This is a genomic window from Janthinobacterium sp. HH102 (genome assembly GCF_001758625.2).
Classification (GTDB): domain Bacteria; phylum Pseudomonadota; class Gammaproteobacteria; order Burkholderiales; family Burkholderiaceae_D; genus Janthinobacterium.
Window position 1 is genome coordinate 2848424 of sequence record NZ_CP062062.1, and the last position, 113630, is coordinate 2962053.

The 113630-nt window shown below is 64.3% G+C and carries 100 protein-coding genes (2 of these 100 running past the window's edge); 65 read left to right on the forward strand and 35 right to left on the reverse strand.

Features of this window, described 5'->3' with window-relative positions:
• Positions 1-862, forward strand: the 3' portion of a protein-coding gene (locus JAB4_RS31020) for a methyl-accepting chemotaxis protein (RefSeq protein ID WP_275527856.1). The gene continues 698 nt to the left of window position 1, outside the view; only the last 862 of its 1560 coding nucleotides appear in the window; the start codon falls outside the window, past its left edge; its stop codon occupies positions 860-862.
• Between the two features lie 61 nt (positions 863-923).
• On the opposite strand, the gene JAB4_RS13095 is transcribed toward JAB4_RS31020, so the two are convergent.
• Positions 924-1103 (reverse strand): hypothetical protein, encoded by a 180-nt coding sequence (locus tag JAB4_RS13095; protein ID WP_070222083.1) that lies wholly within the window; start codon positions 1101-1103, stop codon positions 924-926.
• A gap of 164 nt (positions 1104-1267) precedes the next feature.
• Here JAB4_RS13095 and JAB4_RS13100 point away from each other — a divergent pair, with 164 nt between their 5' ends.
• Complete coding sequence (locus JAB4_RS13100) at positions 1268-1987, forward strand: hypothetical protein (RefSeq protein ID WP_070222082.1); 720 nt, start codon at positions 1268-1270, stop codon at positions 1985-1987.
• Between the two features lie 2 nt (positions 1988-1989).
• Here JAB4_RS13100 and JAB4_RS13105 read toward each other — a convergent pair whose 3' ends face one another.
• Together JAB4_RS13105 and JAB4_RS13110 are read right to left on the reverse strand one after the other, a co-directional pair.
• Positions 1990-2364, reverse strand: a complete 375-nt coding sequence (locus tag JAB4_RS13105) for a DUF1294 domain-containing protein (protein WP_070222081.1) — start codon at positions 2362-2364, stop codon at positions 1990-1992.
• Between the two features lie 58 nt (positions 2365-2422).
• Positions 2423-2989, reverse strand: a complete 567-nt coding sequence (locus JAB4_RS13110) for a methylated-DNA--[protein]-cysteine S-methyltransferase (protein WP_070222080.1) — start codon at positions 2987-2989, stop codon at positions 2423-2425.
• 95 nt (positions 2990-3084) lie between these two features.
• Here JAB4_RS13110 and JAB4_RS13115 point away from each other — a divergent pair, with 95 nt between their 5' ends.
• A complete protein-coding gene (locus JAB4_RS13115) occupies positions 3085-3834 on the forward strand; it encodes a nucleotidyltransferase domain-containing protein (RefSeq protein WP_139143653.1) in 750 nt (249 codons plus the stop codon).
• Here JAB4_RS13115 and JAB4_RS13120 read toward each other — a convergent pair.
• Positions 3831-6065 (reverse strand): TonB-dependent siderophore receptor, encoded by a 2235-nt coding sequence (locus JAB4_RS13120; RefSeq protein WP_070222079.1) that lies wholly within the window; start codon positions 6063-6065, stop codon positions 3831-3833. The two genes, JAB4_RS13115 and JAB4_RS13120, sit on opposite strands and share 4 nt — an antisense overlap.
• 335 nt (positions 6066-6400) lie before the next feature.
• On the opposite strand from JAB4_RS13120, the gene JAB4_RS13125 reads away from it, so the two are divergent.
• Positions 6401-7261, forward strand: coding sequence for a hypothetical protein (locus JAB4_RS13125; RefSeq protein WP_139143654.1), 861 nt, complete (start codon positions 6401-6403; stop codon positions 7259-7261).
• A gap of 7 nt (positions 7262-7268) precedes the next feature.
• Here the strand turns inward: JAB4_RS13125 and JAB4_RS13130 are convergent, their stop codons facing one another.
• From JAB4_RS13130 to JAB4_RS13145, 4 genes are all read right to left on the reverse strand, one after another.
• Positions 7269-7667 carry a hemerythrin family protein gene (locus JAB4_RS13130; protein WP_070222077.1) on the reverse strand — a complete coding sequence of 133 codons (399 nt, stop codon included), beginning with the start codon at positions 7665-7667 and terminating at the stop codon, positions 7269-7271.
• A gap of 299 nt (positions 7668-7966) precedes the next feature.
• Positions 7967-8122: a hypothetical protein gene (locus JAB4_RS13135; protein WP_162995620.1), complete on the reverse strand. Its 156-nt coding sequence runs from the start codon at positions 8120-8122 to the stop codon at positions 7967-7969.
• 140 nt (positions 8123-8262) lie between these two features.
• Positions 8263-8448, reverse strand: a complete 186-nt coding sequence (locus tag JAB4_RS13140) for a hypothetical protein (RefSeq protein WP_070222074.1) — start codon at positions 8446-8448, stop codon at positions 8263-8265.
• 130 nt (positions 8449-8578) lie between these two features.
• Positions 8579-11101 carry a sulfite reductase flavoprotein subunit alpha gene (locus tag JAB4_RS13145; RefSeq protein ID WP_083287157.1) on the reverse strand — a complete coding sequence of 841 codons (2523 nt, stop codon included), beginning with the start codon at positions 11099-11101 and terminating at the stop codon, positions 8579-8581.
• Between the two features lie 198 nt (positions 11102-11299).
• Between JAB4_RS13145 and JAB4_RS13150 the strand changes: the two genes are divergently transcribed.
• From JAB4_RS13150 to JAB4_RS13160, 3 genes are all read left to right on the forward strand, one after another.
• Positions 11300-12400 carry a branched-chain amino acid aminotransferase gene (locus JAB4_RS13150; RefSeq protein ID WP_070222070.1) on the forward strand — a complete coding sequence of 367 codons (1101 nt, stop codon included), beginning with the start codon at positions 11300-11302 and terminating at the stop codon, positions 12398-12400.
• Between the two features lie 70 nt (positions 12401-12470).
• A complete protein-coding gene (locus JAB4_RS13155) occupies positions 12471-13187 on the forward strand; it encodes a hypothetical protein (RefSeq protein WP_070222068.1) in 717 nt (238 codons plus the stop codon).
• A gap of 106 nt (positions 13188-13293) precedes the next feature.
• Positions 13294-14706: an MFS transporter gene (locus JAB4_RS13160; RefSeq protein WP_070222066.1), complete on the forward strand. Its 1413-nt coding sequence runs from the start codon at positions 13294-13296 to the stop codon at positions 14704-14706.
• 4 nt (positions 14707-14710) lie between these two features.
• Here the strand turns inward: JAB4_RS13160 and JAB4_RS13165 are convergent, their stop codons facing one another.
• Positions 14711-16345 carry an acyl-CoA synthetase gene (locus tag JAB4_RS13165; RefSeq protein WP_070222064.1) on the reverse strand — a complete coding sequence of 545 codons (1635 nt, stop codon included), beginning with the start codon at positions 16343-16345 and terminating at the stop codon, positions 14711-14713.
• Between the two features lie 115 nt (positions 16346-16460).
• Between JAB4_RS13165 and JAB4_RS13170 the strand changes: the two genes are divergently transcribed.
• From JAB4_RS13170 to bla, 12 genes are all read left to right on the forward strand, one after another.
• Positions 16461-17162 carry a Crp/Fnr family transcriptional regulator gene (locus JAB4_RS13170; RefSeq protein ID WP_070222062.1) on the forward strand — a complete coding sequence of 234 codons (702 nt, stop codon included), beginning with the start codon at positions 16461-16463 and terminating at the stop codon, positions 17160-17162.
• 62 nt (positions 17163-17224) lie between these two features.
• Positions 17225-17818, forward strand: coding sequence for a hypothetical protein (locus JAB4_RS30650; protein ID WP_070222060.1), 594 nt, complete (start codon positions 17225-17227; stop codon positions 17816-17818).
• 36 nt (positions 17819-17854) lie between these two features.
• Complete coding sequence (locus JAB4_RS13180) at positions 17855-18241, forward strand: DUF2946 domain-containing protein (RefSeq protein ID WP_227742147.1); 387 nt, start codon at positions 17855-17857, stop codon at positions 18239-18241.
• 62 nt (positions 18242-18303) lie between these two features.
• The gene (locus tag JAB4_RS13185; protein WP_070222056.1) at positions 18304-18900 is read left to right on the forward strand and encodes an SCO family protein; all 597 of its coding nucleotides are present in this window, start codon (positions 18304-18306) and stop codon (positions 18898-18900) included.
• Between the two features lie 17 nt (positions 18901-18917).
• Complete coding sequence (locus JAB4_RS13190) at positions 18918-19388, forward strand: copper chaperone PCu(A)C (RefSeq protein ID WP_070222055.1); 471 nt, start codon at positions 18918-18920, stop codon at positions 19386-19388.
• A 122-nt stretch (positions 19389-19510) separates the two neighbouring features.
• Positions 19511-20173: a CerR family C-terminal domain-containing protein gene (locus JAB4_RS13195; RefSeq protein ID WP_070222054.1), complete on the forward strand. Its 663-nt coding sequence runs from the start codon at positions 19511-19513 to the stop codon at positions 20171-20173.
• Complete coding sequence (locus JAB4_RS13200; RefSeq protein WP_070222053.1) at positions 20170-21378, forward strand: multidrug effflux MFS transporter; 1209 nt, start codon at positions 20170-20172, stop codon at positions 21376-21378. Before JAB4_RS13195 ends, JAB4_RS13200 begins: the two co-directional genes overlap by 4 nt.
• Positions 21379-21500: 122 nt before the next feature.
• Positions 21501-22841, forward strand: coding sequence for a DUF3422 domain-containing protein (locus tag JAB4_RS13205; protein WP_070222052.1), 1341 nt, complete (start codon positions 21501-21503; stop codon positions 22839-22841).
• Positions 22842-22930: 89 nt separating this feature from the next.
• Positions 22931-24424: a hypothetical protein gene (locus tag JAB4_RS13210; protein WP_070222051.1), complete on the forward strand. Its 1494-nt coding sequence runs from the start codon at positions 22931-22933 to the stop codon at positions 24422-24424.
• Between the two features lie 61 nt (positions 24425-24485).
• Positions 24486-24878 (forward strand): BlaI/MecI/CopY family transcriptional regulator, encoded by a 393-nt coding sequence (locus tag JAB4_RS13215; protein ID WP_070222050.1) that lies wholly within the window; start codon positions 24486-24488, stop codon positions 24876-24878.
• The gene (locus tag JAB4_RS13220; protein WP_070222049.1) at positions 24875-26638 is read left to right on the forward strand and encodes a M56 family metallopeptidase; all 1764 of its coding nucleotides are present in this window, start codon (positions 24875-24877) and stop codon (positions 26636-26638) included. The genes JAB4_RS13215 and JAB4_RS13220 overlap by 4 nt, the downstream gene beginning before the upstream one ends.
• 80 nt (positions 26639-26718) lie before the next feature.
• A complete protein-coding gene (gene bla / locus JAB4_RS13225) occupies positions 26719-27660 on the forward strand; it encodes a subclass B3 metallo-beta-lactamase (protein WP_227742148.1) in 942 nt (313 codons plus the stop codon).
• Positions 27661-27665: 5 nt separating this feature from the next.
• Here the strand turns inward: bla and JAB4_RS13230 are convergent, their stop codons facing one another.
• Positions 27666-27992, reverse strand: coding sequence for a tetratricopeptide repeat protein (locus JAB4_RS13230; protein WP_070222047.1), 327 nt, complete (start codon positions 27990-27992; stop codon positions 27666-27668).
• Between the two features lie 72 nt (positions 27993-28064).
• The gene (locus JAB4_RS13235) at positions 28065-29051 is read right to left on the reverse strand and encodes a zinc-dependent alcohol dehydrogenase family protein (RefSeq protein ID WP_070222045.1); all 987 of its coding nucleotides are present in this window, start codon (positions 29049-29051) and stop codon (positions 28065-28067) included.
• Positions 29052-29171: 120 nt separating this feature from the next.
• Here JAB4_RS13235 and JAB4_RS13240 point away from each other — a divergent pair, with 120 nt between their 5' ends.
• From JAB4_RS13240 to JAB4_RS13250, 3 genes are all read left to right on the forward strand, one after another.
• Entirely contained in the window at positions 29172-30083 is a 912-nt protein-coding gene (locus JAB4_RS13240; protein WP_070222043.1) for a LysR family transcriptional regulator, read from the forward strand.
• A 55-nt stretch (positions 30084-30138) separates the two neighbouring features.
• Positions 30139-32229 (forward strand): TonB-dependent siderophore receptor, encoded by a 2091-nt coding sequence (locus JAB4_RS13245; RefSeq protein WP_070222041.1) that lies wholly within the window; start codon positions 30139-30141, stop codon positions 32227-32229.
• Between the two features lie 141 nt (positions 32230-32370).
• Complete coding sequence (locus JAB4_RS13250) at positions 32371-33534, forward strand: heparan-alpha-glucosaminide N-acetyltransferase domain-containing protein (RefSeq protein ID WP_070222037.1); 1164 nt, start codon at positions 32371-32373, stop codon at positions 33532-33534.
• Between the two features lie 12 nt (positions 33535-33546).
• Here the strand turns inward: JAB4_RS13250 and JAB4_RS13255 are convergent, their stop codons facing one another.
• From JAB4_RS13255 to JAB4_RS13265, 3 genes are all read right to left on the reverse strand, one after another.
• Positions 33547-35418, reverse strand: a complete 1872-nt coding sequence (locus JAB4_RS13255; protein ID WP_070222035.1) for a hypothetical protein — start codon at positions 35416-35418, stop codon at positions 33547-33549.
• 106 nt (positions 35419-35524) lie between these two features.
• Positions 35525-36055 carry an isochorismatase family protein gene (locus JAB4_RS13260; protein WP_070222033.1) on the reverse strand — a complete coding sequence of 177 codons (531 nt, stop codon included), beginning with the start codon at positions 36053-36055 and terminating at the stop codon, positions 35525-35527.
• A 178-nt stretch (positions 36056-36233) separates the two neighbouring features.
• Positions 36234-37151 (reverse strand): LysR family transcriptional regulator, encoded by a 918-nt coding sequence (locus tag JAB4_RS13265; RefSeq protein WP_070222098.1) that lies wholly within the window; start codon positions 37149-37151, stop codon positions 36234-36236.
• Between the two features lie 120 nt (positions 37152-37271).
• Between JAB4_RS13265 and JAB4_RS13270 the strand changes: the two genes are divergently transcribed.
• The 3 genes from JAB4_RS13270 to mmsB all read left to right on the forward strand — a co-directional run bounded on the left by JAB4_RS13270 (position 37272) and on the right by mmsB (position 41006).
• A complete protein-coding gene (locus JAB4_RS13270) occupies positions 37272-38489 on the forward strand; it encodes an ABC transporter substrate-binding protein (protein WP_070222031.1) in 1218 nt (405 codons plus the stop codon).
• An 86-nt stretch (positions 38490-38575) separates the two neighbouring features.
• Positions 38576-40090, forward strand: a complete 1515-nt coding sequence (locus tag JAB4_RS13275; RefSeq protein ID WP_070222029.1) for a CoA-acylating methylmalonate-semialdehyde dehydrogenase — start codon at positions 38576-38578, stop codon at positions 40088-40090.
• 10 nt (positions 40091-40100) lie between these two features.
• On the forward strand, positions 40101-41006 hold the full coding sequence (gene mmsB, locus JAB4_RS13280) for a 3-hydroxyisobutyrate dehydrogenase (protein ID WP_070222027.1): 906 nt from the start codon (positions 40101-40103) through the stop codon (positions 41004-41006).
• On the opposite strand, the gene JAB4_RS13285 is transcribed toward mmsB, so the two are convergent.
• Positions 41003-41392 carry a DUF1090 family protein gene (locus tag JAB4_RS13285; protein ID WP_070222025.1) on the reverse strand — a complete coding sequence of 130 codons (390 nt, stop codon included), beginning with the start codon at positions 41390-41392 and terminating at the stop codon, positions 41003-41005. The two genes, mmsB and JAB4_RS13285, sit on opposite strands and share 4 nt — an antisense overlap.
• Before the next feature lie 152 nt (positions 41393-41544).
• Here JAB4_RS13285 and JAB4_RS13290 point away from each other — a divergent pair, with 152 nt between their 5' ends.
• The 6 genes from JAB4_RS13290 to JAB4_RS13315 all read left to right on the forward strand — a co-directional run bounded on the left by JAB4_RS13290 (position 41545) and on the right by JAB4_RS13315 (position 48329).
• Positions 41545-42369 (forward strand): tetratricopeptide repeat protein, encoded by an 825-nt coding sequence (locus tag JAB4_RS13290; RefSeq protein WP_175444745.1) that lies wholly within the window; start codon positions 41545-41547, stop codon positions 42367-42369.
• Positions 42366-43367 (forward strand): tetratricopeptide repeat protein, encoded by a 1002-nt coding sequence (locus JAB4_RS13295; protein ID WP_070222021.1) that lies wholly within the window; start codon positions 42366-42368, stop codon positions 43365-43367. The genes JAB4_RS13290 and JAB4_RS13295 overlap by 4 nt, the downstream gene beginning before the upstream one ends.
• 68 nt (positions 43368-43435) lie before the next feature.
• The gene (locus JAB4_RS13300) at positions 43436-44650 is read left to right on the forward strand and encodes an AGE family epimerase/isomerase (RefSeq protein WP_070222019.1); all 1215 of its coding nucleotides are present in this window, start codon (positions 43436-43438) and stop codon (positions 44648-44650) included.
• A complete protein-coding gene (locus JAB4_RS13305) occupies positions 44647-45579 on the forward strand; it encodes a carbohydrate kinase (protein WP_070222017.1) in 933 nt (310 codons plus the stop codon). The genes JAB4_RS13300 and JAB4_RS13305 overlap by 4 nt, the downstream gene beginning before the upstream one ends.
• 263 nt (positions 45580-45842) lie before the next feature.
• Positions 45843-46295: a hemerythrin domain-containing protein gene (locus tag JAB4_RS13310; RefSeq protein WP_070222096.1), complete on the forward strand. Its 453-nt coding sequence runs from the start codon at positions 45843-45845 to the stop codon at positions 46293-46295.
• Positions 46296-46688: 393 nt separating this feature from the next.
• A complete protein-coding gene (locus JAB4_RS13315; RefSeq protein WP_070222015.1) occupies positions 46689-48329 on the forward strand; it encodes a diguanylate cyclase in 1641 nt (546 codons plus the stop codon).
• Between the two features lie 50 nt (positions 48330-48379).
• Here the strand turns inward: JAB4_RS13315 and JAB4_RS13320 are convergent, their stop codons facing one another.
• Complete coding sequence (locus JAB4_RS13320; protein WP_083287141.1) at positions 48380-49477, reverse strand: LacI family DNA-binding transcriptional regulator; 1098 nt, start codon at positions 49475-49477, stop codon at positions 48380-48382.
• Positions 49461-51374, reverse strand: coding sequence for a glucokinase (locus JAB4_RS13325; RefSeq protein ID WP_070222013.1), 1914 nt, complete (start codon positions 51372-51374; stop codon positions 49461-49463). The genes JAB4_RS13320 and JAB4_RS13325 overlap by 17 nt, the downstream gene beginning before the upstream one ends.
• Positions 51375-51719: 345 nt before the next feature.
• On the opposite strand from JAB4_RS13325, the gene JAB4_RS13330 reads away from it, so the two are divergent.
• The 5 genes from JAB4_RS13330 to ugpC (JAB4_RS13350) all read left to right on the forward strand — a co-directional run bounded on the left by JAB4_RS13330 (position 51720) and on the right by ugpC (JAB4_RS13350) (position 57487).
• Positions 51720-53006 carry a carbohydrate porin gene (locus JAB4_RS13330; protein WP_083287142.1) on the forward strand — a complete coding sequence of 429 codons (1287 nt, stop codon included), beginning with the start codon at positions 51720-51722 and terminating at the stop codon, positions 53004-53006.
• A gap of 243 nt (positions 53007-53249) precedes the next feature.
• The gene (locus JAB4_RS13335; protein WP_070218110.1) at positions 53250-54503 is read left to right on the forward strand and encodes an ABC transporter substrate-binding protein; all 1254 of its coding nucleotides are present in this window, start codon (positions 53250-53252) and stop codon (positions 54501-54503) included.
• 114 nt (positions 54504-54617) lie between these two features.
• Positions 54618-55502, forward strand: coding sequence for a sugar ABC transporter permease (locus JAB4_RS13340; protein WP_034777935.1), 885 nt, complete (start codon positions 54618-54620; stop codon positions 55500-55502).
• Positions 55499-56368 (forward strand): carbohydrate ABC transporter permease, encoded by an 870-nt coding sequence (locus JAB4_RS13345; RefSeq protein WP_034777933.1) that lies wholly within the window; start codon positions 55499-55501, stop codon positions 56366-56368. The genes JAB4_RS13340 and JAB4_RS13345 overlap by 4 nt, the downstream gene beginning before the upstream one ends.
• Before the next feature lie 9 nt (positions 56369-56377).
• The gene (gene ugpC / locus JAB4_RS13350) at positions 56378-57487 is read left to right on the forward strand and encodes a sn-glycerol-3-phosphate ABC transporter ATP-binding protein UgpC (protein WP_070218108.1); all 1110 of its coding nucleotides are present in this window, start codon (positions 56378-56380) and stop codon (positions 57485-57487) included.
• A gap of 72 nt (positions 57488-57559) precedes the next feature.
• Here ugpC (JAB4_RS13350) and JAB4_RS13355 read toward each other — a convergent pair whose 3' ends face one another.
• From JAB4_RS13355 to JAB4_RS13380, 6 genes are all read right to left on the reverse strand, one after another.
• Entirely contained in the window at positions 57560-58582 is a 1023-nt protein-coding gene (locus JAB4_RS13355; RefSeq protein WP_139143656.1) for a ParB/Srx family N-terminal domain-containing protein, read from the reverse strand.
• Between the two features lie 99 nt (positions 58583-58681).
• Positions 58682-59917, reverse strand: a complete 1236-nt coding sequence (locus JAB4_RS13360; protein WP_070218107.1) for a carbohydrate porin — start codon at positions 59915-59917, stop codon at positions 58682-58684.
• 94 nt (positions 59918-60011) lie between these two features.
• Positions 60012-61145, reverse strand: a complete 1134-nt coding sequence (ugpC, locus tag JAB4_RS13365) for a sn-glycerol-3-phosphate ABC transporter ATP-binding protein UgpC (protein WP_070218106.1) — start codon at positions 61143-61145, stop codon at positions 60012-60014.
• A 10-nt stretch (positions 61146-61155) separates the two neighbouring features.
• A complete protein-coding gene (locus tag JAB4_RS13370; protein ID WP_070218105.1) occupies positions 61156-61995 on the reverse strand; it encodes a carbohydrate ABC transporter permease in 840 nt (279 codons plus the stop codon).
• Positions 61996-62003: 8 nt separating this feature from the next.
• Complete coding sequence (locus JAB4_RS13375) at positions 62004-62918, reverse strand: sugar ABC transporter permease (protein ID WP_070218123.1); 915 nt, start codon at positions 62916-62918, stop codon at positions 62004-62006.
• Between the two features lie 111 nt (positions 62919-63029).
• On the reverse strand, positions 63030-64292 hold the full coding sequence (locus JAB4_RS13380; protein WP_070218104.1) for an ABC transporter substrate-binding protein: 1263 nt from the start codon (positions 64290-64292) through the stop codon (positions 63030-63032).
• Between the two features lie 355 nt (positions 64293-64647).
• Here JAB4_RS13380 and JAB4_RS13385 point away from each other — a divergent pair, with 355 nt between their 5' ends.
• Genes JAB4_RS13385 through JAB4_RS13395 form a run of 3 tightly spaced genes read left to right on the forward strand, consistent with a single transcriptional unit; the run spans position 64648 to position 68120 of the window.
• Positions 64648-65976, forward strand: coding sequence for an ABC transporter substrate-binding protein (locus tag JAB4_RS13385; RefSeq protein ID WP_227742149.1), 1329 nt, complete (start codon positions 64648-64650; stop codon positions 65974-65976).
• Positions 65951-66664, forward strand: coding sequence for a response regulator transcription factor (locus JAB4_RS13390; RefSeq protein WP_070218103.1), 714 nt, complete (start codon positions 65951-65953; stop codon positions 66662-66664). The genes JAB4_RS13385 and JAB4_RS13390 overlap by 26 nt, the downstream gene beginning before the upstream one ends.
• Entirely contained in the window at positions 66657-68120 is a 1464-nt protein-coding gene (locus tag JAB4_RS13395) for an ATP-binding protein (RefSeq protein WP_070218101.1), read from the forward strand. The genes JAB4_RS13390 and JAB4_RS13395 overlap by 8 nt, the downstream gene beginning before the upstream one ends.
• A 16-nt stretch (positions 68121-68136) precedes the next feature.
• Here JAB4_RS13395 and JAB4_RS13400 read toward each other — a convergent pair whose 3' ends face one another.
• The gene (locus JAB4_RS13400) at positions 68137-69354 is read right to left on the reverse strand and encodes a hypothetical protein (protein WP_070218099.1); all 1218 of its coding nucleotides are present in this window, start codon (positions 69352-69354) and stop codon (positions 68137-68139) included.
• 236 nt (positions 69355-69590) lie between these two features.
• On the opposite strand from JAB4_RS13400, the gene JAB4_RS13405 reads away from it, so the two are divergent.
• Together JAB4_RS13405 and JAB4_RS13410 are read left to right on the forward strand one after the other, a co-directional pair.
• Entirely contained in the window at positions 69591-69956 is a 366-nt protein-coding gene (locus tag JAB4_RS13405; protein WP_070218118.1) for a type II toxin-antitoxin system RelE/ParE family toxin, read from the forward strand.
• Positions 69913-70260, forward strand: a complete 348-nt coding sequence (locus JAB4_RS13410) for an addiction module antidote protein (RefSeq protein ID WP_070218097.1) — start codon at positions 69913-69915, stop codon at positions 70258-70260. Before JAB4_RS13405 ends, JAB4_RS13410 begins: the two co-directional genes overlap by 44 nt.
• 13 nt (positions 70261-70273) lie before the next feature.
• On the opposite strand, the gene JAB4_RS13415 is transcribed toward JAB4_RS13410, so the two are convergent.
• Genes JAB4_RS13415 through JAB4_RS13425 form a run of 3 tightly spaced genes read right to left on the reverse strand, consistent with a single transcriptional unit; the run spans position 70274 to position 73169 of the window.
• Positions 70274-71296 (reverse strand): Gfo/Idh/MocA family oxidoreductase, encoded by a 1023-nt coding sequence (locus JAB4_RS13415; RefSeq protein ID WP_070218095.1) that lies wholly within the window; start codon positions 71294-71296, stop codon positions 70274-70276.
• Positions 71297-71323: 27 nt separating this feature from the next.
• On the reverse strand, positions 71324-72310 hold the full coding sequence (gene iolG / locus JAB4_RS13420) for an inositol 2-dehydrogenase (RefSeq protein WP_083287144.1): 987 nt from the start codon (positions 72308-72310) through the stop codon (positions 71324-71326).
• On the reverse strand, positions 72303-73169 hold the full coding sequence (locus tag JAB4_RS13425) for a MurR/RpiR family transcriptional regulator (protein WP_034757651.1): 867 nt from the start codon (positions 73167-73169) through the stop codon (positions 72303-72305). Before JAB4_RS13425 ends, iolG begins: the two co-directional genes overlap by 8 nt.
• 286 nt (positions 73170-73455) lie before the next feature.
• Here JAB4_RS13425 and JAB4_RS13430 point away from each other — a divergent pair, with 286 nt between their 5' ends.
• The 11 genes from JAB4_RS13430 (at position 73456) to cobA (ending at position 86416) form a co-directional block, all read left to right on the forward strand.
• Positions 73456-74478 (forward strand): sugar ABC transporter substrate-binding protein, encoded by a 1023-nt coding sequence (locus JAB4_RS13430; RefSeq protein ID WP_227742173.1) that lies wholly within the window; start codon positions 73456-73458, stop codon positions 74476-74478.
• A gap of 174 nt (positions 74479-74652) precedes the next feature.
• The gene (locus JAB4_RS13435) at positions 74653-75786 is read left to right on the forward strand and encodes an ABC transporter permease (RefSeq protein WP_070218115.1); all 1134 of its coding nucleotides are present in this window, start codon (positions 74653-74655) and stop codon (positions 75784-75786) included.
• Between the two features lie 3 nt (positions 75787-75789).
• Complete coding sequence (locus JAB4_RS13440) at positions 75790-76575, forward strand: ATP-binding cassette domain-containing protein (protein ID WP_070218089.1); 786 nt, start codon at positions 75790-75792, stop codon at positions 76573-76575.
• Positions 76576-76583: 8 nt separating this feature from the next.
• Positions 76584-78530: a 5-dehydro-2-deoxygluconokinase gene (iolC, locus tag JAB4_RS13445; protein WP_070218086.1), complete on the forward strand. Its 1947-nt coding sequence runs from the start codon at positions 76584-76586 to the stop codon at positions 78528-78530.
• Positions 78527-80368 carry a 3D-(3,5/4)-trihydroxycyclohexane-1,2-dione acylhydrolase (decyclizing) gene (iolD, locus tag JAB4_RS13450; RefSeq protein ID WP_070300273.1) on the forward strand — a complete coding sequence of 614 codons (1842 nt, stop codon included), beginning with the start codon at positions 78527-78529 and terminating at the stop codon, positions 80366-80368. Before iolC ends, iolD begins: the two co-directional genes overlap by 4 nt.
• A gap of 1 nt (position 80369) precedes the next feature.
• Entirely contained in the window at positions 80370-81284 is a 915-nt protein-coding gene (gene iolE, locus JAB4_RS13455; protein WP_070218084.1) for a myo-inosose-2 dehydratase, read from the forward strand.
• Positions 81281-82075 (forward strand): 5-deoxy-glucuronate isomerase, encoded by a 795-nt coding sequence (gene iolB / locus JAB4_RS13460; RefSeq protein ID WP_070308437.1) that lies wholly within the window; start codon positions 81281-81283, stop codon positions 82073-82075. Before iolE ends, iolB begins: the two co-directional genes overlap by 4 nt.
• Before the next feature lie 14 nt (positions 82076-82089).
• Positions 82090-83589: a CoA-acylating methylmalonate-semialdehyde dehydrogenase gene (locus tag JAB4_RS13465; protein WP_070308438.1), complete on the forward strand. Its 1500-nt coding sequence runs from the start codon at positions 82090-82092 to the stop codon at positions 83587-83589.
• Between the two features lie 73 nt (positions 83590-83662).
• Complete coding sequence (locus tag JAB4_RS13470) at positions 83663-84301, forward strand: ANTAR domain-containing protein (RefSeq protein WP_034757677.1); 639 nt, start codon at positions 83663-83665, stop codon at positions 84299-84301.
• A gap of 157 nt (positions 84302-84458) precedes the next feature.
• Complete coding sequence (locus JAB4_RS13475) at positions 84459-85637, forward strand: CmpA/NrtA family ABC transporter substrate-binding protein (protein WP_070224823.1); 1179 nt, start codon at positions 84459-84461, stop codon at positions 85635-85637.
• 14 nt (positions 85638-85651) lie between these two features.
• Positions 85652-86416: a uroporphyrinogen-III C-methyltransferase gene (gene cobA, locus JAB4_RS13480; RefSeq protein ID WP_070224824.1), complete on the forward strand. Its 765-nt coding sequence runs from the start codon at positions 85652-85654 to the stop codon at positions 86414-86416.
• Between the two features lie 12 nt (positions 86417-86428).
• Here the strand turns inward: cobA and JAB4_RS13485 are convergent, their stop codons facing one another.
• Complete coding sequence (locus JAB4_RS13485) at positions 86429-87409, reverse strand: cyclase family protein (RefSeq protein WP_139143657.1); 981 nt, start codon at positions 87407-87409, stop codon at positions 86429-86431.
• 108 nt (positions 87410-87517) lie between these two features.
• Between JAB4_RS13485 and JAB4_RS13490 the strand changes: the two genes are divergently transcribed.
• The 6 genes from JAB4_RS13490 to JAB4_RS13515 all read left to right on the forward strand — a co-directional run bounded on the left by JAB4_RS13490 (position 87518) and on the right by JAB4_RS13515 (position 102807).
• Positions 87518-88408, forward strand: coding sequence for a LysR family transcriptional regulator (locus tag JAB4_RS13490; protein WP_070224843.1), 891 nt, complete (start codon positions 87518-87520; stop codon positions 88406-88408).
• 143 nt (positions 88409-88551) lie between these two features.
• Positions 88552-91587 carry a CHASE domain-containing protein gene (locus JAB4_RS13495; protein ID WP_070224825.1) on the forward strand — a complete coding sequence of 1012 codons (3036 nt, stop codon included), beginning with the start codon at positions 88552-88554 and terminating at the stop codon, positions 91585-91587.
• A 75-nt stretch (positions 91588-91662) separates the two neighbouring features.
• A complete protein-coding gene (gene recC / locus JAB4_RS13500; RefSeq protein ID WP_070224826.1) occupies positions 91663-95097 on the forward strand; it encodes an exodeoxyribonuclease V subunit gamma in 3435 nt (1144 codons plus the stop codon).
• Positions 95094-98765, forward strand: coding sequence for an exodeoxyribonuclease V subunit beta (gene recB, locus JAB4_RS13505; protein ID WP_070224827.1), 3672 nt, complete (start codon positions 95094-95096; stop codon positions 98763-98765). Before recC ends, recB begins: the two co-directional genes overlap by 4 nt.
• The gene (recD, locus tag JAB4_RS13510; protein WP_070224828.1) at positions 98755-100713 is read left to right on the forward strand and encodes an exodeoxyribonuclease V subunit alpha; all 1959 of its coding nucleotides are present in this window, start codon (positions 98755-98757) and stop codon (positions 100711-100713) included. The genes recB and recD overlap by 11 nt, the downstream gene beginning before the upstream one ends.
• Before the next feature lie 159 nt (positions 100714-100872).
• A complete protein-coding gene (locus JAB4_RS13515; protein ID WP_070224829.1) occupies positions 100873-102807 on the forward strand; it encodes a methyl-accepting chemotaxis protein in 1935 nt (644 codons plus the stop codon).
• 3 nt (positions 102808-102810) lie between these two features.
• On the opposite strand, the gene JAB4_RS13520 is transcribed toward JAB4_RS13515, so the two are convergent.
• Positions 102811-103710, reverse strand: a complete 900-nt coding sequence (locus tag JAB4_RS13520; protein WP_070224830.1) for a LysR substrate-binding domain-containing protein — start codon at positions 103708-103710, stop codon at positions 102811-102813.
• A gap of 120 nt (positions 103711-103830) precedes the next feature.
• Here JAB4_RS13520 and JAB4_RS13525 point away from each other — a divergent pair, with 120 nt between their 5' ends.
• Entirely contained in the window at positions 103831-104763 is a 933-nt protein-coding gene (locus tag JAB4_RS13525; RefSeq protein ID WP_070224831.1) for a DMT family transporter, read from the forward strand.
• Positions 104764-104809: 46 nt separating this feature from the next.
• Here JAB4_RS13525 and JAB4_RS13530 read toward each other — a convergent pair whose 3' ends face one another.
• Positions 104810-105688, reverse strand: a complete 879-nt coding sequence (locus tag JAB4_RS13530) for a serine hydrolase (RefSeq protein WP_034778183.1) — start codon at positions 105686-105688, stop codon at positions 104810-104812.
• Between the two features lie 415 nt (positions 105689-106103).
• On the opposite strand from JAB4_RS13530, the gene JAB4_RS13535 reads away from it, so the two are divergent.
• Positions 106104-106334 (forward strand): DsrE family protein, encoded by a 231-nt coding sequence (locus tag JAB4_RS13535; protein WP_227742150.1) that lies wholly within the window; start codon positions 106104-106106, stop codon positions 106332-106334.
• A 51-nt stretch (positions 106335-106385) separates the two neighbouring features.
• Here JAB4_RS13535 and JAB4_RS13540 read toward each other — a convergent pair whose 3' ends face one another.
• Complete coding sequence (locus JAB4_RS13540) at positions 106386-106604, reverse strand: TOBE domain-containing protein (RefSeq protein WP_034757699.1); 219 nt, start codon at positions 106602-106604, stop codon at positions 106386-106388.
• A gap of 163 nt (positions 106605-106767) precedes the next feature.
• Positions 106768-107823 (reverse strand): sulfate ABC transporter substrate-binding protein, encoded by a 1056-nt coding sequence (locus tag JAB4_RS13545; RefSeq protein ID WP_121669183.1) that lies wholly within the window; start codon positions 107821-107823, stop codon positions 106768-106770.
• 300 nt (positions 107824-108123) lie between these two features.
• On the opposite strand from JAB4_RS13545, the gene JAB4_RS13550 reads away from it, so the two are divergent.
• The gene (locus JAB4_RS13550) at positions 108124-108654 is read left to right on the forward strand and encodes a GNAT family N-acetyltransferase (protein ID WP_070224833.1); all 531 of its coding nucleotides are present in this window, start codon (positions 108124-108126) and stop codon (positions 108652-108654) included.
• Positions 108655-108731: 77 nt separating this feature from the next.
• Here JAB4_RS13550 and JAB4_RS13555 read toward each other — a convergent pair whose 3' ends face one another.
• Positions 108732-109544: a class II glutamine amidotransferase gene (locus JAB4_RS13555; protein WP_071650300.1), complete on the reverse strand. Its 813-nt coding sequence runs from the start codon at positions 109542-109544 to the stop codon at positions 108732-108734.
• 234 nt (positions 109545-109778) lie between these two features.
• On the opposite strand from JAB4_RS13555, the gene JAB4_RS13560 reads away from it, so the two are divergent.
• Both JAB4_RS13560 and JAB4_RS13565 read left to right on the forward strand, forming a co-directional pair.
• Positions 109779-110615 carry an EAL domain-containing protein gene (locus JAB4_RS13560; RefSeq protein WP_070224835.1) on the forward strand — a complete coding sequence of 279 codons (837 nt, stop codon included), beginning with the start codon at positions 109779-109781 and terminating at the stop codon, positions 110613-110615.
• 132 nt (positions 110616-110747) lie between these two features.
• Positions 110748-111464 carry a DUF882 domain-containing protein gene (locus JAB4_RS13565; RefSeq protein WP_070224836.1) on the forward strand — a complete coding sequence of 239 codons (717 nt, stop codon included), beginning with the start codon at positions 110748-110750 and terminating at the stop codon, positions 111462-111464.
• A gap of 125 nt (positions 111465-111589) precedes the next feature.
• Here JAB4_RS13565 and JAB4_RS13570 read toward each other — a convergent pair whose 3' ends face one another.
• A complete protein-coding gene (locus JAB4_RS13570) occupies positions 111590-111793 on the reverse strand; it encodes a DUF3460 family protein (protein ID WP_070224837.1) in 204 nt (67 codons plus the stop codon).
• Positions 111794-111861: 68 nt separating this feature from the next.
• Here JAB4_RS13570 and JAB4_RS13575 point away from each other — a divergent pair, with 68 nt between their 5' ends.
• Positions 111862-112743, forward strand: coding sequence for a LysR family transcriptional regulator (locus JAB4_RS13575; RefSeq protein WP_070224838.1), 882 nt, complete (start codon positions 111862-111864; stop codon positions 112741-112743).
• Here the strand turns inward: JAB4_RS13575 and JAB4_RS13580 are convergent.
• A complete protein-coding gene (locus JAB4_RS13580) occupies positions 112719-113186 on the reverse strand; it encodes a PACE efflux transporter (protein WP_070224839.1) in 468 nt (155 codons plus the stop codon). The genes JAB4_RS13575 and JAB4_RS13580 overlap by 25 nt on opposite strands.
• Positions 113187-113393: 207 nt before the next feature.
• Here JAB4_RS13580 and JAB4_RS13585 point away from each other — a divergent pair, with 207 nt between their 5' ends.
• Positions 113394-113630 carry the 5' portion of a hypothetical protein gene (locus JAB4_RS13585; RefSeq protein WP_070224840.1) on the forward strand. The gene runs 216 nt beyond the window's last position, so 237 of the gene's 453 nt are visible here — the first part of the coding sequence; its start codon is at positions 113394-113396; the stop codon falls past the right edge of the window.

Here is a 113630-nt window from a genome sequence, read left to right on the forward strand (position 1 = left end):
TTCCGGTGACCTGCGCAGCCATATCGCGACCGACTATCGCGACGAGCCGGGCGAATTGATGCGTGCTCTGAAAAGCATGACGGAGAGCCTGCGTCATACGGTGGGCCGTGTGCGTGGTGGTACTGAAACCATCTCGACTGCCTCGCAGGAAATTGCTGCTGGCAATTTGGACCTCTCGGCCAGAACCGAGGCTCAGGCCGGTGCACTGGAGCAAACATCGTCGGCGATGCAGCAGTTAACCAGCAATGTGCAGCAGAATGCCGAAAGCGCTCAGCAAGCCAATCAACTGGTCTTGTCGGCTTCAGCGGTAGCGGTGCAGGGCGGGCAGGTGGTCGAACGTGTCGTCGCGACCATGGTATCCATCAAGGACAGCTCGAACCGTATCGTCGAGATTATTTCCGTGATCGACGGCATCGCGTTTCAAACGAATATTCTGGCCCTGAACGCGGCTGTCGAAGCGGCGCGCGCCGGTGAGTTGGGGCGCGGTTTTGCTGTCGTCGCATCGGAGGTGCGCGCCCTGGCGCAACGTTCCGCCACGGCCGCCAAAGAGATCAAGCAGCTGATTGCCGAGTCGGTCGAAAAAGTCGAGCTTGGCAGCAATCTGGCCGATGAAGCGGGCGGCACGATGAAGCAAATCGTCTCCTCTGTCCAGCAAGTCGCGGGCATCATGGGGGAAATCGCCGTCGCCAGCCAGGAACAAAACGATGGCATCAAACAGGTGAATCAGGCCATCAGTCAGATGGATGCAGTGACCCAGCAGAATGCCGCCCTGGTCGAGCAGTCGGCGGCGGCAGCGGCCAGCATGCAGGAGCAGGCGGACAGCATGATGCAGGACATGCGCGTGTTCAAATTGCTGGCGTGACCTTGGTGACCGGCCTTGTGCAACCGGGGCCGCGCCTGGCCGGCCAGGAAAGGCATGGGACTCAGGCCGGCGACTTGCTGACTGGTTTTGGGGTGGCAATGGCGATCGGGTCGCTGGCCGGAAAGCTCTCCTTCAGCGCTTCATCGAGCGCTTCCTCGGCATGGCTTTCGCCCGCCGGCGTGGGCGAATCGCGCTCCGGTGGCGGGGCGGGCGTGGTGGCGGCGTTGGTGCTCGAATGCATGGTGATTCCCTCGCGGTGGTGCGCCAGGTAGCCGGGAGGCGGTGGCGCGGGCTGATGCTACCAGCCTAGCACATCGCGCAGGAATGGCGCGCAGGATGCGCCTGCCGCAGGGGCGGATGGCGGCGTCTGCTACACTGCGCTCCACTTTGACCGACGGAATTGCCATGACTTCCCTATCCCTGCCGTACCGCGCCACCGCAACCGAAGCCTGCGCCTGGCTGGCGCAACAGACGGGCACCCCGTGGACCCTGGCGCGCCTGCTCGAGCAGGGCGGCTTGCCGTTTATCTGGCTCGACTACAGCGTAGCCTGGGCCGAGCTGTTCCATGATGGCGTGACGCGCTATGCGGCGCCCGTCGTGTTCATCGAGGACAAGCAGCACCTGGCCGCGGGCGCCGGTGATGTCTGGCTGCGTTTTACGCGCGACTCGGGCAATCTCCCCATTGAACTCAAGGGGCAGGGCTTGCGCGTGCCGCTGGACGGCTTGCACTTCCAGGAGCGCGACCTGTTGCGTTTGCTCAAGGAACTGCAGCATCCGCAGCCGGTCGACACGGCAGCGGACAAGGCGCCCGTGGTCTTGCCCAGCGCCTTGAAAGGCCTGGGGCGCGAGCAGATTTTGATTGCCTTCGCCGGCGTGGGCAAGGTCGACCTGGACCAAGGCATGGCCAGCGGCGTGGGCATCTTTGGCGACGATGGCGCGCGCGTGCGCAAGAATTCGCGTGGCGGCAAGAACAGCCATTTGTGGCATCCGGTGACCCTGGCGTTCGGCTTGCACGATGTGCACCGCGTGCCGATGGCGCATTTGAAAAAGGCGTTCGCCACGCAACCGTTGCTGCGCGACTGGAAGGCGGACTGGCTGGAATCGCTGCGCCTGCTGGGAGAGTGACCTTATAACTCGATGGGGGCGACGTCCGTGCCGATATCGGGCGCCGCGTAATGCATGCTGAAATACACGAAAGCGCCGATATTGAGGGCGACCGTGATCCAGAACACGATGCGGAACGAGCGCTTGCTGGACTTGTGGCGCAGCCATTGCTGGGCCAGCACGGCGCCCGGCCAGCCGCACAGCAGTCCCAGCAGCAGCAAGGTGCGCTCCGGGGTGCGCCAGCGGCCCTCCTTGGCCGCGGACTTGTCGATCGCATAGGCAACGAAGCATCCCAGGCTCAGCACGCCATACACGAGGGCAACCAGGGCGGGGATGTGGAAAAAGAAGGTGGCGAGTAAGTACAGTACGACAAAGAACGCGATGACAAGGTAAGGCATAGGATGTGTTGGCTTGAACGGAGGGCGTGAGTATCCCACATGGGAGCGATGGCGCCGCTTAAAACAGGTTGCCTTGCGCCGTATCGACATGCACGGCGCGGCGGCGGGCGTGGCCCGTTTTCAGCGCTTCGCGGTCGCTGGACAGGGAAATGCCTTCCAGCGCCAACAGGGTTTCCTTGGCATGCAGACCGCCCGCAAAGCCCGTCAGCTCGCCCGTGGCACCGACGACGCGGTGGCAGGGGGCGATGATGGAAATGGGATTCTTGCCGTTGGCGGCGCCCACGGCGCGCACGGCGGCGGGGCGGCCGATCTGGCGCGCGATCTCGCCATAGCTGCGCGTCTGGCCATACGGTATCGTCAGCAGCGCGCGCCACACTTCCTGCTGAAATGGCGTGCCGGCAAAATCGAGCGGCACCTCAAAATGCTGGCGCGTGCCGGCAAAATATTCATCCAGCTGGCGCGCCGTTTCCTGCAGCACGGCGCAACCGTCATCGACGCGCATCGCGCCCAGACGCACGCGGTTCGGCTTGTCGTTTTCCCACAGGATGGCGGCCAGGGCTTCCCCGCGCGCCACCAGGGTCAGCTCGCCCACGGGCGAGGGCACCACGATGCAGTCGTATTCCATGTTGGTTCCTTGATCAGATGGCGCCAGTGTAGCAGGCTGGCGGCAGCCTGCGTATTGCGTGTAGGATAGTGTTTTATCGACATGGAGCACCGGCTTTGACGACGATCCCCACCTATGAGACCATTCGCGCGATTGCCCAGCGGCTGGTGCACGAGCGCTATCCCACGGCCGTGGCGGCCATCATCGGCGGCTCCTTCGCCACAGGCCGGCAAACGCCTACTTCCGATATCGACTTGCTGCTGCTGTTCGACCACGTCGATTGCGCCTGGCGCGACACCCTCGTGGCCGAGGGGCGCACGGTGGAACTGTTCGCGCACGACGTGGCCACGTTCACGTATTTTTGCAAGGAAATGGATGCGCCGGGCGGCACGGTGCCGCTGGCGATGATGGTCGTCGAAGGGGAAAACATCGTCGCCGCCGGCGACGCCTACGCGCAGCTGCACGCGCTGGCGCACGCTTTCGACACGGCCGGGCCGCCCGCGCTCGACGCGGAAAACCTGCAGCGCCGCCGCTACGCCATCACCACCGCGCTGGAAGACCTGGTCGACAGCACGCACCCGGGCGAGGCGCTGGCCGTCGCTTGCCAGCTGTACGAAGCGCTGGCCGACCTGCACCTGCGCGCGGCGGGGCAGTGGAGCGGCGGCGGCAAGCACCTGTTCCGCCGCCTGCAGGCCTTTGATCCCGTCATCGCCGGGCAGCTCGATGGCGCGCTGCGCCTGGCCGCCGCCGACTTGCCGGCCGGCCAGCGCGCGTTCGGGCAAGTCGCCGCCGCCGTGCTGGCGCCCGTGGGCGGTCCCTTGCTCGACGGCTTTACACTGCCGGCGCCCGCGCACTGGCGCGCTTAAAACATCGTGCGCACGGCCAGGCTGATGTTGCGCGGTTCGCCCCAGAAGACGCCGTCGAAGAAGCCCACGTTGCGGTAGTACTTTTTATCGAGCAAGTTATTCACGTTCAGCTGCACGCTGGCGTGGCGGTTGAGCGCATAGCTGGCCATGGCGTTGACAAGCGCATAGCCCGCTTGCGGAATGTTGGTGATGGTTCCCGATGGCGGGCGGCCGTACCACGATTCGCTGTAGGTGGCGCTTTGCGCCGTCATGCTGGCGCCCGCCCTCAAACCGGCCAGGCGGCCGTCGAAGCGGTAGCTGGTGGCCAGGCGCAGCAGGTGGCGCGGCTGCGTGGTGGCGGCGCGGCGGCCATCGGCCTCGGCCGCGTGCAGATAGGTATAGCCGCCGCTCGCTTCCCAGGCGGGCGATAACTGGCCGGAGACGTCGAACTCGACGCCCTTGGCCGTCACGCCGGCGCCATTGGCCACCATGGCCTGGCCGCCGTCGGGCAGCAAGAAACCGGGCGGTACCGTGCGGTCGAGTTCCGCCATGTTCTTTTTCTTCGTATGGAACAGGGCGGCCGACGCGTTCAGTTTGCCTTCATAAAATTCGCCCTTGATACCCAGTTCCGCATTGTCTCCCGTTTCCGGCGCCAGGAACTTGTTGTTGCGGTCCTTGCTCGATTGCGGGTTGAACAGCTGCGTGAAGCTGGCGTAGGCCGAATACTGCTTGTTGATATCGAACACGGCGCCCACATACGGCGTGACTTCATTGCGCGTTTCCACGAAGTCGCTGTTGTCCGTGTGCACGCCTCGTGTATCGTAGTTGCGCGTATCCGTGCGGTAAGTACTGCTGCGCGCGCCGATGATCACATGCAGCGGGTCGGCCAGGCTCAAACGTGTGGCCACATAGCCGCCCGCCAGGCGCGTCACGGTTTCCGTGTGCGAGCCGTCCGGGTGGAACACGGGGCGGGGGATGTTGCCCGTCCAGCTGCGGTAATCGGGGACGACGTTCGGGTAGTTGATTTCCGCCTCGCCGCCCAGCGAGCGGGCGCGCTGGTTGCCGCCGTTCCAGCCGACGATGGCCGTATGCTTGCGCCCCAGCAAGGTAAACGGGCCGCTGGCGTAGACGTCGAAATTATCGCCCGTGGTCTTGCCCGGGCCATAGGCGCCCGTCCACAGCAGCATGCCTTCGCCCGTGGCCGGATCGGGCTTGCCGCCGCCCGCATAGGCGACGGTGGTGCGGTTCGTGCTTTCCGTGCGCGCATAACCGAGGTGCATGTTCCAGTTGCCGGGCAGGCGCTGTTCCAGCGACGTGAAGATGGTGTGCTGCTTGTTGGCCCAGGTGCTCCAGGGCGTCGTGAGGCTGGTGTTGCGCGGCAACCTGGCCAGGCTGCCATCTGCATTCCAGTACGGCACGGCGCCCCAGGTGGCGCCTGTCGGCTTGTTGTCCTGGAAGTCGACGCCCGCCGTCAGCAGGGTGCCGGGACGCACGTCCGCTTCAAGGATGGCCATGCCCACCGTCTTGCGCTCGTGGTACATGTCCAGGTAGGAATCGCGTTTTTGCCAGGCCAGGGCCGTGCGCGCGCGCACGCTCCCCTCCGCGTTCAGCGGCGTGGACAGGTCGGCTTCGAAGCGCTGGTCATCCCAGCGGCCCATGATGAGACCGGCGCTGGCCTGGAAGTCCTTCGCCGGCCGCTTGCGTATCATGTTGATGGTGGCGGACGGGTCGCCCTTGCCGCCCATCAGGCCCGTGGCGCCGCGCACGACTTCGATGCGGTCATACAGGATCGTGTCTTGCAGCGGCGCATTGCCGCCGCGCGCCATGCCGTCGATCTGGATATTGTTGATGCCGAAGCCGCGCGCATAAAATGTCGTGCGCTCCGTATCGTTCTGGCCCACCTGGATGCCCGTCGTCTGCGCCAGCGCCTGGTCCAGCCGCACGGCGCCCAGGTCGTCGAGCAGCTGGCGCGTGATGACGCTGACCGATTGCGGAGTCTCGCGCAGCGACAGGTCCATGCGCGTGGCGCTGCGCGCTTCGCCGGCCGTGTACGACTGCGTGCCTTCCGTGGTCGCGGTCGACTGGCCCAGCACGGTGACGGCGGGCATGGTCACGTCGGCCGCGGCGGCGTCGGCGGCCTGTGCCGGCAGGGCCACGCCGGCGGCAAGACTGAGCAGGCTGATGTGTAATAAACGGGGGAGGGCGCGCAAGGCGGGCTGGCGCGAAGATGAGAAGGCTGTCGTTGATTGCATTATTTTCCTGGATATTTTTAGTCGTGAGTGTTCCTATCTCGTCTGGCGAGCTGCGCAGTAGCTGGGGGATGGCGTAACGCTGGCCCGTGGTCTGGCTTGGATAGCAGTTCCACCGCAAGGCCCGGCGCGGACGGGCAGTGGAAAAGAAAGGCGCGCGATTCCTGTCACTTTTGTGAATAAGAATCATTATCAATATAGGTGATATTTGCCAAATAATCAAGCGTGTGCACCAAAGGAGTGCAGGCAGGAGTGCCGGCAGACCCGGGGCGGCGCATCGGCTTGCCTTCTGCGATAATGCAGGCGCTGACAAATATTTTCCTTAATGAAAGAAATGCATGCGTACATGGATCGCTTGTGCCGGATGGTTGTGTGTCGTCTCGCTGGGTCAGGCCCAGGAACACGCGCCGCCGCCGGCTGTTCCCGCGCCGCTGCAGAGCGCCAGCGTGCCGCCCGCCGCCGATGCCGTTGTGCCACCGCTTGCGCCGGCCACATCCGCGGCATCAGCACCCAAGGCAACGGCGCCAGCAGAGGAAGCCTTGCCACCGCAAACGGTGACGATCACGGCCACCAGCGATGCCAGGGCGCCGCACGTGCGGTTCACGGCATACCGTGAAAGTTATCTGACGGCCAGGAAAGTGTGGCAAGTGTCGAGCGGCAGCGTGGTCATGGCCCTGCGCCTGATTCCCGCCAAGCTGAGCGCCACCATCGACGATGTGCGCGTGGCCTTGCAAGGCAATGGCGCCCCCATGCCGATCAAGGTGTCGGCCGGCGGCGTGTTTGTCGTGCCGCTCAACGATGATATTGCCGCGCAGGACGGCACGTTTTTGGTGAACAAGGGCAGGGGCGAGCTGACGGCCAATATCGTGCTGCAGCCGTCCGTGGCGCGCGATGCGTGGAACGTCACGCGCGTGGGGCAGGTCTTGCGCGACGCCCGGCGCGCCGTGCGGGCCATCACGCCGTGGTACAAGCGGCCGTTCGCCAGCGACGTGCAATCGCTGGCCTTTTGCGCGGCCGAGCGAGGCAGCGCCTTGCAATTGATGGATGGAGAACAGCTGATCGCGACGCTGCCCATGAACGAGGCGGCCGTCAACGACATCAACCAGCCCGTGTTTTGCAAGATTTTCGACGGCGAAGACAAATACCCGGGACACTACCGCGTGGTCATGCCCGAGCAGGCGACGGTGCTGTTGCTGTAATGAACTGCTAGTTAGGCTGGCGCTGCACCAGTTCCAGCGCCGCCGCCAGGGCCAGGTCCATGGTGGCCTGGTGGAAGATCAGCCACTGCGGCAACAGCGATAGCGCATGGCGGCCCTGTTCCAGGTCGCCTTCATCGACGGCGGCCCAGGCATGGTGCAAGCCGCTGAGCACGCGGGCATGCTGTTCGCGGTGGTTGGCCAGCGAGGGAAAGCCGATTTGCTCCATCAAATCCTCTTCCTCGCGGAAATCGCGTTCGACGGCCGCAATCAGCTCGCGAAACGCCACGCTGAAATGCTGGTCGCTTAACTGCCCCAGCCGTGCCAGCTCCTGAAACAGCGCCTCATGCGCCTCGTCGATGGCGGGAACGCCCAGCGCCATCTCATCTTTCCAATGCGATTTACCCATGCCGATGCCCCCGGTGAAGTCCGTCGCGGCGCGAAGCGGACTGTTCCAGTGTGGACGCAGCGAAGGGCGAAATCCATGATCTGGATCAAAAGTATGGTGAAGAGGGGAAGAGGAAAGCAAGACAAAGACAAATGGACGAAGGGAACAATTCCCCACTCGCAATAAAGCGGTCTTAACGATGCGCCGTGTTACCGAGCGCCGCTGAAAAACGCCGCTGGCAAGGCGTCTTTGACGCAGACAGTACGCTAGTACGGCAAGTCAAAGCAACGCAGCCAGCGACGTTTTCTCAGCCGCGCGTCTTATTGCCGAGGCCAGCGGGCCCACAGAGCTTGCGCATCGACATTCGGCACCTGCAACTGCTGTCCGGCCGACGTCTGCATCGCATCCCTCAGCACGAGGGGCACGAGCATCAGGGCCGACAAGGCAAGGCAGAGCAGCACTTTGAGCGTCAACATGGTCGTCTCCCGGTGTCCCGGCGGCGGCGCGGGGATGCGGCGCCTGCCGGTCACGTCCTATGTACTACCATGCTTGCAGTTTAGTTCATCTGATTGAAACTTCAACTAGTTGCTGTGATGCACTGCACCAGTGACGCCTCTTATTTGGCCTTGCGGCTGCGCCGCGGCTTGCCTGCGGCGGGCAGGAAAGAGTCGAACCACACTTGCGTCAATTGCCGCGTATTTTTCGCCGCTTCGCGCTTGACGGCGGCCGTGGCGTGGCCGCGCGCCGTGTTGGCGATGCGGTTGGCGGCGCTCAGGTACATGCTCATCCAGGGGTTCTTCATGGCTAGCCTCGCAAACAGTGGGTGGGGGCGGCGCGGATATGCCGCCATGCCGCTACTGTAGTCCGATGGCCGGCGCTGACCGTGCGGCGGCCCACATAGCCGGGCGGCGCTGGCAATGTGCTGAGGCAGATCAATACACGTCGCGGCGGTAGCGCCCGGCCGCCAGCAGGGCGTCGAGACCGTCCTGTCCCAGCACTTCTTGCAGTACAGCATCGATTCCCGCCGCCATGCCTTGCAGGCTGCCGCACACGTAGACGATGGCGCCTTGCGCCAGCCAATCGCGCAGCTCGCCGACGTTGGCGCGCAGGCGGTCCTGCACGTATTCGCGTTTGCCGCCTTCGTTGCCGTCGCGCGAAAAGACACGGTCCAGGCGCGCCAGGTGGCCAGCGTCCAGCCAGCCTTGCAACTCTGCGCCGCAGACGCTGTCAACAGCTTGCTGGCGCTCGCCGAACAGCAGCCAGTTGCGGGCCAGCCCCGCCCGCTGGCGCGCGCGCAGGTGTGCCCGCAGGCCGGCCAGGCCGGAACCATTGCCGATATAAATGCAGGGCACGTCGACCAGGGCGGGCGCGAAGGCGGGATTGGCTTGCAGGCGCAAACGGATGCCGGCGCCCAGCGGGGCGAAGCGCGTGAGCCAGCCGGAACAGAGACCGTACCCGTCGTTTGTGCCGCCCGCGTGGCGCTCCTGGCGCACCAGCAATTGCAGTTCGCCATCGGATGGCAGCGAAGCGAGCGAATAGCTGCGCGGCGCATGCTGGGCACTTTGCGCGTCGCCCTCGCTGCCATCCGCGTTGCAGGCGATGATTTCCGCCAGCGCGCCCGCTTCCCAGGCAGCATCGGCGGGGCCCGTCAAGGTGATTTCATGCAGTTCGCCGCCCAGGCTGCCCGGGTTCAGCAGCACGCGGCGCGTCAGGCGCCATTCGGCGTACGACGCTTCTTCCTGTACGCCGATGGCGTCGATGGCGCTGCCGCTGCAGCTGGCCAGCGCTTGCGACCAGGCGGCCAGGGCGGCGGGGTCATGCTTGTCCACTTCGATCAGCGGGAACATGGGCGTGGCGCCCAGTGCTTGCAATTGTTGCGCCAGCGCATGGCCAAAGCCGCAGAAGGCGCCGTAATGGCGGTCTCCCAGGGCCAGCATGCCGAATTCCAGGCCGGCCAGCGGCGTGCCCGCCGTTTGTTGCAGCAGGCGCGCGAAGCGGCGCGTGCCGTCCGGCGCCTCGCCTTCGCCAAAGGTGCTGGCGACGATCAGGGCCCGTTCGTACTGGCGCAATTGCGCGGGATCGAAACGGTCCAGCGACTGCACGTCGACGGCCACGCCGGCCTGCTGCAAGGCGCGCGCGCTTTCCAACGCCAGGCGCTCGGCCTGTCCCGACTGGCTGGCGTAGGCCACCAGGGTGGGCAAGCCTATATCTTGCTTGCCCGGAATGCCAGCCAGCAGAGCGCGCTGCGCTTGCACAGCCCGCTTGGCCTTGCGGCGGCCCAAGTACAGCATCCAGCCCGTGATGGCGAACAGGGGCAGGCCCAGGCTGGCCAGGGTGACGATGATGCGGCCGGGCAAGCCAAAATACGTGCCCATGTGCAGCGGATAAATGATGTTGACGAGGCGCTGCCCCAGCGCCTGCTGGCTGTACGGTTCGTTTTCCGTGACCGTGCCGTCGGCCGGCGCAATGCTCATGCGGCTGCGCGCCCGTTCGTGCGGCGCATCGCCGGCCAGCCACGTGAATTGCACGGCTTCGCCGGGGCGAACGGGCAGACGCACCGTAGCCAGGGTCCAGCCGGGGGCGTGCTGCTGGAAAACGCTCCAGGCCAGGCCGATGTCGGCGGCGGGCGATGGCGCCTGCGGCGCCCCTTTCTTGCCGGGCGCCTGCGCCGTGCGCGGGGGCTTGCCGGCCCAGGCGTCGATATTGTCGCGCACCACGTCATAGCTCCAGTAGATGCCCGTCAGGGTCAGCGCCACATAGACGACCAGGCACCAGGTGCCGGCCACGGCGTGCAGATTCCACAAAAAGGAGCGGCCTTTTAATGCAGGGTCGAAGGTCAGCCAGGTGCGCCAGTCCAGCGGACGGCGGGGCCAGCGCAGGTACAGGCCGGACAGTGCCAGGCCCAGCAGGCACAGGGCCAGCGCGCCCGCCACTTGCCGGCCCGGGTCGCGCGGCAGCAGCAGCCAGCGGTGCAAGGACTCCGTCCATTCGAAAAATGCGGCGCCCGCCAGCGCGGGCTGGGTCGCGCCCGTGTACGGGTGCAGATAAATGGATACACCGCGCCGCTGGCCGTTCTTTGGCGCGAAAAACAGGCGTGGCGCCGCGCCCGCCTGCGCATACATGGTGACCGATGCCACGCGCTGGCCGTGTTCGGCTGCGGCAATGCTGCTCAGTTGGGTCGGCGTCAGCGGTGCGCGCGTTTCCACGGGGACATGGCGCACGCCGGGGTTCATAACGTCGAGCAATTCATCCTTGAAGGCCAGGGTGGCGCCGCTCAGGCCGATGATCACCAGCACCGTGCCGGCCGTGATGCCGATAAACCAGTGCAATTGAAACCAGACCTGCTTCCAATTCCAGTGCCAGCGCCGTTGTTGTGGGACGGCAAGCTGACGAGTCTGCGTCGCCTCATCGGCGCCGGCGCGCGGCAGGGGGTGTGGAAGGGAGGAGGTCGTCATGAAGCGGCTTTCGATAGCGCCGCCATGCGGGGCGTCAGGCATGGCGGGGAAGAAGGAGGATTGACATAGTAACGCAAACGAGAATCATTCGCAAATGATGGCTCCCTGTTGTCGCGGGGCGGTGGCCATTCTCGTTTGCCTGATCGGGCGCTGGAGGCGCTACAATAGGGATACTGTTCACTAGTTCCCATTGCTGCCATGACCACTTCCACACCGAATCTCGTCGTCACCCCGTCCGCCCACCCCCTGTCCGACGCCGAGCGCGCCGCGCGCATGGTCAACCCGGCGTTTGGCCGCATCTTCACGGACCACATGGTGGTGTTTCCTTACCGCGACGGCAGGTGGCAGCAGGGCGAACTGAAGGCCTACGGCCCTTTGACGCTGGACCCGTCCGCCTCGTCGCTGCACTACGGCCAGGCCATCTTCGAAGGTTATAAAGCGTTTGCCCAGCCCGATGGCAGCATCAAGACTTTCCGCCCGGAACAAAATGCCGAGCGCTTCAACCGCAGCGCCGCGCGCCTGGCCATGCCGGCCATTCCCGTCGAGCTGTTCCTGGAAGCGGGCGATGCGCTGATCGCGCAAGACCGTAACTGGGTGCCGAAGAACACGGGCGAGAGCCTGTACATGCGTCCGCTGATGATCGCCACCGACCCCTACCTGGGCGTGCGTCCATCGGAAGAATACCTGTTCGTGCTGTTCGCCTCGCCGGCCGGCGCCTACTTCCCGAAAGGCGTGAAACCCGTCACCGTGTGGATCAGCGAAGACTTCGTGCGCGCCGCGCCGGGCGGCACGGGCGAAGCCAAGTGCGCGGGCAATTACGCGGCCAGCCTGATGGCCCAGTCGCAAGCGCAAGAAAAGGGCTGCGACCAGGTCGTGTGGCTCGACGCCGTGCACCGCGAGTTCATCGAGGAAATGGGCGGCATGAATCTGTTCTTCGTCTACAAGGATGGCGAGAAAGTCACCGTCGTGACGCCGGAATTGACGGGTACCTTGTTGCCAGGCATCACCCGCCGCAGCCTGCTGGAAATGGCGAAAGACCTCGGCTATGCGACGGAAGAGCGTAAATTGTCCGTCCAGCAATGGCGCGACGACATCGCCTCGGGCCGCATGACCGAAGTGTTCGCCTGCGGCACGGCAGCCGTCATCACGCCCGTGGGCGTGGCCAAGGCCAATGGCTTTGAAATGACCATCAACAACAATGAAAACGGCGCCGTCACCCTGGCCCTGCGCGAAGCGCTGCTGGGCTTGCAGCATGGCACGGCACCGGATACGCACGGCTGGATGCATACCGTCTGCTAAGTTGATGGTGTAATTTCACTACCGCGCCGGCACCCAGTTGCCGGCGTTTTTATATCTTGAAGGAAATACGATGAAAATTCGCTCTATCCTGCCTGCCTTGGCCGCCGTTTTCCTCAGCCTGTCGGCCGGCGCCGTCCACGCGGCCGACGCCGCCTGCGCCATTCCGCGCAACGTCAGTTATTACGACTACGACGTCAAGCCGTCGGACGAGAAAAACACCTGCTACAAGCAAAGCACGAACGTGCCCACCGATTACTTCATGCTGGCGCTGTCGTGGTCACCAGGCTTCTGCGACAGCCAGCGCCGCCGCGGCGCCGTGTCGAAGAAGGCCGCCTTCCAGTGCGCCGAGAGCAACCACTTCGGCTGGATCGTGCATGGCTTGTGGGCGCAGTCGAATAACCCGGGCACGTGCGAAGACATTTCCGTGACGCCGCCGCGCAAGACGGAGCTGCATCCGCGTTATTGCAAGGGCAATTTGCCGAAGCTGGCGCCGTCGGACATCCTGCCGTACATGTGCATGCAGCCCGGCGAAGCCTTGCTGCAGGGTGAATGGGAAAAGCATGGCGCCTGCGATTTCGATACGGCCAAGCAGTATTTCGAGAAGGAACGCGAACTGTTCCAAGCCTTGAAGTTGCCGGATTCCACCATGCCGAAAAACGCGCTGTTCCAGTGGATGAAGCAGCACAACCCGCAGCTGAAAGGCCGCTGGCTCGGCTATGAAAAGCACTCGGGCGAGTTGCGCATCTGTTATTCGAAAGATTTTAAAGTGATCGACTGCCAGAAGTGATGTAGGGTGAAATCGGCGGGCCTGCCCGGCAGAGTCCATCCATCCATGCTAGTGTCTTGCCTGCGGCACCGTATGCCGCCCCGGACGGGCTAGACGAACAGGCAACATGATGAAGCAGAAAAACAAGGCGCAGCCTTTCCTCGTGGGCGAGGACGGCTTGCCGCCCGGCGCCCGTTTATGGGCCATGCTGGCGCTGGCCATCGGCGTGGGCATGGCCTCGCTCGACACGGCGATCGCCAACACGGCCTTGCCGGCCATCGCCAGCGAGCTGCACACGACACCGGCCGCCTCCGTCTGGATCGTGAATGTGTACCAGCTGGCCATGGTGGCGACCTTGCTGCCGTTTTCCGCCCTTGGCGAAATCGCCGGCTACCGGCGGGTGTTTATCTCCGGCATGTTCCTGTTTACTTTGGCGTCGCTCGCCTGCGCGCTGGCCTGGTCCTTGCCGTCGCTGGTGGTGGCCAGGCTTTTTCAGGGCGTGGGCGCCAGCGCCATGATGAGCGTCAACACGGCGCTGCTGCGCGCCCTGTACCCCAAGCATTTGCTGGGCCGCGCGTTCGGCAACAATGCGCTGGTGGTGGCCGTCGCGTTCGCCATCGGGCCCACGGCCGCTTCGCTGATCCTGGCGACGGCGTCGTGGCCATGGCTGTTCGCCATCAACGTGCCGCTGGGCGTGGCCGGCTTTTTCCTCGCCAGCCGCATGCTGCCGGCGACTCAACTGTCCGGGCACACGCTCGATGCGCGCACGGCGCTGTACAACGTGGGCGCCTTCGGCTTGCTCATCTTGCTGTTCGGCGACGCGGCCCATCACGCGGACCTGTCGACCTTGCTGCCGGAACTGGTGGCCGTGGTGGTCTTTTTTATCTTGCTGCTGCGCCGCCAGGCCGGGCATGCGGCACCGATGCTGCCGATCGACCTGTTCCGCCGCCCCCTGTTCTTGTTGTCGTCGCTGACGGCCATCTGCACGTTTGCCGCGCAGGGGCTGGCCTTCGTTTCGCTGCCATTCTATTTTGAAGTCACCCTGGGCCGTTCACCCGTGGAAACGGGCTTTTTGATGACGCCGTGGGCCGTGCTGGTGGCCGTGATGGCGCCCGTGGCGGGGCGCCTGAGCGACCGGTACTCGCCAGGCGTGCTGGGCGGCATTGGTCTGGCGGCGCTGGCGGGCGGCTTGCTGACCCTCGTGTGGATACCGGCGCACCCGAGCGCGTTTGACATCGGCTGGCGCATGGCCTTGTGCGGCATCGGTTTCGGCTTCTTCCAGGCGCCCAATCTGAAAGCCATCATGGGCAGCGCGCCGCCCGAGCGGGCAGGCGGCGCCAGCGGCGTGGTGGCCACCTCGCGTTTGATCGGCCAGGCGACGGGCGCGGCGCTCGTCGCCTACTGCTTCACGGTCTCGGCCAGCCGGGGCACGACGTATGCACTGTGCCTGGCGGCAGGATTTGCCGCCGTGGCCAGCATCGCCAGCTTTTCGCGCCTGGTGGTGGCGCAGCCGGCGTGGCTGGCTGGCAAGGACAATTAAGCGTCTAGACGTCGATGGCCTTGTCCGAATGCATGCGCTTGCGCAATTCGAACTTCTGGATCTTGCCCGTCGACGTGCGGGGCAGGGGGCCGAAATATATGGCTTTCGGCACCTTGAAGCCCGCCAGGTTGTTCTTGCAGAAGGCGATCAATTCCGCTTCCGTCACCGTCGCCCCTTCGCGCAGTTCGACGAAGGCGCACGGCGTTTCGCCCCATTTCTCGTCGGGCTGGGCGATGACGGCGGCGGCCAGCACTTGCGGGTGATGGTACAGCGCATCTTCCACTTCCACGCTGGAAATGTTTTCGCCGCCCGAGATGATGATGTCCTTGCTGCGGTCCTTCAGCTTGATGTAGCCGTCCGGATACATGACACCGAGGTCGCCCGTGTGGAACCAGCCGCCCGCGAACGCTTCCTGCGTCGCCTTTTCATTCTTTAAATAACCCTTCATGCAGATGTTGCCACGGAACATGATCTCGCCGATCTGTTCGCCGTCGGCCGCCACGGGCTGCATGGTTTCCGGGTCCAGCACGGCCACGGCGCTTTGCAAGTGGTAGCGCACGCCCTGGCGCGACTTTAAAACGGCCCGCTCTTCCTGGCTCAAGGCCGCCCACTCGTCCTGCTCGGCGCAGATGGCGGCGGGGCCGTACACTTCCGTCAAGCCATACGAATGGATCAAGTCGAAGCCCATGGCTTCGATCTTCGCCACCATGGCCGCCGGCGGCGGCGCGCCGGCCACCATGCCGCGCACGGTCCAGTCGATTCCTTCGCGCCAGTTGGCGGGCGCGTTGGCCAGCGCCGCATGCACGATGGGCGCCGCGCAATAGTGTGTGATGCGCAATTCGCGCATCAGGTCGAACACGAGCTTCGGTTCGAACTTGCGCAGGCACACGTTGACGCCGGCGCGCGCGGCCACGGTCCACGGGAAGCACCAGCCGTTGCAGTGGAACATCGGCAAGGTCCACAGGTAGACGGCATGCTTGGGCATGTCCCACTCTAATATGTTCGACAGGGCATTCAAGGCCGCGCCGCGGTGGTGGTAGACGACGCCTTTCGGGTCGCCCGTGGTGCCGGACGTGTAGTTCAATGCGATGGCGTCCCACTCGTCCGCCGGCGGCTGCCAGTCGTAATCGGGGTTGCCGCTGGCCAGCAAGGCTTCGTAGTCGAGGTCGGAAAACGCATCCACTTCCGGTCCCAGCACGTCGTTGACCTGGATCACGCGCAAGCCGGGAATCTGCGCCGCCATCTGGCGCGCCAGTTCGGCAAATTCCGTATCGGCCAGCAAGACTTTCGCCTGGCCGTGGCGCAGCATGAAGGTCAAGGAGGCCAGGTCGAGGCGGATATTGAGCGCATTGAGGACGGCGCCGGCCATGGGAACGCCAAAGCTCGCTTCCACCATGGCGGGCGTGTTCGGCAGCATCACGGCCACCGTATCGCCCGTGCCCACGCCCAGCTTGATCAAGCCGGAGGCCAGGCGGCGCGTGCGCGCATAGGTCTCGCGCCACGTCTGGCGCAGGCTGCCATGTGCAATTGCCAGGCGATTGCCATATACTGCGGCTGCCCTGGCGATATAGTCGAGCGGGGTGAGGGCGGCGTAGTTGGCGCTGTTTTTGCCGAGGCCGGTGTTGAAATCAGCAGTCATGCTTGTCTCCTGTTAAATAAAATTCTGTAGCTCCCTGTTTCGGGATTGATACCGGTTAGCATAGCACCGGCGCTGGAAAATCACTGTCATCTTAGTGACAGGTCTGAAGGATGGAATGGATAGCAACGATAGTGTAGACCTTGCAATGCTGGAACTCGACAGCCACGACTGGTTCGCGGCCCTCGATGCGCGGCATCAGACTCTGTTGCGCGCAGGCAGCGTGCTCCGGCATTTCGAGGCGGGCGCCTTCATCACGCGGCGCGGCGAACCGTCGGCGCACTGGATCGGCGTGCACACGGGCTTGATCAAGCTGGCCGTCTACAACGCCGATGGGCGCGGCGCCACGTTCTCCGGCGTGCCGGCTGGCGGCTGGAGCGGCGAGGGCAGCGTGCTCAAGCGCGAATTGCGCCGCTACGACGTGGTGGCCGTGCGCGCATCGAGCATCATCCTCGTGCCTGTGGACCTGTTTCATCTGCTGCTGGCCGAGAGCCTTTCCTTCAATGCCTTCGTCATCCGCCAGCTGAACGAGCGCATGGGGCAATTCATCGCCACCATCCAGAACCAGCGCCTGCTGGCCGTCGACGCGCAGGTGGCGCAAGCGATCGCGCAGCTGTTCCACCCCATGTTATACCCGCGCACTTCCCGCGTGCTTGAGCTGTCGCAGGAAGAAATCGGCTTGCTGACCGGCATTTCGCGCCAGCGCGTGAACCAGGCGCTGGGCCATCTGGCCGAACTCAAGCTGATCAGCATCGCCTACCAGTCGATCCGCGTCGTGGACCTCGATGGCTTGCGCCGTTATGGCGTAGCGTCGCTGTGATGACAGACTGGGCGCGCGATGTGTGGCATGCTGGCGGCTGGCTTATGACATTGAATTGACGCATGGCACTCGTTTCCGATCATCCTCTGCACTTGCTGGGCTTGCGCTTTCCGCTCCGGCTGCGCGTTACCGTGCGCCAGGGTTTTGTCACCTTGCATAATGAAATCGCCACCAAGAAGCTGGGCAGCGGCGACAGCTTCGTCGTGCCTGCCTTCTTGCGCTTTGCCTGCGACGTGATGCCGGGGCGGGGCAAGCCGGCCGTGTTCACCTTGGCGCTGGAAGACGATGAAGCCGATGGCGGCCACGGCGGCGGCAAGCGCTGGAGCCAGGCGCTGGCGCAGCACATCTTTGATACGCCGCAAGGCAAATGGACGGCGGCGCGCCTGGCGGCCCTGTGGCAAGTGACGCCGCACAAGGCGCGCGCGCGCCTGTTTGCCGAGGGCGAGGCATTGCTCAGCCTGGTACGCGAACAGCGTCTGGCGCACGCGCTGCACACGGCGGCGCAAGCGGGCGCCGACGGGGAAGACGGCGAGCGCGACCTGGCCCAAGTGGCTGCCGGCTCCGGCTTTGCCTCGATCCCCGCGTTTTGCGACGCCTGCGTGGACGTGGCCGGTGTGCGCCCCAGCCTGTTCCTGCGGGGCCAGGCGCCCGGATAGCCAGACTCCGTTATAATCGGGGCCATGGGATCTTTATTGAAACGCAAACAGTGGCATATGTGGTTCGCCTGCCTGGCGATACTGCTCAATGCGCTGTCGCCGTCCCTGTCGTATGCGTTTGCCTCGCGGCACGCGAACGCGAACAATGCCGCCGTCGAAATCTGTTCGGCCAGCGGCGCCGTCTATACGCAGGCGGACCTGGCGCCAGCCGCCAGATCCACCACCGATTCCGTGCTGCACCACATCGAACATTGCCCGTTCTGCATGAGCCATGCGGGCAGCGTGGGCTTGCCGCCGTCCTCATCCTCGCCGCTGGCCGTCATCACGGGCCACGATCACTATCCGCCATTGTTTTACCAGGCGCCCAAAGCGCCGTTCGCGTGGCTGGCCGCCAGCCCGCGCGGCCCGCCTTCGGCTGCCTGAACGCAGCAGTCATACCTTCCACGTCTTAACCGTCTCCACTACGCCCATCGGGCCAGAATGCCATGAAACGTCGTCTTTTCCTTCTCGCCGGCACGGCGGGATTGCTCACGCTTGCCGCTTGCGAACAAGCGCCGAAACCCCATTACAACGGCCTCGACCTGACGGGAGGCGATTACAAACCCGACTTCAAGTTGAGCGGCCCCGACGGCAAGGTCTACACCCTGGCCGACTTCAAGGGCAAGTATGTGATGGTCTTCTTTGGCTTCACGCAATGCCCGGACGTGTGCCCGACAGCCCTGTCGCGCGCGCTGGAAATCCGCCAGAAACTGGGCGCCGATGGCGATAAACTGCAAGTGATCTTCATCAGCATCGATCCCGAGCGTGACACGCCCGAGTTGCTGGGCGAGTACATGCGCGCCTTCGACCCCAGCTTCCTCGGCTTGCGCACAGATCCGAAGAACACGGCGCAGACGGCCTTCAACTACAAGGTCTTCTACCGCCGCGTGCCGAGCGGCAGTTCGTACACGATGGACCACACGGCCATCAGCTACGTGCTCGACACCGAGGGGCGCATGCGCCTGGGCCTGAAGCACCAGTTGACGGGCGATGAGTGCGTGCAGGACATCAAGACCCTGATGAAATCGAAATACACCTTATAACTACCGAGGAAATAATCATGACCCATCTGAAAAACCTGCTGGCCACGGCCCTGACCGTGCTGTCCTTCTCCGCCGCTGCCCAGACGTCCGTGCAGATTAGCGACCCGTGGGTGCGCGCCACCGTGCCGCAGCAAAAAGCCACGGGTGCCTTCATGCAGATCACGGCGCCAAAAGCCATGCGGCTGCTGGAAGTGCGCTCGCCCGTGGCGGGCGTGGCGGAAATCCATGAAATGAGCATGGCGGACAATATGATGCGCATGCGCCAGGTCAAGGAAATCGCCTTGCCAGCCGGAAAAGCGGTGGAACTGAAGCCGGGCGGCTACCATGTGATGCTGCTCGACCTGAAAGGGCAGGTGAAGGCGGGCGACAAGATCCCGCTGACCCTGGTCGTCGAAGGCGAGGACAAGCGCCGCGAAACCATCGAAGTCAATGCCGTGGCCCGTCCGCTGGGCGCCAGCTCGGCCCCGATGCCGGCGATGAAACACTAAGCCTGCCGCTGTCCCTTGAAAAGCCCGGTACGCCGGGCTTTTTTGCGTCCATCTGAAAGTTAAACGGTTGTTTGATATAATTCCGCACAATATTAAACAGCTGTTTAAATGATGGGAATGGCATGGCGGAAGAGAAAGAAAACGAACCGGCGCGCGCGCGCATCCTGCAGGCGGCGCTCCAGCTGTTTGCCGACGAAGGCTACAAGCTCGCGTCCGTGCGCAGGATCTGCGAAGCGGCCCACGTCAACGTGGCGATGGTCAATTACTATTTTCATGGCAAGGAAGAGCTGTATCTGGCCGCCTTTGACCATGCGCGCGAACTGGCGCGCGCCTCGGCTGCCGACGTGGCCGCCGCCAGCGCGCAGGCGCAGCTGCCGCCCGTGGAACAGTTGCGCCTGGCAATCGAAGCGCTCGTGTCCGACATGTTGCGCGCGGGGCCGGCGTCCTTGTTCAGCCGGCTGGTGGCGCGCGAGCTGATCGAGCCGACGGCGGCCATCCACAAGCTGGCCGAGCGCAATGTGCGCCCGCAGCACGCCCTGTTTACAGGCTTGATCCGTGGCGTGGTGGGACCGGCCATGCCGGACGACGTGGTGCAGAAATGCGTGTTCAGCGTGATTGGCCAGGTGGTGTTCTATGCCCGTTCGCGCATCGTGCATGAACTGGTGGTGCCGGAGATCACCTATGACGAGGCGGGTATTGCCGATATCGCCCGTCATATTGCCGCCTTCTCGCTGGCGGCCCTGGACGGCTTGCGCCGCCAGCATTCTGCGCAGGAGTTTGCATGAAAACCAGAAACCTGACCCTGGTGCTGGCCGGGCTGGCCATGCTGGGCCCTTTCGCTACCGATACCTTCCTGCCATCGTTTCCCGCGATCGGCACGCATTTCGACGTCAGCAGCGTGCTGGTGCAGCAGACCTTGAGCGTCTACCTGGCCGCCTATGCCTTCATGACCTTGTTCTACGGCACCTTGTCCGACTCGTTCGGCCGCCGTCCCGTGATTCTCGCTTCGCTCCTGATCTTTGCCGCCGGTTCCATCGGCGCTGCCTTCGCCCCCAGCTTTGGCTGGCTGCTGTTCTTCCGCGGCATGCAGGGCGCCTCGGCCGGCGCGGGCAGGGTGATCGGCCAAGCTATCGTGCGCGACAGTTTAGCTGGCGCCGCCGCGCAAAAGATGCTGGCCAATATCATGATGGTGTTCGGCATCGCGCCCGCCATCGCCCCCATCATCGGCGGCTGGCTGCACGTGGCCTACGGCTGGCAATCGACGTTCGTGTTCACCTTTTCCGTCACCGTGCTGCTGGCGCTCGCCTGTCTGAAAGGCTTGCCGGAAAGTTTAGCTGTCGAGCAACGTCAGCCTTTCCATCCAGGCAACATCGCGCGCAATTACTGGCTGGCCTTGCGCCACCGGGCATTCCTCTTGCGTTCGCTGGCCGTGGCCTTCGCCTTTGGCGGCTTTGCCCTGTACATCGCCTCGGCCCCGCATTTTATTTTGGAGTTGCTGCATCTGCCGGAAACGGCGTTCGGCTGGATGTTCATCCCCATGGTGGCGGGACTGGTGCTGGGCTCGGCGCTGTCGGGCAAGCTGGCCCACGTGGTGAAAAGCACCGTGCTGGTGCGCTGGGGCTTGCTGGCCATGGCGGCCACGGGTGCGATCAATATTGCTTACAACCATTGGTTTGCGGCCAGCATCCCATTCGCCGTCGTGCCCGTGATGCTGTACGCGTTCGGCATGTCGCTGGCCTTGCCGGGCATGACCATGTCGACGCTCGACATTTTCCCGCAGATGCGGGGCTTGGCCGCGTCCCTGCAAAACTTCGTGCAAATGCTGGTGTTTGCGCTGGTGTCCGGTTTTGTCGCACCGTTGCTGTTCGACAGCGCATTCAAACTGGCGCTGGGACAGGCTTCGGCCGTCGTGCTGGCCGCCGCATTCTGGTGGCTGGGCAGCCGGCAAGGGGTGGGGCAGGGCGTGGTAGGGGTTGTCAAAACAATATGACGAGCCCTGGAAAAGGATGGCATGCATTCTGCTTTGTTACACTGTGACAATCAGACCCTCGCTGCGGGCAGCACAGCACGCGCGCGGGTCTAAGCAGTTTTGCAACTTTACCTTTGGCTATCATGCACTTGATTAACTCCAGTTTGAACCACGCCTTGCGCGTGCCGCTGGCTGCGGAAATCCACTCGCGGCCGTTTTTGCAGCTCGATGCCCCCGAGCTGATCACCCATCTTGCCGTTTATAAAGATGACAGCGCGGCACCCGGTGCGTCGAATATGGCGGCCCAGCACGCCACCCTGGCGGCCCTGTGCACGCATTTCGGCGTCACGCCGCCCGCTGCTGAAGCCAAGTATTTTTATTACGACTTTGGCCGCTTCCGCCTGAAATGGGAATGCCACACGGAATTTGCCACGTTTACCTTCGCCGAACATCCGGGCGCCGCCTTGCCACTGGAGCAGGCGTTCGAGCGCATGCCCCTGGAACAGTTGCCGCAACAATGGCTGGTGGGCTTGAAGGGCAAGCTGATGGTGGCGGCCCACGTGGTGCTCGAGCAGGCGACGGAGCCGGCCGAGATCTTCATGCAAGGCTTGTCGCGCGTCTTCGAGGGCAATACCCTGGCCGGCAGCAAGGTGCTGCAGGGCGGCGAATTATGGACGGATTTCACCATCCAGTCAGACGGCTTCAGCCGTTTCGTCATCCGCGACGCGGGCATGCGCTCGCAGCAGTCGGGCCGATTGGTGCAGCGCGTGCTGGAAATCGAAACCTACCGCATGATGGCCTTGTTGGGCTTGCCCTACGCCATGCAGGCGGCGCCATCGTTGAATGCCATCGAGAACGAACTGGCGACCCTGGCCGCCGCCATGGTCGATACGGACGACGCCCCAGGAGCCGGCGATGAGGGCGTCTCCGAGCAAGCCTTGCTCGACCGCATCACGCGCCTGGCGGCCCGCATAGAAAAGCTGTCGCTCGACAATAGCTACCGTTTTTCCGCCTCGAAAGCCTATATGGGGCTCGTCAAGGCGCGCATCGACGAGCTGCGCGAAGTACGCATCGAGGGCATCCCCACGGTCGAGGAATTCATGGACCGCCGTTTGACGCCCGCCATGAATACGTGCGAAGCGATGTCCAGCCGCCAGGAAGCGATGGCGCAGCGCATCGCCAACACCAACGACTTGCTGCGCACGCGCGTGGGCATCGTGCAGGAATTGCAGAACCGGCAAATCCTGCAATCGATGAACGCCCGCGCGGCCCAGCAGCTGCGCTTGCAGCAGGCGGTGGAAGGCTTGTCCGTGGCGGCCATTTCCTACTACGTGATCGGTCTGTTCAGCTACACGGGCAAGGCGGCCAAGGTGCTGGGGCTGCCCGTGAATCCGGAAATCCTCGTCGGCGCCCTGGTACCGTTCGTGGCGGCCGCCGTCTGGCTGGGCTTGCGCCGCATGCACCACAAGCTGCACGCGGACTGACCAGGGCAGGCACTCAGGCGGTGCGTACGCCGCGCGCCGCCAATCTTTGCTATCGTGCTGGCCTCATTGTTTGCTACAAGGAAATCAGCGTGCTTGCCAAGGTTGGAGATATCTACAGTGTGTTTTCGCACAGGCTGCAGCAGTATGTGGCTTGCCAGGTCACGGCCATCGACGATGCCGCGTCCGGCAGCGCCCCGCTGGCCGCCATTTTGCAGCTGGACTGGACGGGCAACACCTTGCCCGATGCGCACGCCGTGCAGGCGATGCGCCCGCTGGTGTGCGATTACTATTTCTGGAACAAGCGCCACGACCACAGCTTTGCCAGCGCGACGGTGCCGCGCCATTACACCCTGGTGGCCAATGTGGCGCCGCTGGTCGAGACGGTAGTGAAAAGCTACAGCGGCGGCTGGCACGTGGGCGACAGCGTCTGGCGCCAGCGCCGCTGGGAGCAGGTCGACCCGGCCAGGCGCCAGCGCTTCAAGGCGGCATCGAGCGAGGAAGTGATGGTCGGCGGCCAGGCCGTGCGCCAGAAGACGAGCCGCATCGGCGACGATATCCTGCAGGCGATCGGCGACCTGTCCGAACTGGACCAGCTGCCCTGCCTGACGACCATCGAGACGCGCCACGGCAGCGCGGCGTTGGCCGCCTACATCAACGGCAACCCCATCATCAACGAAGTGCACTGGCAATCCTCGACGGAGGGCGAACTCGACTTGCGCAACAGCAATGTCAGCCGCCTCGTCGTGCATGCCGCAGGCTTGCGCTCGCTGCGCCTGAACGAGGGTTTGAGCACCCTGATACTGAATGGCGCGCCGTCGCCATCGCTGCGCATCGACGACCCGCATGCGGGGCGCTTCCTGCGCCTGCAGTGTTCCGGCGCCCTGGCGCCATTCCACGGCCTCGACCAGCTGGCGCGCCTGTCGCTGAGCGCCATGCCGGCCGTGGATTTCGACATGGTGGCGCAGCGTTTCCCCTTGCTGACGGACCTGACCGTGTGGGGCAAGCCGGGGCTGGCGTCAAACCTGGCCAGCATCGCCAGACTGGACCGTTTGCGCTCCTTCACCGCGTATGAACTGTTCGGCTACGGTGCCGACGACTTCCCCGCGCCGGCGCAGTTGCCGGCCTTGTCCAGCCTGTGCCTGGCCAGCCTGCCGGCCGACGCCGCCAAGGCCATTAAGGCCAAGTACAAGAAGGCGGCGGTGCTGGGTCTGAACTTGTCCGTGACGCGGCCGCGCAAGCCGGAATGGCTGGCGGAAAACCTGGACAATCCGTTCCGCGACTGGGATGGCCGCGTACATATTTCGGTGGCGTATGCCAAAAAAGCCGCGCAGGCGTATAAAAAGCTGCTGGCCACGGCGCGCACGCTTGACGGGGTGGGCGATGCAGAGACTGTGCAAGCTGTGGCGCAGGAGATGGTCACCGCCTATGTCGGCGTGTTCAACCAGATCGAGCGGCGTTCCAGCGTCATCGAAACGGTGGAGCGCGATGAAATCTACGTGGCGCTGGAGCAGGTGCTGGCGCAAGTGCCGCTGAGGGATGTGGCGGCGCTGTATGCCCTGTTCGACCGCTTGCGCGATTTTTAGTCAGGCACGCGCTAGAAAAAAAGTTCTAGACATGGAGTTCTAGAATCGGTATTCTAGCGACATGTTAAAAAATACCTCCACTCCCCATCCCACGGCCGCCGAACTGGACTTGCTGCGCATCCTGTGGCGGCGCGGTCCGTCCGACGCCCGTGCCGTGTACGACGCCCTGGCCGCCGAGCGTACCGACGCCAGTTACGCCACCGTGCTGCGCCAGTTGCAGCTGATGCATGGCAAGGGCTTGCTGAGCCGCGACGAAAGCCAGCGGCCGCAGCTGTATGCGGCCGTCGATGCGCAGGAAAAGCTGCAGACGAGTCTGCTCAAGGACTTGATCGGCAAGGTGTTTTCCGGTTCCGGCAAGGCGCTGGTGCTGACGGCGCTGCGCGAGCACGTGAGCGACGCGGAACGCCTGGAAATTGAAAAAATCCTGCGCAGCAAGGATGGCAAGCAGTCATGAACGTGGATCTGCGCCTGGGCATCGAGTTGGGCAAGCTGGTCCCTGCGCTGGGCTGGGTTCTGCTGTATTTCGTCTGGCAGGGTCTGATCGTCGGTGCCGTGTCCGCCGTCCTGCTCTGCTTGCTGCGCCAGGCCAGCGCGCGCTGGCGCTATGCCGTCTGCGCGCTGGCGCTGCTGCTGTGCCTGTGTATTCCCGCCATCCATCTGCTTTCTCTGCTGTCTGGCACGTCGCCGGCCCAAATGCCGGTGGCCGCTCCGCCCGCCTGGCGCGCCGCGCTGCAAGCGTGGATGCCGGCCCTGGTGCTGGCCTGGAGCGCCGGTGTCACCCTGATGAGCTTGCGCCTGTGCCTGGGCCTGGCGTGGGTCGGCAAGCTGCGCCGCCAGGCCGTTGCTGCCCCGGCCATCTGGCAGGCGCGCCTCGATGCGCTGGCCTTGCGCATGGGTTTGCACGGCAGTCGGAAAGTGCCGCTGAAGCTGCATGGGGGATTGTCCAGCCCCGTCACGGTGGGTTTCTGGCGCCCCGTCATCCTGCTGCCGGCCGCCTTGCTGAGCGGCATGCCCGTCGCCTTGCTCGAAGCGCTGCTGGCGCATGAACTGGCGCACGTGCGGCGCTGGGATTACCTGGTCAACCTGCTGCAAAGCGTGGCCGAGGCGCTGCTGTTTTTTCACCCCGTCGTCTGGTGGCTGTCGGCGCGCATGCGGGCCGAACGGGAACAGGTGGCCGATGCGCTGGCTGCGCAAGCGCTGCAAGACCCGCAGCAGCTGGCCACGGCGCTGCATGCCTTGTCCCTGCACGCTGCCGCGCCGCAACATGCCGGCTTGCTGATGTCGGCCCGGGGCGGGGCGCTGCTGACGCGCATCGAACGGCTGATGACGCCCGGGCTTGACACGGCCGGCTGGAAACTGGCCGTGCCCGCCTTGCTGCTGGCCTGCGCCACCCTGCTGCTGCAGGTGCAGGGCAAGCCTGCCGTCAACGGGACGATCCTGGCCGATGCCGCCGTCGCCATGCTGGATTTGCCCGTCAGCGCGAAACACATGCTGGTATTTGACGACAGCACGGGCCAGGTGCTGATGGCGAAAGATGCGGACGCCGTCGTGCCCATCGCCTCGATCACCAAGCTGATGACGGCCATGGTGGTGCTCGATGCGGGCCTGGCCCCCGACGAACAGTTGCGCATCGTGCGCGCCGATGGCGACTCTTCAATGCAGCGCCACAGCCTGCTGGCCGAAGGCGTGGCCGTGTCGCGCGGCGCGCTGTTGCAACTGGCGCTGCTGCCGTCCGAAAACCGCGCCGCCGCCGCGCTGGCGCGCACTTATCCCGGCGGCAACGCGGCTTTTCAGCAAGCCTTGCAGGCGAAGATCCGCCACCTGGGCTTGCGCCGCACCAACCTGACGGACCCCGTCGGCAGTTCGCCCGCGAATACGTCGACGGCCAGCGAGGTGGCCAGGATCGTGGCGGCGGCCGCGCGCTATCCGGACATCGCCCGCATCACCAGCCACCCGCAGGCCAGCGTGGCCGTCAATGGCAAGGTCCGCACCCTGCGCAACACGAATCCGTTGGTCGGCGGCAAGGGCTGGGATATTTTATTGTCCAAGACGGGCAGCAGCCACGAGGCGGGCAGCTGCCTGACCATGCGCATGCGCAGCGGCGGCAAGCACGTCACCGTGGTACTGCTCGATGCCGACGGCGCGCAGCGGCGCTCGCTCGACGCCGGTCACATCCGCGACACCCTGGCCGGGAGCCCAGCCCGCATGCATTGATACCCCCCCCCGGGCGCGCCAGTGCGGGCGCCCATCTTTTTTACACTCTGGAGATGACAATGACACTATTGGCGAAGTTGATGCTGGCTACGGTTACGACCATGGCGGCAGGCACGGTGCAGGCAAAGACGCCGGCCCCGGTGCAGGATAAACCTGTTAATTGCGACAATTGCAAGGAATGGAATGCGCCCGTCAAGCCGTTCAATATCTATGGCAATAGCTGGTATGTGGGCACGGCGGGCCTGTCCGCCGTGCTGGTGACGAGCCCGCAAGGCCACATCCTGCTCGACGGCGCGCTGCCGCAATCGGCGCCCCTGATCATCGCGAACATCAAGGCGCTGGGCTTTCGCATCGAGGATGTGAAATATATCCTCAATTCGCACGCCCATTGGGACCATGCGGGCGGCATTGCCGCGCTGCAGCGGGCCAGCGGCGCCACCGTGATGGCCAGCGCCTCGGGCGCCCCGGTGCTGCAAAGCGGCACCAATGGCAAGGATGATCCGCAATACCAGGCCAATCCCGTCGTGCATGTGGCCAAGGTAAGCAAGGTTAGCCTCGTGGGCGAGGGCGATACCGTCAAGGTTGGACCGTTGAGCTTGACGGCCCACATGACGCCGGGCCACACGCCTGGCGGCACGACGTGGACCTGGACCTCATGCGAAGATGCGCGCTGCCTGAACGTGGTGTACGCGGACAGCCTGAACCCGTATGCGAGCGGCGATTTCCGCTATACGGGCAAGGGCGCGGGCAAGGGCAGGACGCCGGACGTATCGGCCGCGTTCGAAGCGAGCATCGCCAAGGTGGCGGCCTTGCCATGCGACATCATCATCCCCGTGCATCCGGGCACGACGGACGTGCTGGGCAAGGCGGCCAGGCGCAGCGGCACGGACAATCCCCTGATCGACGCCAACGCCTGCCGCGCCTATGCGGCCGAAGCGGGCGGCTTGCTGGCCAAGCGCCTGGCGAAGGAACGGGGCGAGGCGGCGCCTCTTGATGCCAAGGCCGCCGCGCACGCACATTAACCGTTCTATTCTGCCGCCTGCCGCTGTTTTTGCAGGCGTTTGACGAACACCGTCATTTCCTTGACGGCTTGCAGGTCACCTTGCTGCTGGGCCACGGTCACCCCGGTGCTCCACGCGGCCTGCGCTTCGTCCAGCCTGCCCAGCTGGAGCAAGGCCTTGCCCAGCAGTTTCCAGGCGGCGGAATAGCTTGTTTGCTGTTGCGTCGCCTGCGCCAGGTGGATGACGGCTTGCTCGGCGTCATTGTCTTTCAGGCAGGCGTCGCCCAGGCCAAAGCGCAGCAGGGCGCTGTCGCGGCCCTGCGCCAGCAGTTTTTCCAGTTGTTCACGCAGCATTTTCGCCTCACCTCAATATGCAAGTTAATTCTTGCATATTAGCGCTTGCGCGCTTGAGAAACAAGCCTGTCTTCAATCCGCCACATCCACCACCAGCTTGCCGCGCGCGCTGCCGTCCATCTGCGCCACATGCGCCTCGTGTGCCGTGCGCAAGCTAAAGCGGCGTGGATCGAGCCGCACCCGCAGCTTGCCCGCCTCTATTAATTTGTTGGCTTCGCGCAGGATCGCGCCATGGCGCGCGTGATGCTCGCCGCTCAACAGGGGCAGCAGGGTGAACACGCCCGAGTAAGTCGCCGCGCGCGCCGTCAGCGGGCTCAGGGCGAACGTGCCCCAGCCCAGGCAGCTGACGACGTGGCCGCCATACATGCGTGCCGCCTTGAAACTGGCGTCCAGGGTGGTGCCGCCCACCGTGTCGTAGACGATGTCGAAGCCGGCGCCGCCCGTATGCTCGGCCACGTAGTCATCGACCGTACTGGTGCGGTAATCGATGAAGCGCGCGCCCAGCGCCTCGATGGTGGCGCGGCTGGCGGCGCTGCCCGTGGCAGACACCTTCGCGCCCAGGGCGACGGCGAGCTGCACGGCCATGTGGCCCACGCCGCCCGCGCCTCCATGCACGAGCACGGTGTCGCCCGCCTTCACGTGGGCGCGGTCGACCAGCCCTTCCCAGGCCGTGATGAAGACGAGGGGCAGGGCCGCCGCCTCGCGCATGCTCAATCCTTGCGGCACAGGCGCCAGCAGGGCGGAATCGAAGACGGCGTACTCGGCCAGCGAGCCCTGGATGCCGGCGATGCCGCCCGCCATGCCATACACTGTTGCGCCAACGTGAAAAGTCGTCACGCCTTCGCCCACGGCCGCCACCGTGCCGGCCACGTCGATGCCAAGGATGGCGGGCAGGCTGGGCCGGGCGTGCGGGGCAGCGCCGGCGGCGATCTTCGTGTCCAGCGGATTGACGCCGCTGGCGGCGATGCGCACGAGGACTTGCCCGGGGCCGGGCTGCGGCACGGGCAGCTGCTCGATGCTCATGCGGGCGGAAAAGGTGTTGAGGACGAGGGCTTGCATGATGTTCTCCTGTGGTTGATGCCCCCAGTCTAGGCGGGAAGGGAATAAAGAAAAACCGGGCGCGGCCCGATGCACTATTTGAGTATCGTGGATAATCATAGGCAAAAAGGAGGGAAATACATGGACAGGCTGGAAGCGATGAAGGTGTTTTGCGCCGTGGTCGAGGCGGGCGGCTTCAGCAAGGCGGCGCAGCGCCTGGGCATTTCCACCTCGTCCGTGACGAACCAGGTGGCGGCGCTGGAAAAGCATTTCGGCGTGCGCCTCTTGCAGCGCACGACGCGCAGCATGTCGCTCACGGCCGAAGGCCAGCAGTGCCACGCGCAGGCGCGCCAGGTGCTGGCCGGCATGGCGGCGCTGGAATCCAGTCTGGAACAGGCGGCAGGGAAACCCTCGGGCAGCCTGCGCGTGGATATGCCCAGCAGCATCAGCCGCAATCTGGTGGCGCCCGCCTTGCCCCGCTTTACCGCCGCCTATCCCGATATTTCCCTGCGCCTGACGGTCAGCGACCGCCTGGTCGACATGGTGGAAGAGGGCATCGACGTGATGCTGCGCATCGGCGAACCGCAGGATTCGTCCTTGGTGGCGCGCAGCCTGCTGACCATGGATTACCTGTGCTGCGCCTCGCCCGCCTTCATCGCCCGGCATGGCATGCCGCGCACGCCGCAGGAACTGGACCAGTTTGCCTGCCTGCATTTCCTGTATCCGAAAGCGCGCCAGGTGCGACCCTGGCTGTTCCAGGATGGGGAAGCAGGCGAGCCGTACGCCCACACGCCCGCTGCCGCCTTGTCTTTCGACCATATCGAATCGATGATCGCCGCTGCCCAGGCCGGTTGCGGCATCGTGCAGGCGCTATCCGTTTCCGTCTTGCAGCCTTTGCGCGAGGGGAGCCTCGTGCCAGTGTTGCAGCCGTTCCGCACGCGGGGACCGGATTTGTGGGCGCTGTTCCACCCGCGTCAGCTGCGCGCCGCCAAGGTGCAGGTGTTCGTGGAGTTTTTGGCGCAGATTGTTCATGAAGGCTTTAATGAGAATTGATTATCAATTATAATGCAAGCCTATTGCATTGATTTGCGCCTTCGTCAGGAATTCCATGCCCGTGTTTTTACGCCGCCCCGTGGCGCTGTTACTTGCCGCTGCCAGCCCCTGGTCACTGGCAATCGATGATGTGCAGGCCGGCGATGTCGTTACCGTCAAGGCCGAGCGCCAGCACTACCGCAGCCTGTCTGCCACGGGCGCCACCAAGACGGACGCTTTATTGATGGACTTGCCGCAAAGCGTGCGCGTGCTCACAAGCGACCTGCTGCGCGACGCCGGCGTGACGACTTTGGCCGGCGCGCTGGACCTGGCCAGCGGTATTTCAAAACAAAGTCCGCTGGGCGGCCTGTGGGACAGCTATGCCATGCGCGGCTTCACGGGCGACCCGAATTTCGGTTCCGACTACATGGTCAACGGCTTCAGTTCCAGCCGCGGCTACAACGGCATGCGCGATGGCGGCAATACGCAGAATGTGGAAGTGCTCAAAGGCCCCGCGTCGGCCCTGTACGGCCGGGGCGAGCCGGGCGGCACGGTGAACATCGCGACGAAAAAGCCGAAGTTCGCGCCCGAGTACGGCGCCGATGTATCGCTGGGCAGTTTTCAGACGCGCCGCACCGCCCTGGATTTGACGGGACCGTTGAGCGACACCTTCGCCTACCGCCTGAACGCCGCGCATGAGGAGGGGCACAGCTTCCGCGATACGCTGAAAGTCGAGCGCAGCCTGTTTTCTCCCTCGTTTATCTGGCTTGCGGGCGAGCACACGACCGTGTCGTATGAAATCGAAGCGGTGCGCCAGCGCGCACCGTTCGACCGGGGCGTGGTGGCCGTGAACGGCAAGCTGGGCGCCGTGCCCGTGTCGCGTTTCCTGGGCGAACCGGGCGACGGCCCCATGACGGTCAAGTCGCTGGGCCAGCAGCTGTTTATCCACCATGCGCTGTCCGACGACTGGACGCTGCAGGCGGGTGCTTCCTACCGCGACAGCGAATTGCGCGGTTATTCGACCGAGGCGAACAAGCTGCTGGCCGATGGCCGTACCCTGAACCGGCAGCGCCGCCACCGCGATTTCTGGGCCACCGACGTCTCCGCCCGCGTCGAGTTGCTGGGCAAGTTCAAAACGGGCGCGCTGGCGCACGAGGTGCTGGCCGGCGTGGACGCCTATCGCTTCGACGACCACCGGGTACAGCTGCGGCGCAATCCCAGTGCCGCGAATGCCTATGCCATCGACATTTTCAATCCCGTGTATGGCGGCAAGGCCGCGCCGCTGGCCCTGTCCATCGACACGCAGGAAGGGCAACGGGCGCGCGGCCTGTACGCGCAGGACCAGATCGACCTGGGCGCCCAATGGAAGGCGCTCGTTGGCGTGCGCCGCGACAGCTACACGCAGGATGTGGCGAACCATCGCCTGAACGTGAGCAACCGCCAGTCGCTGTCGGCCACCAGCCCGCGCGCGGGCCTCGTCTACCAGCCGTCGACAATGTGGTCGCTGTATGCGAGCGCGGCGAAGGGCTTCCGGCCCAACAGCGGCATCAGCATCGATAACCAGGCTTTCCCGGCCGAGCGCAGCCGCTCGTATGAACTGGGCGCGAAGCTGGAAACGGGCAAGCTGACGGGGACGGTGGCCGTGTATGACATTCGCAAGAGCAATGTGCTGACGACCAATCCCGCCAACACGGATTTCGCCATCGCGGCGGGCGAGGTGGGCAGCCGGGGCCTGGAGCTCGATGTGTCGGGCGAACTGGCGCGCGGCTTGCGCGTCTCGGGCGCCTATGCCTACACCAACGCCACCGTCACGCGCGGCGACAATACGATCGTGACGGGCAGCCGCTTCGCCAACGTGCCGCGCCACAGCGCCAACCTGCTGGCCACGCAGCAGTTCGCGCTGGTCACGGGCACGGCCAGCGTGGGCGGCGGTTTTCAGTATGTGGGCGAGCGCCTCGGCGACGTGGCCGTCAGCAGCCAATTTACCCTGCCGGCCTATACGACGGCCAGATTGCTGGCGTCGTATGCGCCCAACGCCAGACTGCGATTGGCTTTGAGCGTGGAAAACCTGTTCAACCGCAGCTACTATGCGAGTTCCTACAGCCAACTGTGGGTGGCGACGGGGGCGGAGCGCACGGTGACCCTGAATGCGCATTACCGGTTTTAACTGTGGGGCTCTGTACATGCCACATCATTGTTCGAACCCAGCAGCATAGAGCCGGGGTCAGACCCGGCGGGTCTGACCCCAGATTTTGCTGGTGGGGTGAAATAACACTGCCGACTCACTAAAGTTTTTATACATCAACCAATGACTGCTCCCCTGACTTCTCCCGCCACCCTGCGCACCCGCATCGCCGTCATCGATGTCATGCGCGGCCTCGTCATGCTGATCATGCTGTTCGACCATGTGCGCGAAACGGTGTTCCTGCACCACCAGGTGGGCGATCCGATGGATGCGGCCCACGTCGATCCGGCCCTGTTCTTCACGCGCCTGGCGGCCCACGTGTGCGCGCCCATGTTCGTTTTCCTGACGGGACTCTCCGCCTGGTTGTACGCGCATCCGGCGGCCGGACCGCGCAGTGCGTCCGGTTTCCTGTTCAAGCGGGGCTTGCTGCTGGTCGTGCTGGAACTGGTGTTCGTCAATTTCGCGTGGAGCGGCGCGTTTCCGCCCGCCGTGCTGTACCTGCAGGTGATCTGGGTCATCGGCCTGGCCATGATGGCACTGGCCGTGCTGCACAAGCTGCCCTTGAAAGTGCTGCTCGTGCTCGGTGTGGCGATGATCGCGGGCCAGCATTTGATGACCGGCTTGCGCGCGGAACAGGACAGCCTTGGCTATTACGCTCTGACGCTGCTGCTGCAACGCGGTTATCTGGTGGCCGACGGTGCGATGAAGATCAAGGTCAGCTATCCGCTGCTGCCGTGGATAGGCGTGATCGTGCTCGGCTATGCTGCCGGCCCCCTGTATGCGCGCAGCCGCTCACCGGAAGGACGGCGGCGCTGGCTGCTGGCGCTGGGCGCGGGCAGCTTGCTCCTGCTGGGCCTGCTGCGCGGCTTCAATCTGTATGGTGAAACCCTGCCGTGGGTGGCGGGCGACACGGCCTTGCGCACGGCCATGAGCGTGCTGAACTTCACGAAATATCCGCCGTCGCTGGACTTTTTGCTGTTCACCCTGGGCCTTGGCTTGCTGGGCCTGGCCTGGCTGGAAAGCGTCGATAACGGGTTCACGCGGGCTTGCGCCACCTTTGGCGGCGCGCCCATGTTTTACTACTTGCTGCATCTGTATCTGCTGCTGGCCATCGGCCTGACCTTGACGGCCGTGCTGGGCGCCAATCACGGCACCCGCTACGGCGTCGAGCACATCTGGCAAGTCTGGCTGCTGGCCTTGCTGCTGATGCCCGTGCTGTACTTTCCCTGCCGCGCGTTTGCCAATTACAAGCGCACGTCGCAGCAGGCGTGGGTGCGTTACTTCTGAATCAAGCCTATTCTATTTGCAGTACAGCCTGTCAATGCTGTGGCTGGACGCCAGGTAATGCCGCGTCTGCCAACCGATGGCCACCCTGTAGGCGCACGGCGGGTCGAGCGCCACGTTGACGGGGAAGCCGCCATTGTTGCCCGACAGGTGAGGCCCGCCTGCGCCGCCGCGGAACAGATAATTGCTGGGCGGTGGAGGCGGCGTGAAACTGGCGGCCGGCAGCGGTGGCGGCGGATGCTGGATGCCGTTGTTGTTGGAAATCGTGATATTGAAAAAGCGCAAATGCGGATGGTCGATCGTGTACAGGATATGCACGAGGCCGCCCGCGATGGGGTTGCAGGCATTGCTGCGCAACTCTTCCAGGTCCAGCGCCACGATGACGGGCGAGTTGTCGAAGACGATGGAGTCGAGCCCGTCCGTGGCCACGAGCGCCAGGGTATTTCCGTCACGCACTTCGAAGCCCAGGCGGTAGCGGCGTATCGGTTCGCTTTCGGCCACCGTCAGGCTGCGGCCCGCGTCGAGGATGGGCAAGCCGCCCGGCAGCTTGGCCGGATGCAGGCTGGTGATGGCGGGCGTATTCACGGTGAGCAAATCGAAGGTGCGCAGGAAGATGTTGGGCGCCACGTTGACGACGGCCGTCGTGCCGTCGCGCATGTCCACGGTGACGGGCTTGCCGTCCACGCGTATCCAGCCGCCCGGTTTCAAGTCGCCCGCATCGACGATCACCTGCGCCGAGTCGGCCAAGCCCAGTCCATTCGTATAAAACACATAGCCGACGAGCGTGCCTAGCACTTGCGTGAGCGGCGCCAGGCTGGCCGGCGGCACCGTCGGCAAGGCTGTCGGGTCGTCCGTGCCGCCCGGCCAGGACCATTCGCCGATGAGGAAACGGTATTCGAGCGGATTGGCGGGAATGGCGCTGTTGCGCAGCGGGCAATTGCCTTTCAATGTGACGCCGCCGGCGAACACGTACGAGGCGCCGGGGCCGCCCGCATAGCCTTGCGCGGAAAAGCCCGCCAGCGAGGGGAAGGGGTGGATGTCGAACACTTCCACCTGCTGCCAGTGGGGCACGCCTTCCACATCGGGCGGTAGCACTTCTTTCGAGCACAATTCCACGCAGAAACAGTGGCCCACGTTTTCGCGCCCCGGCTGGCGCCCGTTGGCCTGCGTTTCCGACAGGATGGTGACGCTGCCCAGCTGCGCCGTGAAGTACACGTCGGGCCCGCTGGTGAACTCCACGTTGATGAACGGCGAGAACGGCGTGAGCGTGAAGTCCGACGTCAGGTAGTCGATGCGGAAGCGCCCTGTGGCATCGGTGACGGCAACGCCCAGCGCATCGTCCTGCAGCCAGTCCGCGTCGAACGCCCGCACGGTGGCACCCGCGATCGGCGTGTGCGGCGCATCGCAGGTGCGCAGCCGTCCGCAGATGGTCCAGGCGCCGAAGCGGGCGCGCACCAGGCACCAGAAGCGTTGCGGCAGGCAATAATCCCAGATGGCGACGAAATCGTTGTCGACCTGGCGCCAGCGGGGCTGGATGGTGGTGATGGAAAATTGCAGCGGCACGGGGTCTTTCGGTCCCGGCTTCAAATGGGGCACGGTGGGGCACAGGATATCGACCTCCACAGCCTCGCCCTGGTAATCGCCTTCCAGGGTGAAACTGTAGTTGCCGTCGTCATCCGTGCGCGCTTCGGCCAGCAGGAAGGGGGCTTTCGCCTGCACTTCCTCGTCAGAGAGGATGGCGAAGGTCTCCTTGGCGCTGGCCACGGCCAGGGCCGTGACGTTTTGCGTGTCGCGCGGCCGGTACAGGCGCACGATGACGTGCGACAACGGTTCCGGACATTCGGCACAGATCAAGCCGCACAGCTTGCCCCGCAGGATATAGGCCATGATGGTTCTCCAGCTCGGTTGGACAGTTGCGCCGTTCAAGATGGCGACGCTGTTACCAAGCTAGCAAACGGGCAGCCGATGGGTTTGATCCTGCGTAAAGGAGTGCCTATTTGATCAGCGCCAATACCTCGCGGAAACGCGGGTGCTTGCAGTCGCGTAGCCATTCAAAGGCCAGCATTTCCACCGTCACCAGCTGCGCGCCCAGCTTGCCCAGGCGGGCCAGCGCCGCGTCGCGGCTGGCGGCCTGGCGCGAACCGACGGCGTCGATGGCGATGATGACGTCATACCCGAGCTCGAGCAGGCCGATGGCCGTCTGCAGCATGCACACATGGGCTTCGCAACCCGTGACGACGATCTGTTTGCGTCCGGGCGGCAAGATCGCCTGCAAGCCGTCGGCACAGGCGCCGAAATGCGTCTTGTGCAAGGTCCGTTCGCACAGGGCGGCGATCTCCTCCACGTTCGGCCCCAGTCCCTGGCGGTTCTGTTCCGTGCCCAGCACGGGCACGTCGAGCAGGCGGGCGATCCTGGCCAGGCGCAGGTTTTGCGCCAGCACCAGGCCGGCGTCGTGGATGGCCGGCATCAAGCGGCCTTGCAGGTCGACAATGACCAGTACGGCCTGGTTTGCATCTATCAGCATGGCGATCTCCTGAAACACCTGCCAAAACCTACTGCGCGTCGGTAGTCGCGGCCTGCGATGCTCACTGTACCTTCGTACAGTTGCGCGTCTCGACCACAACTCCCTTCCGCTCGCTACGGTTTTATCAGGCGTTGTTAGTAATTAATATGTGGCGACAGTGTAGCGCGCCGCAGTGTGCTCAAGTTGGCCAGCTGGGCGTGGCCGTCTCGCCCATCAGATAGGCGTGATTCAAATCGATGGCGCTGCGCAGGTAGTTCCACAGGGCGCTGACCCGGGCGATGTTGCGCCGCTCGCTGGGCGAAATCATCCAGAAGGCGCGCAGCAGGTCGATCTCGCCGTCGAGCACGGGCACCAGTTCGTTCGACTGCTGCGCCACGAAGCAGGGCAGGATCGCCAGTGCCTGGCCCGCGCGCGCCGCGTGGTACTGGGCGATGACGCTGGTGCTGCGAAACGCGCGCAGGGAATCGGGTGCCACGTTGTCCATGTAGCGCAGCTCCGAACTGAAGACCAGGTCGTCCACATAGCCGATGATCGGGTGCTGCGCCAGCTGCGCCACGCTGGTGATCGCTGCGTGGCGCGCCAGGTAGCCTGGCGTGGCGTACAGTTTCAGCCGGTAATCGGACAACTTCGTCACGACATACGGGCCGGACAGGGGCCGTTCGATGGAAATGGCCACGTCCGCCTCGCGCTTGGACAGGCTGACGAAACGGGGCACGGCGATCAGGTCCACGCTGATGTGCGGGTATCGTCCGCAAAACTGCGCCAGGTGGGGCGCGAGCACGATGGCGCCGAAGCCCTCGGTAGCGCCCAGGCGCACCTGGCCCGACAGCAATCGGTTGTGTTCGCCCAATTCCTCGGTGGCGGCAAACACCGTGCTTTCCATGGTTTCCGCGTATTCCATCAGGCGGTGGCCTTCGGGCGTCAGCTGGTAGCCCACGTAGTTGCGGTCGAACAATTGCGTGCCCACCTGCTCCTCGAACTTGCGCATGCGCCGCGACACGGTGGAATGGTCGATGCCCAGCTTTTTCGCCGCGTCGACGAGGCCTGCGCTGCGCGTCAGTTCCAGGAAGACCCGTACATTGTCCCAATCGAGCACTTTGTTCTCCTTGTGCATTTTTGCAAAGGAATTATGCATTAATTTCACTTGAGTGCATATTTTTACACATGCAGAATGCATCTATACATATAAGAAAAACCCGTTCACCTGGAGACACGCATGAAAAAAACCGTTCTGGCCATGGGCGCGCTGGCGCTTTCCCTGTCTTTCACCGGCGCGCACGCGCAGATTTCCGATGGCGTCGTCAAGGTCGGCATCCTGACCGACATGTCCGGCCCGTATTCGGCCATGGGCGGGCGCGGCTCCGTCGTCGCCAGCCAGATGGCCGTCGAGGATTGTCTGAAGGCCGAATGCAAGGGCATGAAGATCGAGATCCTCTCGGCCGACCACCTGAACAAGGCCGACATCGCCGCCTCCAAGGCGCGCGAATGGATCGACCGCGACAAGGTCGACGCCATCGCCGATCTGACCAATTCCTCGGTGGCCCTGTCCGTGCAAAAACTGATGAAAGAGAAGGGCGGCATCGCCATGTTCAGCGGCCCGGCCACGGGGCGCCTGACGAACGAGGATTGCTCGCCGAACGGCTTCCACTGGATGTTCGACACGTATTCGCAGGCGGCCGGCACGGCGGCGGCGCTGACCAAGCTGGGACAGAAGTCGTGGTATTTCGTCACCGTTGATTACGCCTTCGGCCACTCGCTGGAAAAGGACGCCAGCGAAGTCGTCAAGCGCAATGGCGGCACGGTGCTGGGCGCCGTGCGCCATCCGCTGAACGCGTCGGATTTCTCGTCCTTCCTGGTGCAGGCGCAAGGGTCGAAAGCACAGGTGATCGGCCTGGCCAACGGCGGCGCGGACACCGTCTCGGCCATCAAGCAGGCGCGCGAATTCCGCATCGGCAGCGGCAAGGACCAGCGCCTGGCCGCCTTGCTGGTATTCCTCTCCGACGTGCACGCGCTGGGGCTGGAAACGGCCCAGGGCCTCGTCTACGCGGACGGCTTTTACTGGGATTTCGATGACCGCAGCCGCGCCTTCGCCAAGCGCTTCGAGGCGCTCAACAAGGGCGCCAAGCCGACCATGGTGCAGGCGGGCGTGTATTCGAGCGTCTACCACTACCTGAAATCGGTGGCGGCCGCGAAAAGCGACGACTCGAAGATCGTCGCCCAGAAAATGCGCGAGCTGCCGATCAAGGACGCCGTCATGAACAACGCCTCGATCCGCCCCGACGGCCGCGTCATCCACGACATGTACCTGGTGCAGGTGAAGACCCCGGCCGAATCGAAAGGCGCGTGGGACTACCTGAAAGTGCTGTCCACCATTCCCGCCGACCAGGCGTTCAAGCCGATGGATGGGGCGGCGTGCAATCTCGTTAAAAAATAATTCCGGGGTCAGACCCGTCGGGTCTGACCCCAGCTTTACGCCGTTGGGTTTAGCTGAACAAACATCGCACACCCGGAGCCTCAATCATGAACCAAGCCCTCACCTCAGTCCCCGCCATCCCCCTGCACATCGCCGGCAAGCATCACGCCTCGGCCAGCACGGAATGGCGCGACGTTGTCAACCCGGCCACGCAGGACATCGTCGCCAGGGTGCCGTTTTCCACGCCCGACGAAGTCAATCTGGCCGTCGCCACGGCCAAGGAAGCATTTAAAACGTGGCGCAATACCCCGCTGGCGGCGCGCATGCGCATCATGCTCAAGTACCAGCAGCTGATCCGTGAAAACATCGGCGCCCTGGCCGAACTGATCACGCGCGAACACGGCAAGACCCTGCCGGACGCGGAAGGGGAAGTGATGCGCGGTCTGGAAGTGGTGGAGCACGCGTGCTCGATCGCCACCCTGCAGCTGGGCGAAATCGCGGAAAACGCGGCCACGGGCGTCGATGTCTACAATATCTACCAGCCGCTGGGCGTGGGCGCCGGCATCACGGCCTTCAATTTCCCCGTCATGCTGCCATGCTTCATGTTCCCCATCGCTATCGCCTGCGGCAATACGTTTGTCCTGAAACCGTCGGAGCAGGACCCGTCATCGACCATGTACCTGGTCGAACTGATGTACCAGGCGGGCTTGCCGGCGGGCGTGCTGAACGTCGTGCATGGCGGCGCCGACGTCGTCAACATGCTGTGCGACCATCCCGACATCAAGGCCGTGTCCTTCATCGGCTCCACCCATGTGGGCACGCATGTCTACCGCCGCGCCAGCGAATCGGGCAAGCGCGCACAATCGATGATGGGCGCGAAAAACCATTGCGTGGTGCTGGCCGACGCCAACAAGGAACAGGCGATCAATAACCTGATCGGCGCCGCGTTCGGCGCGGCCGGCCAGCGCTGCATGGCCAATTCCGTCGTCGTGCTGGTGGGTGAGGCCCGCTCCTGGCTGCCGGAAATCGTTGCCCGCTCGCAAGCGCTGAAAGTGGGACCTGGCAGCGACCGCACGGCCGACCTGGGTCCGATGGTGTCCAAGGCGGCCATGCAGCGCGCGGAAAAGCTGATCCAGGCGGGTGTGGATGAGGGCGCGGAGCTGCTGCTCGACGGCCGCGGCCACAAGGTGGCCGGCTACGAGGGCGGCAACTTCATGGGCCCGACGATTTTCTCGAAGGTGGCTGCGTCGAACGCCGTCTACACGCAGGAAATCTTCGGCCCCGCCATGTGCGTGGTCGAGACGGAGACGCTCGACGAAGCGATCGCCTTCATCAACGCCAACCCGAACGGCAACGGCACCTCGATCTTCACCTCGTCCGGCTGGGCGGGGCGCAAGTTCCAGAACGAGATCGACGTGGGGCAGGTGGGCATCAACGTGGCCATCCCCGTGCCCGTCGCCTATTTCAGCTTCACGGGCTCGCGCGCGTCGAAACTGGGCGATCTGGGCCCGAACGGCAAGCAAGCCCTGTATTTCTGGACGCAGACCAAGACCGTCACGGCGCGCTGGTTCGCCCCGGACGATGGCGGCAGCGGCGTCAATACCACCATTGCGATGAAATAAGGAGGCGGCGATGAGCACCAATATCGTTTTCATCGGCCTGGGCAACATGGGGCTGCCCATGGCGCAAAACCTCGTGCGGGCCGGCCATGCGGTGACGGGTTTCGACTTGCTGCCGGCCAGCGTGCAGCAGTTTGCCGCCGGCGGCGGCCTCGTCTCCGACGACCAGGGCGCGGCGATAGGCCAGGCCGACATCGTCATCACCATGCTGCCGGCCAGCCGCCACGTGCTGGGCGCTTATTTGGGTAACCCTTTGGGCGACGCGGGCATCCTGGCGCAGGCGCGGCCCGGCACTCTGCTGATCGACTGTTCGACGATTTCCACCGAGGCGGCGCGCCAGGTGGGCCGCGCGGCCGAGGAAAAGGGCATGCCCATGCTGGACGCGCCCGTGTCGGGCGGCACGGCGGGCGCCACCAACGGCACCTTGACGTTCATGGTGGGCGGCGAAGAATCCGCGCTGGCGGCGGCGCGCCCCTACCTGGACGTCATGGGCAAGGCCATCTTCCATGCGGGCGGCTCGGGTTGCGGGCAGACGGTCAAGATCTGCAACAACATGCTGCTGGGGATTTTGATGATCGGCACCAGCGAGGCGATACGCCTGGGCGTGGCCAATGGCCTCGATCCGAAAGTGGTGTCGGACGTGATGGCGAAAAGCTCGGGCCGCAACTGGACCCTGGAGGTGTACAACCCGTGTCCCGGCGTGGCCGAGAGCGTGCCCGCGTCGCGCGGCTACACGGGCGGCTTTGGCGTCGACCTGATGCTGAAAGACCTGGGCCTGGCCGTGGAAAGCGCGCTGGCCAGCGGGGCGAGCGTGCCGCTGGGCGCCCTGTCGCGCAATTTATATAGCTTGCACAGCAAGGCGGGGGCGGGCGCGCTGGATTTTTCCAGCATTTATCAGCTGCTGGGCGAAAAAGCCTAAGGCTGCTGCGCCTGCAGGGCGGCCAGTTCCGCCCTGGCTTTTTCCAGCTTGCCTTCCAGCTTGGCGATCTTCTTCGGCTCTTTATTGGCTTCCTGGGCCAGGCGCAGCGAACGCTCCGTCTGGTTCACTTTCGCTTGCGCCTTCAGCACCTTCTTGTTGTGGCGTTCGACCAGCGCGTTGTCGCGGCAGTGGGCGTTGACTTCGTCGAGCGCGCGCGTCAGGCCCGCGACCTTGTCGGACAGGCCCTGTTCCTGCGCCTGCTGCAATTCGCTGCGGATGCTTTCGCGCTTGGCGGCGCAGCCGGCCAGCCGGGTGTCTGCGGCGCTGGCACCCACGCAGGCGGCGGCGAGCAGCAGGGTCAGGGCGGTTTTCGATAGAAGGTTCATGGCATTCCTGTGTCTGTGGTGAGCCCGTGCAATGTAAGCCTGCCAACGCCCCCTGTCAAACTTCGCCTACCGTGCGCGCCTGTCCCGCATGGCATCGGCTACCATGCGTGTTTTCTTCTTGTCGACACCGCCGCATGACCAGGAAATTACTATTGCTGCTCCCTTTGCTATTGCCGCTGCCTGTACTGGCGCAAACCTCGCCTACCTTGCTCGATCTGCAGCTGATCGCCATCAAGGCGCGGGCCGATGTGGCCAGCCATAGTCCGGAAAGCATCGCCGAATTTGCCGAAACCCGGCGCGTGGCCGAAACGGGCGACGTGGAGGCGCAGCTGGAACTGGCGCGCATGCTGCAGCTGGGCGTCGGCGCGCCGCAAGACACGGCGCACTCGATGGCCTGGATACGCAAGTCGGCCGAAGGCGGCTATGCGCCGGCGCAGGCAGCTTTGGGGCTGGCCTGCACGGTGGGCGGCAAGGTGCCCATCGACCGCGTGCAGGGAGAGTACTGGCTGCGCAAGGGCGTGGCGCAGGGCGACGCGCTGGCGCAAACCATGCTGGCGCTGGAATTCATCGATGGCAGCAGCCCTGCCGAAGAACAGGCGCTGGCCATCATCTGGCTGAAGAAGGCCGCGCTCGAAGAACACTTTATTCCTGCCTATAATGCGCTGGGCGAGCACCTGATGCGCGCAGCCGCCGATGAGCAGGAGCGCGGCGAGGCCTTCCGCTGGTATGACAGATCGGCGCGTGAAAAGGAACCGGCCGGCATGCGCAACCTGGCCCGCGCGCACGAGCTGGGCCTGGGCGTGGCGCAGTCGGACAAGCTGGCCCTGGTCTGGTACGAGCGGGCGGCATGGAGCGGCGACTTGCCCGCCATGCGGCGCATGCTCGACGTGTACGTGAAGGGTGAACTGGGACAACAGGCGAATGCCGAAGACGCCGCCGAATGGCGCGCCAGGCTGGCGGAAAGCGAGAAGAAATGAAGACCATCGTATTGTTATTGACCCTGGCGCTGGCGCAGCCCGTGCTGGCGCAGCCTGCGCCCTCCAAAGAACCGCGCCAGCATCCGGCGCTGGCCGAATTCGATATGTCCGGCCTCGACGACATGCGCGCGAAGGTGCAGGCCGTGGTCAACCGCCCGGCCGACCTGTCGCCGGAAAAAATCGCCGCCTACGACAAGACGCGCCGCGCCGCCGAAGGGGGCGATTCGGCCGCCCAGCTGGAGCTGGCGCAGATGCTGCACGAGGGCGAGGGCACGCCGCGTGACGTTGACGCCGGCCTGGCGTGGATGCGGAAATCGGCCGAGGGCGGCTATGGCCCGGCGCAGGCATTCCTGGGCGTCGCCTATACGCTGGGGCAGGGCATGGCGGCGGACCGCAAGCTGGGCGAATACTGGTCGCGCAAGGGCGCCGCGCAAGGCGTGGAACTGGCCAACTTCATGGTGGCCCAGCACTTTGAAAACATCCACAGCAGTCCGGCAGAACAGGCGCACGCGCTGCACTGGCTGAAGTTCTATGCCGAAAACGGTTTTATTCCCGCCTACAATGAAATCGGCTACCGGCTGATGATGACGGCCAAGGACGAGACGCAGCGCAAGGAAGCGTTCGGCTGGTACATGCAGGCGGCCAAGGCGCTCGATCCGCCGGGCTTGAACAATGTGGCCTACTCGTATGAAGTGGGGCAGGGCGTGCCGCAGAGTGACGAGGCGGCGCTGGGCTGGTATGAAATGGCGGCCATCGCCAAGAGTCCCCCGGGCCAGACGGGCTTCGCGCGGCTGCTGGAGCAGGGCCGCGGCGGCCCTACCCGGCAAGGGCCGGCGCCCCAGCCCTTCGAGTTGTACCTGCTGGCGGCGAAGCAGGGCGACGCGGAAGCCATCGAACGGCTGGTCAAGGTGTACGATAAGGGCGAGCTGGGACAGGCGGCCGACCCGGCCAAGGCGGCGCTGTGGCGTGAAAAGCGCAAGTCAGCCACGCCCCCTTAAGTGGACGAGACGGGGCGGAAACGGCATGCTATCATCATTGTTATCGATAACAATATCATGAGAGACCCATGAATCCCGATTTTCGCTCCAGGGCCATGCTTGAAAAGCACATCCAGCACACGATGCATTTCTACCACCCGCGCGCGTTTGACCCGAGCGGCGGCTTTTATCACTTCTTCCTCGACGACGGCACCGTCTACGACCATGCCACGCGGCACCTGGTCAGCAGCACGCGCTTCATCTTCAATTACGCCATGGCGCACCGCCGCTTCGGCGGCGACGATTACCAGGCGGCGCTGCGCCACGGCGTGGCCTTCCTGCGCGACGTGCACCGCGACCCGGCCACGGGCGGCTATGCCTGGCAACTGTCGTGGAAAGACGGCGTCAAGACGGTGGAAGACGGCGCCAACCACTGCTACGGCCTGGCCTTCGTGCTGCTCGCCTATGCCCACGCTTTGCAAGCGGGCGTGGCGGAAGCGCGCGCCTACCTGGACGAAACCTTCGAATTGATGGAACAGCGCTTCTGGCTGCCCGAACACGGCCTGTATGCGGACGTGGCCAGCGCCGACTGGTCCACCCTGGACGGCTACCGCGGCCAGAACGCGAACATGCACGCGTGCGAAGCCATGCTGGCCGCATTCGAGGCGACGGGCGAGGCGCGCTACCTGCACCGCGCCGAAACCCTGGCGCACAACATCACGGTGCGCCAGGCGGGCCTGGCCAACGGCATGATCTGGGAACACTACACGCCCGACTGGGCTATCGACTGGGATTACAACCTGCACGACAAGAGCAATATCTTCCGTCCCTGGGGCTACCAGCCCGGCCACTTCACGGAATGGGCCAAGCTGCTGCTGATCATGGAGCGCCACAGCCGGTTCATGGCCGGACCATCGGAGTGGCTGCTGCCCCGTGCGCGCGCACTGTACGACACGGCGCTGGCGAAGGCCTGGGATGGCGCGCATGGCGGCATCCACTACGGTTTCGGCCCGCACGATGAAATCTGCGACGGCGACAAATACTTCTGGGTGCAGGCGGAAAGCTTCGCCGCCGCCGCCGTGCTGGCCGCGCGCACGGGCGACGACGCCTACTGGCAAAGCTACGACAAGATATGGGACTACAGCTGGAAGCATTTCGTCGACCACGAACACGGCGCCTGGTACCGCATCCTGACGCCCGAGAACCAGAAAATCAGCAACGAGAAAAGCCCGGCCGGCAAGACCGATTACCACACCATGGGCGCCTGCTATGAAGTGCTGAACGTGCTCAAAGGTGCCGCATGAGCGCCGCCTTCCCGCGTGAATTTCCACAATTCGTGTCGGCCGGCGAAGCGCTGACGGACATGCTGCGCACGGGCCCGGACGCCTGGAGCAGCCAGGTGGGCGGCTCGACCTGGAACGTGGCGCGCGTGATGGCGCGCCTGGGCGTGCCCAGCGCCTTTGCGGGCGCCGTCAGCCTCGACGTCTTCGGCGACGCACTGGCGCAAGCGACCGACGCGGCGGGCCTGGACATGCGCTTCTTGCAGCGCCGCGCGAAGTCGCCGTTGCTGGCCATCGTGCATGAACTGCATCCACCCACGTATTACTTCATCGGCGACGACAGCGCCGACCTGCATTTCGACGCGGCGCAACTGCCGGCCGGCTGGATGCAGGGCGCGCAATGGGTGCATTTCGGCGGCATCAGCCTGGCGCGCGAACCGCTGGCCGGCAAGCTGGTGGCGCTGGCGCAGGAGCTCAAGGCGGCCGGCGTGAAAATCAGCTACGACCCGAATTTCCGCATCATGATGGATGCGCGCTACGACGCCACCCTGCGCCGCATGACGGAGCTGGCCGACGTGATCAAGGTGTCCGATGAAGATCTGGCGGGCCTGTTCCGCCACGACGACATCGATGGCGCGTTTGCCGTGCTGCGCGGCTGGAATCCGCACGCCACGTATTTGTATACGCGTGGCGCGCAAGGTGCGGCGCTGTACCTGGGCGAGCAGACATGGCAGGCGGCCCCGCCCGCCATCGAGGTGGTCGACTCGGTGGGCGCGGGCGACGCCAGCATCGGCGGCTTGCTGTACAGCCTGATGTACCGGCCCGATGCGGACGGCGGCCAGCACTTGCGCTTTGCCGTCGCGGCCGGAGCAGGCGCCTGCCTGGCGGCCGGCGGCTCGCCGCCCTCGGTGGACCTGGTGGAATCGCTGGCGCAGCGCACGCAGCTGCGTTAAGTCGTATGGCGCGGTGCGCCGGCAGGCAGGCGCACCACGCATATTTTTTACGCAATGCAAAAATTTATCATGGTCAGCTTGATCTGCATCGAAACGCGTTGACCTTCCCGCCAGGCCTACCTTGACGTTGGCAATCCTCCTACATGCACGCCGCATGGCCCTGTCTAGAATGGGGACTTCATTGCACACCTGGAGAAAACATCATGGCCACCCAATCCCATCAGGCAGCGTCCGTTTCCCAGCAAAATGCCGGTATGCAAGACATGGATGCGATCGAACTGCTGACGCAAGATCATCAGACGGTGAAGGACTTGTTCGAACAGTACGAGGGGCTCAGCGACAGGTCGCTCGCCAGCAAACGCAAGCTGGCGCTGAAAATCTGCGAGGAATTGAGCAAGCATGCGATGGCGGAAGAGGAAATCTTTTATCCGGCCGTGCGCGACGCCAGCCGCCTGAACGAAGACTTGATCGACGAAGCCATCGTCGAGCACGCCTCGGCCAAGGAATTGATCGCGCAAATCGTCGCCATGGCGCCCGGCGAAGACTTGTACGACGCCAAGGTCAAGGTCTTGTCCAGGCAGATCGAGCAGCACGTACAGGAAGAGGAGGGCGAGATTTTTCCGCGCGCGCGCGAGGCGCAGCTCGATCTGCTGGCCATGGGCGGCCAGATCGCAGCGCGCAAGGCGGAAATGCAAGTGCCCGGGATGCAGCCCTGAGCCTGCCTGGCCGCGTCTGACTAGCGCGCTGGCCCTGTCGACGCCCGTTACATCAAGGTAAGCGCCATCAGAGGATGCGTGGCGGGCGCCTGCTGGCGGCAGGCGGTTCGCCGCCAGCGGTGCAAGTGGTGGAATCGTTGCTGGAGCGTACGATATGGCGATGATGTGGGGATGGCGTGTCTATTCAGCGGCGCCAGGGCGCCCTTTTTGCGAGAATAGGCGTAAGATTTGCTCTCTTGCCATGTCAAGAGCCTGTTCTGGGAGTGTATTCATCCGGGGATAGGTTCGAAGTCATGCGCTGACCAATATGCCGTGCTTCCCATTGCCATGCATGGCGCCACTTGGCCGGGTCCGTGCGCTTTACAGAGCACGGGCGCTGAGAAGGAAGTCCGCATGCATAAGATCTGGAATTTTTTCAATCCCCGGAGCTTCAAATTCAAGATGACTGTGCTCGTGGGCGTACTGGTGCTGTGCGCAACGGGTTCTGTTGCGCTCACATCGCTGTCTGTCGCGCAAGGGCAGATGGTATCCGTTATCGGCAATCAGCAATATGCCTTGCTGACCAGTGCCGCGGCATATATCGACGAAGACTTGAATGCCAAGAAAGCGCTGCTCAAGGTGCTGGCGGAAGGGCTGCCTGCGGATGTGTATGAACATCCGCAGCGGATGCAGGCATTTATAGAAAATCATCCAACCCTGCGCGAGGAATTTTTCAATCTCGTCGCCTTTGATGCTACCGGGAAACTGATTGCCAGCATGAATGACCGGCGCGTGGCCGGCAAGCTCAATTTCGCTGCGCGCGAATATTTTATCGATACCGTGAAGCTCAGGGAAGGCGTGATATCGCGTCCATTCAAGAGCCAGCTGTCTGGCAAGCCCGTTGTGCTGGTAACCGAACCGATCTATGACAAAGCCGGAAAATTGCTGTATGTAATCGCTGGCAGTCTCAATTTGCAAAGCCCGACATTTTTTGGCCAGTGGGAGCAGCTCAAGCCGGGCAAGAGCGGTTATCTGTTCATGTTGACCGACGACGGCACGATACTCCACCATCCGGACCCGGCGCGCGTCCTGAAGCGGGTGCATGATGAAACGGGCGGCGCAACCCCTTCCACCTTGGCCGCATTGCGGGGATTCGACGGTTGGACGCAAGGTAAAACCAAGCTGGGCGTGCAGGCAATTATGACTTACAAGCATTTGCGCGCGGGAGATTGGATCATCGGCGCCGTCTATCCTGAAAGCGAGGCATTCACGCCGGTCACCGATATGTATGCCAAAGTCATCATTGCTTCGTCAGGCGTGGCCTTTCTGGCCAGTTGTGCCGGCTGGATCGCGGTGATGCTGCTCTTGCGTCCTTTGGGCGATCTGGGCCGGCATGTGGCGAGCATACGCTCAGGCAATGCCGATATTGCGGTGTTTGATATCGCCCGTAAAGACGAGTTCGGAAAGCTGAGCCGTGCATTCTATGCGCTGTCGCTGCAGAGGGAAGCGGCGGAAAACAACCTCGCCGCTCTGGCGCGTACTGACATGCTGACGGGCCTGCACAACAGGCGCATGTTTGACGAGGCGCTGGCCGCGGCATTGACGCGTGCGCGGCGCGCTGGCACGGGCCTGGCGCTGGCGTATCTGGATATCGACTATTTCAAAAAAATAAATGACACATATGGGCATGGTATCGGCGATCTGGTATTGATTGAATTTGCCAAACGGCTCAAAGCTTGCGTCCGGGCCTCCGACACGGTGGCGCGCCTTGCCGGCGACGAGTTTGTCATTATTTTCGAACAACTGACGGAGCAGTCCGAGCTCGCGGTACTGGGCAAGAAAATCGTGCAAGGGATGGCCGTGCACTTTGATTGCGGCGGTATCGGTCTGCATGTCACCACCAGTGTCGGCTTGGCGTTCTGCACCCGCGGCGATACGACGGCGGGGGCAATCTTGACGGCGGCCGATACGGCGCTCTACAAGGCAAAAAGCGCTGGCCGCAACGGTTATGCCGTCACTTCCATCGGCAGCCCCGCCTTGACCGAGGCGTTGTAGGGCCGGGTGCGCCGGAATGGCGGGTGGTGGCATCGCCTGTTCCGGCAGCGTCAAGGCCTGCGCTGGCCCTGTGCCGTCGGCGGCGCATAGCTGCCCGACGATGCGCGCTCTACCAGGGTAAATTCCATCAAGTGATGCGTGGCGGGCGCCGTCTCCCCGGCGCGGCGCTGGCGTATCTCGTCGATGACGAGCTTGACGGCGGCGCGCGCCATGTCGGCGATGGGCTGGTGGATGGTGGTCAGCTCGGGCCAGACGGTGCTGGCGACGGGCGTGTCGTCGAAGCCGCACACGCTCAATTGCGCCGGCACCTGCAAGCCCATGCCGTGCGCCACGGCCAGGGTGGCGGCGGCCATGTCGTCATTGCTGGCGAAGATGGCGCTGGGGTGCGGTTCGTGCGCCAGCAGCCGGCGCGCCGCGTCGAGCCCCGAACGGTAGGTAAAATAGCCTTGCGCCACCCTGTGCGGCGGCACCTGCAAGCCCGCTTCCCGCATGGCGTCCTCGAAGGCCTGGCGGCGCAGCAGGGCGGGCGTGTGCGCCGGGTCGCCTTCGATGAAGCCGATGTCGCGGTGGCCCAGCGCGAGCAGATGGCGCGTCATGGCCAGCGCGCCCTCGTAGTCGTCGATGCGCACGGCCGAGACGCCGGGCGAAGGGCGCGCCGTGGCCACGGCGATGGCGGGGATGCCCATGGTATTGAGCTGCGCCAGCACTTCCGGTGAATCGCACAGGGGTGGCGGCACGAGGATGCCATCCACGCCGGCCGCCACCAGGCAATCGATGCCGGCGCGCTGGCTGTCCAGGTCTTCGCAGCGTTCGAGCAGCAGCTGGCCGCCGCCCTGGCGGCACTGGTCCATGGCGCCGACGAGAAATTCGCTGAGGAAGGCCGCGCTGGGGTTGCTGTATAGCAAGCCGATGCGCAGGGTGCCCGTGCGGGCGGCACGGGCCGCCAGGTTGGGCTGGTAACGCAGGCTGGCGATGGCCGCCTCGACCTTGTCGCGCGTGGCCGCGCTGACGCTGGCGCGCCCGTTGATGACGCGCGATACCGTCATGGCCGAGACGCCGGCCAGGCGCGCCACGTCGTGCACGGTGGCGCCGCTGGCCGTGTCGGCGGCGGCGTGGGCGGCATGCGCCGCCTTATTCGAGGTGGCCACCGAATTTCAGCTTGCCGCTGATGCGCATGCCGTGCAATTGACCCTCTTCCAGCTGGGCGGCGCTGGTGCGCTGCGCCGTGTCGCGCCGCGCCAGTCCCACCGACAGGATATCGAGCATCATCAGCTGCAGCAGGCGCACGATCATGGGCACGAAATTGAGGTTGCCTTCCGGGTGGTTCAGGGTCAGCAGCACGTCGGCCAGCTTGGCCAATGGCGAACCGCTGGCCGTGATCGCCAGCACGCGGGCGCCGCAGCCCTGCGCCACCTTGACGGTACGCAGCAGGTCGGGCAGGGCGCCCGAACGGGAAATGACCAGCGCCACGTCGCCCGGCTTGAGCATGGCGGCGCTCATTTCCTGCGCCTGCGGATCGGCAAAGAAGCTGCTGACGATGCCCAGATTGAGCAGCTTGTGCTGCATGTCGTCGGCCACCACGCGGGCGCTGCCCACGGCCAGCAATTCCACGCGCTGCGCGCCGCGCAGCAGTTCGATGGCCGCCGTCAGCGCCTTCACGTCGAGCATGTCGCGCATGGCCAGCGCTGCCGAGGCATTATTGCCCAGCACCTTGCGCGCCAGTTCCGCGTCGGAGTCCGAAATCTCCACGTGGCAGTGCGCCACAGTGATGGCGCCGCCCGTCAGGCCGGAAGCGAGTTTTAATTTGAAATCGGCCAGGCCCTGCACACCGATCGAGCGGCAAAAGCGCATCACGGTCGGCTGGCTCACGCCGACCCGCTGGGCGATTTCGGCGATCGGCAGGGTCAGCATGGCGTTCGGCTCTTTCAATACCCAGTCGGCCACCTTGCATTCCGATGGACTCATGCGCCCGCGCGCCTGGCGCACGGATTCGAGCACGGGCGCGCCGGTATGGGCGCGCTTGAGCTTTTGCGCCAGGATGGCGGCGATGCCCAGAAAAGTAGGCAGTTCGGCCGTGATCAGAAACGTGGGGATCTGCGCCAGGTATTCGTTCAGGCGGCCCTTTTGCTCGAAGCGGGCGCGGAACTGCGACCGTTCGAACAAAGGCCCCAGGCGCGGCACGATGCCCCCGCCTATATAGATGCCGCCCAGGGCGCCCAGGGTCATGGCCACGTTGCCGGCGATGGAGCCGAGGATGGCGCAGAAGCAGTCGACCGCTTCCAGGCACACGTCGCATTCATTGTTCAGGGCGCGGCTGGTAATGTCGGCCGCCAGCAGCGGCGGCACGTCATGCCGGCCAGCCCGGTCGGACAGGGCGCGGTAGATCAGTTCCAGCCCGCGTCCGGAGGCGAGGCGCTCGGCCGAGACGTGCGACAGTTCGCGCCAGGCGAAGGACAGCACGTCCATCTCGCGCTGGTCGCAGGGGGCGAAGCTGACGTGGCCGCCTTCGCTGCCCAGCGCGATCCAGCGGTCTTCCGCGGGGATCATGCCCGACACGCCCAGGCCTGTGCCCGAACCAAGTAATCCGATGACGCTGTCGGCGCGCGCCATGCCGCCGCCGATCTGCTGGCGCTGGTCGGGCCGCAGGTAGGGCAGGGCCATGGCCAGCGCCGTGAAGTCGTTCACCACCAGCAAGGTGTCGAGGCCCAGCGCGGCGCGCATCGCCTCGATCGAGAAGAACCAGTGATGGTTCATCATGCGGATATTGTCGTCGTCGATGGGATTGGCGATGGCGATGGCCGCATGGCGCACGCGTGCCGAACCGGCGGCGCGCGCCTCGCTGCTATCCATATAGGCGGTGATGGCGTCGAGCAGCGACGCGTAGTCGTCGCAGGGCAGCACGGCGACCGCTTCCAGGTGGCCCTGGCGCGTTTCCAGCACGAAGCGGGCATTGGTGCCGCCGATGTCTGCCAGCAGGCGCGGGCCTTCACTGAAACGCTCCGCTGGATCGCTGCCTGCTACTTCCATTTTTTCATCAATTTTCATGGCGGTGCTTTGTCTCGTCTGCGTGCGTGGTCGTGGCCGCGCACTGTCGTTATGGGCAAAAACCAAGGATTTTAATTCGTATACGTGCCGCGTGCCGAAAAATGCGGGATGCCTGCGCAAATGCCTGTCCAAGGTGCCAGATGCGGTGGCGCCAGCGGAAAAAACAGGCCAGTCAACTCGCCTGTCGGTACGCAAATAAAGTGTCGCAGACTAGTCGTAGGATTACAACATAATATGTTGATATTTGTTCGTAGTATAGTTACTATGTCCCTGCTGGAAAGAATTCTGGCCAGTACATTCGGCCACGAATGACTAGATAAAAAATAACTACTGAGGAGACTTACCATGCTGCATCGCAACATGTTGAAGGCCGTGTTGAAGACACTGCCAGCTGCCATCGTTTTGGCCATCGCCAGCGGTTCCGCTGCCGCCGACCCTATGTACCCATCCGATTCCGAAGGCTTTCATGGCTACCTGCGCGCCGGCGCCGGCAGCAATACCTCGGGCGGCGGCGGTTCGCAAGGCTGCTTCGGTCTGGGCGGCAATACCATGAAATATCGTCTGGGCAATGAGTGCGACGCCTACACGGAATTCGGCTACACCAAGTCCGTCGCCCAGTCCGGCGGCGTGAACTACCTGGCCACCATCTGGGTCAACGCTTACGCGCCCAACTCGGATTTCGGCGACAACAAACTGGGCATCGTCAAGGCCTATGTCGAAGCACAGGGACTCGATTTCCTGAACGGCGGCACGGCCTGGATCGGCAAGCGCTTCTACTACCGTCCTGACATCCACATGCTGGACTTGCAGTACATCAACATGAACGGCACGGGCGCCGGCCTGGACCGCATTCCTGCGGGCCCCGGTAAATTCTCGTACGCCTTCTTCAAGGACAACGACATCAACACCGTGTCGAAGACCGGCGTCGTCAGCACCAAATCGGCCGTGCGCCAGAACTTCATCTACGGCGAGATTCCCGTCAATGAAAACGGCACCCTGGACCTGGCCGCGACCTACATCATCGGCGAAGGCAAGGACAACGACGCTTACGGCCAGAAGCACAATGGCTGGCAGTTGTCGGCCTTCCACCGCCAGGCGAAAGTGTTCGGCGGCGGCAATACCTTCGGCGTGCAGTACGGCGTCGGTCCTGGCACCGGCAAGGGCGCGCAGTTTGGCGCGTCGGGCGACACCAATTTCGGTTCGGACGTGAAACGCACGCGCATCTTCAATGACATGGCGATCCAGCCGATGGCCAACTTCGGCATGGAATTCGTCGCCCTGTGGCAAAAAGACGAATCGAACGCCAACGGTTCGTCGACCTGGACCTCGGTCGGCGTGCGTCCCGTGTACGCGTTCACCAACAACTTCAAGCTGGTGGGCGAACTGGGCACGGACCGCGTGACGCAAGCGGGCGGCCTGCCGGCCAAGCGCCTGACCAAGCTGACCATCGCCCCGACGATCTCGGCCGGTCCCGGCCTGTGGTCGCGTCCCGAGTTGCGCGCTTTCGTGACCTACGGCAAATGGAACGATGCGGCCACCGCCTCGGTCAATGCGTCGAACAACGGCGGCCCGATCTACAACAACAATACCAGCGGCACCTCCTACGGTTTCCAGGTGGAAACCTGGTTCTAAGTTTGCAGGCGTTGTCAGTCTCGATCAACCTGGCGCATCCTTCGCGGATGCGTTTTTGGCGCCGTCCCGTGATATAAATGCAATGTAGTCATGTCATGGATCGCGGCGCCGTCTTTACACCAAGATGATGCCCGTTTGCAAGCGGGTCTGAGCACAAGAGCGCCGGTACAGGCGCAGATTTCACCTTTTTCGGCCCCGTATGCCGAAGCCCCCTAAAAGCTTGATCAAAAAAGGAATGTGGAGATGAAACTGAAATTCAAGATTACCCAACTGGCCGCATTGACCACCCTGGCATTTGCCGGCAGCGCGTTTGCGACCGACGTGGAAGTGTTGCACTACTGGACCTCCGGCGGCGAAGCGAAGTCCGTGGGCCAGTTGCAGCAAATCGTGAAGGAAAGCGGCTTCGGCTGGAAAGATTTCGCCGTGGCCGGCGGCGCTGGCGAAAACGCCGCGACCGCGCTGAAAACCCGCGTCATTTCCGGCAACCCGCCGACGGCTGCGCAGATCAAGGGCCCATCGATCCAGGAGTGGGGCGCCGAAGGCGTGCTGGCCAATATCGATGATGCCGCCATTGCAGGCAAATGGGATGCCGTGCTGCCGAAAGTCGTCGCCGATATCATGAAATACAAGGGCCACTATGTTGCCGCTCCCGTCAACGTCCACCGCGTCAACTGGATGTGGGTCAATCCGGAAGTGCTGAAAAAAGCCGGCGTGGCCACCACCCCGACCACCTGGGATGCGTTCTTCGACGCGGCCGAGAAGATCAAGAAATCGGGCGGCATCGCGATCGCCCACGGCGGCCAGCCTTGGCAGGACGCCACCGTGTTTGAATCGGTCGCGCTGGGCGTGGGCGGCACGGAGTTCTACAAGAAAGCCATCCTCAAGCTGGACCAGAAGGAATTGACCGGCCCGACCATGCTCAAGGTGTTCGACACCCTGGGCAAGGTGAAGACCTACATCGACAAGGATGCGGCAGGCCGCGACTGGAACCTGGCGACCGCCATGGTCATCAACAACAAGGCCGGCTTCCAGTTCATGGGCGACTGGGCCAAGGGCGAGTTCACGGCCGCCGGCAAGGTGCCGGGCAAGGACTACCTGTGCGTGGCAGCGCCTGGCACGGACAAGGCCTACACCTTCAACATCGATTCGTTTGCCATGTTCACGCAAAAGGATGCGAATGCGAAGAAAGGGCAGATCGCCCTGGCCAATGCCATCATGAATCCGAAGTTCCAGTCGATTTTCAACCTGAACAAGGGTTCCATCCCCGTGCGTTCCGGCGTATCGAAGGACAAGTTTGACGCTTGCGCGCTGAAATCGATGGAAGACATGGACGCCACCAACAAGACCGGCGGCCTGGTGCCATCGTTCGCCCACGGCATGGCGCTGCCATCGGCCACGCAAGGCGCCGTGACCGACGTCATCGCCAAGTTCATGAACACCAACATGAGCTCGAAAGACGCGGTCGCAGCGCTGGCCAAAGCGGCAAAAGTGAAGTAATCACGACGGCGCCGGCACTCCCGCCGGCGCCCGCTGCATCGCATGCATCGCAGGCGTCCGCCCTGGCTTCGGCCAGGCCGGCGCCACACGCAGTTCTACTTCTACGGCTGTCCTATGTCCATACGCAAGCAATTCGACCGATGGATACCGCAGATGGTGCTGGGCCCCACGCTCATCGCCAGCTTGGTATTCGTCTATGGTTTTATCTTTTTGACCGGTTGGCTGTCGCTGACCGAATCGCGGCTGATGCCGAACTACGAGTTCGCCGGCCTGGTGCAATATTACGAGCTGTTCGACAACGAGCGCTGGTGGACCTCGCTCAAGAACCTCGGCATCTTCGGTGTCCTGTTCATCGGTTGCAGCATCGCCATCGGCCTGTTCCTGGCCATCCTGCTGGACCAGAAAATCCGCGCCGAAGGCGCGCTGCGCGCCATCTATCTGTATCCGATGGCGCTGTCCTTCATCGTCACCGGCACGGCCTGGAAATGGATGCTCAATCCCAGCCTGGGCCTGGAAAAGGTCATGCACGACTGGGGCTGGACCTCGTTTACCTTCGACTGGCTGGTGAACTCCGACATGGCCATCTACACGGTGGTGATCGCCGGCGTATGGCAGTCGTCGGGCTTTGTCATGGCCCTGTTCCTGGCCGGCCTGCGCGGCATCGACGATGAAATCATCAAGGCGGCGCAAGTCGACGGCGCGTCCCTGCCGACGATCTACTGGCGCATCGTGATTCCCGCCATGCGTCCCGTGTTCTTCAGCGTGCTGCTGATCCTGGCGCATATCGCCATCAAGAGCTTCGACCTGGTCATCGCACTGACGGCTGGCGGACCTGGCAATTCGTCGTCCGTGCCGGCCATCTTCATGTACCAGTTTTCCTTCACCCGCGGCCAGCTGGGCCTGGGCTCGGCATCGGCAATGATGATGCTGGCCACCATCGTGGCCGTGCTCGTGCCGCTGATGTACCTGGAAACGCGCAGCGCAAAGGCGATGAGATGACACCTACCCGCAATAATCGCCTCACCCTCGGACGGGTGGTGGTATACCTGCTGCTGATTTTGTTCGCGGTGTACTACATCGTGCCCCTGTACGTGACCCTGTCGACGTCGTTCAAGTCGCTCGACGAGATCCGCAGCGGCAACCTGCTGGCGCTGCCGCACGTGTGGCAGTTCGATTCCTGGTCCAAGGCCTGGTCTTCGGCCTGCACGGGCGTCACCTGCGACGGCATGCAGCCGTTCTTCTGGAACTCGATCAAGATGGTGATTCCCGCCGTGCTGATCTCGACCTTCCTGGGCGCCTTCAACGGCTATGTGTTCGCGCACTGGCGCTTCCGCGGTTCGGAAATCCTGTTCGCCGCCTTGCTGGTGGGCTGCTTCATTCCATTCCAGGTGGTGATCCTGCCGATGGCGCGTTTGCTCGGCGAATTCGGCCTGGCCAATACGACGACCGGCCTCGTTTTCGTGCACGTGGTGTACGGCACGGCCTTCACGACCCTGTTCTTCCGCAACTACTACATCGGCGTGCCGGAAGAACTGATCAAGGCGGCGCGCATCGACGGCGCCGGCTTCTTCCTGATCTTCCGCAAGATCGTGCTGCCGATTTCGGGTCCGATTTTCGTCGTCTGCATCATCTGGCAATTCACGCAGATCTGGAACGACTTCCTGTTCGGCATCGTCTTCGCCAGCGGCGATTCGCAGCCGATCACGGTGGGCTTGAACAACCTGGTCAACACGTCCACGGGCGTGAAGGAATACAACGTCAACATGGCCGCCGCGGTGATTGCCGCGCTGCCGACCCTGCTGGTCTATCTGGTCGCAGGCCGTTATTTTGTGCGCGGTCTGACCGCAGGCGCAGTCAAAGGTTAAGGAAAGAATATGTCCAGTTTATCGATACGCAGCATCCGCAAGGTGTACACGAATGGCGTCGAAGTCCTCAAGGGCATCGACATCGAGATCAAGGATGGCCAGTTCCTGATCCTCGTCGGCGGCTCCGGCTCCGGCAAGTCGACCCTGCTCAACATGGTGGCCGGCCTGGAAAGCGTCACCTCGGGCGAAATCCTCATCGACGGCAAGGTGGTCAACGACCTGCCGCCGAAGGACCGCGACATCGCCATGGTGTTCCAGTCCTACGCGCTGTACCCGTCGATGACGGTACGCGAAAACATCGCGTTCGGCCTGAACGTGAAAAAGGTACCGAAGGCGGAGCAGGAAGAAATCGTCTCGCGCGTGGCCGAAACGCTGCAGATCACGCACTTGCTGGACCGCCGCCCGGCGCAGCTGTCGGGCGGCCAGCGTCAGCGCGTGGCCATGGGCCGCGCCATCTCGCGCAAGCCCTCGCTGTTCCTGTTCGACGAACCGCTGTCGAACCTGGACGCCAAGCTGCGCGTGGAAATGCGCGCCGAGATCAAGCTGCTGCACCAGCGCCTGAAAGCCACCATCGTCTACGTCACGCATGACCAGATCGAGGCGATGACGATGGGCGACCTGATCGCCGTCATGAAGGATGGGGTGGTGCAGCAACTGGGCACGCCGCAGGAAATCTACGACAACCCGGCGAATCTGTTCGTGGCCGGTTTCATCGGCTCGCCGTCGATGAACTTCATCACCGTCAAGCCTGTCATCGAGGGCAACGACGTGTTTGTCGCCATCGAGAACGCGGGCAAGAGCATGCGCCTGGCGCTGCCGTTCGCCGCCGACAAGCTGCGCAGCTATGCGGGCCGCGACGTGATCCTGGGCGTGCGCCCGGAGCAGATCACGGACATGAGCAGCGCGCACGGCGACGTGGGCCAGGAACTCGGTTGCCTGATCGACCTCGTCGAGCCGACCGGTCCCGATACCTTGCTGACGACGCGCCTGAACGGCGCCGCCGTGACTTGCCGCACGCATCCGCGCGAAGCGGTGCTGCCGGGGCAGACCATGCAGCTGTCGTTCAACCTGTCGAAAGCGGCCCTGTTCGACCCGGCCAACGGCGAGCGTATCGCGTAAGCGCCACCTGCCATGAAAAACGGCCCGCTTGTCCAGGTGACAGGCGGGCCGTTGTCGTTTACGCCGCCGCGCTTATTGCGCCAGCGATTTTTTATAGGCGATGGCGTGGCGCAGCTTGCCCTTTTCGCCGATCAGCTCATCGAACGCTTCCCCGTTGACTTCCCGCAGGGCGCCCAGTTCGCGCGCGCTCTTGCCGCCGCTGACGCTGTCGCCGGGCCGCAGCGCCGCCATTGCCTGCGCGGCCAGCAGGATCGCATTGGCATACGCGACCGGATCGCGCAGGTCGACACGCGCCAGGTCCAGCGCGGGCATGCGGCGCAGCCAGTCGGCCCAGTAAAACTCGAGAAATTCCGTGGCGTGCTCTGGCGGCTCGTAGCCGATCCCGCGCGTAAAATAGACGAGCGAGCGGTACGGGTCGTCGCCCAGCGATGCGAGACCGATGGCGGGCGGCAGCTGCTGCGGCGTGATGGCCTGGTTGCGGCCGTTCTTCAGCCAGACCTTGTTTTCTGCGCGCATGCGGGTCCAGAAGGCCGCGTCGTCCAGCGCGCTGAAATTGTCGCTGACCTTGACCCAGACCTGCAATTGCTGATTGCGTCCGCCATCGGCTTCCCGGAAGGCGGAAAACGTGTGGTGGCCATCGGTCAGGTACACGATGCCGCGCGGGCCGATGACGACGGTCTTCATGTCGTCCGGGCGACTGCCCACGGCCGCCTTGCAGCGGTAGCCGGCCGGCGGCGCGGCCAGGGTGGCGCCGGCCACGTTGGCCGTGCCGGGCAAGACGTCGCCCTGGCCATTGGCCTCGCACAGGTCGGCAAATTTCCTGGGCTTGGCGATGTCCGCGATGTGCTTTTCTTCGGCCGCATAGCGTCCCAGCTTGTAGTACACCTGGTCGTAGCCGATGGCCGGTTGGGTCGGATGCAGTTCATCGAGGCGCACCTGCAGGATGCGCGGATGGGCGGCGCTGCCCGCCACGGTGGACATCAGCGCCTGCTGGCGCGCGCTGAGGGCGGGCGCGACGGCGGCATCGCGGGACCATGCCATGCTGGCGAAAGACAGGGCCAGCGCGGCGGCGGCCCGGGGGAATGCGGCGTGCATGCGACCTCCGAAGTGAGCGGTATGGCGTGCAGCATAGCGCGGCACGCGATTTCGCACAGTCCGACAGGCGCATGCACTGCGCCAGATCAAGCCAGTTTCTTAAAACCACGTCTCCACTTGCAGGCCGAACGAGGTGCCGCTGGTGGCGTTGCCGTATACGGGACCGGACTCGTTGGCCTTGTTGACGGCGGCCGTGGCGGCGTCGTTCCATTTGCCGTAGGTGACGAAGGCGCGCAACTCGGGACGCGACCAGTAACCCTTGCCCGCCGTCAGGGTGGGCGCGAAGGTCAGCTTGGTCAGGCGCTGGGCGGCGCCGCCCGTGGGCGAGGTCACGCGGTCCGTGCCCAGCTCGAACTGCAGCTTGAAGTTGTCGTTGACGGCATACACGGGGCGCACGCCCACGGTGGTCCAGGTCGAGCTGCCGCCCGAGACGTTGGACTTGTCGCGCTGCACGATGGCCACCATTTCCGCGCTCCATTCGGGAGTCGGCTGTATCCACAGCGAATTGAAGATGCGCAGGCGCGTCACGTCGCTGCCGTTGCGGATCGAGCCCGTGGTGCCCATGCGGTCGCAGCACTGGCCGCCGGCGCCCGTGCCCGGCCCCACGCCGTACTGGATGCCGAAGGTGTTGGCGCCGCCCCACACTTTATCCTGCTTGTGCAGCACGGTGGCCTGCCAGCCGCTGTGCGAGGTGCTGTCCTTCTTGTCGGGCGTGATGAGGGTGGTCAGCACTTCCAGCGTGCCATCCTGGTTGACGGGGATGCCCTGATAGACGAGGTTTTGCCGGATGGCCGAGTTGCCGGGCTTGTCGTTATCCTTGAAGAAGCCATAGCTGATGCGGCCCGGTCCCAGCTTGTACTGGTCGATGCCGCCGCCCGTGCCGTTCATATTGATATATTGCAAGTCCAGCATGTGAATGTCGGGACGCATGTAGTAGCGCTTGCCGATCCAGGCCGTGCCGCCGTTGAGCGTGGGTATGTTTTTCGCTTCCACGTACATCTTCGACATGCTCAGGTCCGAATCGCTGACGGCGGAGCTGGGCGTGTAGGCTGCCACCATGATATGGCCGACGAAGCTGACGCCGTTGGGCGACTTGGCCATTTCCTTCTGGTATTCGAATTCGCCATAGGTGTCGCATTCGTTGCCGAGCCGGTAGCGCATGGTGTTGCCGCCCAGGCCGTAGCAGCTTTGCGGGCCGCGGCTGTCCGTGCTCGAGCCGAGGCCCGCGCGGAAGTAGCCATGGTATTCGCCTTCGGCATCGCTGGCGTGGGCGGCGCCGCAGGCCAGCAGCATGGTGCAGGCGAGGGCCAGCGAGGTCTTGATCGGGTGTTGCATACAATCTCCTTGTCGTTATTAAAATGCGTGCTTGGGCACGTCGTCTACCGGATCGCTGCCGATCCAATCGGGGGGGCTGCCTGGGCGGAAAGGCTCAGGCGGCCAGATTCTGTTTCGAGGAAATCAGGTTGCCGGGCTGGCGCCGCGTGCGCGCCACGCCCTGCGCGTCGAACAGGTGGAAGGCGCTGCTGGCGGCCGAGACGGTGAATGGCTGGCCCAGCGGCACGCGGTTGTTGCCGTCGCCGCGTATCACCAGTTCCTGGCCGTTGTCCAGGCTCAGGTAGATGAAGTTGGCTTCGCCCAGGTGTTCCACCAGGCTGACGACGCCCTGGAAGCGGGCGCTGCCGCCGCCGTTTTCCAGGATATGTTCGGCCCGCAGGCCCGCCGTGACGGCGTCGCCCGCCTGCAGGCCGGCCGGATCGACGAGGGCCGTGATTTCCTGGCCGCTGGCCAGGGCCACGCGCACGCCATCTTCCTCGGCCGCAATGACTGTGCCCTCGAAGAAATTCATCATGGGCGCGCCGATGAAGCCGGCCACGAAGCGGTTCGCCGGCTGCTGGTACAGCTCCAGCGGCGTGCCGGCCTGCTGGATATGGCCGCCATGCATGACGACGATCTTGTCGCCCAGGGTCATCGCCTCGACCTGGTCGTGCGTCACATACACGATGGTGGCGTTCAGCTGGCGGTGCAGCTTGGCGATTTCCAGCCGCGTCTGCACGCGCAGGGCCGCGTCGAGGTTCGACAGCGGCTCGTCGAACAGGAACAGCTGCGGTTCGCGCACGATGGCGCGGCCGATGGCCACCCTCTGGCGCTGGCCGCCCGACAGCTCGCGCGGCAGGCGTTCGAGCAGGTGGTCGATCTTCAGGATGGCGGCCGCGTGGCGCACGCGCCGGGCGATGTCATCCTTGCCGGCGCCGGCGATCTTCAGGCCGAACGCCATGTTGCGGAGCACGCTCATGTGCGGATACAGCGCATAGCTCTGGAAGACCATGGCGATGCCTCGCTCGGCGGGCGGCAAGTCGTTGACGACCTTGCCGCCGATGGAGAGGGTGCCGTGCGAAATGCTTTCCAGACCGCACAGCATGCGCAGCAAGGTCGATTTGCCGCAGCCGGAAGGGCCCACCAGCACGACGAATTCACCGTCGCGGATGTCGAGGTCGATGCCGGCCAGCACGTTCGTGCGGCCGTCGTAGGATTTGCTCAGTTGTTGCAGGCTTACATGGGCCATGGTGCACCTATTATTTGACCGCGCCGGACGTCAGGCCGCGGATCAGTTGACGAGAGAAAATGACGTACATGACGAGCACGGGAATGACGGCCAGCGACAGCGCCGCCAGCACGGAGTTCCAGTCGGTCACGTATTGCCCGATGAATTGCTGTACGCCCAGGGTGACGGTCTTGGTGCGGTCCGACGGCGCCAGGATCAGCGGGAACCACAGGTCGTTCCAGGCGGGAATCATGGTGAACACGGCCACCGTGGCGATGGCGGGGCGGATCAGGGGCAGGATCACCTGGAAGAAGATGGCGAATTCGCCCACGCCGTCGCAGCGCGCCGCATCCTTCAGTTCGCGCGGCACCTGGCGCACGAATTCGGACAGGATCATCACGGCCAGCGGCAAGCCCTGCGCCGTGTACACGAGCACCAGCGCCGTCAGGGTGTTGATCAGGTCGAGCCGCACCACCAGTTCCAGGATGGACACCGTGCCCAGGCGGATGGGGATCATGATGCCCAGCGCCAGGTACAGGGTCAGCAGGCGGTTGCCCGTGAACGTGTATTCGGACAGTGCCCAGGCCGCCATGGCGCCGAACAGCACGATCAGCAGCAGCGACAGCAGGGTGACGAACAGGCTGTTGCCGAAATACAGCAGGAAGTCCGAATTGGCCAGCACCTTGTGAAAGCCCACGAGGGAAAAGGTGGCGGGCGTGGGCAGGGCCAGCGGATTGTCGAAGATGGCGGCCCGCGTCTTGACTGAGTTGATCAGGATCAAGACGATGGGGAACAGCGCGATCAGGGTGTAGCCGGCCAGGATCACGTGCACGGCGGCGCGGCCCAGGGGGCGGGTGGAAACGTTGCGCATGGCGGCCCTTACAGTTCGTAGCGTGTCAGCTTGCGCTGCACGAAAAAGAAATACACGCCCACGCCCACGAGGATGACGAGGAACATCATGGTGGCCACGGCAGCGCCCATGGTGGGACTGCCCAGCTGGGCCTGGTAACCGAAGAAGGTGCGGTAGAAGAAGGTGCCGAGGATGTCGGTGGCGTAGTTCGGCCCCGCCAGCGCGCCTTTCACGGAGTACACGAGGTCGAAGGCATTGAAGTTGGCGACAAACGTCAGGATGGTCACCAGTCCCAGGGTGGGCCAGATCAGCGGCAGCTTGATTTGCCAGAAGATGCGCATGGCGCTGGCGCCTTCCGCGTGGGCCGCCTCGATGATTTCCTCGGGCACGGCCAGCAGGGCCGCATAGATCAGCATCATGGGAATGCCGATGTATTGCCAAACAGAAATGAGCGCGATGGTCAGCAGGGCCGTCGATTCCTGGCCCAGCCATGGCGCGAAATAGCTGCCGATGCCCACACCATCCATCAGCGACTGGCCCACGCCCCACAGCGGCGACAGGATCAGCTGCCAGATGAAGCCGATGATCACCACGGACAATAAGGTGGGCAGGAAGATCAGGGTGCGGTAGCTGCGCTCGCCTTTTAATCCCTTGAGGCTGAAGAGGGTGGCCAGCAGCAGGCCGATGGGATTTTGCAGCAGCATGTGGATGAGAAAAAACTTGCAGTTGTTCCACATTGCATTCCAGAAACTTTGCGACCATTGCGGGTCGAACAGGATGGTGGCGTAATTGGCCAGACCGGCAAAATGATGGCGGCCGCCCTCATCGGTCGTGTACAGGCCCAGGCGCAGGGTATCGGCCAGGGGCAGGGCGCTGAACAGCGAGTAGATGATCAGCGCCGGCGCCAGGAACACGGCCACGTGCCACGGGAAAGCTTTCTTCACGGCGAAACTCCAGACGAATAAAAGCACCGGCGGCGGGGCCGCCGGCAAAACCGCGCCACCGGGCCGCTGCATCGCATTGCTCAGGCCGGTTGCGGGGGGAGGATAGGGGGATTACTGCTGCGGCTTGTACCACTTGGCAAAGCCGGCCTGGATCTGACGCGCCGCGTCTTTCGGCGCCAGCTTGCCGTTCAGGACCTGGGCGTTGACGTTCCACAGCTCGTTTTCCATGCTCGGTTCGCCCCGGTTGAGGATTTGCGCGTTCAGGCGGATGGTCGAGGCGCAACTGGCGCGCCAGCCGTTCATCTGCTTGGCCAGCGGGTCCTTGATGGAGATCAGGTGGTTCGACAGCGAAAAGAAGCCCGTCACCTTGTTGGTGTAGATATCGGCGAATTCCTGCGAACCGAGCCAGGCGAGGAATTTGTAGGCGTCTTCCTTGTTCTTCGACTTCTTGTTGACGCTCATGCCGATGTCCGTGTGGTCGGAGATATAGCACTTGTCACCGGCCTTGCGCACGGGCGGGTTGAAGGCGCCCAGTTCCAGCTCCGGGTCCTGCTTGAAGTAGGCGATGTCCCAGGAGCCGGACGGATAGATGGCGGCCTTGCCCAGCGCGAACTGGTTCTGGCTGTCGCCATAGGTTTGCGCGCTGGCGCCCTTGGACAGATAGCTGCCCAGCCGGGCTTCATATTCCCAGGCGGCGACGAATTGCGGATCGGTAAACCTGGCCTTGCCCGCGATCAGCGCCTTGCGGCCATCTTCGCCCTTCCAGTAATTGGCGCCGATGCTGGTAAACACCACCTGGTTCCCTTCCCACTGGTCGGCCGTGCCCAGCGCCAGCGGCGCATACTTGCCGCTCTTCTTGACCGTTTCGAGCACCTTGAAGAATTCCTCTTCCGTGGCGGGCGGCTGCAGTTTCAGTTCGCGGAAGATTTTCTTGTTGTACAGGAAACCATGCATGACGGAGGCGATCGGCATGCAGAAGGTGTCCTTGCCATCGTCCGTCTGCCACGCCACCTTGGCCGAGGCGGGAAAATTCTCCATGCCGGCCTTGCCGTCGAGCTTTTCCAGCTGGCCCCGCTTGTACAGGGCCAGCGAGACGTCGAACGGGCGGCAAGCGAGCAAGTCGCCGGCCGTGCCGCCGCTCAGGCGCGCGTTCAGCGTGGAATCGTATTCGGTGGGGGCCGTGGGCGAGAACTTGATCTCGATGCCAGGATGCTTTTTCTGGAAGGCGGGGATGAGTACCGTTTCCCACAGAGTCTTGTCGTCCACGCGCCAGCTTTCGATGGTGAGCGTGCCCGCTTGCGCCGTGCCGCTGGCCAGCAGCAGGGCCAGCAATGTGTTGCGCGCGGCCACGCCGCCTTGTGCATGCAATCGCATGATGTCTCCTTGTTGGTGTTGGTCTTGTTTGGCTGCCTGATACGCTGCAGTTGGCGGACAGTAGCATCGGGGGAAATGTGACGCCAGCAGCCCGCATTGCGCTGGCGATCGTTTCTTATCTTGTTGATTTAAAAGGATAATATTGAAATGTGCAGGGGCGCTCGCTTACCTTTCCTTACCATTGGCCGCTGCCGTGGCGCGCCATGCGGGGCGTCGGGCGGGCGGGACGCCCCGGGCGCCGTGCAAGATGGCGCAACAAAAGCTCACGTTTCTTTACAAATCAGGTGACTAAATTACCAACCTGCTGTTTTGTAGTTGGGCTATAGTTTGTCGCGACAAGAACAAGGGGACAGCATTGAAGACGCCACCGCGCAGCACCGCCGACCGCCATGCCGGGGCCGCCCGCCGTCGCGGCGTGGCGGCACTGGCACTGCTCTCACTGATGTGGACCGGCGTGCCCGTGCGGGCCGAGCCGCTGCAAGTGCTGCACTGGTGGACCTCGACCGGCGAGCGCCGCGCGGCCGACGTGCTGGTGGCGCGCCTGGCGCAGGAAGGCGTCGAGTGGCGCGACGCGGGTATCGCGGGCGGCGCCGGCGTCGGCGCGGGCAAGGTGCTGAAGAGCCGCGTGCTGGCCGGCAATTCGCCGGAAGTCATGCAGCTGATCGGCTACACCCTGGGCGAGTGGAGCGACCTGGGCCTGCTGCTGCAGCTCGACAGCGTTGCCGCCAGCAACAACTGGCGCGCGACCATGTATCCGACCGTGTGGGGCCTGCTGCAGAACCGCGGCCATACGATGGGCGTGCCGGCCGGCATCCACCGCATCAATACGCTGTTTTACAACCGCAAGATTTTCCAGCGCCTGGGCCTGGCCGTGCCGCGCAGCTGGAGCGACTTCGAGCGCGTGGCCGCCACGCTGCGTCAGGCCGGCATCACGCCGCTGGCGCAAAGCAGCGAGGCGTGGCAAGTGGCCACCCTGTTCGAGACGCTGGTGCTGGCCGAATCGGGACCTGCCTACTACCGCGCCCTGTTTGTCGACAAGAAAGCCGAGGCGTATGCGGACCCCCGCCTGCGGCACGCCTTGCAGCGCTTGAGGTCGCTCAAGCAATGGATGGCGGCGCCGCTGCGCGAACAGAGCTGGCCCGAGATGGCGCGCCAGGTCGGTGATGGCGAGGCGGCCATGTATATCATGGGCGACTGGGCAAAGGGCGAGCTGAACGCCTGGGGCCGCGCCACGGACGAGGTCTTCGGCTGCGCTGCGGCGCCCGACACGGGCGATTATCACCTGTACAGCATCGATACGCTGGCCATGTTCGCTTCGGATTACACGCACCAGGGCGCGCAGGAAAAGCTGGCGCAGGTGGTCGCTTCGCCGTCCGTGCAGCTCGAGTACAGCCAGGTAAAGGGTTCGATTCCCGCCTTGCGCCAGGCCGATCTGTCGCGCCTGGACAGCTGTGGGCGCGCTTCGGCGCAGGCGTTCGCGCGCGGCGCCGCCTTCCAGGCGCCCAGCCTCGTGCACCGCATGGCCACCGATGAAACCAGCAAGGACGCCATCATCGCCGAGGTGCACCGCTATTTCCTGGACGAGACGATCAGCGCGGCCGACGCCCAGCGCCGCATCGGCAGCATGTTGCAGGCGCTGAATAAAAAAGGACGAGACCATGTCACGCAAAATTCTGGTCGTTGACGACGATCAAAAGACCCGCATGCTGTTGAAGGCATATTTGGAAAAGAATCAGTACGAGGTGGGACTGGCGCACGATGGCGCCACCTTCCTGGCCGAATTCCACCGCCACGTCGACAGCCTGTCGCTGGTGATTCTCGACGTGATGCTGCCCGACACGGACGGCTTTGCCCTGTGCAAGGTAGTGCGCGCCCGCTCGAACGTGCCCATCATCATGCTGACGGCCAGCTCCGACGAGACGGACCGGGTGGTGGGCCTGGAGCTGGGCGCCGACGACTACATCGCCAAGCCCTACAGTCCGCGTGAATTGCTGGCGCGCATCAAGGCCATCCACCGCCGCACGGGCATCGACGCGGCCGCGCCGCCCCGCTACTACCGCTTCGTGGGATTCACGCTCGACACGCTGGAACGCACGGTGACGGATGCCGATGGCGAAGCGCTGCAACTGACGGGCCTCGATTTCCAGCTGCTGCGCTATTTTGTCGAGCATCCGGGCGATATCCTCGACCGCAGCGTGCTGTGCGAACAGACGCGGGGGCGCGACGCGGGGCCGCTCGACCGCTCGCTCGACGTGCAGGTGAGCCGGCTGCGGCTGCGCCTGAAGGATGATGGCAAGCAACCCGTGCTGATCAAGACGGTGCGCGGCGCCGGCTATGTGTTTTCGGCCGACGTGAGCAGTGCGCATGCCTGAGCGGGGCGCGCGCCGCCTGCTCGAGCGCCTGCTGCCGCCATCGCTGCTGGGCCGCCTGTCCGTCGTGATGGTGGCGGGCGTGCTGGCCACGCAACTGGTGGGTAACCTGATCTGGGCCGCGCAACTGCGCCGCGACTCGGCCGTGGAAGCGCGCATGGCTTCGCAGCACCTGGCCCGCAGCGCCAGCAGCACCATCCGCTTCTTTCTCAGCCTGCCCGCCAATTACCGGCCCATCCTGATCCAGCAATTCCGCGAGATGGGCGGCACGCGCTTCTTTGTCAACGTCAACCAGGGCCCGCTGGCCATCCGCGAAATCGCACCGCACGCACTGGCCGACACGGTGGTGGCGACCGTGGGTGCGGCGCTGAAGAGCGACTTGCCGCAGCTGGCCGGCTACCGCGTGGGCTTCGCCTGGCCGGCCGACCTGGTGGTGGCCGACAGCGGCGCGCGCATCGGCGACTTGCCGGAAAACTGGGTCCAGCATATCTTGCTGCTGAAACCGAATCCGGCCCCCGTGCTGGTGATCCAGGCCGAACTGGAACCAGGCAACTGGCTGTACCTGGCGGCGCTGATGCCGAATCCATATTTCTTGCAAAGCAGCAACCCTTGGACCCTGGACCGGGTACTGCTGCAGGCGCTGTCGCTGGCGGCCGTGCTGTTGCTGTCCATCCTAGTCGTGCGCTGGACCACGCGGCCGCTGGCGGCCCTGTCGGATGCGGCCGAGGCCTTTGGCCGCGGCGAGACGCCGCCGCCCCTGCCGCAGACGGGCAGCCGCGAGTTCGTGCAGACGGCGCGCGCCTTTGGCGCCATGCGCGAGCGCATCCAGCGTTATCTGGAAGACCGCGAACGCCTGTTCGTGTCGATTTCGCACGACCTGCGCACGCCCATCACGCGTTTGAAACTGCGCACGGAACTGCTCGACGACGATGTGCAGCGCAATGAATTCCACGACGACCTCGACGAGCTGGACATGATGGTCAAGGGGGCGCTGCAATGCGTGAAGGATAGCGACATCCATGAAAATGCCACCGAGGTGCGGCTCGACGCCTTGCTGCAGCGCATGGTGCGCGGCGCCCAACTGGCCGGCCACGAAGTGCATTACGTGGAGACGGGCCTGAGCGTGACGGCCAAGCCCCTGGCGCTCAAGCGCGCCATCGGCAACTTGCTCGACAATGCCTTGTTTTACGGCAAGACGGCGCACCTGTCCGCGCGCCGCGAAGGCGAGCACATCGTCATCCGCATCCGCGACGACGGCCCCGGCGTGGCCGAAGAGGCGTTCGCCAGCCTGTTCCAGCCCTATGTGCGCCTGGAACATGGCCGCGAGCAGAATGCGCACGGCATGGGGCTGGGGCTCGGTATTGCGCGCAGCATCGTGCAGGCCCACGGTGGCGAGCTGAGCCTGGCCAACCACCGCGAGGGCGGCCTGGAAGCGACCATCCGCCTGCCGGCGCAGTAAGGCGCCGGCGGCAGCGTCAGGCCAGCAGCGCGCTGGGCACGCGCGGCGAGGACATCAGGTCGCGGAAGGCGGCCCAATGCGCGGCACGCGTCGCGCCCTGGCGCTCGACATAGGCTTTCGCCATGTCCTGCCCCAGGTTGTAATTGATGACGTACGCACCCATGGCATCGTAGAACTGCAGGCGTTGCGCGGATTTCTCGGCCGGATACAGGCGCACGTTGATCAGCCATTCCAGCGCTTCTTCGCGCGTGATGCTGCCTTCGAGGTACTGGCGCGCGATGTCGTTGTCGGCGTAGCTCAGTTTGGCCAGCAAGGCATTGAGTTGCGCATAGCGGGGTGCCAGCGCCGGGGCCAGGCCGGCCAGCGGATACAGCACCTGCTGTTCGAAGTCCAGCCTTTCCGCATCCGTGAAGCTCAGTTCGATGCCGTAATTGGCCGTGCCTTCGGCGATCAATGATTGCGGCGAGTACAGCGGGTAGATGCAGTATTCCATCCAGCCCTTGCCGCGCATCAGGTCGCGTTCCAGCAGCACGTTGTAGACGTGGTGGCCCGGATACGCTTCGTGGCAGCCGAGGTCGACGGCGCGATCGATGTACACAGGCAAGTCCGTATTGATCTGGATCACACTCTGGTAGTTACCCTTGTACCAGTTGTAGCCGCTCCAGGGCTTGTCGGTGACGAATTCCAATACAAAATCTTCGCCGTCGGGCAGCGCGATGTACTGCAGGGTGCGCTCGCGGCCGGCGCGGATGGCCGCGTCCATGACGGCGCGCAGCTTGTCGGCGGGAATGACGAGTTGCGCGCGCAAGGCGTTGACACGCGCGCTGACCGTGCCGGGACCGGGCAGCAGGGCGTCGATCTGCGCCACCAGGTCTTCGTAGTACGCACGGCTGTGATGGGGCGAGACGGCGTCGTACAGGCGCGCGCTTTCCGTATCGAAATCGAGGCGTGCGCCTTGCAGCATGTCCGCGCGCGCCAGCACGGCGTGCAACTGCTTGCGCAGGTTAAGGGCGCGCAGGCAAGGTTCGTCGGCCAGCAGGGCCAGCGCCTTGTCAGTCGCGGCTTTGATGTCGCTCAAACTCAATTGCTGTTCTACCGCTTCCTGTTGCCATGCGGGCGGGCCGTAATAGGCGTCCACATACGACGCATCGTGCTGGCCCATGGCCAGGACCAGCTTGACGTAGCATTCGGCCACGTCGGCAAGGGGAGGGGAGTTGCTATCGTTATTCGTCATGGCGGCAGGGTTTTTCGCGGTTGGGCAGCGCTTATTGTATAGCGCAATGGCATGCGCGTGAGGCGTGTACGCGCCACATCATTTCTCTACAGTAACTGGGGAAACGCATCTTGATATACATCAGTGATCCCGGCATTCGGCACCTGCGTCATGCGGTTTCGCCGCAAGATGACGTGTCTTCTTTTTTATGCAACCACGTGATTTTCTCCTTGATCTTTCTTCGTTTATGGACGAATATGCTATACGAGATCCGGCACTATCTGACGTCATCGGGTAGGGATTTATATACGGAATGGCTGAAACGCCAGCGCGATACTACGGCCAGGGTGGCCATAGCCCGGCGCGTGTTGCGTATGATTCCCGGCAATTTTGGCGACCACAAGTTCTGCCACGATGGCGTGTGGGAATTGCGCATCGACGTGGGGGCCGGTTACCGCGTGTATTACGCCATCGCCGGCGAACAGATCATTTTATTGCTGTGCGGCGGCGACAAGCGCACGCAGCCGAAAGATATCGAGTACGCCTGTGCCTGCTGGCACGACTGGAAGGAGAGAGGACATGAAAGAGGAACCAAGCAAACCACCGAGAGACCGCTCGCATGACGAAGCGATGGCCGAATTGTACCGCGACGATCCCGCTCTCGCCCTTGAACTGATCAACAATATTCTCGTCGATGGCGACCATGGCGAACTGCTGGCCGTGCTGCGCCAGCTGACGCGCGCCTTTGGCGGCGTGCCCGCCGTGGCGCAGGCGGCCAAGCTCAATCCTACCCAGCTGTACCGTACCTTGTCGCCCGAGGGCAATCCATCGCTGAGCACCTTGACGGCCATCCTCGATGCCATGGGCTTGCGGCTGGCCGTGGAACCCAGGCAGCCCGAACGTCCATTTCCCGCGCCGGCCGCCTGAGTCCACGGGGCGCTTAGAACTCCACGGGTCGTGCCTCGCGCATCGCTTGCGTCATGGCCAGGCCGATGCGCGTCGCTTCCGTCGCGTCGTGCAAAGTCAATGACAAGGTGCGCCGGCCCAGCGCCGCATCCGTGAACTCCTGCGCTTCGATCAAAAAGGCGTCGGCGAAGCGGGCATAGAAGTCCGGCGTGCATTCGTTGCGCACGCCGTGCGCATCGGAAATTTCCACCCTGTTCAGGCGCGGATTGCTGCCCACGGCCAGGCGGCCGCCCGTGCCGAACACTTCCGTCAGGGTTTCATGGCCGTGCGCCATGGTGCGCGAAGCCATGAAGCTGGCCATGCTGCCATCGGAAAATTCGACTGTGGCCAGGCCGTTGTCGGCGTCGCCGAACGCCTGCAAGCCCGTGTGGATGGCGTTGGTGCCGCTCGCATACACGCGTTTGGGCACGGGATTGCCCAGCAGCCAGCGCGCCAGGTCGATATCGTGCACGCTGCAATCGAGGAAGATGCCGCCGCTGGTGGGGGCGAAGCGCATGAAGGCGCCGCTCGGGTCGTTCTGGTCGCAGGTTTGCGAACGCACGAGATACGGCTTGCCGATGAGCCCTAGTGCGATCTTTTGCTGTGCGTCATGATAGCTGGTGTCGAAACGCCGCACGAAGCCGATCATGATGGTCAGTTGCGGGTGGCGCGCCGCTTCCGCTTCCACCTTCAGGCAGTCGGCCAGGTCCAGCGATAGCGGTTTTTCGCAAAACACGTGCTTGCCGGCGCGCAAGGCGGCGATGATCTGGTCCGCATGTAGCGAGGTGGGCGTGACGAGGAAGACGGCGTCCAGGCTCGGGTGGGCCAGCAGCGCATCGTAGTCGGCATAGCCGGTGGTGATACCGAGCTGGCTGGCGGCCCAGTCCAGTTCAGCCGGCACGGGACTGCAGGCGGCCACGACTTCGGCGTTGGGCACGCGCTGCGCCAGGTTGATGGCGTGGCGCTGGCCCAGCCGGCCCAGGCCGACGATGCCGACTTTTAATGTTGGGGATGACATGGTGTCTCCAGGTATTTTTTTATTGGTTTATACAGTGACGACGCGCTGTTCGCGCCACGACAGCGTGGCCGCCTCGGCCAGTTCCAGTGCCTTCAAGCCATCGTGCACGGTGGTGCGCAGCGGCGTGCCGTGGGTGAGGGCGTCAAAGAAGTGCGCCATTTCCTGCGCGTAAGCCACGCGGTAGCGTTCCAGGAAGAAATCTTCCGGCTTGTCCACGCTGACGTTCAACGAGCCATAGGCCGTCACTTCCGTCGGCTTGTGGTTGCCCGCCTGCAGCATGCCGGCGCTGCCCAGCACTTCGAAGCGCTGGTCGTAGCCGTAGGCGGCGCGGCGCGAGGCATTGATCTGGCACAAACGTCCTTTCGCCGTGCGGATGGTGACGACGGCCGTATCGAGGTCGCCCGCTTCGCCGATGGCAGGATCGACGAGGCAGCTGCCCGTGGCGTGCACGCTGACGGCTTCATCGTCGAGTATCCAGCGGAAGATGTCGAAATCGTGGATCAGCATATCCTTGAAGATGCCGCCCGACACCTTGATGTAGCTCACGGGCGGCGGACCGGGATCGCGGCTGGTGACGACCAGCAATTCCGGCGTGCCGATTTCTCCCGCTTCAATCCGTGTCTTGACGGCATTGAAGGTGGGGTCGTAACGGCGCTGGAAGCCCAGCATGCACAGCACCTTGGCTTCCTTGACGGCAGCGGCGCAGGCGCGTGCACGGTCGATGGTCAGATCGACGGGCTTTTCGCAAAAGATGGCCTTGCCGGCAGCGGCCGAGCGCAGGATCAGGTCCGCGTGCGTGTCCGTGCTGGAGGCGATGACGACGGCCTTGACGGCCGGGTCGGCCAATGCCGCTTCCACCGTGGCGCTGCTGCCGCCATGTAAGCCGGCCAGCGCGGCCGCCGCTTCCTGGTTGACGTCGACCACGTACTTGAACTGCACGCCGGGGTGAAAGGCCAGGTTGGCCGCGTGGATTTTGCCGATGCGTCCGGCGCCGAACAACGCTACTTCAATCATCATGTTCTCCTGGGGTGTGGATTTCTTCGATGTCGAGCTCTAATTTGTATGCCAGCGCGATGAACAGCGCCTGGCACAGGCAGATGGTGCTGGTCAGCGAGCGGAAGGCGAAGGCGCTGCCCTCGGTGACGGTGAGCAGCGCGTCGGCGGCCCGCGCGAGCGGGGCCAGCTTGCTGTCGGTAATCACGAGGACCTTGGCGCCCTTGTCTTGCGCTGCCTTGATGCACTGCTGGGTTTCCTTGCCGTAAGGCGAGAAACTGATGGCGATCGCCACATCGCGTTCGCGCACGCTGCGCATCTGTTCGCGGTGCATGCCGCCCAGTCCGCTAATCAGGTGCACGCGCTTGTCCGTGTGTTCGAGCGCGTAGGCGATGTAGGAGGCGATCGGAAACGACCGGCGCACGCCGATCACATAGATGTTTTCCGCCTTGAGCAGCAGGTTGACGGCCGCTTCCAGCTGGGCGTCGTCGAGTCCGGCTGCCAGGTCGTCGAGGCCGGCGCGGCTGGCGCCGACGAATTCGCGCGTCAAGTCGCCCGCGCTCAGGGCGGCGTCGCGCGTGGAAATGAGCTTGCGGATGCGCTGCTGGTAGTCGGGCGTGGCGCCGGCCTGGTCCGTGTACGCCTGGCGAAACACATCTTGCATTTCGGAAAAGCCCGTGTAGCCGAAGCGCTGCGCGAAACGCACGATGGCCGACGGCTGCACGTCGCAGGCGGCGGCGATGTCGCTGATGCGCTCGAGCATCAGGCTGGCCCGGTGCTTTTCGATGTATTGCGCGATGACTTTCAGCTGGCGCGACAGGTTGTCGTACTCGGCGGCAATGTGCTGCATCAGCTGTTCGATGGGGGCGGTGGCTGCCATGATTTTTTTCCTCGGTGTGCTTGCTGGGCCGCGATGACGTATCAATTCCGTGCGGCTGGTTCTGGCGAGAATTATAGGAGGGAATCTTAAAAATAGAAACGAATTTCTATTTAAATTTATTTTGAAAATTTTATTGCATTTGTCTTTTTTGTGGCCTAAGCTGTGCGCAGTGCATCGGTTTGCGTGCCGCAAGGCCAGGCCGGTGACACCCTTCATAAAAGCTCGCAACTATAAAAATTAATCCGTCTAGGAGACATTCATGCATAGCAATAAAAGCAAGGGTTTGATGAAGTGCCTGGCCATCGCCAGCCTGGGCCTGAGCCTGGGTTTGAGCACGGGCGCCAGCCATGCTGCCGGCGAGAAATTCGTCATGGTCAGCCATGCGCCGGACTCCGATTCCTGGTGGAATACCATCAAGAACGCCATCAAGCAAGCCGGTGAAGATTTCAACGTGTCCGTCGACTACCGCAATCCGCCGAATGGCGACCTGGCCGACATGGCGCGCCTGATCGAGCAGTCGGCCGCGCGCAACTATGATGGCTTGATCGCCGACATCGCCGACTTCAGCGTGCTGCAAAAACCGCTGGGCACGGTCGTGGCGAAGAAAATCATGCTCGTGACCATCAATTCGGGCACCCTGGCGCAAAGCGAACAGTTGAAAGCCATCATGCACGTGGGCCAGCCCGAGTATGACGCTGGCCTGGGCGCCGGCAAGCGCGCCAAGGAAGCGGGCATCAAATCGTTCGTGTGCGTGAATCACTATGCGATGAATGCATCGTCGTTCGAACGCTGCCGCGGTTTTGCCGATGCGCTCGGCGTCGATTTCAAAGCGTCCACGCTCGACACCAATGGCGTCGACCCTGGCGTGATCGAAAGCAAGGTCAGCGCCTATCTGCGCAGCAATCCGAAGACCCAGGCCGTGCTGGCGCTGGGACCGGATTCGGCGCCGGCCGCCATGCGCGCCGTCGAAAAGCTGGGCCTGAAAGGCAAGATGTACTTCGCCAGCTTCGATTTGTCGGAAGAAATCGCCAAGGGCATCAAGGATGGCAGCATCCAGTTCGCCATCGACCAGCAGCCCTACCTGCAAGGCTACATTCCCGTTGCCGTGATGGCCATCATGAAACAGCAAAAAATCACTGACCTGGCCAAGGTCAAGGAAATCCTGATCGCCAATCCGAAATACCAGGCGCGCCTGGCCGAATACGGCCTGACGCCCATCTACGGCCCGCGCCACATCAGCTCCGGCCCCGGTTTCGTGACCAAGGAAAACATCGCCAAGGTCGAAAAATACGCAGGTCAATACCGCTAATCCACACAGTCGCCACCAGGAGTTGCCCAGCGCCGCACCGCCTCCGCGGGCGGCGCATGGGAGGAACACGCCTGGCGCCAGCGATGCTGGCAGGAAAGTAATCGGAATTGGTAACAAGTATCACTGAAAGGACTTCGTATGACTGCGCTCAAATCCAGCCTGGCTAGCCCCGGCATGAATCCTCCTCCGCCTCCCGGCGCCTCCAGCAAGCCAGTTGCCGCCGCCGACGAGCGCGTGGGCACGACCAGCTGGGTCAAACGGTTTTTCGGCCGCCCCGAGTTCGCCTCGATTTCCGGCGCGGTGCTCGTGTTTGCCTTCTTCGTCATCACGGCCGGCGATTCCGGCATGTTCAACCTCGATGGCGTCGTCAACTGGATGCAAGTGGCGTCCTACCTGGGCATCATCGCCATCGGCGCCTGCCTGTTGATGATCGCCGGTGAATTCGACCTGTCGATCGGCTCCATGATCGGCTTTGCCGGCATGATGATCGCCATCCCGACGATTTATTTCCACTGGCCATTGTGGGCCGCGATCCTGTTCGCCTTCGCCGGTTCCATGGCGCTGGGCTGGCTCAACGGCTATATCGTCATCAAGACGCGCTTGCCATCGTTCATCGTGACCCTGGCATTCCTGTTCATCCTGCGCGGCCTGACCCTGGCCCTGTCGATCATGTTCGCCAACCGCACCATCGTCAGCGGCGTGGGCGACCTGGCGGCGCAAGACTGGCTGGCCAGCCTGCTGTTCCACGGCAACGTCGCCACCGGCCTGTTCCAGTGGATGGGCGCGCATGGCTGGATCGCCGTGCTCGACGACGGCTCGCCGCTGGTGAAAGGCGTGCCGAAAGTCATCGCCTGGTGGCTGGTGCTGGCCGCCGGCGCCGCATTCGTCTTGTCGCGTACCCGTTTCGGCAACTGGATGTTTGCCGTGGGCGGCGACGCCAATGCAGCCAAGAATGTGGGCGTGCCGGTGCGCAAGGTCAAGATTTCCCTGTTCGTCTTCACGGCCTTCTGCGCCTGCCTGTTTGCCACCTTGCAAGTCTGCGACGTGGGTTCGGCCGCCGCCGACCGCGGCATGCAAAAGGAATTCGAAGCCATCATCGCGGCCGTCATCGGCGGCGCCTTGCTGACGGGCGGCTACGGTTCCGTCGTCGGCGCCTGCTTCGGCGCGCTGATCTTCGGCGTAGTGCAGATCGGCATCACTTATACCAACATCAATTCGGACTGGTTCCGCGTATTCCTCGGCGTGATGCTGCTGATCGCGGTGCTGTTCAATAACTTTGTACGCTCACGCGTCACGGAAGCGAGATAAATCATGAGCGAATATATTCTTGCCCTGGAAAATGTCAGCAAGCGCTTCGGCTCCGTGCTGGCCTTGCAAAACATCACCATGCGGTTGCGCGAGGGGGAGGTTCATTGTTTGCTGGGCGATAACGGCGCCGGCAAGTCCACCCTGATCAAGACCCTGGCCGGCGTGCACAAGCCCACCGATGGCCAATACCTGGTCGATGGCAAGCCCGTCGTCTTCAATTCGCCCAGCGAAGCGCTGGACATGGGCGTGGCCACCGTCTACCAGGATCTGGCGCTGGTGCCGCTGTTGTCCGTGGCGCGCAATTTCTTCATGGGCCGCGAGCCGATGAAAAAGCTGCTGGGCCTGGTTCCCGTGATGGATATCGACTATGCGGCCGACACGGCGCGCGACAAGCTGGCCGAGATGGGCATCATGGTACGCGACCCGCACCAGGCCATCGGCACCATGTCGGGCGGCGAAAAGCAGTGCCTGGCCATCGCCCGCGCCATCCACTTCGGCGCCCGCGTGCTGATCCTCGATGAACCGACGGCCGCCCTGGGCGTGAAACAATCGTTCAATGTGCTGAAACTGATTTACAAGGCGCGCGAGCGGGGCATTTCCGTGATCTTTATTACGCATAATGTGCACCATGCGTATCCGGTCGGCGACTCGTTCACGTTGTTGAACCGGGGCAAGTCGCTGGGCACCTTTACCAAGGATACGGTGAGCAAGGATGCCTTGCTGGACATGATGGCGGGCGGTGCGGAAATGCAAACGCTGATGAGTGAACTCGACGGTGTCACGATTTAAGGATAGCCATGAATAATTTCACACAATTTGCCCAGGGTAGGGCGCTGGACGTGATCTGCCTGGGCCGCCTGGCGGTGGACCTGTACGCGCAGCAGATCGGCAGCCCCCTGGAAGACGCCACCAGTTTCGCCAAATACCTGGGCGGCTCGTCGGCGAACATCGCCTTCGGCACGGCCCGGCTGGGCTTGAAGTCGGCCATGCTGTCGAAGGTGGGCGACGATCACATGGGGCGTTTCCTTACCGATACCTTGGCGCGGGAGGGCTGCGACGTCAGCCACGTCGGTATCGACCGCGAGCGGCTCACGGCGCTGGTGATGCTGGGCATCAAGGACAAGCACACCTTCCCGCTGATCTTTTACCGTGAAAATTGCGCCGACATGGCCATCGACGCATCCTTGGTGGATGCGGCTTTCATTGCGTCGAGCAAAGCGTTATTAATCACCGGCACGCATTTCTCGACTAGCGCCATGCACGCCGTCAGCACGCAGGCATTGCAGCTGGCGCGCGCCAATAATGTGCGCACCGTGCTCGACATCGATTACCGGCCCGTGCTGTGGGGTTTGTCGGGCAAGGCCGATGGCGAAACGCGGTTCGTCTCGAACGACGGCGTCACCAGCCATCTGCAGGCGATCCTGCCGCAGTTCGACCTGATCGTCGGCACGGAAGAGGAATTCATGATCGCCGGCGGCGGTGCCGACATCATGGCGTCCCTGCGCGCCGTGCGGGCCGCCACCCTGGCGACCCTCGTCGTCAAGCGTGGGCCGCTGGGCAGCGCCGTCATCGACAATGTGGTGCCGGCCAGCCTCGATGACGCGTATAACTACCGCGGCGTGCGCGTGGAAGTGCTCAATGTGCTCGGCGCGGGCGACGCTTTTCTTTCCGGTTTCCTGAAAGGCTGGCTGCGCGGCGAGGATTACGAGGCGTGCTGCCGCTATGCGAACGGCTGCGGCGCCCTCGTCGTGTCGCGCCATGGCTGCGCGCCGGCCATGCCGTCGCCCGTCGAGCTCGACTATTTCCTGGCTAATGCGGCCAAACTCACGCAGCCGGACCAGGATGCGACCTTGTCGCGCCTGCACCGCACGACGGTGGCGCGCAAACAGTGGAATGAGTTGTGCGTGTTCGCGTTCGATCACCGCACGCAATTTTTTGAGCTGGCGCAACAAACCGGCGCGCCCGAAGCAGCCATTGCGGCCTTGAAGCAATTGATGGTGCAAGCCGTGGCGCAGACGGAAACGGCCTTGCAACTGGCCGGCAAGACAGGCGTGCTGATCGATGGCCGCTATGGCGTTGACGCGCTCAACGATGCGACGGGGCGCGGCTGGTGGATAGGCCGTCCCGTGGAATTGCCGGGATCGAATCCGCTGCAATTTGACTGGGGCCGCTCCATCGGCTCGCACCTGCTCAGCTGGCCGAAGGAACACGTGATCAAGTGCCTGGTGCAGCTGCATCCGGACGACGCCGTGGAAAACCGCCTGGAACAGGAAGCGCAGATCAAGGCCTTGTACGATGCGGCGCAAGTGAGCGGTCACGAACTGTTGCTCGAGGTCATACCGTCGGAATCCTTGCCGCACAGTGACGATACCGTCTTGCGCGCCGTCAAGCGCCTGTACAACCTCGGCATCTACCCGGAATGGTGGAAACTGGAAAGCATGACAGCTGCGCAATGGCAAGCCATCGATGCCCTCGTGCACGAGCGCGATCCGTATTGCCGTGGCGTCGTCCTGCTGGGCTTGAACGCGCCCATCGCCGCGCTGGCCGCCAGTTTTGAACAGGCCAGTGCCAGCAGCACCTGCCGCGGCTTCATGGTGGGCCGCACCATCTTCCAGGAACCGAGCCGCCGCTGGCTGGCCGGCGAACTCGACGATGCGGGCCTGATCGCCGCCGTGCGCGCCAATTTCGAGCAGCTGATCAGCTTGTGGCAACGCACGCGCAACCGTCTGGAGCGTGCGGCATGAGCGCGACCATCCATAAAACCATCCGCTTGACCATGGCGCAGGCCTTGATCCGCTACCTGTCCGTGCTGCGCACCGAGGACGGTCAGCCTTTGTTCGGCGGCGCCTTCGCCATCTTTGGTCACGGCAACGTGGCCGGCATGGGCGAGGCGCTGTACCAGTACAAGGATGTGTTCCCCACTTTCCGCGCGCACAATGAACAGGCGATGGCGCACTCTGCCATTGCCTATGCGAAAGCCCACATGCGCCGGCGCATGATGGCCGTCACCAGCTCCATCGGTCCGGGTGCGACGAATCTGCTCACCGCCGCCGCCTTGGCGCACGTCAACCGCTTGCCCGTCCTGCTCCTGCCAGGCGACGTGTTCGTCTCGCGTGCGCCGGATCCGGTCTTGCAGCAGCTGGAAGATGGCACGGACGGCAGCGTTTCGGTGAATGACGCTTTTAAACCTTTATCACGCTATTTCGACCGCATCGTGTATCCGGAGCAATTGCTGACGGCCTTGCCGCGCGCGATCGCCGCCTTGACGGACCCGGCCGCCTGCGGCCCCGTCACCTTGTCCCTGCCGCAAGACGTGCAGACGATGGCATATGACTACCCGGAAGCATTCTTTGCGCCGAGGACCGTGCGTTTCCGCGCCGTGCTGCCCGTCGAGCAGGAACTGGAAGAGGCCGCGTTGCTGTTGAAAAATGCGAAGCAGCCGCTGATCGTCGCCGGCGGCGGCGTGCTGTACGGCCAGGCCGGCGCCGCCTTGCAGGCGTTTGCCGAACGGCACGGCATTCCCGTGGCGGAAACCCAGGCCGGCAAGAGTTCTTTACCGTGGGACCACCCCTTGCAGCTGGGCGCCATCGGCGTCACCGGTTCGCCCGCCGCGAATGTACTGGCGGCCCAGGCCGATGTCGTGCTGGCCGTCGGCACGCGCCTGCAGGATTTTACGACCGGTTCCAACTCCCTGTTTGCGCAGGCGCAGCTGCTCAGCCTGAACGTCAACAGTTTTGATGCGCTGAAACGCCGCGGCCTGGGCCTGCAGGCGGACGCGACACTCGGCTTGCAAGGCCTGTCGCGGCTGCTGGGCAGCTGGAATAGCGCGGGCCAGTGGCTGGACCGCGCGCAGCAGGCGGCGCATGCCTGGCGCGCCACCGTGCTGGCGATCACCGGCAAACGCGAGGTGGCCGGCTTGCCGTATGACGGCGAAGTCATCGGCGCCGTGCAGCGTTCCGCAGTCGACTCCACCACCCGCGACATCGTCGTCTGCGCGGCCGGTACCTTGCCGGCAGAACTGCACAAGCTGTGGCGCACGTCGGCGCCGGGCGGCTACCACATGGAATACGGCTACTCGTGCATGGGCTATGAGATCGCCGGCGGCCTGGGCGTCAAGATGGCCAAGCCGGAAGCCGAAGTCATCGTCATGGTGGGCGACGGCAGCTATCTGATGATGAATTCGGAAATCGCCACTTCCGTCATGCTGGACAAAAAACTCATCATCGTCGTGCTCGACAACCGGGGTTACGGCTGCATCAACCGCCTGCAGCAGGCCTGCGGCAATGCCTCGTTCAACAATATGCTGCCCGACAGCGCCCCGCCTATCGACTTCGCCCTGCATGCGCAGTCCTTGGGTGCGCTGTCCGAACACGTTGCCGACATTGGCGAACTCGAGCAAGCCATGTTGCGCGCCCGGGCAGCTTCCCGCACGTATCTGATCTGCATCGACACGGACGACACGCGCACGACCGAGGAGGGCGGCTGCTGGTGGGAAGTGGCCGTACCGGAAGTGTCGACCCAGCCCGGCGTGCAAGCTGCGCGTGCCCGTTATGAAAACGATCGCCTGAAACAAAGGAATTGAAATGACTACCTGGAATGTACGCATCGGCATCAATCCGATCTCGTGGATGAACGACGATTTACCGAGCCTGGGCGGCGAAACACCCCTGGAAACGGCATTGAAAGAAGGCGCCGAGATCGGCTATGTGGGTTTTGAACTGGGCAACAAGTTTCCGAAAGATGCCCCGGCGCTGAACGCTGTGCTGGGAAAATACCATCTGGCCTGTGTCTCGGGCTGGTATTCGGGCCGCCTGGCGCACCGCAGCGTCGAAGACGAGATCGCTTCTGTTGGCCCGCATTTACGCTTGCTGGCCGACAGCGGCGCCACCGTCATGGTCTACGGTGAAGTGGCCGACGCCATCCAGGGCGAAGCGCGCCCCTTGTACAAACGCCCCCGTTTCCAGACGCAGCAGCAATGGCAGGACTACGCCGACAAGTTGACGGCCTTTGCCAGGCATTTGCTGGCGCACGGCGTGCGCCTGGCCTACCACCACCACATGGGCGCCTACGTGGAAACGCCGGCCGACGTGGACCAATTGATGGCCCTGACGGGGCCGGAAGTCGGCTTGTTGTTTGATACGGGTCACATCACGTTTGCCGGCGGCGACGCGCTGGCGGTGCTCAATAAACATATCGATCGCATCTGCCACGTGCATTGCAAGGACGTGCGGCCCAACGTGGTGAAACTGGCCCGCAACGGCCACTGGAGTTTTTTGCAGGCCGTCATCAATGGCGCCTTCAGCGTACCGGGCGACGGCTGCATCGACTTCCCGGCCATCCTGACGCGGCTGTATCTGCATGGCTACGCGGGCTGGCTGGTGGTGGAGGCGGAGCAGGACCCGGCTGTCGCTCCCAGCTACGCATACGCGAAGATGGGCCACGATTACCTGGCACGCCTGGTCGATGCGATTCCGCGCCTGGGTCGGGAGGCGGCATGAGCCCGCTGCTGGTGAAAGCGGGGCAGGGACAGACCATCGTCGAAGTCACGCCCGCATCAGCCGGCTGGACGCATGTGGGCTTTGCCGCGCACCGCCTTGCGGCGGGCGAGGTCTTGACGCTGGAGACGGGCCACCGCGAGCTGTGCCTCGTCGTGCTGACGGGCACGGTCACGGTGCAGGCGGGCGATCACGTCTGGGAAGGCATCGGCAAGCGCGCCAGCGTCTTCGAGGACGTCTCGCCCTACGCCGTGTATGTGCCGCTGGACACCACGGTGCGTATCACGGCCGTGAGCGCCGCCGAGGTGGCCTTGTGCAGCGCCCCGGCCACGACCCACCGTCCGGCGCGCCTGATCGAACCTTCCAGCATGACGCGCTCCGTGCGCGGCAAGGGTGCGAATACCCGCTACGTGTGCGACATCCTGCCGCAGACGGAAGCCGCGGACGGCTTGCTGGTGGTGGAAGTCGTCACGCCGTCCGGCCATTCGTCCAGCTATCCGCCGCATAAACACGACAGCGACAATATTCCAACCGAAAGCTCGCTGGAGGAAACGTATTACCACCGGCTCCATCCCGAACAGGGCTTTGCCTACCAGCGCGTCTACACGGATGACCGCTCCATCGACGAAGCCATGGCCGTGGAAAACCACGACGTGGTGATGGTGCCCCGTGGCTACCACCCCGTGACCGTGCCGTATGGCTACGATGGCTATTACCTGAACGTGATGGCCGGCCCGAAACGCGTGTGGCATTTTAAAAACGACCCGGCCCATGACTGGCTGATGACGAAATAACCAAGGACAAGACAATGACGACCCCGATGATCGGCCACTTTATTGGTGGCAACCCCATGGCCTCGCGCACCGAGCGCACGAGCGACGTGTTTAATCCTGCCACGGGCGCCGTGACGGCCAAGGTGGCGTTGGCCACGCCTGCCGAACTGAACGCGGCCGTGGCCGCCGCCCATGCGGCCTTTCCCGCCTGGTCGCAAACGTCGCCCCTGCGCCGCGCACGGGTCATGTTCAAATTCAAGGAATTGCTGGAGCAAAACGCCGACAAGCTGGCCGAGCTGATCACGCGTGAGCACGGCAAGGTCTTCACGGATGCGAAAGGGGAAGTGACGCGCGGCATCGAAGTGGTGGAATTTGCCTGCGGCATCCCGCAGATGATGAAGGGCGAGTATTCGGAGCAGGTGGCCGGCGGCATCGACGCCTGGTCGATCCGCCAGGCGCTCGGTGTCTGTGTCGGCATCACGCCGTTCAACTTTCCCGTGATGGTGCCGATGTGGATGTTCCCGATGGCCATTGCCTGCGGCAATACGTTTGTACTGAAACCGTCGGAGCGCGACCCGTCGGCCAGCCTGCTCCTGGCGCAGCTGCTGACGGACGCGGGCTTGCCCGACGGTGTCTTCAACGTCGTGCAGGGAGATAAAGAAGCCGTCGATGGCTTGCTGCACCACCCGGACGTGCGCGCCGTCAGCTTCGTCGGTTCCACGCCGATCGCCGAATATATCTATGCCACCGGCTGCGCCCAGGGCAAGCGCGTCCAGGCCCTGGGCGGCGCGAAGAATCACATGGTCGTCATGCCCGACGCGGATATCCCCCAGACGGTGGACGCCCTGATGGGCGCCGCGTTTGGTTCGGCCGGCGAGCGCTGCATGGCCATTTCCGTCGTCGTGGCGGTCGGCAATGTCGCGGACCAGTTGGTGGAAGCCCTGGTGCCCCGTATCGCGGCGTTAAAGATCACGCAGGGCATGGACCTGTCGGCCGAGATGGGGCCGGTCGTCACGCAGGTGCACAAGGAGAAGATCGCCGGCTACATCGCGCAAGGTGTGGAAGAGGGCGCCAAGCTTATCTGCGATGGGCGCGGCTTTGTCCTGCCCGGTCACGAGCACGGCTTTTTCCTCGGCGGCAGCCTGTTCGACCACGTCACGCCGGACATGACGATTTACAAGGAGGAAATCTTCGGCCCCGTGCTGTGCATCGTGCGCGTGCCCGATTTCACGGCGGCGCTGGACCTGGTCAATGCGCATGAATACGGCAACGGCACGGCCATCTACACGCGCGACGGCAACACGGCGCGCGAATACACGCACCGGGTGCAGGTGGGCATGGTCGGAGTCAATGTGCCGATTCCCGTGCCGATGGCCTTCCACAGCTTCGGCGGCTGGAAGCGCAGCCTGTTCGGCGACCACCATGCGCACGGCCCGGAATCGGTGCGTTTCTATACCAAGCAGAAGGCGGTGACGCAGCGCTGGCCGGCTTCGACGGCGGCGGGTGCGGAGTTTGCCATGCCGACCCTGAAGTAAATCCGCTGTAAAACCGGCTGGTTCGCTTCTTGCTTACTGCAATGGTTGTGTTTAGCCATTGCAGATCGCTCCCATGACGTCCAGCCGTACCCAGCCTTTGCGCATCGTCGTCGTCAACACTATTGTCGAGCACGGCGTGCACGAGAATGCGGCCTTGGCTGCCCAAGTGCAGCGCGGCAATGCCTTGCGCATCGGCTTGCTGGAATCGGGTTTCGACATCGTCGCCTCCCTGCCAGCCGACCTCTACCTTCCTGAACGCATCGCCCAACTGCAGCCTGATCTCATCATCATCGACGCGGAATCGGATGCGCGCGACGTGCTCGAGCACATCGTCATCGCCACGCGCGACGAGCGCCGCCCCATCGTATTATTTACCGAAGACGGCGCCACGGCCAGCATCGACGCGGCCATGGCGGCCGGCGTCTCCGCCTACATCGTGGCCGGCTTGCATGCCGAGCGCATCTTGCCCGTGCTGAACGTGGCGCTCGCACGCTTTCGCCAGGAAGAAAAATTGCGCGCCGAATTGCTCGACACGCGGCACAAGCTGCTTGAGCGCAAGGTGATCGAACGGGCCAAGGGCCTGCTGATGACGCATCACGGCTTGACGGAAGACCAGGCTTACCAGCGCTTGCGCAGCATGGCCATGAACAAGAAACTCAAGCTGGCAGAGATTGCCCAGCGCATCCTCGACGTGGAGGACTTGTTGGGATGAATCGTCCATTTCCTGACACATGCTGGTGCAGCGCACCATCGCGGTGCGTTTCCAGCCGCCATGAAGCGGGCAGGTACGGGCACGCTCCTTGCTGCTGGAAGGTGAGAGCCTTGCCCACAGCGGCACGGCAAAACAGTATTTATCGGCAAGGAATGGTATGACAGAGAAAATGGCAGACAGCGCCCAGGTGATGCGGACCCTGCAGCCGGAAAGACAGACGATACGCATCGGCTACCTGCCGCTGACCGATTGCGCCTCGCTGGTGATGGCGTCGAAGCTGGGTCTCGATGAAAAATACGGCATCAAGATCGAACTGAGCCGCGAGATGTCGTGGGCCGGCGTACGCGACAAACTGAACAATGGCGAACTCGACGCGGCCCATGTGCTGTACGGCCTCGTGTATGGCGTGCAGATGGGCATCGGCGGGCAGCAGCGCGACATGGCCGTGCTGATGAATCTCAATCACAGCGGCCAGGCTGTCACCGTGTCGGCGGCGCTGGCGCGCGAGGGCGCCCACGATGGTCCCACCCTGGCGCGGCACATGCGCGCCACGGCGCGGCCGTTTGCGTTCGCGCATACTTTTCCGACCGGCAACCACGCGATGCTGCTGCAATACTGGCTGGCCGCGCATGGCATTGATCCGCTGCGCGACGCGCGCGTGATGACGGTGCCGCCGTCGCAGATGGTGGCCGCCTTGCGCGCCGGCCAGATGGACGGCTTTTGCGCGGGCGAACCGTGGGGCTACAAGGCCATCGTCGATGGCGTGGGCGTGACGGCAGCCGCCAGCGGCGCCATCTGGCCCGACCATCCGGGCAAGGTGCTGGGCACCAGCGCCGCGTTTGCGCAGCAGCATCCGAACAGCTGCCGCGCCCTCATCGCCGCCGTGCTCGAGGCGGGACGCTGGATCGATGCCAGCGATACCAACCGGCTGGCCATGGCGGCTACCCTGGCCGAGTCCGCTTACCTGAACACGCCGCAGGAAACGCTGGCGCCGCGCATTCTCGGCCATTACCAGGATGGGCTGGGCAAGATCTGGGACGAGGCGCACGGCTTGCAGTTCTACGGCGATGGCACCGTGAATTTCCCGTATCTGTCCGACGGCATGTGGTTCATGACCCAGCACCGGCGCTGGGGCTTGCTGCGCGATGAACCCGATTACCTGGCGGTGGCAAGGCAAGTCAACCGCATCGACCTGTACCGCCAGGCGGCGGAGATGACGGCCACGCCCGTACCAAAATCCCCCATGCGCAGCTCGACCCTGTGCGACGGCGTCGTGTGGGACGGCAGCGCGCCGGAAGCGTACGCGGCATCGTTTGCCATCGGCCATTTTTTCTGACTGGAGAGTGCATCATGACGCAATGTGGAAGCGTAACCCTGGTCGGCGCCGGTCCCGGCGACCCGGACCTGCTGACGATCAAGGCAGTAAAGGCCATCGCGCGGGCAGACGTGGTGTTGATCGACGACCTCGTCAATCCGGCCGTCCTTGCCCATGCGGCACAAGGCGTGCGCGTGGTCGAGGTGGGCAAGCGGGGCGGCTGCGCCTCCACGCCGCAAGCGTTCATCGAACGGCTGATGCTGGCCGAAGCGCGCGCCGGCCTGCACGTGGTGCGGCTGAAAGGGGGCGACCCCTATCTGTTCGGGCGCGGCGGCGAAGAGCGCGCTTATTTGCGCAGTCATGGCGTGGCCGTCGAGGTGATCCCCGGCATCAGCAGCGGCGTGGCCGCGCCGTCCGGCATCGGTGTGCCGCTCACGCATCGCGCCCGGAGCCAGGGCGCCATCTTCGTCACGGGCCACGGCAAGGATAGCGCCTCGGAGCCGAACTGGGCGGCCCTGGCGCAGAGCAAGCTCACCCTCGTCATCTACATGGGCGTGGCCAGGGTGACGGCCATCCAGGCCGGCTTGCTGGCCGGCGGCATGGCGCCCGGCACGCCCGTGGCCGTGGTGCAATCGGCCAGCCTGCCGGCCCAGCGCCAGTTGCTGAGCACTTTGCAGGAGCTGCCCGACGACTTGCTGGCCAGCGGCCTGGGCAGCCCCAGCATCATCGTCGTGGGCGAGGTGGTGCGCTGCGCCGATGCCTGGGATGACCATGGTGCCTTGCAGGCTGCCTGCGTCTGAGCCTGTCCGCGCCTAGCGGATCGGCAGGGCCACGGGACGGATGGGCGCCGCGTCGCCGCCACGGAATTTCAACGAGGCGCCGATGAAGGCGAACTGGTACACCTTGTCGCGCGACAGCGCTTCCAGGTCGACCAGTTCCAGGATGGGCGTGCCCTGCTGCGCCAGCAGATAGGTGTGCACGGGCAGGTAATTGTTCGCCACTTCGGACGGAAACGCCTCGAAACTGAGGTTGTCCGCGCCCACCACCATGGCGCCGCCATCTTCCACGAGGAATTTCGCCGCATCGAGCGACAGGCCCGGCGGATTGGCCATGTAGGTGTGCGCCTGCTCATAATGCTGCATGCGGCCCGTGCGTATCAGCACCACGTCGCCCTTTTCCAGCGTGACCTTCTGTTGCGCCAGCGCCGCGCGCAAGCCTTGCCGCGTCACCCGGTAATTATCCGGCAGTTGTTTGAGACCCTTGGCCACGGCCACGTCGATCAGCACGCCGCGCGCCACGATCGGCGGCAATTTCTCCGCGCCCGTCACGGTCCAGCCCCGGTCTCCCAGGTAGTGTTCCTCCGTAAAGCCATTCCAGATCTTGCCGTTCAGGCCGAAGTGGTTCAGGGCGTCGATATGCGTGCCCATGTGCGCATACATGGACACGGCCGAGCCCGTGTAGCTGACGTGGCGGTTCATCTGTTCGCCCACCTGCATGGAATCGGCCACCACGTTGCCTTTCGGCGTGTGCGTCATCCACATCTGGTAGGGCGGGTCGCCGGCCGCCTGCCAGCTGGGCATGCCAATATAGAAATCGACGGCCAGATCATAGCTCTTGCCGCCGTCGATGCGCGCCAGGATAGCGGCACGCGAGGCCGGCGTCATCAGGTTCAGGCGGCCGATCTCGTCTTTCGGGCCCCAGGGGCTGATGCCCACTTCGGGCAGGGCGGCCTGCACTGTCCCTCCGAGCAGGGCCAGCAGCAGGGCAGTCAGGGTGGCGGATGGTTTGAACATGGGGTACTCCTTGCGTGACATGAATAAAGAAGCCGCCATCATATTGTTTTCCATTTCAATGATAATCAGCGATAAAATAATAAGATATTCAACTGTAGAGAAATAATGATGGATGTCCTGGCGCACATGCGCGTGTTTCGCAAGGTGGTCGAGCGCGACAGCTTCAGCAAGGCGGCGCTGGATTTGAATCAGTCGGCGGCGGCCATCAGCAAGCAGGTGCGCCAGCTCGAAGCGCGCCTGGGCACACTGCTGCTGGTGCGCACGACGCGGCGCATGAGCTTGTCGGACGGCGGGCGTGCCTACTATCTCGAATGCTGCCGCCTGCTCGACGAAGTCGATGCGCTGGAGCTGGCCACGCGCGGCTGTACCGGCAAGGTGGCCGGGCGGCTGCGCGTGAATGCGCCGCTGTCGTTCGGCCTGAAGGTGCTGTCGCCCTTGCTGCCGGACTTCATGGCCCGCTATCCGGACGTCAAGATCGAGATGACCCTGGATGACCGCCTGCGCGACGTGGTGGGCGAGGGCTTTGACGTGTCGCTGCGCATCCGCGCCGCGCTGGCCGATTCGTCCCTGGTGGCGCGCCGCCTGGGCGACGTCGAGCAGATGATCTGCGCAGCGCCGGTCTACCTGGCGCGGCGCGGCACGCCGCGCCAGGCGCAGGACTTGCACGGCCACGATTGCCTCGCTTACCGCCTGGCCGACAGTCCCGGCGTCTGGCAGCTGGCCGGCCCGGAGGGGCCGAGCAGCATCGTGCTGCCCGTGCGCTTTTCCGCCGACAGCAGCCTGCTGCTGGCCGATATGCTGGTGGCGGGCATCGGCGTGGGGGCGCTGCCGTCGTTCGTCGCCGCGCCGCTGCTGGCCAGCGGCGCCCTGGTGCGCGTGCTGCCGTCGCACGGCATGGCCAGGCGCGGCGTGTATGCCTTGACGCCCGATGGACGCCACGTGCAGGAAAAGGTGCGCGCCTTTTGCGACTTCCTGGCCGGGGCGCTGCAGGGGGGCTAGGCACCCGGTGTTTTCCAGTGCAACCTTCCTGCGCGCTTTTTTTCTTGCACAAGCGCGTCGGGCATGAGCTTTGATAGTATCCTCGTACTTGCTGGGCGGCCGGAGCGCCGCACATTCGAGGAAACTGGAATAAGCGATCGACAATGCACACTTTGAGCAAGGGCGGGGCGGTATCGGGCTTCAGGATATGGGCGGGCGGCCTGCTGCTGGCCCTGGCGGTGGGCGGTGTCCTGTATGCGGGCGCGGCGCGCACGGTCAATGACGACGCCGAACAGCGTTTCGACAATCTCACGCATGGCGCCCAGCATAGCCTGATCACGCGCGTAAAAAGCTATTCCGACCTGCTGCGCGGCCTCGAGGCCCTGTTCCGCACCAGCGAGCACCTGACGCGCCGCCAGTTCCACGATTACGTGGCCGGCCTCGATATCGTGCGCCAGTTCCCGGCCATCGAATCGGTCAACTACGCGGCGGCCGTCCCGTCGGCGCAGCGCGCCGCCTTCATCGAGGCCGTGCGCCGTGACACCAGCCTGGCGCCGCGCGGCTATCCCGCTTTCACCATCCGGCCTGCGGGCGAGCGGCCTGAATACACGGTGCTCACCTACCTGGAGCCCGATTCCCTGCTGGCCGAACGCATGGGCGTCGATATCGGCGCCAACCCGCTGGTGGCGCAGTCGCTGGCGCAGGCCCGCGACAGCGGCCAGGTCAGCGCATCGGGGCAGGTGATCATGATCAAGGGGCCGCCCGCGCATATCGGCCTGGGCATGCGCCTGCCCGTGTACCGCAATGGCATGCCGCAGGGCAGCGTGGCCGAGCGCCGCGCCGCCTACCAGGGCTCCGTCGGCATCGGCTTTGGCGTGGCGCAGCTGGTGCACAGCGCGCTCGAACGCAGCGCCCTGGAACCGCTGCACCTGACCCTGTACAGCGCGGCCGACCCTTTGACGGCCAGCGGGCCCCTGTCCATCACGCCGCAGGACCGCCTGCTGTTCAACGATGACGGCGACCTGGCGGCGCCGCCGCCGCAACCGGGCAGCGATGCCGACTATTTCGACCAGGTGCTGCCCGTCGCTTACCAGGGCGGCCTGTGGAAAGCCCATTTCCGCGTGCGCAAGGCAGAGCTGTACAGCCCCTTCGACCGCTATTTTCCATGGCTGGCGCTGGGCGTCGGCGTGGCCGGCACCCTGCTCATTTACGGCTATATCTTTACCTTGTACCGGTCGCGCCGCAGCGCGGTGGCGCAGCGCACCCTGCTCGATACGGTGCTCGACAGCGTCGACGCCTACGTCTACATGAAGGATGCCGACCTGCGCTACCGCTATGTGAATGCGCGCACGGCAACCATCCTCGGCCGTCCCGCGGAGCAGCTGATCGGCCGCCAGGATGGCGAGTTGATGCTCGGCGATGCGGCGGCCGCCGCGCAGTTGACGGAGCGCCAGGTCTTCGACAGCGGCGCCAAGTTCGTCGGCGAGGAGCGCTTCGTCGATGCGCAGGGCCAGGTGCATCACCTGTGGAGCGTGAAGGTGCCGCTGGGCTTGCCCGGTCCCGTCACGGGCCTGATCGGCCTGTCCACCGACGTGACGGAACTGCACCGCCTGAAAGAGCAGGCCGACGCGGCCAGCCAGGCCAAGAGCGACTTCCTGTCGAACATGAGCCATGAAATCCGCACGCCGATGAACAGCATTATCGGCATGGCGCACCTGGCGCTGAAATCGGTGGCCGATGCGCGCCAGCGCGACTATCTGCAGAAAATCTTCCATTCGGGCCAGCATTTGCTGGGCCTGATCAACGACATCCTCGATTTTTCCAAGATCGAGGCGGGCAAGCTGGAACTGGAAGTGCTGGACTTCCGTCTCGACACCCTGCTGGCGAACATCGCCAGCCAGCTGGGCGACGCGGCCGCCGTCAAGGGCCTGGCGCTGCAGTTCGATATCGCGTCCGAGCTGCCGCAGCGCTGGCGCGGCGACCCGCTGCGCCTGGAGCAGGTCTTGCTGAACCTGACCAGCAACGCCATCAAGTTTTCCGACAATGGCAGCATCTTCGTGCGCGTGCGCCAGTCCGAGGAGCGCGCCAGCCATGCCATGCTGCGCTTCGAGGTGCAGGACCGGGGCATCGGCATGAACCAGGAAGAGGTGGCGCAGCTGTTCCGCTCCTTCCACCAGGCCGACCCGTCGACCACGCGCAAGTATGGCGGCAGCGGCCTGGGGCTGGTGATCAGCAAGCAGCTGGTGGAGCTCATGGGCGGCAAGGTGGGCGTGTACAGCCAGCCGGGCCTGGGCAGCACCTTCTGGTTCACGGCGCGCCTGGAGAAGAGCGCGCAGGGGGCCGACGAGCGCATCGCCGAAGTGGAGCCGGAAGTGCTGGGGGTGATCCGCGGCGCCTCCATCCTGCTGGTGGAAGACAACATCTTCAGCCAGCAGGTGGGCTGCGAGCTGCTGGAAGACGCGGGCGCCACTGTTTGCGTCGCCTGCAATGGCCGCGAGGCGCTGGAATTGCTGGCCCGCCAGCGCTACGACTGCGTGCTGATGGACGTGCAGATGCCGGAGATGGACGGCTTCGAGGCGACGCGCCGCATCCGCGCCGATCCGAAACTGGCCGGCCTGCTGGTGATCGCCATGACGGCCAACGCGGGCAGCGAAGACCGCGCCCGCTGCCTGGAGGCGGGCATGGATGAATTCGTGACCAAGCCGATCGCCCCGAATCTGCTGTTTCACCTGCTGGCGAAATGGTTTCGCCTGCGTGGCGGCATTGGCGGCATCGGCCGCGACAGGCTGGCGGCGGCACCGACAGCGCCGACAGCGCCGCCATCGGACGCCGCGCCGGAATCGCGCGACACGGCCATCCTCGATCTGGCCACCCTGGCGCTCACGTTCAGCAATGACGCCGTGAAGATGCGCAAGTACACCCAGCTGTTTCTCGACACGGCGCGCGACGGCATCGCCGAAATGGAGCAAGCCTTGGCGCTGGAAGACCTGGGGCGCCTGGCCGACCTGGGCCACCGCAGCAAATCGTCGGCGCTGGCCGTGGGCGCGCACGCTTTCGCCGCCCTGTGCCTGTCGATCGAAGGCTTGCGCCTGGGCGGCGACATGCAGCAGGCGCGCGCCTTGCTGGCGGCGCTCGGGCCGGCGCTGGCGCAGGTGGCGGAACAAATTTCCATGGAATTTGCCGCCAGCGACGCCCCTTGAGGCAGGCAGCGGCGATAATAGGCGTTTGACGTCTCCGGTCACCCGGCCGGAGACGCGGCAACCCATCGGATCAGCATGCATACACCCGTCACGCCCGGCCTCCTCATCCTGCATGGCAACCAGCTGGAACAGCTGCGCGCCGCCGTCTTCCAGTGGCTGCGCCAGCATCCGCTGGCGCCGCTGGAAACGGATATCTTCCTGGTACAGTCGAACGGCGTGGCCGAATGGCTGAAGATCGCCCTGGCCGAGGAGATGAAAGTGTGCGCCGCCACGCGCATCGCGCTGCCGGCGCGCCTGCTGTGGGAAAGCTACCGGGGCATGCTGGGCCGCGAGCGCGTCCCGCGCGTGTCGCCTTTCGATAAATCCCCGCTGACCTGGCGTTTGATGCGCCTGTTGCCGTCGCTGCTGGCCGACCCGGTGTTTGCGCCGCTGCGCTACTTCCTGGCCGATGGCGATTGCGAACGCCGGCTGCAGCTGGCCGAGCGCCTGGCCGACTTGTTCGACCAGTACCAGGTCTACCGCGCCGACTGGCTGGCCGACTGGGCGGCCGGGCGCGACCAGTTGCGCACGGCGCGCGGGGAAGCCATCGTCTTGAAGGAAGACCAGCGCTGGCAGGCACAGTTGTGGCGCGCCGTGGGCCAGGACGTCGAGGCCTTGGAGCGCGATACGGGCCGCGCCGACATCCATGAGGCCTTCCTGGCGGCGATCGCCGCCGGCGATGCGCCGCTTGGCAAGCTGCCGCGCAGGGTGGTGCTGTTCGGCGTGTCGGCCTTGCCGTACCAGACCTTGCAGGCGCTCGCTGCGCTGGCGCGCCACACGCAGGTGGTGCTGGCCGTGCCCAATCCATGCCAGTTCTACTGGGGCGACATCATCGACGGGCGCGACTTGCTGCGCGCGGAAAACAAGCGCCAGCGGCAGCGCAACGGCACCGACCTGGCGCACATTCCGCTGGAAGAATTGCATGCGCACAGCCATCCGCTGCTGGCCAGCTGGGGCAGGCAAGGGCGCGATTTCATCCGCATGCTTGACGAATTCGACGAACACGCGCAAGCCGAAGGGCGTGACGACAGCCTGCGCATCGACCTGTTCGGCGAGGAGACGGGCGAAACCCTGCTGCAGCAGGTGCAGGTGGCCATCCGCGAACTGCGCCCGCTGGCCGAACATGAGCAAACGCCGCCCGACGCCGGCGACCGCTCGATCGAATTTCACGTGGCGCACAGCGTGCAGCGCGAAGTGGAAGTGCTGCACGACCAGCTGCTGGCCATGTTCGCGCATAGCGCCGAGACGCTCTTGCGTCCGCGCGACGTGGTCGTGATGGTGCCCGACATCGACACGTTTACGGCCGCCATCCACGCCGTTTTCGGCCAGTACCGGCGCAACGACGAGCGTTTCATTCCATTCGAGATCGGCGACGTGAAGGACCGCAGCGTCAATCCGCTGCTCGTCGCGCTCGAGTGGCTGCTGCAGCTGCCGCAGCAGCGCTGCCGCCAGAGCGAGGTGCGCGACCTGCTCGACGTGCCGGCGCTGGCGGCACGTTTTGGCCTGCAGCCGGACGACCTGGCCACCCTGGGTGCCTGGATCGAAGGGGCGGGCGTACGCTGGGGCCTGGACCAGGAACACCGCGCCGGCCTGGGGCTGGGCGCGGCCGGGGAACAGAATGCGTGGATCTTCGGCGTGCGGCGCATGCTGCTCGGCTATGCCAGCGGCAGTGGCGCCAGCTTCGGCGGCATCGAGCCGTATGCGGAAGTCGGCGGCCTCGATGCGGCGCTGGCAGGGTCTTTGGCGCAGCTGGTCGAGGCGCTGCTGCACTGGCGCACCGTGCTGGCCGGCGCGCGCACGCCCGCCGAGTGGGGCGCGCAGGCGCGCGCGCTGCTGGCCGCGTTTTTCGATGCGGACGACGAGGGCGACCGCCTGACCCTGGCGCAGCTCGAGGGCGCCTTGCAGGGCTGGCTGGAAACCTGCGGGCATGCGGGCTTTGTCGAGGCGGTGCCGCTGTCCGTGCTGCGCGTGGCGTGGCTGGGCGCGCTGGACGAGCCGACCCTGAACCACCAGTTCGTCTCCGGCGGCGTGACTTTCTGTACCCTGATGCCGATGCGCGCCGTGCCGTTTCGCGTCGTCTGCCTGCTGGGCATGAACGATGGCGATTTCCCGCGCCGCGCGCAGAAGGCCGATTTCGACCTGCTGGCGCTGCCCGGAATGGCGCGCCCGGGCGACCGCTCGCGCCGCGACGACGACCGCTACCTGATGCTCGAAGCCTTGCTGGCCGCGCGCGACAAGCTGTACGTGAGCTGGGTGGGGCGCAATGTGCGCGACAATTCCGAGCAGCCGCCGTCCGTGCTGGTGTCGCAGCTGCGCGATTACCTGGCCGCCGGCTGGTCGCTGGACCGGCACCTGGTGTCGCTGACCACCGAGCACGCGCTGCAGCCGTTCAGCCGCCGCTATTTCGAGGCCGATGGCTTGCTGACCTATGCGCGCGAATGGCGCGTGGTCCATACCGATGCCGATGCGGCCGATGCCGATGCGCAGGCCGCCACGCTGCCGCTGGGCCCCTACGAACTCGATCCCGGCACGCGTCTGAAGCTGGGCGAGCTGGCCAGCTTTTTGCGCCAGCCCGTCAAGTACTTCTTTCGCCGCCGCCTCAGCGTGTATTTCGCCGACGCGGCCATGCTGGGCGAGGATGAAGAGCCGTTCGGCCTGAATGCGCTCGAGCGCTATCTGCTGGAAGACACCATGCTCGATGACGGCGGCGCCGTGGAAGATATCGACGACGTGCGCGCCAGCCTGGAGGCGCGCGCGGCACGCCTGGCGCGCGAGGGCGTGCTGCCCATCGGCCTGATCGGCCGGCAGGTGCAGGCGCAGCTGGTCGAGGCGCTCGTGCCCGTGCGCAGCGCGTGGCTGTCCTTGCGCGCCTCGTTCCCGCTCGCGGCCGACAAGCGCGCCATCAATTTGCCCTTCGGCGAGGTGCAGATCGACGACTGGCTCGACAGATTGTGCAGCAACGGGCAGGAGACGGCCTGGCTGATGCAGATTTCCTCGAAGGTGACGGACAAGGGCGGCCAGGCGCGCGGCGACAAGCTGATGCTGATGTGGCTGCGCCAGCTGGCCGCCGCCGCCCTCGGCTTTCCCGTCACCGGCTACCTGGTGGCGCGCGACGCCATCGTCAGCATGGCGCCGCTCGATCCGGCCAGTTCGCGCGACGCGCTGGCCACCCTGCTGGCGCTGTGGCGCGAAGGCATGAACCATCCGCTGCCCACGGCCTGCAAGACGGGCCTGGCGCTGGTGCAGCAGGGCGACCCGCGCGCCGTGTATGACGGCGGCTTCGACATCTCGGGCGAGCGCGAAGAACTGTGCCTGGCGCGCCTGTGGCCCGAGTTTTCCGCACTGGCCGCCGAGGAAGCGTGGCAGGACTGCACGCGCGAGCTGTATGGCCCGCTGGCCGACTGGCTGCAGCAACACATCACGATTGACCCGATCAGCGCGCCCGATGATGGCGCGGGAGAAGAACCATGACGAGCCACCTGCTCAACCCCCTGGCGTTTCCGCTGCACGGCTCGCGCCTGATCGAGGCGTCCGCCGGCACCGGCAAGACCTGGACCATCGCCGCGCTGTACGTGCGCCTCGTGCTGGGCCACGGCGACGATGACAGCCGCTTTACGCGTCCGCTGCTGCCGGCCGATATTTTGGTAATGACGTTTACGCGCGCCGCCACGCGCGAATTGTCGAACCGCGTGCGCGAGCGCCTGATCGAGGCGGCCGCTTATTTTCGGCACGAATCTGGCATTGAATCCGGCGGCGGCGACCCGTTTCTCGACGCCCTGCTCGAGTCCTGTCCGGACGAGAGCGAACGGCAAAAGGCCGCGCACCGGCTGATGCTGGCCGCCGAGACGATGGATGAAGCGGCCATTTTCACCATCGACGCCTGGTGCCAACGCATGCTGCGCGAGCACGCGTTCGACAGCGGCAGCCTGTTCGACGAAGAACTGGTCAGCGACGAGCAAGCGCTGTTCGAGGATGCGGCCCACGATTACTGGCGCCAGCAAGTCTATCCCTTGCCGCCGCAGGCGCTCGACGTGCTGCTGGCATGCTGGCCCGACGTGGCAGCGCTGAAGAAGGGCGCGCGCGAGCTGGCGCGCCGCGCCGACATCATGGGCATGGCGGACGAAGAGCCGTTGTCGGCGCTGATCGCGCGCGAACAGCGGGCGCTGGCCGCGCAGCTGGCCACCCTGAAGGCGGGCTGGGTCGAGCGCGTGGACCTGATGGCCGCCTGGATCAACGAACACCGCGCCGCCAATCCCAAGTGTTTTAACGGCGTCAAGATGAAGCCGGAGAATCTGGCGAAGTGGTTCGACGGCTTGCGCCGCTGGGCGCAGGATCCGCTCCTGCTGCTGCCCGCCATCACGGCCAAGGCGTGGGAACGATTGACGCCGTTCGGCATCGAGGATGCGTTTGCCAAGAGTTTCACGGCCCAGGTGCCCGAGTGCTTCGAGCATACGGAGGCGCTGGGCATCGCCCTGGCGGCCATCACGCCGCTGGCGCACAAGCTGCACCTGCATGCGGCGGCGGCCATCGCGCGGCGCATGGATCAATTAAAACGCCAGTCGCGCCAGTTCGGCTTTGCCGACATGCTGCAGCGCCTGCACGACGCGCTGGCCGGCGAGAATGGTCCGGCCCTGCGCCAGCGCATCATCGACCAGTACCCGCTGGCCATGGTCGATGAATTCCAGGATACGGCGCCCGCGCAGTACCAGATCTTCAATTTGCTGTACCGCATCGCCGACAACGATCCGGCGCTGGGCCTGTTCCTGATCGGCGACCCGAAACAGTCGATCTACGGTTTTCGCGGCGCCGACATCCAAAGCTACCTGGCGGCGCGGCGCGCCACGGCAGGGCGCCACTACCAGCTGGGCACCAACTACCGCTCGACGGCGCCCCTGGTGGCGGCCGTCAACCAGCTGTTCCTGCACGCCGAGCGCGACGAGGTGCCGGCCGGCGCCTTCCGCTACCGCAAAAACGGCGAGAATCCGCTGCCGTTCGAGGCCGTCGACGCCAAGGGCCGCGACGAGTACCTGGTGAACGCGGGCGGCCCCCTGCCGGCCCTGCTGGCCGCCTGCGCCAGCGATGAAGGGCTGCGCGGCGACGGCTACCGCGAGTATTTCGCGCAGCACTGCGCGGAGCACATCGTCGCCATGCTGGGCGATGCGCAAGCCGGTTTCGCTGGCCCCGACGGTTTTACGCGCCTGCAGCCGGCCGATATCGCCGTGCTCGTGCGCGACCGCAAGGAAGCGGCGGCCATCCGCCGCGCGCTGGCGCGCCGCCGGGTCGCCAGCGTCTACCTGTCCGACAAGGATTCCGTCATCGACAGCGAGGAAGCGCAAGACGTGCTGCGCTGGCTGGCGGCGCTGGCCAACCCGCTCGACGGGGGCCTGGCGCGCGCCGCCTTTGCCACGCGCACCATCGGCCTGTCGCTGGGCGAGCTGGCGCGCCTGTCGAGCGATGAACTGGAGTGGGAGCGCCGGGTCGAGCAGCTGAAGGCCCTGCACCTGATCTGGCAGCGGCAGGGCGTGCTGGCCATGCTGCGCCGCTTCATCCACGAACTGCGGTTGCCCGCCATGCTGCTGCAGCAGACGGGCGGCGAGCGGCGCCTGACGAATCTGCTGCACCTGGCCGAACTGCTGCAATCGGCCAGCCGCCAGCTCGATGGCGAGCAGGCGCTGATACGCTGGCTGGCCGAGCAGATCGCCGGCGAGGGCGACAACGGCGACGAGCGCGTGCTGCGCCTGGAAAGCGATGCGGAACTGGTGAAGGTCATCACCGTGCACAAATCCAAGGGCCTCGAATATCCGCTCGTGTATCTGCCGTTTGCCGTCACGGCGCGCAAGGTCGATAAGCGCAACCGCAGTTTCTTCGATTATGCGGATGACAAAGGCGAGCGCCGCCTCGACCTGTCCTTGTCCGACGAAGCGATGGCGGCGGTCGAAGAGGCGCGCATCGAGGAAGACTTGCGCCTGCTGTACGTGGCCCTGACGCGCGCGCGCCACTTCCTGTGGCTGGGCGTGGCCGCCCAGGCGGCGCGCAAGGCGGGCGAGAACACCCTGCACGAGTCGGCGCTGGGCTACCTGCTGACGGGCGGCGACAAGCTGCCGGCGGAGCAGCTGCTGCTGCGCTGGCAGCAGGTCGCGGGCAGCTGCGACGCCATCTATGTGAGTTCTCTGGCGCAGCCCGACGCCTGCACGGTGCTCGATCGCATCGAGCGCCGTCCCGAATTGCGGCCCGCACCCGTGTTCGTGGGCGAATTCGAGCGTGACTGGTCGGTGGGCAGCTTTACGTCGCTGACGCGCCAGATCGGTGCCGTGGCGGCCGCGCACGTGCCGCAGCGGGCGCTGGAAGAGACCTTGCTGGAAGATGGCACGGCCGTGGCCGTGGCCGCGCCGATGCAAATGGGCGACGCGCCATGGCACCGCTTCCCGCGCGGTTCCGTGCCGGGCAATTTTCTGCATGAGCAGCTCGAGTGGATGGGCGGCGAAGGCTTTGACGGCGTCCACGATGCCAATTTCGATGCGCGCCTGGCCGCGCGCTGCGAACGGGCGGGCTGGGGCCACCGCCAGGAAGACGCCATCGCCTGGCTCCGGGAAATCGCCGTCACGCCGCTGCCGCTGCTCGATGCATCGCTGTCGCAACTGGACAGCACCCTGTCCGAGATGGAGTTCTGGTTCCCCAGCGAGCATTTGTCCACCGAAGCGCTGGATAAACTGTGCACGCGCTTGCTGCTCGACGGCGCGCCGCGTCCCGCGCTGCCGCGGCGCCAGCTGCACGGCATGCTGAAAGGCTTTGCCGACCTGGTCATCGAACGGGAGGGGCGCTACTGGGTGCTCGACTACAAGTCGAATGCGCTGGGCGCCAACGACGCCGCCTACCACACGCAGGCGCTGGCGGCCGGCATGGCGCAGCACCGCTACGACATCCAGGGCGCCATCTACATGCTGGCCCTGCACCGGCTGCTGAAAAGCCGGCTCGGCGACGCCTACGACCCGGCCGAACATCTGGGCGGCGCCATCTTCCTGTTCCTGCGCGGCATAGCGAATGCGGACACGCATGGCTGCTACTGGCTGGCGCCGCAGCTGGAATTGCTGGACGGCCTCGATCAACTGTTAGAAGAAACGGAACACCATGCAGCATGACGCGCAGATGGACGCATTGTTTACCCATGTCGACGGCATCGCCGGGGATGGCCATCTGCGCCGCCTGAGCGCCGCCTTTGCCCGCTTCATCGCCAGTCTGGAGGGGCAGGCGCCGCATGCGCGCGCCGTGGCCGTGGCCTGCGTGGTGCTGTCCGAACTGGAAGGGCGGGGCCACAGCTGTTTGATGCTGGCGGACCTGGCCAGCGAACCTTCGCAGCTGCTGGGCTGGAACGAGGAGCTGTGGCATGGGGTGCTGGCCGTTGCCGGCCCGCTGCCGGACAGCGTCGCCGGCTGGCGCGCGCTGCTGGCCGGCGCGCCGCAGGTGTGGCAGGTGGGTGCGCCCGATGTGAAACAGCCGCTGGTGCTCGATGGCGACCGTTTGTACCTGCGCCGCTACTGGCGTGACGAGACGCTGGTGGGCGAGAAAATCGCCCTCCGCGCGCAGGACTTGAGCGAGCCGCCGCTGGCGCAGGTGCGGCAATGGCTCGACATCCTGTTCGACCAGCCCACGCAGGACGGTGGCCCTGACTGGCAAAAGGTGGCCTGCGCCGTCGCCTTGCGCGGCAAGGTGGCCATCATCACGGGCGGCCCGGGCACGGGCAAGACGTACACGGTGGCCAGTTTGCTGACCTTGCTGTTTGCCGTCTCGCCGCAGCCGGAGCAGCTGCGCATCGCGCTGGCCGCGCCGACTGGCAAGGCGGCCGCGCGATTAAAACAGTCGATCGACAAGGCGCTCGAAGGGCTGGCGGCGAAGGCCGGCGACGCGCTGCCTCTGCTGGAACTGGCGCGGCGCATGGGCGCGGCGCGCACCCTGCATAGCTTGCTGGGCGCGCGGCCCGATACGCGCGCCTTTGCCCACCACGCGGGCAATCCGCTCGACGTCGACGTGCTGATCGTCGATGAAGCGTCGATGGTGCACCTGGAAATGATGGCCTCCGTGCTCGACGCCTTGCCACCCACGGCGATATTGATCCTGCTCGGCGACAAGGACCAGCTGGCGTCCGTGGAAGCGGGCGCCGTGCTGGGCGACTTGTGCCACGATGCGCAGGCGGGCGGCTACACGGACGCCACCATCGCCTATGCGCAGGCGGCCAGCGGCGTGGCCATTCCCGCGCAGTTTGCCGGTAACGCCGGCGCGCTGGCCCAGCAGACGGTGATGCTGCGCCACAGCCACCGCTTCAGCGGCCCGATCGGCGAGCTGGCGCTGGCCGTGAATGCCGGCAGGCCCGACCTGGCCAGGGCGTGCTTCGCCGCCGACAGCGGCGGTCAGCTGGCGTGGAGCGTGCCGGCGCAGCAGGAAGACGTGCTGCGCCTGGCCTTGCGCGGGCGGGGGGATGCGCCGGGCGGCTATCAGCCTTACCTGGCGCTGGTGAACGCGGGCGAGGCCGCGTACGCGCAGTATGACGACTGGGTGCGCGCCGTGCTGCATGCTTTTGAAGCGTTCCGCATCCTGTGCGCCGTGCGCGAGGGAGAATGGGGCGTGGCGGGCCTGAACACGGCCATCGAGCTGCGGCTGGAAAAGGATGGGCTGATACGCCGCAGCGAATGGTATGTGGGCCGTCCCGTGATGGTCACGCGCAACGATTACGGCACGGGCGTGTTCAATGGCGACATCGGCCTGACCCTGCGCGACCCTGCGCGGCCGGGCTCCCTGCGCGTGTACTTCCTGGAAGGGGACAATGTGCGCAGCGTGCTGGCCACGCGTTTGCGCCACGTGGAGACGGCGTTTGCCATGACGGTACACAAGTCGCAGGGCTCGGAATTTCGCCACACGGTGCTGGTGCTGCCGCAGGAAGGCGGCGCCATGCTGGCGCGCGAGCTGGTCTACACGGGCATCACGCGCGCGCGCGACTTCTTTACCCTCGTCTCGCCCACGCAGGCCGTGCTGTTCGACGCGATTTTGCGCCGCACGCAGCGCGCCAGCGGGCTGAGAGGGTTGATCGGCTGAGGGCTTGATGGGAGGGGGTGCGTTTCCTTGTGGAAATATATGTGTTGTATTCCGAATATTGACGATAATTGTTCCGTTTTTTGTGTGAGAATGCTTACGTAGGTGAAGTAGTGCAAAAGCACTGTTTCACGCCAATCAAATCGAAACGAGGAGTCCATCATGTTGTCTTCCCTTCGCACGCGCCTGGTGCTCATTTGTGTGGCCATCGTCGTCCTGTCCATGCTGGCTTTGTCGGTCGCCAATTACGTCACCACGCGCAGCAGCATGCTGGCGTCGTCGGACCAGCAGATGCAGCAGCTGCTGCAAAGCCAGTCCGCCGTGCTGGCGCAATGGGTCGATGGCAAGAAGAAAGTCATGGCCTCCGTCGTCATGTCGGCCGAGACGCCCGATCCGCTGCGCGCCTTCCAGATCGCGGAAAAGGCCGGCGATTTTGCGGAAGTGTTCATCGGCTACGCGGACAAGCGTTCCGTGTTTACCCATCCGGGCCGCCCGGCCGATTTCGATCCGACGGCGCGCGCCTGGTACACGGACACCGTCAAGGCGGGCGTGCCGATGCTCACGCCGCCGTATGTGGACGCGGCCAGCCACAAGCTGGTGGTGTCGTTCACGGCGCCCGTCGGCCCGAAAGAGGCGCTGCTGGGCGTGGCAGGCGCGGACGTGCTGCTCGATACGGTGATTGCCAACGTGGTGGCGATCAAGCCGACGCCGCACAGCTTTGCCTTCCTCGTCGACCAGAGCGGCACCATCATCGCCCACGCGGACAAGGAACTGAGCCTGCAGCCGGTGACGAAACTCGATGCGGCGCTGTCGGCCGCGCAGGTCAACCGCCTGGAAAGCTCGCGCGCGAGCGAGGCCGTGCGCCTCAATGAGCGCGACGGCAAGCTGTACGTGACGCGCGTGGCGGGCACCGACTGGCTGCTGGCCGTGGTGCTCGACCAGCAGGAAGCCATGCAAGCCTTGCAGACGATGCTGACGACGGCCACCGTCACGGCCGCGCTGCTGACCGGGCTGGCGGCGCTGCTGCTGTCGCTGCTGGTGTTCAAAATGCTCAAGCGCCTGGAACTGGTGCGCGACGCGCTCGACGACATCGCCTCGGGCGAGGGCGATTTGACGCGCCGCCTCGACGCTTCCGGCGTGGATGAACTGGCGCAGATCGCGGGCGCCTTCAACCGCTTCATCGACAAGATCGCCGCCGTGCTGGTGAAGATCCGCACGGCCAGCGAATCGGTCAAGGTATCGTCGTCGGAAATCGCCGCCGGCAACCAGGACCTGTCGTCGCGTACGGAACAGCAGGCGAGCTCGCTGGAGGAAACGGCCGCTTCGATGGAAGAGTTGACCAGTACCGTGAAGCAGAACGCGGACAATGCGCGCCAGGCCAACCAGATGGCACAATCGGCGTCCGGCGTGGCCAGCAAGGGCGGGCAAGTGGTGGCGCAGGTGGTCGACACCATGGCCTCGATCAATGACTCGTCGAAGAAGATCGTCGACATCATCAGCGTCATCGACGGCATCGCCTTCCAGACCAATATCCTGGCCTTGAATGCGGCAGTCGAAGCGGCGCGCGCGGGCGAGCAGGGACGCGGCTTTGCCGTGGTGGCGACGGAAGTGCGCAGCCTGGCGCAACGCTCCGCTGGCGCAGCGAAGGAAATCAAACTGCTGATCGACGATTCGGTGGGCAAGGTCGATTCGGGCGCGCGCCTGGTCGACGAGGCGGGGGCGACGATGCAGGAAATTGTCGACAGCGTGCGCCGCGTCACCGACATCATGGGCGAAATCACGGCCGCCAGCGTCGAGCAAAGCTCGGGCATCGAACAGGTGAACCAGGCCATTGCGCAGATGGACCAGGTGACGCAGCAGAATGCGGCGCTGGTGGAAGAGGCGGCGGCTGCGGCCGAAAGCCTGCAGGACCAGGCCAGCACCCTGGCGCAGGTGGTGGGCGTGTTCAAGCTCGATGACGGGCAGGCGCCGGCGGCCGTGCCGCATGCCGCAAGGCCCGTGGCGCGCGTGCCGGCTCCGGCGCGCATCGCCAGCCGCCCCGCCACAAAAGCGCCCGTCGCCAAGCAGGAGCGCAGCGACGAGTGGGAGACGTTTTAAACTTTAAGTACGCCGGGGCGCCAGGGTCGGCGCCATCTGCTTTGCGACTTCAAAAAAAGCGTTGGTGGCCGGCGTGTTCTGGCGCCGGTCGCGCACGGCCAGGCCCACCTTGCGGCTGACGGGCGGGTTCAAGGGCAGGGCGACCAGCTCCGGATACTGTTCCCGCAGCCGCTGCGGCAGGGCCAGTTCGGCGACGATGGAGACGCCGTCGCCGCGGCTGACCATGTCGAGGATGGTGATGACCTGGCTGATGCGGTAGGGGACATGTGGCTGCAGCCCCGCGTTGGCGAACAGGGGCTCGATCAGGCAGGCGCAGCCCGCCTCGGACATGATGAACGGCCCTTCGCACAGCTGCGCCAGGGTGATGGCCGTTTCGCTGGCCAGCGGGTGGCTGCGCGGCACCAGCGCCATCATTTGGTCTTCCACCAGCGGCGCCGTATCGAAACGCTCGTCGGGCAGCACGACGAAGCCCACGTCGACCCTGCGTTCGCGTATCCACTGCACCACTTCATGGTCGGCCCCTTCGTCGATGTGCAGGGCGATGCCCGGATAGCGCAGGCGGAATTGCGCCGTGATGGCCGGTAGCAGATTCAACGACGAGGTGGGACCGAAGGAGCCGATGCGCAGGCTGCCCTGGCGCTGGCCCAGCACGTCGGCCGCTTCCTGTCGCATCGCTTCCGACAAACCGAGGATTTCGCGCGCGCGCACGAGCAGCTGGCGGCCCACGTCCGTCAGCTCCGCCGACGCCTGGTGGCGCACGATGAGGTCCACGCCCATTTCCTTTTCCAGCGCTTTTAACGCATGCGAGACGGCCGACTGGCTGATGCCCAGTTGCGCGGCGGCGGCGGAAAAACCGTGCAGTTCGGCCACCAGGGTAAAGATTTCCAGTTGCGTGAAGGTCATGCTGTGGTTTTCCTGTTGTATGAGTATTTGCTCATTATTTCATGAGTTGATATTAGTATTAATATATAAGTGTACAGCATGTACGCCACCCGCCGCGCAAGCGGCTTTACAGGAACTCCCATGTCTTCTTCCGCCGTACCTTCAGCCGCCTTGCCTGCCGCGCAATCGCCGCTCGTCTATCTGAAACTGATCTGCGTCGCCCTGTTCTGGGGCGGCACCTTCATCGCGGGCCGCGTGCTGGCGCAGCAGATGCCGCCCATGACGGCCGCCAGCGGGCGCTTCGGCGTGGCCGTGCTGCTGCTCGTCGTGCTGGCATGGAAACTGGAAGGGGGCTTGCCGCGCTTGGACCGCAAGCAGCTGATGACGACGGCGGCGCTGGGCCTGACGGGCATCTTTTTATACAATCTGTGCTTCCTGGCGGCCCTGTCGCGCATGCCGGCGGGGCGCACTGCCCTGTTCGTAGCCTTGAATCCCATCGTCACGGCGCTGGCCTCGGCCATGCTGTTCCGCGAGCGGCTCGGATCGTTCAAATGGTTGGGCATCATGCTGGCATTCTGCGGCACGGCCATCGTCATCACGCGCGGCGACCTGGCCGGCGTGCTGCACGGCACGGGCGGCGGCATCGGCGCCGGCGAAATCTTCATGTTCTGCGGCATTTCCAGCTGGGCCGCCTATACGCTGATCGGCCGGGTCGCGCTGAAGGGCTTGTCGCCCATCGCCGCCACCACGTATGCGGCGATGTGGGGCCTGGCTTTTCTGCTGGTGGGGGCGGCCGTCGAATTCCCCACCGTGCCGTGGCACAGCTTCGGCTGGCAAGTGTGGGCCGCCATCGGCTATCTGGGCGTGTTCGGCACGGTGATCGGCTTTGTCTGGTATTACGAGGGCGTCAAGGCGCTGGGTCCGTCGCGCACGGCCGTGTTCAACAACCTCGTGCCCGTGTTCGGCATCGTGCTGGCGGCGGCGCTGCTGGGCGAGCCGGTGCTCGCCTCGATGCTGCTGGGCGGTGCGGTGACGATTGCCGGCGTGGTGATGACCAACCGCCAGGGAAAATAGTTATGGGGTCAGACCCGTCGGGTCTGACCCCGGCATTCAGCCGTGCTTAGCGGGCGCGGCGGCGCTTCGATGGCTTGGCCGGCGCCTTCTTGTGCCGGCTGACGGAAGCGCGCATCACCTTCGGCTCTTCGATGCCGTTCTCGGCCGCCAGCATGCGGCGGATGTTGACGGCGTCCATGGCGCGCACGGAATTGGCGCGCGCGTTGAGCAGGATCATGGTGGCGAACTTGCCGGCCGACTTGATGCGCATGATCAGGCAGCGGCCCGCTTCATTCGTGTAGCCCGTCTTCGACAGACCGATATCCCAGCCCTTGGCGCCCACCAGGCGGTTCGTGTTGTGGTATTCCACGTCGCGGCCCTTGATCTGAATGACGTCCTTCGAATCGGTGGTGATGCGGCTGATTTCCGGGTAGCGCGAGGCGGCCACGGCCATCTTGACGAGGTCGGCCGCCGTCGACTGGTTATTCGGCGACAAGCCCGTCGGTTCTTCGATCACGGTCTGGCGCATGCCCAGGGCCTTGATCTTGGCGTTGACGGCCACGGCAAACGCCGTCGGGCCGCCGGGGAAGGTGCGCGCCAGCGAGGCGGCGGCGCGGTTGTCGGACGACATCAGCGCCAGTTGCAGCACGTCGTGGCGGCTCAGGGTGGCGCCCACGGGCACGCGCGAAGTGCTGTGTTTCAAGGTGTCGACGTCTTCGCGGTCGATGCTGATCTCTTCCTGCATATTCGCCTTGGAGTCGAGCACGACCATGGCTGTCATGAGTTTGGTCAGCGAGGCGATCGGCACCACCACGTTGGAATTTTTTTCAAGCAAGACTTTGCCTGTGCCGTCTTCGACCACCAGGATCGACTGGGAACCGAAGGGCACGGCGATGGCCGCTGTCGAAAGCGTCATCAGCACCGCGGCGAACATTTTTTTGAGCATGGGATTGTATGTGGGAAAGCAGTTTTGGGGCGCCATCGTGGGCGCTGCGCGCAAATCCGGAACAGGGCCGCGCGGGGACGCGGCGTGTATCTCGGAGGCAATATTTGCCAAGCTTAAACAATACCATTAAAGATCAAGCGATGTCTACGGTACAAGCCCGCGACAGGCGGCTTTGCGGGCAATTTGGCAAATAAATGGGGCTATTCTTGCCGTAGTGAAAATTGTTCCGCACTTATTGATTTCATCTTGGAAACTTCGTATGAATTAAGCAATATTGGCAGTCTGATCCGAAGGCGCCGTGCGCTTCGCCGTTGATGCCTGTTCCTTCGCGCTTCGTTGCACCGCGCTAGGCCCCGCAAGCGGGGCGCCGTAGGCATGCGTTCACGCTCGCAGCGCGGACTGCGGAGAACGCATCGTGCTAAAAAATATATGGACTGGTGCCGCAGCATCGACCTCGGGGCGCATGCAGGTGCCGGTGCGCGAACTGGCCCAGCGCGGCGTGAGCTTTCGCGTCTGCAATAACACCTTGCAAGGACGCAATATCGACCGCCAGCGCGTGCTGCCCGAAGCCGTCATCGTGCCCTCGGGCGTGACCGAGCTGAGCCGCTTGCAGTGGCAGGAAGGCCATGCGTATATCCAGCCCTGACGCCCGCGCCGCTGCCGGATGGCAAGGGCGCGGCGTGAAAGGGGGCAACGCTTACTGGATCTTGGCGATCGACACTTCCGTCGATTTGACCAGCGCGATGACTTCGCTGCCCACTTTCAGGTCCAGGTCCTTGATCGAGCGCGAGGTGATCACCGAGGTGACGATGCCGTGCGGCGTTTCCACATCCACTTCGGATACCACGGGGCCAAAGATGATTTCCTTGATCTTGCCGCGAAACTGGTTGCGTACATTCACTTCCGAGATAGCCATGCTGTTTCCTTTATGCCCGTAATACGCCGTGCGGCGCGACATGGCCAGAGTACGGCGCGCGCACGCTTTTGACCACGAATCGATGCGCATATCGATATGCGCAAACAGCTGCGGACATGAAAAAACCGGGACATGTCCCGGTTTCTCGTTGATGCAGATCAGATTACTTCTGATAAATCTTGTCGAACTCGCCGCCATCGTCAAAGTGTTTCTTTTGTGCCTGTTTCCAGCCGCCAAACACCTCATCGATGGTGAACAGGGTGATCGGCTTGAAGCTGGCCGCGTATTTCTTCGCTACCGCGGCCGAACGGGGGCGCAGGTAGTGCTTGGCGACCAGTTCCTGGCCCGGCTCCGAGTACAGGTATTGCAGGTAGGCCGTGGCTTCCTTGCGGATGCCGCGGCGGTCGACGACCTTGTCGACGACGGCCACGGGCGACTCGGCCAGGATGGAGATGCTTGGATACACCACTTCGAAGTTGTCGCCGAATTCGGCGCGCACCAGTTGCACTTCGTTTTCGAACGTCACCAGCACGTCGCCGATTTCGCGCTGCGTGAAGGTGGTGGTGGCGCCGCGGCCGCCGCCGTCGAGCACGGGCACGTTCTTGAACAGCTTGGTCACCAGGTCGCGCGCCTGCGCTTCGCTGCCGCCTTTTTTCACGGCATAGCCCCAGGCTGCCAGGTAGGTGTAGCGGCCGTTGCCCGAGGTTTTCGGGTTCGGCACGATGACCTTGATGCCGGGCTTGGCCAGATCGTCCCAATCCTTGATGTGTTTCGGGTTGCCTTTGCGCACCAGATATACCATGGTGGAATAGAACGGCGCCGCATTGTTCGGGAATTTCTTGGCCCAGTCGGCCACCACGAGGCCGCGGTCGACGAGGATATCGATGTCATTGGCCTGGTTCATGGTCACGACGGACGCTTCCAGGCCGTCGGCGACGGAGCGCGCCTGCTTGCTCGAACCGCCGTGCGACTGCTTGATGGTGATGGTTTCGCCCGTTTTGGCTTTCCAATCCGCAATAAATGCGGGATTCACATCCTTGAACAATTCGCGCATCACGTCGTACGAGGCGTTCAGCAAGACCACGGGTTCGGCGGCGGACACGCTCATGGGCAGGCTCATGGCGGCAGCGGAAGCGGCCAGGGCGCTGGCCAGGAACCAGCGGCGCGAGCGTTGGGTGAGTGTCGCTGCGGCAGTCGATACGGCGTTGGAATGGGTCATGTTGAACTCTTGTTGTGAGAATAGACAGACATAGTCTAAAATTCCGGCCGGAAAAGAAACGAATTTTTCGTAATATGCTTAGATACGATTCCCTTTGCGCTAAAAAACAGATATCGATTTTTGGAAACATTCGTGGGCAAGGCGCGCATCAGCACTTAGTCTGCAGGCATGGTGCCATAGGCAAAACCAGCGCGTGGCGTGCGGCAAAAAACCCGATTGCGCCGCTTGGTGTATAGTCGAATCGCACGATACAGGGGTAAAACCGTCTGCATCGGCAACTGGAATATTTTGTGAGCGTACATGAGTCTTGAAATTCGTATTGCAACATCGACCGACGCTTTCGAGGCGTGCAACGTATTACGACGCTCCATCGTCGAATGCTGCAGCCTCGATCATCGGGACGATCCGGCCATTCTGGAAGCCTGGCTGGGCAATAAAACACCGCAGATGGTGGCGTGCTGGTTTGCGTCGCCCACCAATTTCTCGCTGGTCGCAGTCGATCAGGGCGCCGTCGTCGGCGTCGGCTTGCTGACGCGCGCCGGCAAGCTGGCCCTGTGCTATCTGCTGCCCGAGGCACAGGGCCGCGGCGCCGGCAAGGCGCTGGTGGAGCAGCTGGAAGCGCAGGCGCGCGAGTGGGGCATCAAGGCCCTGCAACTGCACAGCACGGCCAGCAGCCAGGCCTTTTTCGTCAAGCAGGGCTACATCGAGGCGGGCAATGTGCGTTCGCCGTATGGCGTGGAAACGATTTTTTGCTGGAAACAGATTGACCCGGCAGGCATCGCCAGCGGCGACCCCAAGCGCAAGCGCTTCTGCAACTGCAATTCGGCCTGACGGCCCGCCAGCATTTCAGCCCGCCCATCCGGCGGCGGGCCTTTCCCTCCCTTTGAATCTTTCCCTTTAGTTTCCCTTCAGTAACTGATCTGGATATACACGCCTTGCGGCGCTGCATCGTTTGCGGGCAGCAAGGTGCCGCCGGCAAACAGTTTCAGTTCGCCGGGCGCGAACGCCAGCCAGTCCTCGTTTTGCGTCAGCGGATGCGTGGCGATGACGGCGATGCGGTCGTCCAGGTGGTTGTGCTGGCGAAAATCGATGCTGCGCTCGCAGTCGATCAGTTGCGCCACGGAAAACGGGTATTCGCGGATCACATAGTGCAGATGCGTGGAACAGTGGGCAAACAGCAGTTCGCCGTCCGACAGGATGAAATTGAAGGTGCCGTGCGCGGCGATGTCCTTGGCGACCTCGGCGATGGCGGCGCGCAGGGCGGCGCGCGCGGGCTCACCGGCGGGAAACTGTGTGCGCAAGCGGGCCAGCAGGTGGCAGAACGCCTGTTCGCTGTCCGTGTCGCCGCTGGCCTGGTAGTGGGCATTGGCGGGCGCGCGCCACGTTTTGAGATCGCCGTTGTGGGCGAAGGACCAGGTCTTGCCCCACAGTTCGCGGGCGAACGGGTGGGTGTTTTCCGGCGCGATGCGGCCCTGCGTGGCCTTGCGGATGTGCGCGACGATGTTTTTCGCCTTCACGGGATGTTGCTGCACCTGGGCGGCCAGCGGCGAATCGATGGCGGCCAGGTGATCGGTCAGCAAGGTGCAGCCGCTACCGGAATGATAGGCGATGCCCCAGCCGTCGCGGTGCTCGTCCGTGCGGCCGCCCCGCTCGGCAAAGCCGGCAAAGGAAAATCCCAGCGCGGCCGGCTTGCTGCTGTTCATTGCGAGTAACTGGCACATGGCGGCCCTTCCTGGTGGTATCGGTACACGCCCACAGTAAAGGCCGGGGCAGGGCGCTGGAACGAATGTTTCCGACTATCGATATGCGCCGTCCGTTGCGTCGTCCATATTTGCTGCGCGCATATCAAATGGCGAAACCATTCGTTCTCCTTTGCTTGGCGCGGCCTTACTCTGCACACTTTGGCGCCGTCGTCCCCATGCGGGACGCCGGCGCAGTCCGATGAAGGAGCACGTATGCCATTTCCCGTCCTGAAGAACTACCTGGCCCGCCTGTCGCACCAAACCCAGGCCGGCACCAGCGTCTGGCTCGACGGCGAAGGCAGGGCGCTGGGGCGCTTCTTCAATTGCACCATGACCAGCGCCTTCCAGCCGCTGCGCGAACTCGACAGCGGCAAGCTGGTGGCGTTCGAGGGACTGGCGCGCAGCGTGTCGAAGGCGGACGAGGGCTTGTCGCTGTGGCGCTTGCTCGACCACGCGGCCAGCGACGACGAATCCGTGGAGCTGGACCGGCTGTGCCGCATGCTGCACGCCATTAATTTCTTTCGCCAGAGCGAAGCGGAGCAGTCGGACCTGTACCTGAACGTGCACGACCGCTTGCTGAGCGCTGTCAGCAGCAACCATGGCCACGCCTTCCAGCGCATCCTCGACGCGCTGGGCTTGCCCATCGAGCGCATCGTGCTGCAATTGCCGACGGTGACGCCGAACCAGGGCTGGCTGCTCAACTACGTGGCCGACAATTACCGGCGCAACGGTTTCCGCCTGGCCATCAACGTGGCCAGCGTGCACGAGGCAACGGGCATGCTGGAGCGCTTGCACCCGCATGCGTTCAAGCTCGACGCGGGCAACCTCAGCGACGAGCAGGCCGTCGCCAGCTTCGTCACCGTGTGCCATGCGGCGAAGATCCGCGTCATTTTCAAGCGCCTCGACACGCCGGCGGCGCTGGCCGCGCTGCAGCGCGTGGCCGCCATCACGGGCTTGCCCATCGTGGCCCAGGGCTATTTATTGGACAAGCCCCTGACGGCGCTGGCGCTGGCAAACCGCGACGTCGCGGCCAGTGCGGCCGCCGGGTAAGATGCCGAATCCTGAAATGAGGGCGGCACGATAGGCATTGAGGGTTTTTCTTCGCAGCACAATACGCTATAGTATTCCCATCGTTACATTGGACTGACTATGGCATCGCGCAGAAATTTTCTACATCACGGTATGGGCCTGGCCGCGCTGGGCCTGGTAGCCACCCCACTCATCGGCTGCGCCTCGCGCACGGCCGCTCCCGCCTCGGCTTCGGCCAGCGCCAAGCCGCGTGCGCCGCGCACGGGCGTGCCGCCCCAGCCGACGCAGCTGGCCAGCGTCGACCGCTCGATCACCTCGCAGTCGCGCCAGGCCATCACGGAGATGGAACCGCCTCCCGACATCTTCGATGCGCAGGCGCTGGACCTGGAATTCTGGCTCAAGCCCCGCACCCTGGAAGTGGTGCGCCCGGCCAGCAATGAAAAGGCGAAACTGCTGTACTGGAAAGATGGCGAAGTCATCGATTCGGCCTACCAGGAACTGTGCCACTTGCTGCGCGACGTGAACGGCAAGAAGACGGCGCCCATCGACCCGAAACTGCTGGAAACCCTGTGGGGCACGCAAGCGTTCGTGGCCCGTTACGGCATCGAGCAGCCGCTGGAAATCCTGTCGGGCTACCGCACGGCCGAATCGAACGGCAAGCTGCGCGAAGCGGGCGTGCCGGCCGCGCGCCAGTCGCTGCACATCTCGGGCCGCGCCGCCGACATCCGCGTGGCGAATCTGAACGCGGAAGTGCTCGGTTCGCTCGTGCGCAGCTTCAAGCAGGGCGGCGTGGGCTTCTATTACCGCTCCGGCCCCCGTGGCGGCTGGATCCATGCGGATACGGGATTGCAGCGCGTCTGGAAAGGTTAAACACCTGACCAAACCTCGCTTGGCGCGCTTTGCGGCCTGTGATGCTCACCGTACCTTGGTACGGCTGCGCGTCTCGACCACAAATCACTGTCGCTCGGCTACGGTTTTGTCAGGCGTTTGTTTGATCAGTCATAGTGATACGGCGGCTCCGGCACGCTATCGGTGCCGGCGCGCCGCCATTCGTCGAAATTTACGGGGCGCTCCCAGAAAATGCGCCAGCCCAGGCGCTGGCTGGCCCGCACCTCCGGGTGCGCCTGCAGATAGCCGTCGATGAAACGGGTAAAGTCCGATACGTAACCGCTGCGGCGGTAGGGAAGTCGATGCGGCATGGCTGCTCCTTTCTTGCCTGGCCTGGCTTTTGACCTCTGGCGCACGCAAAAGTGCCGCGCTCTCTTCCATGAAACTCTCCAGCCATAACATCGAACTGTTCCTGGCCGTCGTCGACGGCGGCTCGTTCTCGGCCGCCGCGCGCGCCTTGCGCAGGGCGCCGTCGGCCGTCAGCATGGCGATGGCCAACATCGAGGCGGAACTGGGTATCGCCCTGTTCGACCGGGGCGCGCGCGAAGCCGTGCCCACGCCGGCCGCGATGGCGCTGCTGCCCCACGCGCGCCTGATCGCCGAGCAGCTGAAGCAGTTGCACCTGCATGTGCAGGAATTGTCGCAGGGACTGGAAAGCCGCATTTCGCTCGGTATCGCGGCCGAACTCGACCATGCGCCTTTTCTCGCCGCCGTGCGCGCGCTGTCGCAGCGCCATCCGCTGCTCGACATCGAAGTGCTGACGGCGCCGCAGGACGATGTGCTCGACATGCTGCACCGGGGCCGCATCAGCGCGTGCATGGCCTTTGCCGGCGGGCGCATCAACCACGAGGAACAGTTCCAGCTGGTGGGCAGTGATGCCTTGCTGGCGATTATTTCTACCCAGCATCCACCCGACGTGGCGGGCCGGCCCCTGTATATCGAGGAATTGGTGAATTTGCGCCAGATTATCGTGGCCAGCCGCGAACTCGACCTGGCCGATGCGCGCCCCGTGGTGGGGCTGTCCTACTGGCGCACCGACAGTTTGCCGATGGCGCTGGCGATGGTGGAGGCGGGACTCGGCTGGGGTAACTTTGCCGCCTCGGCCATCAAGGAATCACTGGCGGCGGGGCGGGTGCGCTGCGTGGCGTTCAAGAATACGGGCAATGGCCTGGTCGTGCCCATCCACCTCGTGTGGATGAAGGACCGGCCGCTGGGCATGGCGGCGCGGTCCTTTCTTCAGTTGCTCAGCGAAGCGGCCTGAGCATCATTGGGCTCCTCCTTCGGCTGCTGCGCCGACAGGGGCACGCCGAACAGGCCGTCGAAGAAGTAATTGAAGATGAAGCTGTAGCAGGGGATGATCAGCATCAGCGCGAAGTCCAGCACGAACGCTTGCCACAGGCTGATATCGAGCCACCAGGCGATCAGCGGGATCAGGTAGATGACAAGTGTGATCTGGAAGCCGATCGCATGCAGGATACGGCGCCAGACGGTGCGCGTGCGCGATACTTGCCGGATTTCCCAGTATTCGAACGCCGTGTTGTAGAGCAGGTTCCAGATCACGGCGATGGTGGTGATCATGATGGCCAGCGGGCCCGTGCTGGTGGGCGACTCGCCTGAAAGCAGGGTCAGCCAGGCCGTGGAAATGGCCATGCCGATGATTTCAAAGGCGGTGACGTAGACGATTTTGCGTTTGATGCCTTGCATGTAAAACCTGTAAAGAAGAGATGGCGCGTATTTTAAGTCAGCCATGCTGATGCTAAAAGTTGATGGCTATCAGTTTTTCTGATGGATGTGGCGTGGAATTACCATGCTTGCCGCGAACGAGGGATAATGGCGGCTGGCGGGCAAACGCTCCCCTGCATCACGGCAGCACATCACCGCAGTACATCACCGCAGAAAAGGTCAACGAGCATGCAAGGCGCAGCAGACAGCAACATTCCCGATATCCCGGATTCCCCCGCCAGCGCGGACGAACGTCCCCGTTTCCGCCCCCGTCCGTGGGAGCACCTGGAAACGCCATATGACGTGGAAGTGTGGATCGAGGAACATAATCGCAGCATGCAGGACAATATCCGCGCCACGGAAACGGGCGTGGGCATCTGCTTTACCCTGGCCGAAGGGGGCGACATCTATATGCAGACGAGCGCC

Bases quoted from the DNA above. Each gene is read 5' to 3' on its own strand.
- cobA (WP_070224824.1), top strand. From the start codon at position 85,652: ATGACGCAATGTGGAAGCGTAACCCTGGTCGGCGCCGGTCCCGGCGAC.
- JAB4_RS13105 (WP_070222081.1), bottom strand. From the start codon at position 2,364: ATGCCTTACCTTGTCATCGCGTTCTTTGTCGTACTGTACTTACTCGCC.
- JAB4_RS13485 (WP_139143657.1), bottom strand. From the start codon at position 87,409: ATGTTCAAACCATCCGCCACCCTGACTGCCCTGCTGCTGGCCCTGCTC.
- JAB4_RS13550 (WP_070224833.1), top strand. From the start codon at position 108,124: ATGAGTCTTGAAATTCGTATTGCAACATCGACCGACGCTTTCGAGGCG.
- JAB4_RS13125 (WP_139143654.1), top strand. From the start codon at position 6,401: ATGCGTACATGGATCGCTTGTGCCGGATGGTTGTGTGTCGTCTCGCTG.
- JAB4_RS13235 (WP_070222045.1), bottom strand. From the start codon at position 29,051: ATGCAAGCCCTCGTCCTCAACACCTTTTCCGCCCGCATGAGCATCGAG.
- JAB4_RS13575 (WP_070224838.1), top strand. From the start codon at position 111,862: ATGAAACTCTCCAGCCATAACATCGAACTGTTCCTGGCCGTCGTCGAC.
- JAB4_RS13275 (WP_070222029.1), top strand. From the start codon at position 38,576: ATGAACCAAGCCCTCACCTCAGTCCCCGCCATCCCCCTGCACATCGCC.
- JAB4_RS13410 (WP_070218097.1), top strand. From the start codon at position 69,913: ATGAAAGAGGAACCAAGCAAACCACCGAGAGACCGCTCGCATGACGAA.
- JAB4_RS13150 (WP_070222070.1), top strand. From the start codon at position 11,300: ATGACCACTTCCACACCGAATCTCGTCGTCACCCCGTCCGCCCACCCC.
- JAB4_RS13475 (WP_070224823.1), top strand. From the start codon at position 84,459: ATGACAGAGAAAATGGCAGACAGCGCCCAGGTGATGCGGACCCTGCAG.
- JAB4_RS13565 (WP_070224836.1), top strand. From the start codon at position 110,748: ATGGGCCTGGCCGCGCTGGGCCTGGTAGCCACCCCACTCATCGGCTGC.
- mmsB (WP_070222027.1), top strand. From the start codon at position 40,101: ATGAGCACCAATATCGTTTTCATCGGCCTGGGCAACATGGGGCTGCCC.
- JAB4_RS13215 (WP_070222050.1), top strand. From the start codon at position 24,486: ATGTTAAAAAATACCTCCACTCCCCATCCCACGGCCGCCGAACTGGAC.
- JAB4_RS13315 (WP_070222015.1), top strand. From the start codon at position 46,689: ATGCATAAGATCTGGAATTTTTTCAATCCCCGGAGCTTCAAATTCAAG.
- JAB4_RS13515 (WP_070224829.1), top strand. From the start codon at position 100,873: ATGTTGTCTTCCCTTCGCACGCGCCTGGTGCTCATTTGTGTGGCCATC.
- JAB4_RS13285 (WP_070222025.1), bottom strand. From the start codon at position 41,392: ATGAACCTTCTATCGAAAACCGCCCTGACCCTGCTGCTCGCCGCCGCC.
- bla (WP_227742148.1), top strand. From the start codon at position 26,719: ATGCTGGCTACGGTTACGACCATGGCGGCAGGCACGGTGCAGGCAAAG.
- JAB4_RS13095 (WP_070222083.1), bottom strand. From the start codon at position 1,103: ATGCATTCGAGCACCAACGCCGCCACCACGCCCGCCCCGCCACCGGAG.
- JAB4_RS13305 (WP_070222017.1), top strand. From the start codon at position 44,647: ATGAGCGCCGCCTTCCCGCGTGAATTTCCACAATTCGTGTCGGCCGGC.
- iolE (WP_070218084.1), top strand. From the start codon at position 80,370: ATGACTACCTGGAATGTACGCATCGGCATCAATCCGATCTCGTGGATG.
- JAB4_RS13100 (WP_070222082.1), top strand. From the start codon at position 1,268: ATGACTTCCCTATCCCTGCCGTACCGCGCCACCGCAACCGAAGCCTGC.
- iolB (WP_070308437.1), top strand. From the start codon at position 81,281: ATGAGCCCGCTGCTGGTGAAAGCGGGGCAGGGACAGACCATCGTCGAA.
- JAB4_RS13165 (WP_070222064.1), bottom strand. From the start codon at position 16,345: ATGACTGCTGATTTCAACACCGGCCTCGGCAAAAACAGCGCCAACTAC.
- JAB4_RS13130 (WP_070222077.1), bottom strand. From the start codon at position 7,667: ATGGGTAAATCGCATTGGAAAGATGAGATGGCGCTGGGCGTTCCCGCC.
- iolD (WP_070300273.1), top strand. From the start codon at position 78,527: ATGAGCGCGACCATCCATAAAACCATCCGCTTGACCATGGCGCAGGCC.
- JAB4_RS13190 (WP_070222055.1), top strand. From the start codon at position 18,918: ATGACCCATCTGAAAAACCTGCTGGCCACGGCCCTGACCGTGCTGTCC.
- JAB4_RS13300 (WP_070222019.1), top strand. From the start codon at position 43,436: ATGAATCCCGATTTTCGCTCCAGGGCCATGCTTGAAAAGCACATCCAG.
- JAB4_RS13425 (WP_034757651.1), bottom strand. From the start codon at position 73,169: ATGGCAGCCACCGCCCCCATCGAACAGCTGATGCAGCACATTGCCGCC.
- ugpC (WP_070218108.1), top strand. From the start codon at position 56,378: ATGTCCAGTTTATCGATACGCAGCATCCGCAAGGTGTACACGAATGGC.
- JAB4_RS13520 (WP_070224830.1), bottom strand. From the start codon at position 103,710: ATGACCTTCACGCAACTGGAAATCTTTACCCTGGTGGCCGAACTGCAC.
- JAB4_RS13230 (WP_070222047.1), bottom strand. From the start codon at position 27,992: ATGCTGCGTGAACAACTGGAAAAACTGCTGGCGCAGGGCCGCGACAGC.
- JAB4_RS13160 (WP_070222066.1), top strand. From the start codon at position 13,294: ATGATGAAGCAGAAAAACAAGGCGCAGCCTTTCCTCGTGGGCGAGGAC.
- ugpC (WP_070218106.1), bottom strand. From the start codon at position 61,145: ATGGCCCATGTAAGCCTGCAACAACTGAGCAAATCCTACGACGGCCGC.
- JAB4_RS13405 (WP_070218118.1), top strand. From the start codon at position 69,591: ATGCTATACGAGATCCGGCACTATCTGACGTCATCGGGTAGGGATTTA.
- JAB4_RS13530 (WP_034778183.1), bottom strand. From the start codon at position 105,688: ATGCTCAAAAAAATGTTCGCCGCGGTGCTGATGACGCTTTCGACAGCG.
- JAB4_RS13465 (WP_070308438.1), top strand. From the start codon at position 82,090: ATGACGACCCCGATGATCGGCCACTTTATTGGTGGCAACCCCATGGCC.
- JAB4_RS13580 (WP_070224839.1), bottom strand. From the start codon at position 113,186: ATGCAAGGCATCAAACGCAAAATCGTCTACGTCACCGCCTTTGAAATC.
- iolG (WP_083287144.1), bottom strand. From the start codon at position 72,310: ATGATTGAAGTAGCGTTGTTCGGCGCCGGACGCATCGGCAAAATCCAC.
- JAB4_RS13240 (WP_070222043.1), top strand. From the start codon at position 29,172: ATGGACAGGCTGGAAGCGATGAAGGTGTTTTGCGCCGTGGTCGAGGCG.
- JAB4_RS13170 (WP_070222062.1), top strand. From the start codon at position 16,461: ATGGATAGCAACGATAGTGTAGACCTTGCAATGCTGGAACTCGACAGC.
- JAB4_RS13390 (WP_070218103.1), top strand. From the start codon at position 65,951: ATGTCACGCAAAATTCTGGTCGTTGACGACGATCAAAAGACCCGCATG.
- JAB4_RS13260 (WP_070222033.1), bottom strand. From the start codon at position 36,055: ATGCTGATAGATGCAAACCAGGCCGTACTGGTCATTGTCGACCTGCAA.
- JAB4_RS13380 (WP_070218104.1), bottom strand. From the start codon at position 64,292: ATGCGATTGCATGCACAAGGCGGCGTGGCCGCGCGCAACACATTGCTG.
- JAB4_RS13525 (WP_070224831.1), top strand. From the start codon at position 103,831: ATGTCTTCTTCCGCCGTACCTTCAGCCGCCTTGCCTGCCGCGCAATCG.
- JAB4_RS13185 (WP_070222056.1), top strand. From the start codon at position 18,304: ATGAAACGTCGTCTTTTCCTTCTCGCCGGCACGGCGGGATTGCTCACG.
- JAB4_RS13330 (WP_083287142.1), top strand. From the start codon at position 51,720: ATGCTGCATCGCAACATGTTGAAGGCCGTGTTGAAGACACTGCCAGCT.
- JAB4_RS30650 (WP_070222060.1), top strand. From the start codon at position 17,225: ATGGCACTCGTTTCCGATCATCCTCTGCACTTGCTGGGCTTGCGCTTT.
- JAB4_RS13540 (WP_034757699.1), bottom strand. From the start codon at position 106,604: ATGGCTATCTCGGAAGTGAATGTACGCAACCAGTTTCGCGGCAAGATC.
- JAB4_RS13345 (WP_034777933.1), top strand. From the start codon at position 55,499: ATGACACCTACCCGCAATAATCGCCTCACCCTCGGACGGGTGGTGGTA.
- JAB4_RS13415 (WP_070218095.1), bottom strand. From the start codon at position 71,296: ATGTCATCCCCAACATTAAAAGTCGGCATCGTCGGCCTGGGCCGGCTG.
- JAB4_RS13370 (WP_070218105.1), bottom strand. From the start codon at position 61,995: ATGCGCAACGTTTCCACCCGCCCCCTGGGCCGCGCCGCCGTGCACGTG.
- JAB4_RS13430 (WP_227742173.1), top strand. From the start codon at position 73,456: ATGAAGTGCCTGGCCATCGCCAGCCTGGGCCTGAGCCTGGGTTTGAGC.
- JAB4_RS13545 (WP_121669183.1), bottom strand. From the start codon at position 107,823: ATGACCCATTCCAACGCCGTATCGACTGCCGCAGCGACACTCACCCAA.
- JAB4_RS13255 (WP_070222035.1), bottom strand. From the start codon at position 35,418: ATGGCCTATATCCTGCGGGGCAAGCTGTGCGGCTTGATCTGTGCCGAA.
- JAB4_RS13560 (WP_070224835.1), top strand. From the start codon at position 109,779: ATGCCATTTCCCGTCCTGAAGAACTACCTGGCCCGCCTGTCGCACCAA.
- JAB4_RS13145 (WP_083287157.1), bottom strand. From the start codon at position 11,101: ATGACGACCTCCTCCCTTCCACACCCCCTGCCGCGCGCCGGCGCCGAT.
- JAB4_RS13495 (WP_070224825.1), top strand. From the start codon at position 88,552: ATGCACACTTTGAGCAAGGGCGGGGCGGTATCGGGCTTCAGGATATGG.
- iolC (WP_070218086.1), top strand. From the start codon at position 76,584: ATGAATAATTTCACACAATTTGCCCAGGGTAGGGCGCTGGACGTGATC.
- recC (WP_070224826.1), top strand. From the start codon at position 91,663: ATGCATACACCCGTCACGCCCGGCCTCCTCATCCTGCATGGCAACCAG.
- JAB4_RS13490 (WP_070224843.1), top strand. From the start codon at position 87,518: ATGGATGTCCTGGCGCACATGCGCGTGTTTCGCAAGGTGGTCGAGCGC.
- JAB4_RS13325 (WP_070222013.1), bottom strand. From the start codon at position 51,374: ATGAAAATTGATGAAAAAATGGAAGTAGCAGGCAGCGATCCAGCGGAG.
- JAB4_RS13250 (WP_070222037.1), top strand. From the start codon at position 32,371: ATGACTGCTCCCCTGACTTCTCCCGCCACCCTGCGCACCCGCATCGCC.
- JAB4_RS13335 (WP_070218110.1), top strand. From the start codon at position 53,250: ATGAAACTGAAATTCAAGATTACCCAACTGGCCGCATTGACCACCCTG.
- JAB4_RS13245 (WP_070222041.1), top strand. From the start codon at position 30,139: ATGCCCGTGTTTTTACGCCGCCCCGTGGCGCTGTTACTTGCCGCTGCC.
- JAB4_RS13140 (WP_070222074.1), bottom strand. From the start codon at position 8,448: ATGAAGAACCCCTGGATGAGCATGTACCTGAGCGCCGCCAACCGCATC.
- JAB4_RS13435 (WP_070218115.1), top strand. From the start codon at position 74,653: ATGAATCCTCCTCCGCCTCCCGGCGCCTCCAGCAAGCCAGTTGCCGCC.
- JAB4_RS13295 (WP_070222021.1), top strand. From the start codon at position 42,366: ATGAAGACCATCGTATTGTTATTGACCCTGGCGCTGGCGCAGCCCGTG.
- JAB4_RS13310 (WP_070222096.1), top strand. From the start codon at position 45,843: ATGGATGCGATCGAACTGCTGACGCAAGATCATCAGACGGTGAAGGAC.
- JAB4_RS13205 (WP_070222052.1), top strand. From the start codon at position 21,501: ATGCACTTGATTAACTCCAGTTTGAACCACGCCTTGCGCGTGCCGCTG.
- JAB4_RS13355 (WP_139143656.1), bottom strand. From the start codon at position 58,582: ATGCACGCCGCATTCCCCCGGGCCGCCGCCGCGCTGGCCCTGTCTTTC.
- JAB4_RS13570 (WP_070224837.1), bottom strand. From the start codon at position 111,793: ATGCCGCATCGACTTCCCTACCGCCGCAGCGGTTACGTATCGGACTTT.
- JAB4_RS13395 (WP_070218101.1), top strand. From the start codon at position 66,657: ATGCCTGAGCGGGGCGCGCGCCGCCTGCTCGAGCGCCTGCTGCCGCCA.
- JAB4_RS13270 (WP_070222031.1), top strand. From the start codon at position 37,272: ATGAAAAAAACCGTTCTGGCCATGGGCGCGCTGGCGCTTTCCCTGTCT.
- recB (WP_070224827.1), top strand. From the start codon at position 95,094: ATGACGAGCCACCTGCTCAACCCCCTGGCGTTTCCGCTGCACGGCTCG.
- JAB4_RS13135 (WP_162995620.1), bottom strand. From the start codon at position 8,122: ATGTTGACGCTCAAAGTGCTGCTCTGCCTTGCCTTGTCGGCCCTGATG.
- JAB4_RS13470 (WP_034757677.1), top strand. From the start codon at position 83,663: ATGACGTCCAGCCGTACCCAGCCTTTGCGCATCGTCGTCGTCAACACT.
- JAB4_RS13110 (WP_070222080.1), bottom strand. From the start codon at position 2,989: ATGGAATACGACTGCATCGTGGTGCCCTCGCCCGTGGGCGAGCTGACC.
- recD (WP_070224828.1), top strand. From the start codon at position 98,755: ATGCAGCATGACGCGCAGATGGACGCATTGTTTACCCATGTCGACGGC.
- JAB4_RS13120 (WP_070222079.1), bottom strand. From the start codon at position 6,065: ATGCAATCAACGACAGCCTTCTCATCTTCGCGCCAGCCCGCCTTGCGC.
- JAB4_RS13195 (WP_070222054.1), top strand. From the start codon at position 19,511: ATGGCGGAAGAGAAAGAAAACGAACCGGCGCGCGCGCGCATCCTGCAG.
- JAB4_RS13220 (WP_070222049.1), top strand. From the start codon at position 24,875: ATGAACGTGGATCTGCGCCTGGGCATCGAGTTGGGCAAGCTGGTCCCT.
- JAB4_RS13360 (WP_070218107.1), bottom strand. From the start codon at position 59,917: ATGCAACACCCGATCAAGACCTCGCTGGCCCTCGCCTGCACCATGCTG.
- JAB4_RS13155 (WP_070222068.1), top strand. From the start codon at position 12,471: ATGAAAATTCGCTCTATCCTGCCTGCCTTGGCCGCCGTTTTCCTCAGC.
- JAB4_RS13200 (WP_070222053.1), top strand. From the start codon at position 20,170: ATGAAAACCAGAAACCTGACCCTGGTGCTGGCCGGGCTGGCCATGCTG.
- JAB4_RS13440 (WP_070218089.1), top strand. From the start codon at position 75,790: ATGAGCGAATATATTCTTGCCCTGGAAAATGTCAGCAAGCGCTTCGGC.
- JAB4_RS13400 (WP_070218099.1), bottom strand. From the start codon at position 69,354: ATGACGAATAACGATAGCAACTCCCCTCCCCTTGCCGACGTGGCCGAA.
- JAB4_RS13340 (WP_034777935.1), top strand. From the start codon at position 54,618: ATGTCCATACGCAAGCAATTCGACCGATGGATACCGCAGATGGTGCTG.
- JAB4_RS13555 (WP_071650300.1), bottom strand. From the start codon at position 109,544: ATGTGCCAGTTACTCGCAATGAACAGCAGCAAGCCGGCCGCGCTGGGA.